Origin of the sequence: Sporosarcina sp. BP05 (assembly GCF_014282005.1) — a bacterium.
GTDB lineage: Bacteria > Bacillota > Bacilli > Bacillales_A > Planococcaceae > Sporosarcina.
Genome location: NZ_JACFTD010000004.1, coordinates 1 through 115,343, shown reverse-complemented (window position 1 = coordinate 115,343; position 115,343 = coordinate 1). Strand labels below are relative to the sequence as shown.

General features: G+C 39.4%; 107 protein-coding genes and 3 pseudogenes (1 of these 110 running past the window's edge). 63 read left to right on the top strand and 47 right to left on the bottom strand.

All coding sequences use genetic code 11. The features are described 5' to 3' along the window. Positions 1–422: the start of an ABC-F family ATP-binding cassette domain-containing protein gene (locus H2672_RS06545; RefSeq protein ID WP_186670495.1), read on the bottom strand. 1,195 nt of this gene lie to the left of the window's left edge; 422 of the gene's 1,617 nt are visible here — the first part of the coding sequence; it begins with the start codon at positions 420–422; its stop codon lies beyond the left edge, outside the window. Between the two features lie 1,017 nt (positions 423–1,439). On the opposite strand from H2672_RS06545, the gene H2672_RS19585 reads away from it, so the two are divergent. The 4 genes from H2672_RS19585 (at position 1,440) to H2672_RS06530 (ending at position 3,017) form a co-directional block, all read left to right on the top strand. Next, on the top strand, positions 1,440–1,691 hold the full coding sequence (locus tag H2672_RS19585) for a hypothetical protein (protein WP_255485556.1): 252 nt from the start codon (positions 1,440–1,442) through the stop codon (positions 1,689–1,691). Continuing rightward, entirely contained in the window at positions 1,658–1,969 is a 312-nt protein-coding gene (locus tag H2672_RS19580; RefSeq protein ID WP_255485517.1) for a hypothetical protein, read from the top strand. Before H2672_RS19585 ends, H2672_RS19580 begins: the two co-directional genes overlap by 34 nt. A 367-nt stretch (positions 1,970–2,336) precedes the next feature. After that, entirely contained in the window at positions 2,337–2,642 is a 306-nt protein-coding gene (locus tag H2672_RS06535; protein WP_186670494.1) for a hypothetical protein, read from the top strand. Positions 2,643–2,702: 60 nt separating this feature from the next. Continuing rightward, positions 2,703–3,017 carry a Ger(x)C family spore germination C-terminal domain-containing protein gene (locus tag H2672_RS06530; protein WP_186670493.1) on the top strand — a complete coding sequence of 105 codons (315 nt, stop codon included), beginning with the start codon at positions 2,703–2,705 and terminating at the stop codon, positions 3,015–3,017. Positions 3,018–3,788: 771 nt separating this feature from the next. On the opposite strand, the gene H2672_RS06525 is transcribed toward H2672_RS06530, so the two are convergent. The 3 genes from H2672_RS06525 to H2672_RS06515 form a co-directional block, all read right to left on the bottom strand. Further along, complete coding sequence (locus tag H2672_RS06525) at positions 3,789–4,013, bottom strand: hypothetical protein (RefSeq protein WP_186670492.1); 225 nt, start codon at positions 4,011–4,013, stop codon at positions 3,789–3,791. Positions 4,014–4,892: 879 nt separating this feature from the next. After that, on the bottom strand, positions 4,893–5,342 hold the full coding sequence (locus H2672_RS06520) for a DUF1569 domain-containing protein (RefSeq protein WP_186670491.1): 450 nt from the start codon (positions 5,340–5,342) through the stop codon (positions 4,893–4,895). 450 nt (positions 5,343–5,792) lie between these two features. Then, positions 5,793–6,227, bottom strand: coding sequence for a ferritin-like domain-containing protein (locus tag H2672_RS06515; protein ID WP_186670490.1), 435 nt, complete (start codon positions 6,225–6,227; stop codon positions 5,793–5,795). Between the two features lie 482 nt (positions 6,228–6,709). On the opposite strand from H2672_RS06515, the gene H2672_RS06510 reads away from it, so the two are divergent. The 3 genes from H2672_RS06510 to H2672_RS06500 all read left to right on the top strand — a co-directional run bounded on the left by H2672_RS06510 (position 6,710) and on the right by H2672_RS06500 (position 10,573). Next, positions 6,710–6,952, top strand: coding sequence for a hypothetical protein (locus tag H2672_RS06510; RefSeq protein ID WP_186670489.1), 243 nt, complete (start codon positions 6,710–6,712; stop codon positions 6,950–6,952). 815 nt (positions 6,953–7,767) lie between these two features. Then, positions 7,768–8,010, top strand: a complete 243-nt coding sequence (locus tag H2672_RS06505; protein WP_186670488.1) for a hypothetical protein — start codon at positions 7,768–7,770, stop codon at positions 8,008–8,010. Between the two features lie 1,045 nt (positions 8,011–9,055). Next, positions 9,056–10,573, top strand: coding sequence for a glutathione ABC transporter substrate-binding protein (locus H2672_RS06500; protein WP_186670644.1), 1,518 nt, complete (start codon positions 9,056–9,058; stop codon positions 10,571–10,573). A gap of 237 nt (positions 10,574–10,810) precedes the next feature. On the opposite strand, the gene H2672_RS06495 is transcribed toward H2672_RS06500, so the two are convergent. From H2672_RS06495 to H2672_RS06465, 7 genes are all read right to left on the bottom strand, one after another. Then, positions 10,811–12,109 (bottom strand): SLC5/6 family protein, encoded by a 1,299-nt coding sequence (locus H2672_RS06495; protein ID WP_186670487.1) that lies wholly within the window; start codon positions 12,107–12,109, stop codon positions 10,811–10,813. Then, positions 12,106–12,813: a response regulator transcription factor gene (locus H2672_RS06490; protein ID WP_186670486.1), complete on the bottom strand. Its 708-nt coding sequence runs from the start codon at positions 12,811–12,813 to the stop codon at positions 12,106–12,108. Before H2672_RS06490 ends, H2672_RS06495 begins: the two co-directional genes overlap by 4 nt. Positions 12,814–12,827: 14 nt before the next feature. After that, the gene (locus H2672_RS06485) at positions 12,828–13,595 is read right to left on the bottom strand and encodes a sensor histidine kinase (protein ID WP_186670485.1); all 768 of its coding nucleotides are present in this window, start codon (positions 13,593–13,595) and stop codon (positions 12,828–12,830) included. 702 nt (positions 13,596–14,297) lie between these two features. Continuing rightward, a complete protein-coding gene (locus tag H2672_RS06480; protein ID WP_186670484.1) occupies positions 14,298–15,299 on the bottom strand; it encodes an ABC transporter ATP-binding protein in 1,002 nt (333 codons plus the stop codon). Beyond that, positions 15,296–16,309: an ABC transporter ATP-binding protein gene (locus H2672_RS06475; protein WP_186670483.1), complete on the bottom strand. Its 1,014-nt coding sequence runs from the start codon at positions 16,307–16,309 to the stop codon at positions 15,296–15,298. The genes H2672_RS06480 and H2672_RS06475 overlap by 4 nt, the downstream gene beginning before the upstream one ends. Before the next feature lie 11 nt (positions 16,310–16,320). Next, a complete protein-coding gene (gene nikB, locus H2672_RS06470; RefSeq protein ID WP_186670482.1) occupies positions 16,321–17,241 on the bottom strand; it encodes a nickel ABC transporter permease in 921 nt (306 codons plus the stop codon). A gap of 18 nt (positions 17,242–17,259) precedes the next feature. Then, positions 17,260–18,162: an ABC transporter permease gene (locus H2672_RS06465; RefSeq protein ID WP_186670481.1), complete on the bottom strand. Its 903-nt coding sequence runs from the start codon at positions 18,160–18,162 to the stop codon at positions 17,260–17,262. A 197-nt stretch (positions 18,163–18,359) separates the two neighbouring features. Here H2672_RS06465 and H2672_RS06460 point away from each other — a divergent pair, with 197 nt between their 5' ends. From H2672_RS06460 to asnB, 9 genes are all read left to right on the top strand, one after another. Further along, positions 18,360–19,934, top strand: coding sequence for a glutathione ABC transporter substrate-binding protein (locus tag H2672_RS06460; protein WP_186670480.1), 1,575 nt, complete (start codon positions 18,360–18,362; stop codon positions 19,932–19,934). A gap of 61 nt (positions 19,935–19,995) precedes the next feature. Next, the gene (locus tag H2672_RS06455; RefSeq protein WP_186670479.1) at positions 19,996–21,240 is read left to right on the top strand and encodes an amidohydrolase family protein; all 1,245 of its coding nucleotides are present in this window, start codon (positions 19,996–19,998) and stop codon (positions 21,238–21,240) included. Beyond that, positions 21,237–22,460, top strand: a complete 1,224-nt coding sequence (locus tag H2672_RS06450) for an amidohydrolase (RefSeq protein ID WP_186670477.1) — start codon at positions 21,237–21,239, stop codon at positions 22,458–22,460. The genes H2672_RS06455 and H2672_RS06450 overlap by 4 nt, the downstream gene beginning before the upstream one ends. A 376-nt stretch (positions 22,461–22,836) precedes the next feature. Continuing rightward, positions 22,837–24,036, top strand: a complete 1,200-nt coding sequence (locus H2672_RS06445) for an MFS transporter (RefSeq protein WP_186670475.1) — start codon at positions 22,837–22,839, stop codon at positions 24,034–24,036. Between the two features lie 741 nt (positions 24,037–24,777). Beyond that, the gene (locus tag H2672_RS06440; RefSeq protein WP_186670473.1) at positions 24,778–25,566 is read left to right on the top strand and encodes a helix-turn-helix domain-containing protein; all 789 of its coding nucleotides are present in this window, start codon (positions 24,778–24,780) and stop codon (positions 25,564–25,566) included. 425 nt (positions 25,567–25,991) lie between these two features. Continuing rightward, positions 25,992–27,236, top strand: a complete 1,245-nt coding sequence (locus H2672_RS06435) for an LL-diaminopimelate aminotransferase (protein ID WP_370569614.1) — start codon at positions 25,992–25,994, stop codon at positions 27,234–27,236. A 12-nt stretch (positions 27,237–27,248) separates the two neighbouring features. Continuing rightward, positions 27,249–28,160: a diaminopimelate epimerase gene (gene dapF / locus H2672_RS06430; RefSeq protein ID WP_304626072.1), complete on the top strand. Its 912-nt coding sequence runs from the start codon at positions 27,249–27,251 to the stop codon at positions 28,158–28,160. A gap of 2 nt (positions 28,161–28,162) precedes the next feature. After that, the gene (glnA, locus tag H2672_RS06425; RefSeq protein ID WP_186670468.1) at positions 28,163–29,488 is read left to right on the top strand and encodes a type I glutamate--ammonia ligase; all 1,326 of its coding nucleotides are present in this window, start codon (positions 28,163–28,165) and stop codon (positions 29,486–29,488) included. Positions 29,489–29,551: 63 nt separating this feature from the next. Further along, positions 29,552–31,402, top strand: a complete 1,851-nt coding sequence (gene asnB / locus H2672_RS06420) for an asparagine synthase (glutamine-hydrolyzing) (RefSeq protein ID WP_186670461.1) — start codon at positions 29,552–29,554, stop codon at positions 31,400–31,402. A gap of 836 nt (positions 31,403–32,238) precedes the next feature. Here asnB and msrA read toward each other — a convergent pair. After that, positions 32,239–32,769: a peptide-methionine (S)-S-oxide reductase MsrA gene (msrA, locus tag H2672_RS06415; RefSeq protein ID WP_186670459.1), complete on the bottom strand. Its 531-nt coding sequence runs from the start codon at positions 32,767–32,769 to the stop codon at positions 32,239–32,241. 163 nt (positions 32,770–32,932) lie between these two features. Continuing rightward, positions 32,933–33,031 carry a YjcZ family sporulation protein gene (locus H2672_RS06410; protein ID WP_186670458.1) on the bottom strand — a complete coding sequence of 33 codons (99 nt, stop codon included), beginning with the start codon at positions 33,029–33,031 and terminating at the stop codon, positions 32,933–32,935. Between the two features lie 256 nt (positions 33,032–33,287). On the opposite strand from H2672_RS06410, the gene H2672_RS06405 reads away from it, so the two are divergent. The 5 genes from H2672_RS06405 (at position 33,288) to H2672_RS06385 (ending at position 37,058) form a co-directional block, all read left to right on the top strand. Beyond that, on the top strand, positions 33,288–34,247 hold the full coding sequence (locus H2672_RS06405; protein WP_186670452.1) for an LCP family protein: 960 nt from the start codon (positions 33,288–33,290) through the stop codon (positions 34,245–34,247). A gap of 32 nt (positions 34,248–34,279) precedes the next feature. After that, the gene (locus tag H2672_RS06400; RefSeq protein WP_186670449.1) at positions 34,280–35,482 is read left to right on the top strand and encodes an AI-2E family transporter; all 1,203 of its coding nucleotides are present in this window, start codon (positions 34,280–34,282) and stop codon (positions 35,480–35,482) included. Positions 35,483–35,485: 3 nt separating this feature from the next. Next, positions 35,486–35,872, top strand: coding sequence for a sporulation protein (locus tag H2672_RS06395; RefSeq protein WP_186670447.1), 387 nt, complete (start codon positions 35,486–35,488; stop codon positions 35,870–35,872). Positions 35,873–36,016: 144 nt separating this feature from the next. Further along, positions 36,017–36,427, top strand: coding sequence for a MarR family winged helix-turn-helix transcriptional regulator (locus tag H2672_RS06390; RefSeq protein WP_186670445.1), 411 nt, complete (start codon positions 36,017–36,019; stop codon positions 36,425–36,427). Positions 36,428–36,812: 385 nt separating this feature from the next. Beyond that, the gene (locus H2672_RS06385; RefSeq protein WP_186670443.1) at positions 36,813–37,058 is read left to right on the top strand and encodes a hypothetical protein; all 246 of its coding nucleotides are present in this window, start codon (positions 36,813–36,815) and stop codon (positions 37,056–37,058) included. Between the two features lie 236 nt (positions 37,059–37,294). Here the strand turns inward: H2672_RS06385 and H2672_RS06380 are convergent, their stop codons facing one another. Next, positions 37,295–37,594, bottom strand: a complete 300-nt coding sequence (locus H2672_RS06380; RefSeq protein ID WP_186670642.1) for a DUF3243 domain-containing protein — start codon at positions 37,592–37,594, stop codon at positions 37,295–37,297. Positions 37,595–38,003: 409 nt separating this feature from the next. Here H2672_RS06380 and H2672_RS06375 point away from each other — a divergent pair, with 409 nt between their 5' ends. The 10 genes from H2672_RS06375 to H2672_RS06330 all read left to right on the top strand — a co-directional run bounded on the left by H2672_RS06375 (position 38,004) and on the right by H2672_RS06330 (position 49,729). Then, complete coding sequence (locus H2672_RS06375; RefSeq protein ID WP_186670441.1) at positions 38,004–38,678, top strand: response regulator transcription factor; 675 nt, start codon at positions 38,004–38,006, stop codon at positions 38,676–38,678. Next, entirely contained in the window at positions 38,675–39,718 is a 1,044-nt protein-coding gene (locus H2672_RS06370) for a HAMP domain-containing sensor histidine kinase (RefSeq protein ID WP_186670439.1), read from the top strand. Before H2672_RS06375 ends, H2672_RS06370 begins: the two co-directional genes overlap by 4 nt. Before the next feature lie 45 nt (positions 39,719–39,763). Further along, positions 39,764–41,488 (top strand): ABC transporter ATP-binding protein, encoded by a 1,725-nt coding sequence (locus tag H2672_RS06365; protein WP_186670431.1) that lies wholly within the window; start codon positions 39,764–39,766, stop codon positions 41,486–41,488. Further along, positions 41,485–43,347: an ABC transporter ATP-binding protein gene (locus H2672_RS06360; protein ID WP_186670428.1), complete on the top strand. Its 1,863-nt coding sequence runs from the start codon at positions 41,485–41,487 to the stop codon at positions 43,345–43,347. The genes H2672_RS06365 and H2672_RS06360 overlap by 4 nt, the downstream gene beginning before the upstream one ends. Positions 43,348–43,732: 385 nt before the next feature. Next, positions 43,733–44,863, top strand: a complete 1,131-nt coding sequence (gene yfkAB, locus H2672_RS06355) for a radical SAM/CxCxxxxC motif protein YfkAB (protein ID WP_186670426.1) — start codon at positions 43,733–43,735, stop codon at positions 44,861–44,863. A 352-nt stretch (positions 44,864–45,215) separates the two neighbouring features. Then, positions 45,216–45,713 carry a sigma-70 family RNA polymerase sigma factor gene (locus H2672_RS06350; protein WP_186670424.1) on the top strand — a complete coding sequence of 166 codons (498 nt, stop codon included), beginning with the start codon at positions 45,216–45,218 and terminating at the stop codon, positions 45,711–45,713. Next, the gene (locus tag H2672_RS06345; RefSeq protein ID WP_186670421.1) at positions 45,714–47,024 is read left to right on the top strand and encodes a DUF4179 domain-containing protein; all 1,311 of its coding nucleotides are present in this window, start codon (positions 45,714–45,716) and stop codon (positions 47,022–47,024) included. A 228-nt stretch (positions 47,025–47,252) separates the two neighbouring features. After that, entirely contained in the window at positions 47,253–47,696 is a 444-nt protein-coding gene (locus H2672_RS06340; RefSeq protein ID WP_186670419.1) for a hypothetical protein, read from the top strand. Positions 47,697–48,016: 320 nt separating this feature from the next. Next, positions 48,017–48,718, top strand: coding sequence for a YwaF family protein (locus H2672_RS06335; RefSeq protein ID WP_186670417.1), 702 nt, complete (start codon positions 48,017–48,019; stop codon positions 48,716–48,718). 210 nt (positions 48,719–48,928) lie between these two features. Then, the gene (locus tag H2672_RS06330) at positions 48,929–49,729 is read left to right on the top strand and encodes a DUF4097 family beta strand repeat-containing protein (protein ID WP_186670415.1); all 801 of its coding nucleotides are present in this window, start codon (positions 48,929–48,931) and stop codon (positions 49,727–49,729) included. A gap of 14 nt (positions 49,730–49,743) precedes the next feature. Here the strand turns inward: H2672_RS06330 and H2672_RS06325 are convergent, their stop codons facing one another. Then, on the bottom strand, positions 49,744–50,358 hold the full coding sequence (locus H2672_RS06325; protein ID WP_186670413.1) for a nucleotidyltransferase family protein: 615 nt from the start codon (positions 50,356–50,358) through the stop codon (positions 49,744–49,746). Then, positions 50,355–51,353 (bottom strand): XdhC family protein, encoded by a 999-nt coding sequence (locus tag H2672_RS06320; protein ID WP_186670411.1) that lies wholly within the window; start codon positions 51,351–51,353, stop codon positions 50,355–50,357. Before H2672_RS06320 ends, H2672_RS06325 begins: the two co-directional genes overlap by 4 nt. A 141-nt stretch (positions 51,354–51,494) precedes the next feature. Between H2672_RS06320 and H2672_RS06315 the strand changes: the two genes are divergently transcribed. The 6 genes from H2672_RS06315 (at position 51,495) to H2672_RS06290 (ending at position 57,919) form a co-directional block, all read left to right on the top strand. After that, a complete protein-coding gene (locus H2672_RS06315; protein WP_186670409.1) occupies positions 51,495–52,370 on the top strand; it encodes a YIEGIA family protein in 876 nt (291 codons plus the stop codon). A 95-nt stretch (positions 52,371–52,465) separates the two neighbouring features. After that, positions 52,466–52,657, top strand: coding sequence for a capping complex subunit for YIEGIA (locus H2672_RS06310; RefSeq protein WP_186670657.1), 192 nt, complete (start codon positions 52,466–52,468; stop codon positions 52,655–52,657). Positions 52,658–52,681: 24 nt separating this feature from the next. Then, positions 52,682–55,027 carry a xanthine dehydrogenase family protein molybdopterin-binding subunit gene (locus tag H2672_RS06305; RefSeq protein WP_186670406.1) on the top strand — a complete coding sequence of 782 codons (2,346 nt, stop codon included), beginning with the start codon at positions 52,682–52,684 and terminating at the stop codon, positions 55,025–55,027. Next, complete coding sequence (locus H2672_RS06300) at positions 55,024–55,860, top strand: FAD binding domain-containing protein (protein WP_186670403.1); 837 nt, start codon at positions 55,024–55,026, stop codon at positions 55,858–55,860. The genes H2672_RS06305 and H2672_RS06300 overlap by 4 nt, the downstream gene beginning before the upstream one ends. Beyond that, positions 55,857–56,345 (top strand): (2Fe-2S)-binding protein, encoded by a 489-nt coding sequence (locus H2672_RS06295; protein WP_186670401.1) that lies wholly within the window; start codon positions 55,857–55,859, stop codon positions 56,343–56,345. Before H2672_RS06300 ends, H2672_RS06295 begins: the two co-directional genes overlap by 4 nt. Further along, positions 56,342–57,919: an FAD-dependent oxidoreductase gene (locus H2672_RS06290; protein WP_370569613.1), complete on the top strand. Its 1,578-nt coding sequence runs from the start codon at positions 56,342–56,344 to the stop codon at positions 57,917–57,919. Before H2672_RS06295 ends, H2672_RS06290 begins: the two co-directional genes overlap by 4 nt. A 141-nt stretch (positions 57,920–58,060) precedes the next feature. Here the strand turns inward: H2672_RS06290 and H2672_RS06285 are convergent, their stop codons facing one another. The 4 genes from H2672_RS06285 to H2672_RS06270 all read right to left on the bottom strand — a co-directional run bounded on the left by H2672_RS06285 (position 58,061) and on the right by H2672_RS06270 (position 62,999). Next, positions 58,061–58,447, bottom strand: coding sequence for a hypothetical protein (locus H2672_RS06285; RefSeq protein ID WP_346267674.1), 387 nt, complete (start codon positions 58,445–58,447; stop codon positions 58,061–58,063). A gap of 256 nt (positions 58,448–58,703) precedes the next feature. After that, positions 58,704–59,099, bottom strand: coding sequence for a YuzC family spore coat inner layer protein (locus tag H2672_RS06280; RefSeq protein WP_255485509.1), 396 nt, complete (start codon positions 59,097–59,099; stop codon positions 58,704–58,706). Positions 59,100–59,190: 91 nt separating this feature from the next. Next, entirely contained in the window at positions 59,191–60,462 is a 1,272-nt protein-coding gene (locus H2672_RS06275) for a glycoside hydrolase family 18 protein (RefSeq protein WP_186670399.1), read from the bottom strand. Positions 60,463–60,671: 209 nt separating this feature from the next. Continuing rightward, positions 60,672–62,999, bottom strand: coding sequence for a TOTE conflict system archaeo-eukaryotic primase domain-containing protein (locus tag H2672_RS06270; RefSeq protein ID WP_186670397.1), 2,328 nt, complete (start codon positions 62,997–62,999; stop codon positions 60,672–60,674). 144 nt (positions 63,000–63,143) lie between these two features. On the opposite strand from H2672_RS06270, the pseudogene H2672_RS06265 reads away from it, so the two are divergent. The 3 genes and pseudogenes from H2672_RS06265 to H2672_RS19910 form a co-directional block, all read left to right on the top strand. Next, positions 63,144–63,842: pseudogene (locus H2672_RS06265) on the top strand (HAD family hydrolase). Positions 63,843–64,460: 618 nt separating this feature from the next. Then, on the top strand, positions 64,461–64,895 hold the full coding sequence (locus tag H2672_RS06260) for a GNAT family N-acetyltransferase (protein WP_186670395.1): 435 nt from the start codon (positions 64,461–64,463) through the stop codon (positions 64,893–64,895). Between the two features lie 56 nt (positions 64,896–64,951). After that, a pseudogene (locus tag H2672_RS19910) lies at positions 64,952–65,103 on the top strand (IS1595 family transposase); the annotation flags it as partial. A gap of 105 nt (positions 65,104–65,208) precedes the next feature. Here H2672_RS19910 and H2672_RS06255 read toward each other — a convergent pair. Continuing rightward, complete coding sequence (locus H2672_RS06255; RefSeq protein WP_186670394.1) at positions 65,209–65,646, bottom strand: hypothetical protein; 438 nt, start codon at positions 65,644–65,646, stop codon at positions 65,209–65,211. 396 nt (positions 65,647–66,042) lie between these two features. Here H2672_RS06255 and H2672_RS06250 point away from each other — a divergent pair, with 396 nt between their 5' ends. The 12 genes and pseudogenes from H2672_RS06250 to H2672_RS06195 all read left to right on the top strand — a co-directional run bounded on the left by H2672_RS06250 (position 66,043) and on the right by H2672_RS06195 (position 75,027). Then, positions 66,043–66,438: an RNA polymerase sigma factor gene (locus H2672_RS06250; protein ID WP_255485508.1), complete on the top strand. Its 396-nt coding sequence runs from the start codon at positions 66,043–66,045 to the stop codon at positions 66,436–66,438. 32 nt (positions 66,439–66,470) lie between these two features. After that, complete coding sequence (locus H2672_RS06245) at positions 66,471–66,692, top strand: ATP-binding cassette domain-containing protein (RefSeq protein ID WP_186670390.1); 222 nt, start codon at positions 66,471–66,473, stop codon at positions 66,690–66,692. Continuing rightward, the gene (locus H2672_RS06240; protein WP_186670382.1) at positions 66,653–66,910 is read left to right on the top strand and encodes a hypothetical protein; all 258 of its coding nucleotides are present in this window, start codon (positions 66,653–66,655) and stop codon (positions 66,908–66,910) included. The genes H2672_RS06245 and H2672_RS06240 overlap by 40 nt, the downstream gene beginning before the upstream one ends. A 50-nt stretch (positions 66,911–66,960) precedes the next feature. Further along, the gene (locus H2672_RS06235; RefSeq protein ID WP_186670380.1) at positions 66,961–67,470 is read left to right on the top strand and encodes a hypothetical protein; all 510 of its coding nucleotides are present in this window, start codon (positions 66,961–66,963) and stop codon (positions 67,468–67,470) included. 614 nt (positions 67,471–68,084) lie between these two features. Beyond that, positions 68,085–69,416: a plasmid pRiA4b ORF-3 family protein gene (locus tag H2672_RS06230; protein ID WP_255485507.1), complete on the top strand. Its 1,332-nt coding sequence runs from the start codon at positions 68,085–68,087 to the stop codon at positions 69,414–69,416. A gap of 55 nt (positions 69,417–69,471) precedes the next feature. Beyond that, positions 69,472–70,512, top strand: a complete 1,041-nt coding sequence (gene fni / locus H2672_RS06225; RefSeq protein WP_186670376.1) for a type 2 isopentenyl-diphosphate Delta-isomerase — start codon at positions 69,472–69,474, stop codon at positions 70,510–70,512. 151 nt (positions 70,513–70,663) lie between these two features. After that, the gene (locus H2672_RS06220; protein ID WP_186670366.1) at positions 70,664–70,951 is read left to right on the top strand and encodes a hypothetical protein; all 288 of its coding nucleotides are present in this window, start codon (positions 70,664–70,666) and stop codon (positions 70,949–70,951) included. A 179-nt stretch (positions 70,952–71,130) separates the two neighbouring features. Further along, positions 71,131–71,835, top strand: coding sequence for a hypothetical protein (locus H2672_RS06215; RefSeq protein ID WP_186670364.1), 705 nt, complete (start codon positions 71,131–71,133; stop codon positions 71,833–71,835). 62 nt (positions 71,836–71,897) lie between these two features. Further along, positions 71,898–72,428 carry a hypothetical protein gene (locus H2672_RS06210; RefSeq protein WP_186670362.1) on the top strand — a complete coding sequence of 177 codons (531 nt, stop codon included), beginning with the start codon at positions 71,898–71,900 and terminating at the stop codon, positions 72,426–72,428. 19 nt (positions 72,429–72,447) lie between these two features. Then, a pseudogene (locus H2672_RS06205) lies at positions 72,448–72,840 on the top strand (GNAT family N-acetyltransferase); the annotation flags it as partial. A gap of 995 nt (positions 72,841–73,835) precedes the next feature. Beyond that, on the top strand, positions 73,836–74,624 hold the full coding sequence (locus tag H2672_RS06200) for an LAGLIDADG family homing endonuclease (RefSeq protein ID WP_186670360.1): 789 nt from the start codon (positions 73,836–73,838) through the stop codon (positions 74,622–74,624). 31 nt (positions 74,625–74,655) lie between these two features. Continuing rightward, positions 74,656–75,027, top strand: a complete 372-nt coding sequence (locus H2672_RS06195) for an rRNA methyltransferase (protein ID WP_186670358.1) — start codon at positions 74,656–74,658, stop codon at positions 75,025–75,027. A gap of 417 nt (positions 75,028–75,444) precedes the next feature. On the opposite strand, the gene H2672_RS06190 is transcribed toward H2672_RS06195, so the two are convergent. Continuing rightward, entirely contained in the window at positions 75,445–75,654 is a 210-nt protein-coding gene (locus H2672_RS06190; RefSeq protein ID WP_186670356.1) for a hypothetical protein, read from the bottom strand. A gap of 496 nt (positions 75,655–76,150) precedes the next feature. After that, on the bottom strand, positions 76,151–77,563 hold the full coding sequence (locus H2672_RS06185; RefSeq protein WP_186670354.1) for an MDR family MFS transporter: 1,413 nt from the start codon (positions 77,561–77,563) through the stop codon (positions 76,151–76,153). Between the two features lie 184 nt (positions 77,564–77,747). Here H2672_RS06185 and H2672_RS19575 point away from each other — a divergent pair, with 184 nt between their 5' ends. Then, a complete protein-coding gene (locus tag H2672_RS19575; RefSeq protein WP_255485503.1) occupies positions 77,748–77,870 on the top strand; it encodes a hypothetical protein in 123 nt (40 codons plus the stop codon). Positions 77,871–77,937: 67 nt separating this feature from the next. Here H2672_RS19575 and H2672_RS06180 read toward each other — a convergent pair whose 3' ends face one another. The 3 genes from H2672_RS06180 to parE all read right to left on the bottom strand — a co-directional run bounded on the left by H2672_RS06180 (position 77,938) and on the right by parE (position 83,837). Beyond that, entirely contained in the window at positions 77,938–79,158 is a 1,221-nt protein-coding gene (locus tag H2672_RS06180; protein ID WP_186670352.1) for an MFS transporter, read from the bottom strand. Between the two features lie 276 nt (positions 79,159–79,434). Further along, entirely contained in the window at positions 79,435–81,864 is a 2,430-nt protein-coding gene (parC, locus tag H2672_RS06175; protein WP_186670350.1) for a DNA topoisomerase IV subunit A, read from the bottom strand. After that, positions 81,861–83,837 carry a DNA topoisomerase IV subunit B gene (gene parE / locus H2672_RS06170; protein WP_186670348.1) on the bottom strand — a complete coding sequence of 659 codons (1,977 nt, stop codon included), beginning with the start codon at positions 83,835–83,837 and terminating at the stop codon, positions 81,861–81,863. The genes parC and parE overlap by 4 nt, the downstream gene beginning before the upstream one ends. A gap of 300 nt (positions 83,838–84,137) precedes the next feature. Between parE and plsY the strand changes: the two genes are divergently transcribed. The 3 genes from plsY (at position 84,138) to H2672_RS06155 (ending at position 86,638) form a co-directional block, all read left to right on the top strand. Beyond that, positions 84,138–84,740, top strand: coding sequence for a glycerol-3-phosphate 1-O-acyltransferase PlsY (plsY, locus tag H2672_RS06165; protein WP_186670346.1), 603 nt, complete (start codon positions 84,138–84,140; stop codon positions 84,738–84,740). Positions 84,741–84,777: 37 nt separating this feature from the next. Continuing rightward, a complete protein-coding gene (locus H2672_RS06160) occupies positions 84,778–85,071 on the top strand; it encodes a HesB/YadR/YfhF family protein (RefSeq protein WP_186670638.1) in 294 nt (97 codons plus the stop codon). Between the two features lie 217 nt (positions 85,072–85,288). Further along, on the top strand, positions 85,289–86,638 hold the full coding sequence (locus tag H2672_RS06155) for a C40 family peptidase (protein ID WP_186670344.1): 1,350 nt from the start codon (positions 85,289–85,291) through the stop codon (positions 86,636–86,638). Between the two features lie 67 nt (positions 86,639–86,705). Here H2672_RS06155 and H2672_RS06150 read toward each other — a convergent pair whose 3' ends face one another. From H2672_RS06150 to H2672_RS06135, 4 genes are all read right to left on the bottom strand, one after another. Next, positions 86,706–88,091: a Mur ligase family protein gene (locus H2672_RS06150; protein ID WP_186670342.1), complete on the bottom strand. Its 1,386-nt coding sequence runs from the start codon at positions 88,089–88,091 to the stop codon at positions 86,706–86,708. Positions 88,092–88,254: 163 nt separating this feature from the next. Continuing rightward, the gene (locus H2672_RS19905; RefSeq protein WP_186670339.1) at positions 88,255–89,568 is read right to left on the bottom strand and encodes a YheC/YheD family protein; all 1,314 of its coding nucleotides are present in this window, start codon (positions 89,566–89,568) and stop codon (positions 88,255–88,257) included. A gap of 39 nt (positions 89,569–89,607) precedes the next feature. Continuing rightward, positions 89,608–90,048, bottom strand: a complete 441-nt coding sequence (locus tag H2672_RS06140; RefSeq protein ID WP_186670337.1) for a hypothetical protein — start codon at positions 90,046–90,048, stop codon at positions 89,608–89,610. A 210-nt stretch (positions 90,049–90,258) separates the two neighbouring features. Further along, the gene (locus tag H2672_RS06135) at positions 90,259–91,638 is read right to left on the bottom strand and encodes a Mur ligase family protein (protein WP_186670335.1); all 1,380 of its coding nucleotides are present in this window, start codon (positions 91,636–91,638) and stop codon (positions 90,259–90,261) included. Between the two features lie 180 nt (positions 91,639–91,818). Between H2672_RS06135 and H2672_RS06130 the strand changes: the two genes are divergently transcribed. Beyond that, complete coding sequence (locus H2672_RS06130) at positions 91,819–93,042, top strand: ATP-grasp domain-containing protein (protein ID WP_255485501.1); 1,224 nt, start codon at positions 91,819–91,821, stop codon at positions 93,040–93,042. 164 nt (positions 93,043–93,206) lie between these two features. On the opposite strand, the gene H2672_RS06125 is transcribed toward H2672_RS06130, so the two are convergent. The 8 genes from H2672_RS06125 to H2672_RS06090 form a co-directional block, all read right to left on the bottom strand. After that, a complete protein-coding gene (locus tag H2672_RS06125; RefSeq protein WP_186670332.1) occupies positions 93,207–95,372 on the bottom strand; it encodes a YheC/YheD family protein in 2,166 nt (721 codons plus the stop codon). A gap of 228 nt (positions 95,373–95,600) precedes the next feature. Beyond that, positions 95,601–96,014 (bottom strand): CotY/CotZ family spore coat protein, encoded by a 414-nt coding sequence (locus tag H2672_RS06120; RefSeq protein ID WP_186670330.1) that lies wholly within the window; start codon positions 96,012–96,014, stop codon positions 95,601–95,603. A 102-nt stretch (positions 96,015–96,116) separates the two neighbouring features. After that, complete coding sequence (locus H2672_RS06115; protein ID WP_186670328.1) at positions 96,117–97,334, bottom strand: ATP-grasp domain-containing protein; 1,218 nt, start codon at positions 97,332–97,334, stop codon at positions 96,117–96,119. Between the two features lie 117 nt (positions 97,335–97,451). After that, positions 97,452–97,763: a hypothetical protein gene (locus H2672_RS06110; protein ID WP_186670326.1), complete on the bottom strand. Its 312-nt coding sequence runs from the start codon at positions 97,761–97,763 to the stop codon at positions 97,452–97,454. Beyond that, positions 97,763–98,188: a YbgC/FadM family acyl-CoA thioesterase gene (locus tag H2672_RS06105; protein WP_186670637.1), complete on the bottom strand. Its 426-nt coding sequence runs from the start codon at positions 98,186–98,188 to the stop codon at positions 97,763–97,765. The genes H2672_RS06110 and H2672_RS06105 overlap by 1 nt, the downstream gene beginning before the upstream one ends. A 122-nt stretch (positions 98,189–98,310) precedes the next feature. Beyond that, complete coding sequence (gene acnA / locus H2672_RS06100) at positions 98,311–101,025, bottom strand: aconitate hydratase AcnA (protein ID WP_186670323.1); 2,715 nt, start codon at positions 101,023–101,025, stop codon at positions 98,311–98,313. Between the two features lie 166 nt (positions 101,026–101,191). Then, the gene (locus tag H2672_RS06095) at positions 101,192–102,505 is read right to left on the bottom strand and encodes a D-arabinono-1,4-lactone oxidase (RefSeq protein ID WP_255485487.1); all 1,314 of its coding nucleotides are present in this window, start codon (positions 102,503–102,505) and stop codon (positions 101,192–101,194) included. Positions 102,506–102,720: 215 nt separating this feature from the next. Further along, positions 102,721–103,674, bottom strand: coding sequence for a type III PLP-dependent enzyme domain-containing protein (locus tag H2672_RS06090; RefSeq protein WP_255485485.1), 954 nt, complete (start codon positions 103,672–103,674; stop codon positions 102,721–102,723). A gap of 185 nt (positions 103,675–103,859) precedes the next feature. Here H2672_RS06090 and H2672_RS06085 point away from each other — a divergent pair, with 185 nt between their 5' ends. Then, positions 103,860–104,405: a cysteine hydrolase family protein gene (locus H2672_RS06085; protein ID WP_186670319.1), complete on the top strand. Its 546-nt coding sequence runs from the start codon at positions 103,860–103,862 to the stop codon at positions 104,403–104,405. Positions 104,406–104,518: 113 nt separating this feature from the next. Continuing rightward, positions 104,519–104,773, top strand: coding sequence for a GlsB/YeaQ/YmgE family stress response membrane protein (locus H2672_RS06080; RefSeq protein WP_186670317.1), 255 nt, complete (start codon positions 104,519–104,521; stop codon positions 104,771–104,773). Between the two features lie 218 nt (positions 104,774–104,991). Here H2672_RS06080 and H2672_RS06075 read toward each other — a convergent pair whose 3' ends face one another. Together H2672_RS06075 and H2672_RS06070 are read right to left on the bottom strand one after the other, a co-directional pair. Continuing rightward, on the bottom strand, positions 104,992–105,666 hold the full coding sequence (locus H2672_RS06075; RefSeq protein ID WP_186670315.1) for a lytic transglycosylase domain-containing protein: 675 nt from the start codon (positions 105,664–105,666) through the stop codon (positions 104,992–104,994). Positions 105,667–105,703: 37 nt separating this feature from the next. Next, positions 105,704–106,297 carry an SCO family protein gene (locus H2672_RS06070; protein ID WP_186670307.1) on the bottom strand — a complete coding sequence of 198 codons (594 nt, stop codon included), beginning with the start codon at positions 106,295–106,297 and terminating at the stop codon, positions 105,704–105,706. Positions 106,298–106,777: 480 nt separating this feature from the next. On the opposite strand from H2672_RS06070, the gene H2672_RS06065 reads away from it, so the two are divergent. Continuing rightward, positions 106,778–107,185, top strand: a complete 408-nt coding sequence (locus H2672_RS06065) for a DUF2621 domain-containing protein (protein ID WP_186670636.1) — start codon at positions 106,778–106,780, stop codon at positions 107,183–107,185. 15 nt (positions 107,186–107,200) lie between these two features. Here the strand turns inward: H2672_RS06065 and H2672_RS06060 are convergent, their stop codons facing one another. The 5 genes from H2672_RS06060 to H2672_RS06040 all read right to left on the bottom strand — a co-directional run bounded on the left by H2672_RS06060 (position 107,201) and on the right by H2672_RS06040 (position 112,467). After that, entirely contained in the window at positions 107,201–107,725 is a 525-nt protein-coding gene (locus tag H2672_RS06060; protein WP_222439320.1) for a CcdC family protein, read from the bottom strand. Beyond that, entirely contained in the window at positions 107,722–108,030 is a 309-nt protein-coding gene (locus H2672_RS06055; RefSeq protein ID WP_186670305.1) for a thioredoxin family protein, read from the bottom strand. Before H2672_RS06055 ends, H2672_RS06060 begins: the two co-directional genes overlap by 4 nt. Positions 108,031–108,050: 20 nt before the next feature. Continuing rightward, positions 108,051–108,761: a cytochrome c biogenesis CcdA family protein gene (locus H2672_RS06050; RefSeq protein WP_186670303.1), complete on the bottom strand. Its 711-nt coding sequence runs from the start codon at positions 108,759–108,761 to the stop codon at positions 108,051–108,053. Between the two features lie 164 nt (positions 108,762–108,925). Continuing rightward, the gene (locus tag H2672_RS06045) at positions 108,926–110,713 is read right to left on the bottom strand and encodes an ABC transporter ATP-binding protein (protein ID WP_186670302.1); all 1,788 of its coding nucleotides are present in this window, start codon (positions 110,711–110,713) and stop codon (positions 108,926–108,928) included. After that, a complete protein-coding gene (locus H2672_RS06040; RefSeq protein ID WP_186670300.1) occupies positions 110,713–112,467 on the bottom strand; it encodes an ABC transporter transmembrane domain-containing protein in 1,755 nt (584 codons plus the stop codon). Before H2672_RS06040 ends, H2672_RS06045 begins: the two co-directional genes overlap by 1 nt. Positions 112,468–112,656: 189 nt before the next feature. Between H2672_RS06040 and H2672_RS06035 the strand changes: the two genes are divergently transcribed. Then, positions 112,657–113,106, top strand: coding sequence for a DUF4362 domain-containing protein (locus H2672_RS06035; RefSeq protein WP_186670291.1), 450 nt, complete (start codon positions 112,657–112,659; stop codon positions 113,104–113,106). Positions 113,107–113,257: 151 nt separating this feature from the next. Here H2672_RS06035 and H2672_RS06030 read toward each other — a convergent pair whose 3' ends face one another. Together H2672_RS06030 and H2672_RS06025 are read right to left on the bottom strand one after the other, a co-directional pair. Then, a complete protein-coding gene (locus H2672_RS06030) occupies positions 113,258–113,746 on the bottom strand; it encodes a methylated-DNA--[protein]-cysteine S-methyltransferase (protein ID WP_186670289.1) in 489 nt (162 codons plus the stop codon). Between the two features lie 31 nt (positions 113,747–113,777). Next, entirely contained in the window at positions 113,778–114,215 is a 438-nt protein-coding gene (locus H2672_RS06025; protein ID WP_186670287.1) for a GNAT family N-acetyltransferase, read from the bottom strand. 246 nt (positions 114,216–114,461) lie between these two features. Between H2672_RS06025 and H2672_RS06020 the strand changes: the two genes are divergently transcribed. After that, complete coding sequence (locus H2672_RS06020) at positions 114,462–114,902, top strand: hypothetical protein (RefSeq protein ID WP_186670285.1); 441 nt, start codon at positions 114,462–114,464, stop codon at positions 114,900–114,902. 80 nt (positions 114,903–114,982) lie between these two features. Further along, on the top strand, positions 114,983–115,306 hold the full coding sequence (gene tnpA / locus H2672_RS06015; protein ID WP_186670283.1) for an IS66 family insertion sequence element accessory protein TnpA: 324 nt from the start codon (positions 114,983–114,985) through the stop codon (positions 115,304–115,306). Positions 115,307–115,343 lie beyond the last annotated feature (37 nt).

Here is a 115,343-nt window from a genome sequence, read left to right as displayed (position 1 = left end):
CCTTGTAAAAGGATTGCAGATTCAGATTCAGCTTCCCAACCGTTCAAGTCGCCAAATTCACCTTCAAGTTCAGCTGCGCGCATGCCGTCCTCATCTGAGAAGTCCTCTTTTGCATAGATGGCGTTTTTCTCCATCATAATGTCATATAGGCGTTTGTGGCCCATAATAACTGTGTCAAGTACGACACTTTCTTCGTATTCGAAATGGTTCTGTTTCAATATAGCAAGACGTTCGTCTTTGTTCATGATGACATTTCCTGATTGTGGTTCAAGTTCACCTGACAATATTTTAAGGAATGTCGATTTTCCCGCACCGTTTGCACCAATTAGACCATAACAATGACCCGGATTAAACTGTATATTCACATCTTCAAATAGCTTGCGGTCGCCGAATTGAAGACTTACATTACTGACTGCTATCATTCAAAATCCTCCTAAATTCACAATGCTCCCATTATAGCACGGAATTATTCATAGTAGCAACAATGCTTATGCCACATGGCTTTTGAAGGGGTTAATTAAAAACATCATCCAAATATTCCACCAATTTAAAAGATTAATGCATCACTGTGGACTTTCGCTAATTTGATTTCAAGGTTTTTAAATCGCTGGTCGTACAACTTAAAATTATCTTAGTGTATTCCCTAAACCATCAGCGATAGGTTGTAGGGGAATACCTATATTCAACATAATTGTCGCGTGAGTATGTCTTAAGTCGCGTGGGGGATAGACTTTATTCCTGTTTTCTTAACGAGAATTAGATGAACTAATATTTGAACGCTTGGAATCCAAAAATCCTGCTTGGGATTCTCCTTATTTATAGGAAAGGACAAAAGAAGAATTAGATGAGATTAAATAGGAAAAGGCGATTGTTGTAAAAATCGATTTACCTTAGTTTACACCACGGCCAAAATGCAATGAAAAAGCCGATTAAATCTAATCAGCTTTCGGTTTTTTGATTTTTATAATTTTGTATAAATCATATAAAATTCTTGCTGACACTATAAAGATTATCAACGTTTTAGTCTGTGTATCTACGTTGTTTTTGGATAAAACTATTGACATAAATACAAGAAAGAGGATGATATCTAGAACTTTGTTAGTTACTTCTGATTTAAACATGGTAGTACACCAGCTTTCTAAAATTAAGTATATCTAGAATACCACTAGTGTTGCATTAACATATGCGGAAGATTAAAAAGGCACATAACATTCAAAAAGTAAAGAGAAACCAAACAAAAAATCCTTTATAATAGGATGTACAGGTAGTTCCTGTCTAAATCCACTATAAAGGACTTACGCATGGACAGGAATACACTAAAAACTTCATTTGGTAAATGGGGTGGACCCATTAATTTTGATAAGCCTAGAAAATCTGTCGATTAGCACAGACAGGATCATTATACGAAAAAATTAACGACGCAATCTTTCGTGCTATTGATGCTTTATTCTCATTTAAGCGGGCAAGAAAGCCTTCACGCCATGGAGGCTACGCTCGCTGACGAGAACTTGCAAAATACTTTGGGCTTTTCTTCGATCAGTGTTTCTCAATTATCTAGAAAAAACAATGAAGTTGACCCAGCTATTCTCTCAAGTCTGTTTCTAGAACTTGTCAGTCAATTGAATGCACGTTATCAACTGCCAAAGACAAAATGGTTTTGGAAGTTATTGATTCCACAACGATTCCATTGAACTTTAATCACTTTAAGTGGGCAGAGTTTCGAAAAAACAAGTCGGGTTATAAACTACATTTAAGCCTCGTATTCAACGAAGATGGTTCACACTATCCCGATAATGAGGTTATGACAATTGCCAAGGAACATGACCGTGCGTACTGCCTGACAGTTTTGGCTCAAAACGAAACGAATAGTAAAAAGACGCTTCTTCAAATTACACGATGGCTGAAAGCAACACTTTGGAAAGAGGCACGGCATTGGATACGGCGTTTCGAGAACACCAACGTCCCGTAAGGAATATTTTTTTGCCTGACGCCACTGCCATTCTGTATAAAAATACCGAATGGACAGCGCTACCACTATTAAGGTATTTACCTTTTTTGCAAAAAAATATCAACGGTTTGACTGGAATTTCAGTAATTATTTATGCAACACTAGTGACGTGGGTGTCGTAAGAGAAATAAATGTTGAGGCAATGTGGATTACGGTTGACAGTCCTTTTGGAAGGGACCGTATGCCAGTAGAGGATATAATCGATGTGCAATGCGTAGAATAATGCATAAAAGCCCTTTCCTGTCTTGGAGCGGGCTTTAATTGTCGAAATGTTATAGAAGGACTTCCTGCCTAATTGTCGAATAGAGACAATAGGAGGGGTGTAAATATGAAATGCATGATATGTGAAACGCCGTATGGTCCGTCGGACATACTTGTAATGGAGGATGACGAGTTGCCGGTTTGTGATGAATGTGAATTGAAAAGACACTACGTTCTTGTTGAATATGATGGAAAGGAAGATTTGCTTGATCATTTGAAAGTGCAGGTTTATAAAACAAGACTATGTTTGAATTGCGATCGAGGCCGATTAGAATTACATAGTATTAAATTTGGGAATCCGATTGCAGCAGTTGTTTGTTGTGATGACTGTAAAAAGGAAGATAAAATGATTATATATTTGCGTATGATTTAATTTGAGTAAGAAGGGGGGGAATGTCTCCCGAAAAAATAGCCACCAACTGAGGGTGATTCCGTGAAGTTTGATATTGAAGTTAAAATGCAAGGAGAATTAAGTGCTATCCCTGTAAAAATAAAGAAGGATGAAATCAGAAAAAAAGCAGAACAAGAACTTGAACGGCAAATCGAGGAAACCTATAAAGAAGGATTAAAAAAAGAAGTCGAAATCTATCGATTATCAGAAAATTTATATCGAAAAGATGTGAAAGCGTGGAAACGACTTCAGCAAAATGGAAGAGTTGAATTAGCAAAGGATTCGATACGTACACTGAATGTTAAAATAACCGACCTTAAATCGGGTAGAAAATCATTTACGCAAACAATTAGGTAGGAACAAAAGCGCAGGGCGCCTGCTTTGCAAAAGTTCGCATTCTGCACTTTCGTGTCGTCCTGTCGCAACGACTGCGCAACTCATACCTTGTGAGCATCCGTGTGGTTGACGCCCTTGGTTTAAATAACGAGAAAAGAGTATATTCATAATTAGCTGAATCCGTTTTTGGTTTCGACACTTTAAACTTATAGGGGCTTTAAACATTTATGAAGAAAGCAGAATTAAAAGCAGTCACTAACTATTTGAGTAGGTGGCCGCTTTTATGGATTTCCAGTAGTGCGCCTGTCCGAATTTATAAACGTCCCCCTAATTTCAGAAATTAACGGCATCATTGAATGATTTTACCGGCTCGATTTCAAATTCTTTAATTGAGTGACCGTATACACTTTAATCCAGTTTTCTTAACGATGCGATTAAGTGGATTTGAAACAGGTTTTGCCGATGGGAGTTCCCAATCTTTCTGAGGTAAGTACATAATCGTTTTCCGACCAACATTTCTTATGAAAGAGCATGGGATTTTTATACTAAACTTTTATACATTCTATTGATTTAGTAGGGTATCGTCGACAATGATTGCTCGTTTTCTATTTTCCTATTTTTCTATTTTGGCGTACGGGTCCCGTGGCGGTCACGAGTTCTCTCGATTGTAGTTGTCGGGGTATTTGCTTGGCAGACTTAGTAAGTGAGCAGTAGACAAATTTTGTGAAGTAAGTGAAATCATTAAAAAAGACGTGAGTAAAAAAAGCCCTCTTTTTTAGAGGGACGATGACATCAATATAGTGGTCCTTGGTTCTGACAAGGTGGAAATCCATTTATATCCTGAATCATATGAAAATCGTATTTTTTTAAGGCGAATTGTGCTTGATATAAGTATTCAACTACAAGAAGTTTACCGTAAGATGCTCCACACAAAACCCCTGAAGTTCCTTGACCATTTGTTAATGAAATTCCAACAGGCTGGCCAATTAAATATCCGATTTTTTGGTGCCATGGCATAGTCTTCACTCCTTCAATACATCATATTAACTATGGAGTTTTCAAGTGCCTGTCTGGCTTCAAAGAAATGAAAATTAGTGCGTAATACGAACATACTGTGACATAAAAAAAGACGGGTTTCCACGTCTACTTATTTAGCTTGTAAGCAATCGTTTTTAGTATATCGTTTTTTTCCTGCTGTATTCTATGGAATTTAACCAGGAACCAAATTACAAATACAACTGGGACTAAGTAAAAAAACATAGTTAAGATTGGAAGAAATGCCAAGATTGCATTACCGGTCATTTTTGATCCTCCTCTCAATTTGGACAATTATACCATGTTAAGCAGTGTGGATTTGTTTAAAATTAATTATATACTGCACAGTTCGAAGAAAATACGACTGAATTACAATTATAACCCGTTAATTTCAGTAGTACAAAACGCTAATTAAATGACGAAATAGACCACAAATCCACATATAGAATAGTGGTCTTTGAAATGCATTTATATCAACGTTTATAAGCAAATAGTGTTCGTTTTAGCAGTTCAATTAGCGGATGAATCGAATGACTTACAATAATTATTGAAAGGTGATTTTTTCTTGTTAAAATTAATATTATTTAGATGGTTAATTTAATCGAGGATAGAAATGAAAAAGTTGTTGAAATCAAATAAAAATAGGACCAGTTACAGTACTTAAATAACATTGTTTGTTAAATAATTGCGCCGGTTTAAGGCAAAACAAAGGCTTATAAAAAGACAAACTGTTGGTTGCTTCAAATAGTAATTGATAATAAATCAAAGCATTGTTCATCTTTATGAAAGAGAATAGTAATTAGGCTTAGAGATACTTTCTTCAACTAACGATTCACATCGCTTCATTTTGTTTTTCAATGTTTAAACTTCAAACTGTTTAAAATGATGATCAAGGTGCTTGTATATTCCTTTACCCCATTGTTCAGAAGTGAGTTTTCCGAAAAAAGGATGCGGATGAGTTGTGCACTTCTCTGGTCCGTTATTTTGGAATGTGATAATTTTTTGTTTCAGCTTTTCTTTTTCTGTGTCAAATTCTCTTTCATCTGCAATCAAAATGGTTGGAATAGTAGACATATTATGGGGCAGTGTCTTGTCATTGTAAATGATTTGTTTTGCAAACCTCCCTACTATTATTCCTAACCAACTCCTTGGTGGAATAGAATCTCCCATTGCAATGTCTTGGAAAGATGAACAATGCGCTAGCATTTGGGCAACATGCATTTTTCCCCATTGCGGTTGTGAATTTGGACTCAATTTGTCAATACGCTTTAAAACTTCTGCTGTATGTATTTGATTAAAAATATTTTTCATTAGTGCATATCCCCTTAAATTATAATAAGTCAACCTTCTTAACTTAGTCAGCCATTTTGTTGAATAGCCCGACTTATTTATTCTGCTTTTATTATAGCAGGGTTATCTTATGAATCCTTATATTTCCGATAATTGGATTTCGATTTCTTGGACACTTGTCGATTTCAAGCGAACGAAAATAGCACCGCGATTAGCGGAGCTATTTGTTACTTAAATCGTGGAGAAACTACCGCCTGTAATCGTGTTAATTCTCGTGTGATTTGAAGCGTTTTTTTGATTTTTGAACCGATCAACTGAACGGGTTATTACAATTAATCAGTGGTCTTTTTCACAGTCATCTTGTGATATAGCGAGTATTAGCGAACTGGACATTCGATAAACGTAGAAGTGTTTCACAGTAGACGCATTATGCGTAACTAATGCAAATAAATACCGAAATTTGATCCTATACTATCCGTTTTGAAGAATAAGTTCTTCTAATAAGTCAACATGTTTTTGATCATGATTCAAAATATCATTAACAAGTTCTAAGCTTTCGGGGTCTAAGTCGCCTTTTACAAGTTCCTTTGATATTTCTATGCCTTTATCTTCTCCCTTTAGGGCATCTTTCAAAATAAAGGTGGGATCGTTGGACAAGCCCTTTAGATTGTTTACAAATTCAGCAATAGTACCCTTAAAACCTACATCATCAACAGGTACACCACCAAGATTTTGTATTCTCTCTGCAATCAACATTGCATGTTGTTTATGGTCTTGCTGGATTTTTTGGAGGGTCTGTTTAATATTTGAATCATTGATGTGATGAATGTATTTTTCATAGGCTTGTATGGCCATATAGTTACCTCCAAGGAATGTATTTAATTCTTTGATCACACTAGTTTTCATTATTAAAACTCCTTAATCTTTTTAATCTTATGGTTCACTAGTTCAAGGGAAATTATACGGGTTAAAAATATCAACAAGATTGACGGTGACCACTCTAATAAAACTAATTTTAAGGCACATTTCGACCATTAAGCTAAGGAGTAGCAGTAAATCACGTGACAGCATATCAGAAATAATCAAGCTTTGTTATAGGTATTGAAAGACGTTGAGAGACGCACTAAGGATTGGTTGATGTCCAGTGGTAATTAGGAAGGTTCGTATATTCATCAGCAGTTCCAATAGGCAAAGTTTTTTTCGAAGGAGTGATTACCGTGGTGAAGTAACTTACTATGCGCCTGACACAAGGCACCGAGTAACATATAGAAGTCGCTTATAGAAATGGGGCACATCACGATTGAGGATGTGCCTGAGCATTAAAGGCGAACACTACCCCTTCTTTATGTAATATGGATAATAGATTGAGAAAGGAGCAGTGATTACTCATGACTAATGAAGAAAGAAATAAACTATCGGATATATTGTTACAAAGTCTTTACGATTATCATTTTGCTAATAATGGTGATAGTTATAAATTACCCAAAGCAATGATAAATGCAGACCTAAATAGCAAAATGGCTATTGAATTCCTTATCGAAAAGGAATATGCCATAGATAGCGGGCAAGGGTCAGATAATCTAGTTTTAGCAATAACAACGCAAGGTATGGACTATATAAAAAACAAATAACTGTATGCTTAAAGCGATTACAGGACGTCCATGCCGGGGCGTTCTTTTTTTTACCCAAAAATAAGGAGTAACTAAATTGATCAACTACACGAAGTCGCAACATCAGGCTATCGTAAATCCGACGGAACCTATCATTAAACCTTAAGAGGAGGAAATACATTTGTTCAACCCGAGTTCAGTCACGCTTAAAACGGCTTACGAGCAGTTCTTAACGGCTACCATTAAAGTGTCGATAAGTGGAAAGAAGGCGTTAAGGAGGGCAAATTGTCATTAGATAATGTACTTGCTCTTAAAGTCATTCTGGATCAGTGAAGGAAGTAATAGAACCAAAGCAACAACGACCCGTCTGGATTTTATTGGATAGGTCGCTTTTCCGAATCGGGCAAAGGTCATGTGGAAAGCGGGCTTCCTGACTGTGAGTCGAATTATCAGGCGGGAATGAGTACCTATTTTTGTTGCAACATCCTTTAAAATAACAGTTTTGTATTCAACAATAAAATTCTTTTTACCTAACATATTTATGACCTTTCCTAATACTGTAATGTTCAAAAACAGCATTAATTATGCGGGGAAATCAGGTATTTTTTGTGAGTAACACTCGGTACGAACATTCAGCGAGAAAGCAATATCTGAATCCAATATAGGAAATAGGGGAAATAGGTATATGCATATAACCTAAAGTGTTGTAGGACATCCACTCAAGCATCACCGAGAGAGGATAATACGGATATCAAACCTAAATTGATTGAAACAATAAAAATAAGTAAATAATGAATGTACATTATTATTGTTGTTCCAAGAAATGAGGGTGTAGTATGAGTGGGAAATCGACAACAGAGGAAGAAGATATCCAAATAACTTATTATTTCACAGTAATATTCACGGCAATTGGAACCGTCTTAGTCTTCTGTCTTTTGTACCAGAAAGTGGAGAGAATTAATCTTTTTATTACCTTACTTTCAACATCGGCAGGCGGAATACCATTTGGATTCATTGGTGCATTTATTGATTATAAAGTTTCAGCATATAAGCTTGAAAAGAGTAGTTTTGAACAATGAAAAAAGTCGGAATTCCTTCTGAATAACACTGGGAGGAGATTGGTAATAACGGAAATAACACAAGAGTTAGCTATGCATACTCAACGCTACTATTGTATAGTATTGAATGAAAATCAGACATCTTGTATAAGGTCTGATTTTTTCGCGTGTTCGCACGGATTTGTGAACTGTTTGTCTTTGTTTGTAGCACCACATACTAATTTATTTTGTAAATCTACGGTTGCTATGCTAGACACGTGTTTTGTATCGTTTTCCGATTGTATTAGCGCGTGCTGAATATTCATTGAAGTCGGAGTGATTTGCCCCCTTATTTCGGCCACAGTTAAAATACTATTTTTCGGACAGCAAGTGCGGTTTCAAGAAGTCTTTTGGTGTCTTAAAATCCAAATGTTATTGACTTCCTTCCTCGTTAAAGCAGTTCCGGAAGGCAAGTAAATAATTTTGGCTTGTGCATAATTATTCAAAGGGTAATGAAGCTCAAATTCAGTCTTGTAGTGTGAAAAGATACTTTTCATTACAGCGCTGTCCCAGCGGTATTCTCTTCTTGACATGCTTGGATTGGAGCCAAGTATCTTTGATTGTTTATGGTGTTGAAGTGATGTAAAGACACTTCCTTGATCAATATAGAGAAGAATACCTTCCATCCTTAGATAGGATAATTAGAGTTCTTGCATAGACTATACCCTATTATGTCCGTTTTAAGGGGGATGTCCACCACTAGCGTTGCACAGGCACTTATTTAAGAATAGACAGAAAACACCGGAAGTCTGTTCGAAAATATGTCATGGACTTTCGTTTTTTTATGTTACAAATAGGGGGCGACAAGAATGCCTCAACCAGAAAAACAAATGGGGCATGTCTCCCAGCAATTTAGTCGTTAATCGACTGATAATGTATGAGCATAGACCAAAGAAATCACGGAAATGTAGAAATAGTATAAAATGAACTAAATATTCCGCAAAATCAGTTATGTGAAAAGGCTTATGATGGACTAGATAGAAAAGGGGGCTTGGATTTGAAGAAAATTAGTATTCTGTCTTTCCTTATGAGCATCTTAATACTTAGTGGATGTTCCACAGTGGGGTCGACTGAAGGAACGGGACAGCAAGACTCGAAAAATGACCAGAAATTAATTGTCGTGATGAAATCTGACGTCACAAACTTGGATCCGCATTTCATTGTGGACATTACTACCGCAAACGTTCTTTATGAGAAAGTATATGAAACACTGATCATTCCAGATGAGGATATGAAGCCTCAACCACATTTAGCAGTGGAATGGAATCAGCTAGATGATATTACTTGGGAATTCAAGCTGCGTGAGGGAGTGAAATTTCATGATGGAACTCCGTTTACAGCAGACGCCGTAAAAAAGACTTTTGATCGGCTGTTGGATCCAAAAGTAGGTTCTCCCCAAGCTTCAAAATTGGGGATGATAAAAGAGGTGGAAGTGAAGGATGATTATAATGTCATTTTTCATCTAACAAAGCCCTATGCTCCGCTTTTATCAATTCTGGCTAGTAATGAAGGAAGTATAATGAATCCAACGATGCTTGAATCTACACCGGAATTGCTTCAAAAGGAAGCAAATGGAACAGGTCCGTTTATGTTTGAAGAATGGAAATCAGGGCAGTACGTGAAATTGAAGGCTAATCCAGATTACTGGGGTAAACCTGTGAAAGTTAGTGGAGTAGAGTTCAGAGTAGTGCCGGAAGATACCACGCGTCTTGGAATGATTGAGCGGGGCGAGGCGCATATTATGTCGCAAATACCTGTTAATGAAATTCAGCGTATTGAATCATCGGATACAATGAAATTATTGAGAAATGAAGGATTAGGTGTGGAGTTTGTAGGTTTCAATGTTCAAAAAGCACCCGTCGATAATCTTCTTGTCAGACAAGCGATTAGCCATGCAATTGATCGAGAAGCTATTCTTAGTGGAGTCTTCAACGACGTCGGTTTTTTAGGGAATTCGACTATGAGTTCAAAAGTCTTCGGTTATTCCAATCAATTGGTTCCGTATCCAAATGATCCCGAAAAGGCGAAAGAATTGCTAAAAGAAGCTGGCTATGAAGATGGGTTGAAATTAACTTTACTAACTGCCGATAGGGCTGAACGCATTAGTTTAGCTGAAGTGGTTCAATCACAATTGAAAGTAATAGGGGTGGAAGTTGAAATTCGTGTTCTCGAATACGGATCTTACATCGATGCAAATACAAATCAAGAAGGTCACCTTTTCAACGGAAGTTGGGGGAATGCTACAGGAGATGGTGATTATAACCAATATAATCTATTCCATTCAAATTCCCAAGGATCCGCCGGAAACTACCAGTATTATTCCAATGCGGAAGTTGACCGATTATTAGATGAGGCGCGTGTGGAAAAAGATGATGAAAAACGTAAAGAAATTTACGCGAGGACACAGAAGATAGAACTGGATGAAGCAGCATATGTGCCAATTCGGAGTTATGAAAACCTAGCAGTCTATCACTCATCCGTAATAGGGATGAAGATGAGCCCGGTTTCCTATTTCATCCTCTCAGATGTCGAGATTGTTAAATGAACTGAGGTTTAACGTTTCTTGAATTGACATCATTGGGACACTGTCTAGGATTAGTATTTTGAGTATATAACAAAAACAGCGGGCCTTTCCTCGATTTTTTCGACGAAAGGCCTGCTGTTTTTGATACACACTAAATTAATGAAATAGATGTCCACCAAGTGCAGAAGCCTTTTCAATGGAAACATTCGGTTACAATTTTAATAGAGGACTTTTTCAGTGGCCACTTTGAAATGGGGGCTATCTTTTTGCTTCATTCTTTTTTACTAGCAAAAATAATACAGCAAAGAAAGAAGTACAGAGAAAGCTATACCAAATGGTCTTTAGCGGATCTGCTTCTTGTATTATGAAATTACCCATGATCCACCCTAGTCCAATAGAATAAGGCAATAGTCTTGGGATTGTCCTTTTTGAAAGTATTACTATCATTAGTACAGGAATACAGGACGCGTAAATGCTGCCATAAAAGAATAGAAACTCAAGTAAGCTGAATTTGGTGAATAGGGTGATGGTAAACAAGGTGAAAAGCATAATTCCTGATATCCAGTAGGATTCCGTTCTTAACATATGATCTGTCTTTAACGTTTTTTTTGACTTTAGTATATGTTTTACAAAATGGACTGTTGTCGCATGGAGTTCTGCTTGTATAGTTGTTGACAAAGCGCTGAAGCACAATAAAGAAAATAACAGGATGAGAAAGATAGAATCTATTTTATTAACCAACATAAAAAGGAGAGAGTAAGTTTCACTGAACGCTCCGTCAAATATAACAATCAGCAGCATAACTGAAAGTGCAATTGGAACTGTAAACCAAACAAGTGCAGTCGACCAAAATGTAATTTGGACTTTCTTCTTTTCAATCATATAAAGTCGTTGCCATGTGGATCGATCGGTTATGACTTGTCCGAAACCAACTAATACAAAGGTTATGATGAATAGAAAAGTATCGCGGTTATTTATAACTAACAAATAAGGATGGTACAAACGAATACCACCATAAACCTCTTGTGCCCCTTCTTGAATGAAAAAGTAAAGAGGTATTAAAATAACAGCAGAGAAAATGAAAAACATTGAAATCCCTTCGAATTTTTGAATCCACTTCATTCCACCCAAGCCGGCAACCAAAAAGCAATACAGGAAAAAAAGGAACAAGCTCAATGATAAAGGAATATTGAAGAGGAGATCGAATAGGACAGCGGCACCGACCGCTTGCATGAATAATGAGTCGAAGCCTAATAAAAAGATTAAAATGGACATAAACAAATAGCCGTCACGTCTAAGGCGAAGATGAAACAAGTCGCCAATTGTTTCAAGACTAGGGAATCTGTTTCGAATTGGCACTGCCAGAATACCGAATAGAAAAATAGATAAAGCCCCTGCTATTGAATAGCCAATCCCTCCAAGTAACCCATATTTAATTAATGATTCGGGTGATGATAGAATGATATTTCCAGAAATCCAGCGTGCTAATAGGCTTATCATGCCTGTGGAAATACCGAGTAGCAACGATCCTGTAATATAATGTCGATACAGTTTCATTTTTGAATCCTATCTGCTCTCTTAGGGTTTATACGATAATCGGATGGAGTAACCCTAAATTGTTTGCGAAACATTGAACTAAAATAATGCTGGCTATTGTAGCCAACTTTTTCAGCGATTACCGACATACTTAGCCCTTTTTGATCGATGAGAATCTTTTTTGCCATTTCAAGTCGATATGAGTTCAAGTAATCGGCAAATCCGATTTGCATTTCATCGAAAAACTTTCGACTTAGATAGGTTGAGTTCAAATGAACACGTTTAGAGACATTACTCAAATTCAATTTTTCATGGTATTCATTGTGAATGATTGTTAGTACCTGTTGGATAGAGTCACTTTGTGAACTCCACTTTTTATATTTCTCTAGGAGTTCGAGTAGCTCACTCTCCACAACGGGCTTAGTCAGGTAGTCATCCACCCCGATTCGTAGTGAAGCCTGAGCATATTCAAAAGATTGAAAAGCGCTGACCATAATGATATCTACCTCATACAATTTCTTTAATTCTTTAGCAAGCTCTAATCCGCTTTTTCCGGGCATTTGTATATCCAAAAATGCTAACGAGAATTTCATTTTTTTTGCAAGTTGCAATGCAATAGAAGCATCTTGAGCCTTATAAAAACTCCAGTTGGGGAAATAGGGCTTCATTATATATTCTAACTGTTCTAATTCTAACATTTCATCATCTACTAATAGCACGTCCATCCCAATTTCCTCCTTTATATTGCATATTCTTTTACAAAAGGGTATTTAGCTAAAACGATTGTCTCATTTTTCACATGTGTCAACGTTAAGGAAGTATCCTGTTCGGGAAACAATAAACGTAACCGATTTTGTATATTTTTAAGTCCATATCCGCCTTCTTCTGAGGTGTACTGTTCTTCATCGCTATATTTATCTAGTAAATGTGTATTCCATACTTCTAGATTTAATATATGGTCTGTTTCGAAGGCAATAATCTTCAAAATAGACGGTCCGGGATTTTTTTCAAAACCATGTTTAAATGTATTCTCTACTAATGTTTGGAGCATAAAGGGAGGCATAAGTGCATTTTTACAAGCTGGTTCAATTTCGATGATTATACTTAGTCGGTCACCAAAGCGCAGTTTTTGGATGTCCAAATAGTTATTAACATTAGAAAGCTCAGCCTCGAATAGAATCAGGGGCTCATTCGTCGCGTACTTGAATTTAAAGAATTTTGCCATAGCCTCGAGCCCTACTACTAAATCTCCTTTGCGATCGAGACGGGCAAGGCTTAGCATGGTATTCAATGTATTGAAAAAGAAGTGAGACTGTATTTTTGAATTTAATTGGTCATAATTTACCTGCTGAAGTTCTTTTTCAAGTGCGAGTTTTGAAGTTTCTCTTTGAAGACTGTCAAAGTGCCTTTCGAAAATAATAATAAAAGAAAGCGTAAAAGCTCCTATAAGGGGAGCCAATACGCAAATTAAGACGTAGAAAGAGAAGTTTTCGATTGACATCATCATCCATACGCCCTTCCTTGAAATTTAGAATGCCGACAATATTCTTAGTATACAGTGAAAAGGTGAAGAATAAAATGACTAATTATCACATGTTTTAATTAACTAAAATTAACCAAAAAACAACTTTATTAACTACCAATTTTGGCTGCGGATGCCACTTCAATCATCTTGTCTAATTTGAATCTAAAGAAGTGTCACTTTCTATTAGGCCTCAAATGATTTAAAGTATGGCTTTGTAAAAAAGTTGGTAAAGAACGCATTGTACAACGAGCAAGTGTGCCTGAGATTGTATCTTCTGTCACGGACAACTTCTGTGGAAAGTCATCTATTCTTTATTTCTAACGAAGCTAAATTTTTCACTTTTACGTTGTGGGGGAGCAACAGGCAACTAATTGCAACAGGATGACGTAAATGAGTGTGACTAGAAGGGACGCAATCACTTCTAGTCACACTCGTCTCCCGGTAAAACTAACGTGATTATTTTAGCCTAAAGCAAGGCGGAAACGTACTAGTCCAAAAGAAGACTCTTACGCCTACCCTATCAGTATCTTATCCGAGAGAATAGTTAATCAATAGATGTGACCAGTATATATACATGAGCGTAGGCGCCTTACAGGGTAGCCGAAGCAATAAGACTGGTGAAGGAAGGCAGTCTAAGTTCGCTACGTCGTGTCGCAACGCCTGCATGACCTTCATCCTGCAGGCCTATATTGCTGATAATTTTTCCGCAAAATGGCAAGCAACTAAATGGCCTGACTCTAGTTCCCTAAGCAAAGGTTCTTCGTCTCTACATAAGTCTGTTGCAAAAGGACAACGCGTATGGAATCGACATCCTGTCGGAGGATTCAACGGTGATGGGACATCGCCCTTCAAAAGAATCCTTTCCCTTTTAATCGTTTGATCGATAACTGGGATAGCCGACAATAAAGCCTTTGTATAGGGATGTAATGGATTCTTGAATAGACTTGCCTTATCTGAAATCTCTACGATTTTGCCAAGATACATCACCATAACTCGATCTGAAATATGCTTAACTATACTAAGATCATGAGAGATGAATAAAAAGGTTAGGTCGAAATCATTTTGAAGCCTCTTAAGCAGATTAAGAATTTGAGCCTGGATTGAAACATCTAAAGCTGAAACAGCTTCGTCGCATATAATCACTTTCGGATTGACTGCGAGCGCCCTGGCGATCCCGATACGTTGTCGCTGTCCGCCTGAGAATTCATGGGGGTAACGTTCAAGGTATTCAGGCCTCAAGCCGACATTTTGCATTAATTCGAGCATACGCGCTTCTCGCTGTTTTGGAGGGAGAACCTTTTGTATGGCCATCGCTTCGTCAAGCATTTGTCTTATCGTGCGTCGAGGATTTAGAGACGCAAAGGGATCCTGGAAAATGACCTGTATATCTCCTCTTATATTCCGAAGTTCCTTCTTTGACATTTCGGTAAGTGATACGTCTTTATAGAGTATCTCTCCCTCAGTTGGCTCATCTAAATGAAGTATTGAGCGGCCTGTAGTCGATTTTCCACATCCAGATTCCCCAACAATGCTCAACGTTTCCCCTGGGTAAAGGTCGAATGATATACCGTCGACTGCCTTTACAACCTGTTTAGGCTGGAACAAAGCCTCCCTTTTTACAATAAAATACTGTTTCAAATTACTGACCTTAAGTATAGGTTTTTTAGAGCTTAGTAAAGTGTTCATAGGATGACCTCCTCTTTTACTAGTTCTTCTTTCCATTGGTCAGTATATTTCCAGCATCGTACTTGTTGCGAATCCTCGACATGGATGATTTCAGGCTGCTGATTTCTACATAAGTCCTGTACAAATGGGCATCTATCAGCAAATCGGCAACCTGTAGGATAGTCGTAAGGACTTGGTACAGTTCCTTCAATAATTTGTAACTCTTCCTGATCTTCGTACAATTTTGGCAAAGAGCCAATTAGCCCTTGTGTATAAGGATGCAGGGGAGTTTTAAATAAGTTTGCAGTTGTTTGATATTCAACAATCTGTCCTGCGTACATGACCGCAACTTTGTCGCACATTTCTGCGACTACACCAAGGTCATGTGTAATGAAGATGATCCCCATTCCGATTTTACGTTGAAGATCTTTCATTAATTCTAATATTTGTGCTTGAATGGTCACGTCGAGTGCAGTAGTCGGTTCATCGGCAATTAGAACTTCCGGTGTACACGCCAACGCCATTGCAATCATTACGCGCTGCCGCATGCCGCCGCTAAGCTGATATGGTTCTTGTTTTGCTCGTTTTTCAGGGGCGGGAATACCGACCAAACGAATCATTTCAACTGCTTTTTCCCATGCTTGTTTCCGGGATAATTTTTGGTGAAGTCGGAGTGCTTCTGCTATTTGTTCTCCAACTGGAATTACGGGATTTAAGCTGGTCATTGGTTCTTGGAAAATCATCGAAATTTGGTTGCCTCTAATTTTCCTGATTTCCTGATCGGACATTTCTACAAGGTCTTTCCCGTGTAGTAATATTTGTCCATCCACTATCTTTCCTGGTGGAGAGGGGATTAGTCGCAAAATCGATAAAGAGGTGATGGATTTTCCACAACCGGATTCTCCGACAATTCCCAAAGTCTCACCTTTTTTAAGTACAAAATCGAGACCATCAACGGCTTTTGCAGTGCCTTTGCTTGTGATGAAATGTGTTTTTAAATTCTTTACTTCCAATAATATGTCTTCTTTCATCCTGATCCCTCCTAATTTAGATCTATTCGTTTATTAAATACCTTGTACATTACATCAACCAATAGATTTACAAAGACAAAGACGAGGGAGGCAACCAAGACGCCACCTTGTACCATTGGAATATCCCTTGTACGGATTGCATCTACAATCATTCTTCCAAGACCGTTAATCGCAAATACTGATTCAACGATTACCGTTCCTCCGAGAAGACTACCGAACTGTAGGCCGACGACTGTAATAACAGGTATTAAAGCATTGCGCAACGCATGCTTATAGATGATGGTATGTTCTTTTAAACCTTTCGCTCTAGCTGTTCTTACATAGTCTTGGCCAATTACTTCAAGCATGCTTGAACGAGTCATTCGGGCGACAATCGCCGCACCTCCAGCACCAAGTGTGATAGCCGGAAGAATAATGTGAGCGAAACTATCCCAGCCTGCTACGGGAAGCCATTGTAATTTAATAGAGAAGGTATACATCAACAGCAAACCAAGCCAAAAACTTGGTAATGATATGCCTAAAAGAGCGACAACCATAACAGAGATGTCTGAGACAGAATAAGGTTTGACTGCCGAAATAATACCCGCTGTCAATCCAAGAACAATGGTGATTAATATACTGAAGAAGGCTAATTCCATAGTAATCGGTAATCGAATTAGAATTTCATCCAAAACAGGCTGATTGTTTTTAAGAGAATTGCCTAAACTACCCTGTAGAATATTTCCTATATAAGAAAAGTATTGTACATGTAAGGGTTCGTTCAATCCCAAATCTTCCCTTAGTTGTTCTACTGTTTCTGTCGATGCACCTTCACCAGCCATAATAATTGCCGGGTCACCAGGCACCATTTGCATGATTAAGAAGACAACGAGTGTAACTCCAAAGATGACGGGTACTACTTGTGCCAATCGTTTTAGGATAAATAAAAGCATTGAGCATCACCTCTTTTCTTATTTTTTCATTCGTGGATCTAATGCATCGCGTAAACCGTCACCGAACAAATTGAAACCTAGTACTAAAACTGAAATCATAATACCAGGGAAAATGGCCATATAAGGTGCGGTGAATAGGAAATCACGACCGCTGGAGAGCATCGCGCCCCATTCAGGAGAAGGAGGTTGTGCGCCAAGTCCCAAGAAAGACAATCCCGCCGCAGATAAAATAGCTGTTGCTAGCCGTAAACTGCCTTGTACAATAATTGGGGATAGAATGTTTGGGAAGATATGACGGAAAATGATGATGAAATCATTTGCTCCAAGCGTTCGAATCGCATCAATGTATTCCAAATTTTTCACTTCCATTGTAGAACCCCGTACAATACGTGCAAATAATGGTATGGAAAATACACCAACAGCAATTGTAACGTTAATAAGACTTGGTCCGAGTGCGCTAATGATGGCAAGAGCCAATAATATTCCCGGGAATGCCAACATTACATCCAGTGATCTGCTGATGATTGTATCGACCCATTTTCCGTAGTAACCGGCAATGAGACCTAATAGAATCCCGAAAAAAGCCCCGAATAACACGGATGAAAATCCAACAGCTAAAGATAATCGCGAACCGTATAGAATACGACTTAGAATATCTCTACCTTTATCGTCAGTTCCCATCCAGTGTTCTGTAGAAGGACCTTGTAGTTTGTCCTCTAATTCGATTTCAAAAGGGTCAAATGGTGCTAAAACGGGTGCCAAAATCGTCAATGATAGATAGAAGAGAATGATAAAACCACCTACGACAGCCGCCTTGTTCTGGCCAATGGTTCTGAAAAACAGTTGTCGTTTTTCTTTTCGTAACTTTCTTCTTATACTGACTAACTCTGTAGCCTCTTCTATGGCTATGCTTTTTGTCATGCTGTTGCCTCCTTCGTCTACAATATTTTTATTTAGAAGTAACTCCAAGATAGAAAAATTAGGTGGGAAAGTAAATAGAAATACAAAGAGTAGTCGAAATAGTGCAAAAGTGTATTAATATTCTGAAAAACTTCGCATGGTTTATTATCTATAATTCAAATTAGCACGAAAATAAGAAAGTGGGAGGTTAGGGGAATATGAAAAAAGTCAAAGGGTTTTCAATTGTAATGGTACTTGCAGCGCTGCTTCTCCTATTACAAGCTTGTTCAACGGGATCTACAGGTGACAAGGAGAAAGAGAAAGGTACAGAACCAGATAGCGCCATTGGAGAAGGAGGCGTTTTGAAGATTGTTCGTTTGTCTGATGCGACAGGCCTTGACCCACACTTCATTACTGATATACCTTCAGCAAATGTAGTGCATGGGAAAGTGTATGAAACACTAGTTGCTTTCGATAAAGACGGAGAAATTCAATCGAGACTAGCAGAAGAGTGGAAACAGGTAGATGATTTGACTTGGGATTTCACGCTACGTGAAGGTGTTAAATTCCATGATGGTACCCCATTCAATGCGGAGGCTGTCAAAGTGACGTTTGATCGTTTATTGGATCCGGCAACCGGTTCTCCACAACGTGAAAAACTTGGAATGATTTCAGAGGTCATCGTAGTAGACGATACACATGTAACATTGAAACTTTCTGAACCCTATGCGCCATTGCTTTCTATTTTGGCAAGTAACGAGGGTAGCATTCTAAGTCCTAAGTCTATAAAAGAAACGGCAGATGAATTAGCAGTTCATCCAGTAGGTACAGGACCATTTGTTTTCGATTCTTGGAAATCCGGTCAACAGATTACATTGAAAAAGAATGAGAATTATTGGGGAGAGAAAGTAAAAGTAGATGCGGTTGAATTTAAAGTTGTCCCTGAAGATTCGACTCGACTCGCAATGGTTGAGAGTGGGGAAGCTCATATTTCCGATCAGGTGCCTGTGACTGAAATAGACCGTATCGAAAGTTCTGACACACTTAATCTATTTCGGACAGAAGGATTAGCAGTGGAATATGTTGGATTTAACACGACGAAGGCTCCGTTTGATAATGTGAAAGTTCGTCAGGCAGTTAGCTATGCAATTGAACGTGAAGCTATTATCAAAGGTGTCTATAACAATGTAGGTACGTTAGCAAACGTGGCTATGAGCCCGAAAGTATTCGGTTATAGTAAAAATGTTGAGGCGTATCCGTACGATGTGAACAAAGCAAAAACGCTCATGAAAGAGGCTGGATTTGAAAAGGGCATCAAAGTAAAACTTCTGACAAGTGACCGCAAAGAACGTATCAATATGGCTGAAGTTATTCAATCCCAATTAAAGGGTATCGGGGTGGAAGTTGAAATCGAAGTCCTTGAATATGGTTCGTACATCGAGCAAATTGATGGCAAAGAACATCAAATGTTCATCGGCGGATGGGGAAATGCTACAGGTGATGGGGACTATAATCAGTACAACCTGTTCCACTCTGCATCCGTCGGACCACCTGGGAACCATTTCTATTATCAAAATCCTGTAGTGGATAAGTTAATTGAACAAGGCAGAACAGAAACAGATCCAGCAAAAAGGTTAGTCATCTATGAAGAAGCAATGCAAATCGAAATGGATGACGCTGTTTATGTCCCAATCCGTAACTATGAACACTTAGCAGTTTATAATAATAATGTCGAAAACTTTAGACTCGATGCTTCAAACTATCTCATTATCCAGCAAGCTCAAGTAAAATGATAATTAATGGAGAGGGCTGTTTAGGAACAGCCACTCTATTCCAATTAGGGAGGAGAAACACATGGTCAGATTATTAATGAAAGACGTTAGGTTAGAAACAGGTTTTTTATATGAGGGGTCGCGTGTAATTTGTACAGAAACAGAGTTGTTTGATGTATTAATTGAAGATGGAAAAGTTGTTGAAATTGGCAAGGGATTGAAACCGGAGAGCAATGATGAAGTAGTGGATGCAGGCGGCAAATTACTTATGCCAGCGTTTCGTGAAATGCATATCCATGTAGACAAAACATATTTCGGGGGTCCGTGGAAAGCATGTACGCCGATTACCAATGGAATAATAACAAGAATTGAAGAAGAGCAACTCCTGTTACCTGCACAATTAGATACAGCTCAAGAACGTGCTGAAAAGATGATTGGGTGGCTTCTGTCACAAGGGCATACACATATTCGTTCACACTGCAATGTCGATCCTCAAATCGGAACGAAGCATATTGAAATTACACGACAGGCTTTCAAGAACTTTGAAGATCAAGTTACCTATGACATCGTAGCATTTCCACAGCACGGGCTCCTGCGTTCAAAAGTGGCACCGCTTATGCGTGAAGCTATGAAGATGGGTGCCACTTTGGTAGGTGGGGTCGACCCTGCAACAATTGACAGGGATATTGACCGTTCACTAGAAACAACAATGGATATCGCTGTACAAGCTGGTACAGGAATCGATATTCACATACATGATCCCAATTCATTAGGCGCATTTGAATTCTACAAACTTGCAGAAATGGCAAAACAGGCAGGTAAAGTGGGTCAAGTCACAATCAGCCATGCAATTGCTTTTGGTGATTTACACGGCAAGGAACTAGAGGAACTTACGGCTACGCTAGCAGAAGCGAAAATTGATGTTACCTCGACTGTGCCGATTAATCGCCCTACAATACCAATTCCTTACTTATACGACAATGGGGTTCCTGTGTCACTTGGCCATGATAGTTTGACAGATCATTGGTCTCCATTTGGAACTGGGGATACTGTGGATAAATTATGTATTCTAGCAGAGCGTTTCAAGTTCATAGATGAGTATTCGTTAAATCGTTGTTGGAAGTACGCGTCCGGTGGAATTATGCCTTTGGATGATTTAGGGAAAAGGGTATGGCCACAAAAAGGCGATAATGCTAATATGATTCTGTTAGATGCGGAATGTTCTTCTCATGCGATTGCAAGAAGACGTCCAATTACGCACGTAATATCAAATGGACGCATCGTTCATGTAAGCAATAATGAGCATGTGAAGGAGGATGCCAAATGACAGAAGTAAAATTGTTGACAAACGTCAAACTGGAGATAGGCGATAGAGTAAACGATAACGGATCTGTCGAAACAGTCACAGCACTTTTCCATTTGAAAATAGAAGATGGGAAGATTGTTGAAATAATGAAAGCTATTGACGCTGTTCCAAATAATATTGCCGTGCTCGATTTGAAAGGGAAACTTGCGGTTCCGACATTTAAAGAAATGCATAATCATTTGGATAAAACCTACTTAAGCCTAGATTGGAAAGCGTGTATTCCAGTTTCCAATTTGGCGGAGCGTCTTTCGTTTGAAGCAAAAGAATTAGTTGAATTGTCGACGACGGCAAAGCAACGTGCAACGAAAATGATTCAAACATTATTGAGAAACGGTTCAACACATATTCGGACACATGTAAATATTGATCCCTATATAGGATTGAAGAACTTAGAAGGTGTTCTTGAGGCACTAAAAGATTTTGAAGGTAAAGTTACTGCCGAGGTAATCGCATTTCCTCAGCACGGCCTCCTTCGCGATCAAGTCCCGGCTCTTATGCGGGAAGCGATGCGCAGTGGTGCAACAATGGTTGGCGGACTAGATCCCGCAGGAATTGATGGTGCAATCGAAAAGTCACTCTATGAAGTGATGGATATTGCAGTGGAGTTTAACGCAGATGTGGATATTCATTTACATGACGGGGGGGTTGTCGGGTATTACACGGCTGATAAGTGGATTGATATAGTGGAAGATGCAAATTATAGAGGTAGGACAGCATTGAGCCATTCATTCTGCTTGGGCGATGTACCTGTATCCCAACAAGAAGTGATTGCTAAGCGCCTAGCTGAGCAACGAGTCGCAATCATGTCCACTATACCTATCAATCAAGGCAGAATTATTCCGCCTATCGATCTTTTGGACGGATATGGAGTACCTGTCCACTTTGGCTGTGATGGATTTTATGATTCATGGAGCCCATACGGAACAGGAGATGTATTAGAAAAAGCAACTCGTTTTTGTGAACTCACTCGAAAAATTGATGAGCGCTCACTACGGAATTCGTTAAAATGGGTGACAGGCGGTATTACTCCTTTGGGTCAAGAAGGAAAACAAGTTTGGCCTAAAGTACAAGATGCAGCTGATTTCGTTTTCTTTAATGCAGCATCTTCTGCTGAAGTGGTCGCGCGTAAACCAACTGATAGGCTCGTAATGGTGAATGGTGAGCTTATATCATATAATTGATTAGAGATGTTGAGTGAAGGGGATTTGACCTTCACTCTTTCATTTTTTGTGTCGGGTTTTTTTCGGAAATGGAAACTTTTATTGTACATGGTTTGGCCACCCCTTATTTCGGACATCGAAAAATGCTAGATTTCAAACTTCCAGTGTGCTTCCTAAAAGGCTTTGAGTGTCTTATAACCCAAATGTTTTTTACTTCCGCCCTCGTTAAAGCAGTTACGGAAGGCAAGTAAATCAATTTTGGTTTGTGCATAATTATTCAAAGGGAGATGAAGCTCAAATTCAGTCTTTTTTTGTCCGTTTTAGGGGGACGACCAGAGTTACCCTCACCAATGAACGCCCAGAGCCATTTGTTTTATAGAAGGAAAGGAACGAGTATATGCCTGAAAAAGTAACTAAACAAAATGCGTTTTTTATTATTTTCGCGATTTTTGCGATATCCATTAATATGAGGCCAGCCATCACATCGATAGGCCCAATGCTTGAAACAATCCGTGAGCAGTTGACGCTTTCTAATGCACAGGTGAGTCTATTGACGGCGGTTCCTGTCATTTGTATGGGCATTTTTGCCACAATGGCTCCAGTATTGAACCGGAAATTTGGATTGAAGCGTACAATCTACGCGATGCTAATTCTAATAGGACTAATGACGGCTTTACGGGGATTCATTTCCAGTTTTCTAATTCTAATCGGAACAGCATTCCTTATAGGTATTGCTATCGCAGTAATCGGGCCACTTCTTTCTGCGATGATTAAACAGTACTTTCCAGACCGTGCTGCATCCGTTATCGGCATCTATTCATTCGGGATGGGGGTCGGGTCTGCAGCTAGTGCAGGACTGACCGCTGTATTTTTTGATAGAACAGGATCATACTTGTTTGCACTTAGTATTTGGTCCGTGCTGGCGCTTCTCGGTCTAGTAGCATGGTTTTTAGCAATGAAAGGGAACATAGAAGTACGACAACTCAGTTCCGTTGCCGTGAAGGGTGAACAGAAAAAGAGGAAATCCCCGTGGAAAACACGGAAGGCATGGCTGTTCTTACTATTCTTTGGTTTGCAGTCATCTGCTTTCTTTTCAATTATTACATGGCTTGCGCCCATTGCGATTTCCGCGGGAATGACATTGTTGCAGGCTGGAACGCTCCTTAGTATCATGACGACGGTCCAAATATTTTTAAACATACTCCTACCGTTGCTGATGGAGCGTTTTCCAGCACGAAAGTTTTGGCTATTGCTAATGCTCATTGCAGGAATGCTCGCGGTCGTGCTGTTCTGGACGGGGATCCATCCACTCATGTGGGCAGGCGCATTCATCATGGGCATTCCGCTAGGCGGTTTATTCCCCATTGCACTTCTCCTGCCACTTGACGAGACAAAGACTGCCGAGGAAGCAAGTTCTTGGACTGCAATGATGCAAACAGGCGGCTTCATCATTGGGGGATTATTGCCACTTGTGATTGCGGTTGTTTACGATGGGACGGCGAACCATCATTATACGTTTGGCATTATCATGTCGCTGTATGTGATGATGTTCATCCTGACGTTTATGATCGGGGATAAAAAAGTGCGTGAAGATTAATGTATAAATTATATTGAAAACCCCACAGAGTTGAACTATTTTCTCTGTGGGGTTTATTCAATTCAAGAATCTTTAGAGCTTAACTATTTTCACACTTTAGTAATAAATAAACATTTATATGGTTTTTTTACCACATGTGATGATTAATCAAAGTAATCAGCAAATAACTGAATAAAACACATGGCGTTCGTGAACAGTTGCTTTGGATTGAATGACCCCTATTCGATTACTGGGAAAACTTGATGTATACGGACTATTGATCATTATTTGTGTGATGCTTGTTACTATCATAAAAAAAGGGAACATGGAACCACTTGTTGATCAATGAATGAGATGGTGTACGCAATACTTAACAACTGCCTTTTTACAAACCAGCATCGACTATTTCACATAAGGGGCGTTGAACCTAGAAATCCCATTTATTTATCCGCAATCAGTACTCCAAACTCATCAGTATAAGCGGGTCACAGTAAATAAATCTGGCCCGATTTAAAACAGGTTGTATTGGAGGTGATTATTCCTAATTTCCGTTTTCTACATTGATGCTGCGAGTGTAAGGTGAATTATGGATTATTCGTATTGGGTGGACTTCTACTCTTTTATTACTATATTAAAATCTTTAAAAGATAGGAATTTCAGCAAGTTTTATCGAATATGGTTACATAGGATTCATCGTAGACAGTAGATAGTATTAGTAATAATTTTCTTAAAAAGGTTTGCAGGAAAATAAGGAGGTGCTGCATGTTAGATTTGAATCCAGAACAATTTATTTTGAAACAGGTATTTGCCACTATTCATTGTGAGCCGACCTGGCAATGGAAAAAACGGGATAAACCGTTCCCTAATTATGATTTATTTTATGTTTGGAGCGGGGAAGGAACACTAGTATTAAACGGAAAGGCATACGAATTACAAAAAGGTCACTGTTTTCTTTTTAAACATGGAGACGTAACAACAGCCACTCATGATCCCCAAAACCCCCTAGTATTAACCTACATTCATTTTGACTTAACTGAAACACCACAATTAGTCCCTACCTCTCATCGGCTAGTCGAAAATACTATCAGCTTTGAATCACTCTTAACTCGATACGTTCGCTTGTTATTAGTAAAATCATTTGGAATGGAAATAGAGGCAAAGCTCATCTTAAAGCAATTAATGATTCACCTATTGAGAGAAGCGGAAGAAAAGATAGAGCAAATTGCAAATACGAGCAACAGTTTGCTGGAAACTGTTCGGGAAATAGCTAACTATATTCAGCAACATCCCAGTGAACAACATTCAATTGGAAGTTTAGCAGCCAGAGCCAATCTTTCTCCAAGATATTTTTCCCTTAAGTTTAAACAAATAATTGGCCATACGGTTAGATCATATATTATTCGTTCGCGCATTGAACGAGCGGAACATTTACTCCGTTATTCAGGGTTGACCGTTACAGAAGCTGCGTGTGTCCTTGGATACAGCGATCTCCATTTTTTTAGCAGACAATTTAAAAAGTATACAGGTACAAACCCTTCAGAAATTCGTTAAACTCGCCAGGCTCTAATGCTTGGTTTTTTTTATTGCGAATTTACTGTATTACCAATTTAAAAGTGCAAATGTTTGATCAATGAGTCTAAGTCAATTCCGTATTAAAATCGATATTATAAAAGTAGAAAATGAATTTAAGCAGTGAAGGAAGGTTTCAAATGGAAAAGATGTGGATAACAAAAAACGAGAATGTGCGAGCGTCAGTTTTAACATGCTGCTTGCAGAGTTGCGATGCTGGCGATTAGAAAGGGAGATAAATCCAATACAATCATCAATCAAACCATGAACGTGTTTGAAAATTTCACCCATCGTAGCTAGAGAAGAGCGGATCCAGAGTTAGGTTGGGCGATTCAAGAAGGTAAGGAGGGGGGTCATTGTATTCAATGAGTCCACCATGAGCTAGATGGCCTTAATGTTTGGGAGGAATGGATATGTCAACTAAATATATACAACAATTGTTCGCAGACCGTTTAGGTGGTCCGCAGTTTGGCTTAAAGGAGGAAATCTATAAATTCGAAAATATAAAGAGAGTAAAAAAAGAGGCATTGCTGGCAAACCCTCACATGGAATTAATCGATCTTGGCATTGGTGAGCCAGATGAAATGGCAGATGAAGCAGTCGTGAGAGTATTGGCAGAAGAAGCAAAGAAACCTGAAAATCGCATGTATGCGGATAATGGGATAGTTGAGCTGAAGCATGCTGCTGCCAAATATATGAAACATGTATTTGGAGTGGATGATCTTGACGCAGAAACAGAGATCAACCATTTGATCGGGGTAAAGTCGGCCTTGGCGATGCTTCCTGCAGCTTTCATCAATCCTGGCGATATTACACTGATGCCATCGCCCTGTTATCCTATTTTAGGCACTCACACTGGATACTACGGAGGAGAAGTTGTTCATCTGCCGCTATTGGAGGGAAATTCATTTCTGCCAAAACTACATTCATTGGGTGAAGGTATTCTAAGGAAAGCGAAGCTACTTTACTTGAATTATCCAAACAACCCAACAGGAGCTGTAGCAAATGCGAAATTCTTTGAGGAAGTCGTTCAATTTGCAAAGAAAAACCAATTGATTGTTGTGCATGATGCCTCTTATGCCGCTCTTGTTTTCGATGATGAAAAGCCGCTTAGCTTTCTTTCTGTCCCCGGGGCAAAGGAGGTTGGAATAGAGCTTCATTCTTTATCGAAATCATTCAATATGACTGGCTGGCGCATTGGGTTTGTGGCAGGTAATTCGCAACTTGTCAAAGCGTTTAAGACAGTGAAGGACACCGTTGATTCTGGTCAATTTATCGCCATACAAAAAGCAGCGGCATACGCCCTTTCTCATCCAGAAATCACAGAACTTACCGCTATGAAGTATTCACGGCGTCATGATCTTTTGGCGAAAGCATTAAGTGAGTGCGGTTTTACTGTTAAAAAACCGAACGGATCATTTTTCTTATATACGAAGATACCAAAAGCGGTTGCAAGCGGTCCTCAATTTCAGTCTGCGGAAGAGTTTAGCCACTATTTATTACGTGAACATTTAATATCCAGCGTTCCGTGGGATGATGCCGGAAACTATGTGCGATTTTCGGTTACGTTTCAAGCAAAAGGGGTGAAGGAAGAACAACGAATAATCACTGAAATCAAAACAAGGCTGAGTTCATCCAAGTTCATCTTTTAGGGGGGAATAAAGTTGTTGTTTACTAAAATGCATGGATTGGGAAACTCCTATGTTATTTTCAATCAATTAGAAGCTGAAATGGACTATCAAGACTATAATCAGCTTGCTCGATTAGTCTCTGATGTCAACTTCGGTATCGGGTCTGACGGCATAATCCTAATAGGCTCTTCGGAAATAGCAGATTTTCAGATGAGAATTTTTAACGTCGATGGATCAGAAGCTAAGAATTGTGGCAACGGTTTGCGTTGTGTAGCAAAAATTCTTTTTGATCAAAAGTACGCTACAGCATCCACTTTTACAATTGAAACGTTAGGTGGGGTAGTGAGTGTGGAACTGGATATAGACAATGAAAAGCGCGTGCAGTATGTAACTGTCGATATGGGCAAGCCCAAACTACTAAAAAGTATGATACCGATGCAAGGAGATCCAATCACGGTAGCGATGAATGAACCGCATGCTTTTGGAGGTGATGTCTACCACATAACTTGTGTATCGATTGGGAATCCACATGCGATCATGTTTGTCGATGATGTGAATGATGTTCCGTTAGATAAAATAGGTCCCGTCATTGAAAACTCCGATTTATTTCCAGAACGAATAAACGTCGGCATTGTTCATGTCAAAAACAGCCGAGAAATTGATTATCGAGTGTGGGAACGAGGATCGGGCATTACAATGGCTTGCGGAACAGGGGCTTGCGCTGCGGTAGTGGCTGCTTCATTAAACGATATGTTGGATAGACATCTTCCGATAACCGTTCATCTTCCTGGAGGAGACTTGACGGTAAGTTGGGATGAACATGGTCACTTATGGAAAAGAGGAAAAGTAACCTATATCTGCCATGGAGAATTGGAGAGAGACAGCTATATTAGTGGTTCCATGATCAATGAAGGTAATGATTTTAAACAAAATGGGAGGGTCTAAGTATGAATAGAGAATCTATAGTAGATTTGGCAAAGGAGCAAAATGTAAGGTATATTCGATTGCAATTCACAGACTTATTCGGAACAATTAAAAATGTTGAAATTCCGATTAGTCAGTTGCCAAAAGCACTGGATAACAAAATGATGTTTGATGGCTCATCAATTGAAGGATTTGTACGTATTGAAGAATCGGATATGTTTTTATACCCAGATTTAGATACGTTTATGATCTTTCCTTTTTCAACAGAAAAAGGAAAGATCGCGCGCCTCATCTGTGATATTTATCATCCAGATGGAACACCATTTGAAGGTGACCCTCGCAATAATCTTAAAAGGATTATGAACGAAATGAAAGAACTTGGGTTTACTGATTTTAATGTTGGTCCTGAACCTGAATTTTTCTTATTTAAACTCAATGACTTGGGTGAACCAATACTAGAATTGAATGATCATGGCGGTTATTTTGATCTTGCACCAATTGACTTAGGGGAAAATTGCCGTCGCGAAATCGTATTGGAACTGGAAGAAATGGGATTTGAGATAGAGGCTTCTCATCATGAAGTAGCACCTGGTCAACATGAAATTGACTTTAAATACCAAAGTGCAATCAGAGCCTGTGATGATATTCAAACCTTTAAGCTAATCGTTAAAACAATTGCCCGCAAACACGGGTTGCACGCGACATTTATGCCTAAACCATTATTTGGCATAAATGGATCGGGTATGCATTGTAACTTGAGCTTATTCAAAAATGGAGAAAATACATTTTATGATCTAAACGGTTCGCTAGAAATAAGTGATACTGCAAGAAATTTTGTGGCAGGAATTCTGAAACATGCTCAGGGTTTTACTGCTATCACAAACCCTACCGTAAATTCCTACAAAAGGCTAGTTCCCGGATATGAGGCGCCATGCTATGTGGCTTGGTCAGCAAGAAACAGAAGTGCACTCATTCGAATCCCGGCATCACGTGGAATGAGTACACGTGTAGAAGTTCGTAGTGTCGATCCTGCTGCAAATCCGTATTTAGCCATGGCTGTCCTGCTAGCTGCGGGATTAGATGGCATAAAAAATAATTTAACACCTCCTGAAACAATTAACCAAAATATCTATGTGATGTCAAAAGAAGAGCGGGAAAAAAACGGAATCATTGATTTGCCGGCTACTTTAACTGAGGCCATAAAAAATTTGAAAGCAGACAAAGTGATCAGTCAAGCTCTAGGCAGCCATTTGTTGGAACGATTTATTGCAGAAAAAGAAATCGAATGGGATATGTATAGGATACAAGTACACCCCTGGGAACGTGATCAATATATGTCGCACTATTAATGTAGTGGGGGATGGTTAAATAAAGCCAATATGAAAATTACTAATTAGAAGGAGTGATCGAGAGTGTGTGGAATTACAGGATGGATTGATTGGCATCAAGATTTGACACAACAAGTATTCATTGTGGAAAAGATGGCAAAAACATTGGCGAAGCGAGGTCCGGATGCTTCTAATGTATGGAGTTCGCGCCATCTATTACTTGGTCATACACGGCTCATTGTTGTCGATCCTGCCGGAGGTATACAGCCGATGTCAATCGAAAAAAACAATCATACTTTTACTATCGTATATAACGGAGAGCTTTATAATACAGAAGAAATTAGAAAGGAATTACTACAAAGAGGGTACTCTTTTCAGTCTTATTCCGATACGGAAGTGTTGCTAACGGCTTATATTGAGTGGGGAGAAAATTGCGTAGAGCATCTAAATGGTATTTTTGCATTTGCTGTTTGGGATCAACACCGGGAGCAGCTTTTTATGGCACGAGACCGACTTGGTGTCAAACCACTATTTTACCGTGAAGAAAACGGATCGCTCGTGTTTGGTTCAGAGCTTAAAGCAATCCTGGCACATCCTAAAGTGAAAAGTGAAGTGGACAGGGAGGGATTTCAGGAAGTGTTTGGGTTAGGGCCATCCCGGACTCCTGGTCATGGAGTCTTTCGGGGTATTAATGAACTTCGCCCAGCTCATGCATTGACTTACAATCGAAATGGACTCAAAATTTGGCGATATTGGAATGTAGAAAGCAAAATGCATCATCATACGGTAGATGAGACGGTTGAACACTTGAAAAATCTTGTTAGGGATGCCGTTGAGCGCCAGTTAGTTGCTGATGTACCTGTTTGTACATTCTTATCTGGAGGACTTGATTCGAGCGCGATTAGTTCATTTGCTTCAGAATTCTTTAAAAAAGAGGGACGCGGTACCCTTCATACGTACTCCATTGACTACGAGCAAAACAATCAATATTTCAAAGCGAGTTCCTTTCAGCCTGATCAAGATGCACCATGGATACAGAAAATGCAACAATATTTGGGGTCTGTTCATCACTCGGCTATTATAACTAATGATCAGCTCGCAAATTTGTTGGAAGAAGCGGTAATGATGAGAGATTTACCTGGTATGGCAGACGTAGACTCATCATTGTTATGGTTTTGCCAACAGATGAAACAAGATTATACAGTTGCTTTGTCTGGTGAGTGTGCGGATGAGATCTTCGGAGGATATCCTTGGTTCTATAAAGATGAATTGCTGAATGGAAAGGGGTTCCCGTGGATACGCTCTCAAGCGGAAAGACAGCAGCTGTTGCTTCCACATTGGCAAAAGAAACTCGATTTGGAAGGGTATGTGAGGGAACGTTATAACGAAACAATCAGTGAAGTGCCTCATCTAGGGGGGGAAACCCAAATAGAAGTGCGGCGCCGAGAAATGTCTTATTTAAATATGATTTGGTTTATGTCAACGCTTCTGGAGCGAAAAGATCGCATGAGTATGGGAGCAAGTCTCGAAGTGCGGGTTCCATTCGCTGATCATCGTATAGTTGAATATGCCTGGAACATACCATGGGACATGAAAATGTTGAATGGTCATGAGAAAGGGATATTACGAAAGGCTTTAGAAGGAGTACTTCCTAATGAAATTCTTTATCGGAAAAAGAGTCCGTACCCTAAAACGCATCATCAAACATATATGAAACTAGTAAAGACTAAGTTAAATAATATCCTAGATAATAAGACATCACCACTACTAGAACTCGTCTCAAAACAAAAAGTCAAAGACATCATCGATTCAGACGGATCCTCATTCAAAGTTCCTTGGTTCGGCCAGCTTATGACAGGCCCCCAACTCATAGCTCACCTAGTCCAAATTAACATGTGGCTTGAAAATTACAACATAAACATCATTGATAACTAATCTCGTTCGATCTTTATTGATTTTGAGTGGTGGCAAGTCGGTGACTCAGCTCATTAATATAGCTTGGTTGACGAGTAAATGAAGTAACCCCTAGGGGAATATCGCAATTCTGAACTTCCCCGTAAATGTTAGACACCAATTAACATTTACGGGGTGTTTGTATGTCTAAATATACATTAGAAGTTAAATTCCAAGCATATTACCGCAAAATGAACGATGACCTTAGGTTCTATACATAGGTAAGTGTTTGATGATTAGCTAAAACAAAGGGGGGAATCATGTCATTTATAATTAAGAATTAAGTGGCTCTACGTTTTGAAAATGAAACATGGGTAGATAGAATTGATTCAAATTAAAGAGGTTGAGAGTTAACTAATACGTGCGTTTTACAATAATTAGCGATTTGGCAAACAGTTATTTCAAGCGAAATGGAAAAATAATCTTCATTTATAGTTTTTTTACCGAATATCACTTACTCTCTCAGAATTGAAGGTGAGCAATTAATCTTTAAATGGACACCAATTTTGAACTGAATCATGTAGCATTATATCCTGAATGTTTACGTGCCGCTTTAATAGAAATGCCGCCGTATATACAGCATTTTGTAGAGAAATAATAGTAGTTTATCAATCTTTACTACAGTCAAACAGTTTATTATCTTTGAACAAGAAAACCTGAATAGTGAGCACTTTGATAAGTGCGCATCATTCAGGTTTTTACATATTATGATGGGACCTATAGCTTGGAAGTCCCACTTTAATCCCAATGATAGAGAACATTATTGAAATTGCTAGTAGCTTAATAAAATTCATAATCGGGCACCTCAGTACTTACCGTTAAGACCAGTGCCCTGCGATGAATTCATCCCGACCTGATAGTGCACGGTCTTTTTTGTAATGCTCTTGTTCTTTTTCATGATAATCCTGGTGATATTCTTCTGCACGGTAAAATGTTTCAGTGGGACGGATTGGTGTCACAATTGGATTAGTGAATGTACCGCTCGCACCAAGTTTTTCTTTAGACGTTTCGGCAATTTGACGCTGCTCCTCTGTATAATAGAAGATAGCTGTTGAATACGAATGGCCGCGGTCTTGAAATTGTCCATCTGCATCTGTAGGGTCGATTTGCTGCCAAAATACATCTAGCAATTTTTCATAGGGGAAAATGGAAGGGTCATATGTGATTTCGACGACCTCCAAATGACCGGAGTCGCCCTTTTTGACATCTTCATATGTAGGATTTTCAACATGTCCGCCCATATAACCGGAAACGATGTCCTGGATGCCGTCCCACTCTTTAAAAGGTTTCACCATACACCAAAAACAACCACCAGCGAATGTTGCTTTTTCAACTTTTTTTTCAGTCATCGTTAACAACGCCCTTTCTTTGCTTGTAAGTGAATTGTATCATAATTAGAATAGTGGAAAATAGTTGTTTGCTTGTGTTGAATACAATAGCAAAAAGAGCGCCTACTAAGCGCTCCTACAGTTGAGAGATGCAAATGAGCGGTTGAGAATGAATTAGTATTTATTAACAGATAAAGCTTGCGCCAATGATTATCAATAGTATAAAAAGCACAACAATCAAAGCAAACGAATTACCTTCTCCGCCACAATGTTCACGTCCCATATTTTACACCACCTTTCTGCACCAACATCTATGTAACATATGCAGGTATGTAATGGGGTGAGTGGGGAAGTATTGTAAATCGACTATTATAGAAAAAATAATAATGGATATAATTACATTAGCAGGCCATGAATCGGGGAAAAGATAGTTAAGGTTAACGTCAATGGCCCATCGTGTTATAATTGAAATAATTAGACGCAACCAAGAGGCTTCCTGTTCGTCCTAATGGAGATATCATTTTTTGGAGGAATCAATAATGGAAGAGCATTATGAAGGGCCAGTACCGAAAAGAAGAAGAAAGAAAAAACTTCGCATCGGCAGGGTCATCTTTTTAATAGTTACACTTTGTTTTATCGGAGCTGGACTTTATTCATATGTTGAATACAATGCGGGGAAATCACTGGCAAAAGACAATGGGATTGATCCGGGTCCGTTTAAAGGGGATGCCACAGATCCGAAGTATACATCCATAGAAAATTACTTACTGCTCGGTGTGGACGATGATGGCAGTGGTAGATCACGGACAGATACAATGATGGTGCTGTCTTGGGATAAGGGTGCTGGGAAAATACGGGTCATTTCATTTATGCGTGATATTTATGCGGAAATTCCAGCATACAAGTCGTATAAGTTAAATACCGCCTATTATCTGGGCAAATTGCAGACTACGAAAGACACGATAACAGGGATGTTTGGTGTTCCTATCCATCACTATGCAATTGTTGATTTTGCTAATTTTGAATCGATTGTTGATATCGCGTTTCCAGGCGGAGTAGAGATTGATGTCAAAAAAGAAATGTCAGAAAAAATTGGTGTTACACTTATGCCAGGAAAAAAACAGTTGAACGGCAAGGAATTACTTGGCTATGCGCGTTTTCGTGCAGATGCAGAAGGGGATTTTGGTCGAGTTGCACGACAACAAGAAGTAATCTCGGCGATGAAAGACGAAGCGATGAGACCAGGAATGATTGCTAATATACCAAAACTTGCAGGTGCGCTATCAGGTTTCATTAACACGGACTTGACGTCAAAAGACGAAATTTCACGTGCAATCACCCTTCTAGTGAAGAAAGGTGCCGAGGTTGAAACGATGACTGTTCCGATAGAGGGATCTTATTCATTCAATTCGTATCCACACGCTGGATCTGTTATTGAAGTGGATACCGTAAAAAATAAAGAGGCGATTTCCGAATTTCTTAGTATGCAGTTGGATTAAGAGCACAAACTTGACGAGAGGGTAGGATGCCGATGGAGGTTGATGAGAAAAGAAATAGACCCATTTCGAATATAATTCGTTTTTTAGGTGGGCGTAGCACGTTGTTCGTTCTTGTTTCACTATTATTGATCGGCTTAATCATACTCATATTTAATCGGATATCTTTCATCTTTTATCCAATTACTGTATTTTTCTCGACGGTAGTATTGCCAGTCATTCTTGCGACAATTGCTTATTATTTACTAAGACCCATCTTACGTATACTAGAAAAAATCAAAATACCACGAATTTGGGGTATATTAATTATATTCATCGGGGCTATGGGTCTTATCACATTGCTAGTATTCATGGTTTTCCCATTCTTGAAAATCCAGTTTAATAATCTTGTCGAAGAATTCCCGACATATTTCAACCAACTGGTGCTGCAAATCGATTCATTTTTGAAAACATCCATTTTTTCTTCTTATTATGAAAGTTTGGATATAAATGTAAAAAACGTCCTTGAATCTGGGCAAGGGGATCTCGGAAAGTATTTCACGGATGCGGTCGGTGGAATCGCAAGTGGTCTTAGCTCTTTCATTTCTGCTTTAACTGGTTTTCTACTTGCAATTATTACTGTGCCATTTATTCTCTTCTATTTATTGAAAGATGGAGAGAAATTGCCGCGCTTCTTTATTCAAATGTTGCCTCCGCACATGAGGGATGATGCTAAAACGATTCTTCGTGATGCGGACCACCAGATCAGTTCTTATATCCAGGGACAAATTCTTGTGGCCATCTGCATTGGTGTCATGATTTCAATTGGGTTTCTTATCATCGGAATGAAATACGCGTTACTACTCGGTGTCATTGCAATGTTTACAAGCGTAGTTCCGTATCTTGGACCGCTTATCGCAATTACTCCGGCGGTCATTATCGCCATTGTGACATCGCCCTTCATGCTTATCAAGTTAGCAATCGTTTGGACAATTGTTCAGCTTGTTGAGGGAAAGTTTATTTCACCTCAAATTATGGGGAAATCATTGCATACACATCCGGTCACAATCATTTTCGTTTTACTGACAGCGGGATCGTTGTTCGGTGTGCCTGGTGTCGTTCTTGGAATCCCGGGATACGCACTCATGAAAGTTGTGGTAACACATTTATTTAAATTGTTCAAAATACGGTATAATAAACATGTAGCAGCTGAAGGCTTATATTATGAAGATACGGATGGTCAAAGATTGGGGGAATAGAACATGGTTAGGCAGTTTTTATCAACAATTGAATATGGAGCAATGACCGTTAATACAAACGTCGATGGACCGAATGTCGCTTTTGGTGAAACGCTTTCCGGCACGGTTTACATTGAAGGGGATAACAGTGATGAACTCGTAGATTATATTGAGATTGAGTTGATGAAGCGGTCGGAAACGGATGAAGTGATCATTGCAAAACAATCTATTGAAATAATGAGTGACATCAAATCCAAAGAAACATGGATGATTCCGTTTGAAATGGTACCTGACGAGCGATGGGAGAGCGGATCGGAAGCCCAAACGCAAACGCTCATTTTAAAGACCACGGTTCATCTCAAAAACGGGATCGATATCCAAGATGAAGGCGAAATTACATATGCATGTTAGCGAACGCGTCCAACTATATGGACGCGTTTTTGCATCTTGATTGGAAACACTTACCCATTGTGAGTTTGAATTTTCTATTAATATAGCTACTTACGTTTTTCTTGCTGTATAATTGCAGAAAGGGTTGGTGGGGGGAATTCATTAATGGATAAAATTATTCCTATTTTTCACTCGTTATCAAAAAGCATGAATGGCATTCATAAGTCGAGTTGCGATGTGATTTCTATCGTTCAAAGTTCAATTCTTTATGAGATTTCATTAATGAATAAACCATCAATGCAAACGGTGGCTGAGGCTGCCGGAATGGACATTACGACGTTTTCCAGACAGATTGGGACGCTAGAAAAGAAAGGGTTGGTTTCCCGAACGCCGTATGAAGGGGATCGTCGAATATATCTACTATCGTTAACTGGACAGGGAAACGACATGGTGGTGGCCATCAACGGGACCATTGCAGCCAAAATGGAGAATGCTTTGGCTTCTATGAATGACTTTGAACGTGAAACAGTCCTTCGTTCCATGCATGTATTGGAGGAAAGGCTGCGTGGAAACTAAGAGTTAATCAGTACCAAATGGGTTATTGTTATAAAAGTTTGCATATTGCAAATGATTAAAATGTCGATAAATTGCGGTGTACAAATAGTTGTAGTAAATAATTTGTAGACTGCAAGTAATTTGCACAGAGTTTTTTGAGGGAGTAGGTTGGTTATGTTCATTACTTGTAAAATGCAACTAATACGTTTATGTGCGCGAATTGGTGGTAATTATGTATATATTTCAAAGAAGTTGCTGGCGGTAACACAATTGGATTCACTTTTATTTGTGTGGGATGGAGAATTCGTAATCAGCTGGGTATTCATTTTAGAAAAAATGCAGAAAGTATATCGTCACTGAAAGGACGAGTAGTTCATAAAATAGTAGAAGGGAAAGAGGTGATAAAATGTTTGAGATTTATGATGTAGTTATTATTCCACTTATTTTGGGGATTGTGGAGTTGTTTAAAAGGGCCGGTGTAAGTAAAAAGGTGTTGCCGTTTATAGCTTTAGTAATTGGTATTGTTATAGGCGTGGTTTACGTGACTGAATTTGATTGGAGGCAGGGGATATTAGTGGGGGGGATGCTAGGGTTATCAGCTTCGGGATTGTATTCAAGCGCTAAAAATACTGTCGAGAAGAGTGACAAGTAATCGATACCCTTTTTTAGTAGTGTGCCCGGCATGGGGAATCGCTGGGTGGTGAAAGTCCACTATAGGCCCGGAAGTAGGAACTGTTAGCAGAAGGCATTGGTTAGCGGTTAGATATACTTGTTGCTATAAATAAGTAAAACAATGTAAAAGTGACCCATCCACAGATTAGCGGATAGGTCACATTTTTGATTAATTACAGTCATCTATTTAATATAAACATATCCAACTCGCTTTTACTAAGCTTTCCGTACCATTTCCAGTAACATATGTGCTAGTGTGTGTTGCGCTTCTTTGGAACCGGAAGTCCAAAGCTCCATTAACAATTTCTCCTCCCTATTGCGAGGATCTTCGTGTTTGGCAAGATAATTTGCAACTAATTCTGTTGTTTTAGCAAGTTTTTCTTCACTCAAGCCCATATTTTCCCCCAACTCAACTTTCTCGGAAAGATACTTTTTGAATCGATTAAAGTTCTCTAAAATCTCGTCCTTTTTCTCGACATCAATTTTAGATAATTCTTTTTGTACCTTATCATTCATATCCACTAAAAACACTCCCTTTTTTGTTTGAACTCATATTGTTTACTTAAACTCAATTTTATAACCAGGAAATTAATGCCATTGGATCGAAGTGAAAAACGAATGTACCTATTTCCTTGTAATATTAACGTACATTACATGTGTTGGAACAAACAGAAGTAGCGAGTGATTGCAGTTAATTTTTTTAGTTTCTCTATTCAGCTATCCTCAAATCGAGTTAATAGCCGTTTTTTGTTATAGGTTGTTCGTCAGTCCGCGTTTTTTTAAAGTCCCCTCAAACATCCTGTTTAATATACCTTCCTATGCAAAGCTGTATAATGTGAAGATGCCCTAAACGTTGTTTATACTGAGTTTACATGCGTCTACTAAAATGAACTAATCGATGAGCAAAGAAAGTAGGTATTCAAATTTGGCGAAGGTTTTAATTGTAGATGATGATCCGCATATGCGGGAGTTGATCGGACTTTTCTTACGTCCAGAAGGCTTTGAAATAGTGGAAGCATGCGATGGTATTGAAGCTTTGGCAACTCTACAGTCATTTAAGGCAGACCTAGTACTACTGGATATTATGATGCCAAACATGGATGGATGGGAGCTTTGCCGAGAAATTAGAAAGCAGTATGATATCCCTTTGCTGATGTTGACAGCCAAAGGGGATACGGCCCAGAAGGTCAAGGGGTTTGAGTTAGGTACGGACGATTATCTTGTGAAACCGTTTGAGCCGGCTGAACTTACTGCAAGGGTGAAAGCGTTACTTAAACGCTATCGAATTGCAATTTCACAGACGGTCCAGGTGGGCGAACTGATGATTAACCGCAAAACATATGAAGTGTTCTTGGGAAATCTTAATGTAGAAATACCGCTGAAAGAATTTGAATTGCTGTTTAAGTTAGCGAGCTATCCTGGTAAAACCTTTTCGCGAGAGCAGTTGATTGAGGATATATGGGGTTATGATTATGAAGGTACAGATCGAACGGTTGATGTGCATATTAATCGATTGCGCGAGCGTTTTTCAGTTAACAGTGATTCTTTTAAAATCAGCACTATTCGCGGGTTAGGTTATCGCCTAGAGGTGGGAGGTTGAGGAAGGTTCTGCGTGTTGGAACAGCCATATTTGCGTGGATAATCGTCACTATCAGTTACTGGTCGCTAGCATACTTTGGAACTTCGTTCATTCATAAGAAATGGGATTTGCATAATAGCGACTTCTCTAAAGGGCTGATTACATTATTTGCGATGATATTTCTGTTCATTGTCACTAGTTGGGTTTTTTCGAGATTTGCTTCCCCGCGGCGAATGGATTTTTTCACAATGATGATTGATGCAATGCGAAGAATTTCCAAGGGCGATTTTAATGTCAAGTTGGCGAATCAATTCAAACATAAAAAGAATCATCCTTTCGGGAAAATTGTGGATAGCATTAATGAGATGGCGGTAGAGTTGAATCAAATAGAGCAAATGCGTCAAGAGTTTATCTCCAATGTATCCCATGAAATCCAATCGCCACTGGCCTCGATTAGTGGTTTTGCTACTGTATTGAAGCAAAGCGATTTGACGCCCAAAGAACGGGAGCGTTATCTTGAGATTATCGAGACTGAAAGCAGACGATTAGCCAATCTGAGCGATAATTTATTGAAGTTAACATCCATAGAGTCTCAGCATCACCCTTTTGAGCAGGTAGCGTACCGATTGGATAAACAAATTCGTGAAATCATTCTATCCTTTGAACCCCAGTGGCTTGCGAAATCGTTGGAGCTAGATATCTCATTAGATGAAGTGGAAATCACCGCTGACGAAGAGCTGATGAGTCAAGTATGGATTAATCTCATAAACAATTGTATCAAGTTCACGCCTAGTGGTGATAGCCTGAAAATCGCTCTTTATCGGCGTGGTCAGGAAGCCGTTGTTACCATAGCAGATACAGGAATGGGCATAGCTGAGGAGGATCAACAGCATATATTTGAGCGTTTTTATAAAGTGGATAAATCACGTAATCGTATGCTGGGTGGGAGTGGTTTAGGCTTGTCCATTACGAAGAAAATCATCGACATGCATGAAGGTTCCATTCAAGTACAAAGTAAATTGAATGAAGGAACCCTTTTTACGGTCACTTTTCCAATGTAAGAGAGTGACAGTCAGAAAGTCTAAAGAACAAGGAGAATCTGTGGAATGTTAAAACTGTTAAAAAATTTATCCGTCTATAAATGGATTGTACTATCGATATTAGGGCTTGTTTTCATTCAATCGATGTCGGATTTGTTTTTGCCTACGTTAATGGCGGATATTATCGACAAAGGGGTCGTCATTGGTGACATCGCGTATATTTGGAAAATCGGAGGAATCATGCTGTTGGTTGCTGCACTTGGGGCGGCTGCATCTGTCGTTGCGAGTTACTATTCCTCAAAAGCGGCAATGGGATTCGGACGGGACATTCGTCGAAAAGTATTCGATCATGTGGAGAACTTTTCCCTTCAAGATTTTGATGAAATTGGTACGGCTTCATTGATTACAAGAACGACAAATGATATTACGCAAGTCCAGCAAGTGGTCATTATGATGCTTCGTATGGTCGTAAGTGCTCCGATTATGTTGGTTGGCGGTATAATTATGGCTGTTTCAAAGGATGCAAAATTGTCGTTAATCATCGTTGCAGCGATGCCAATATTAATCGGTTCTGTGTTGCTTATTCTTTATAAAGGGGTACCACTGTTCCAAACAGTGCAAACGCGATTGGATCGACTAAACCTTGTTTTACGCGAGAACCTAACAGGCATACGTGTGATTCGTGCGTTTAATCGTGAAAAACAAGAGCAGGTTCGCTTAAAAAAGGCGAATAAGGATTTGACTGATGTGTCGATTAAGGTTAACAAAATGATGGCGTTTTTAATGCCAGTCATGATGCTTGTTATGAATCTAACCGTTGTAGGGGTAATTTGGTTTGGTGGACTTCGAATTGATAATGGTGCCTTGCAAATCGGGGATTTGATGGCGTTTATTCAATACATTATGCTTATCATGTTCGCACTTGTTATGGCATCTATGATGTTTGTTATGATTCCTCGTGCTGCTGTTTCAGCAAAACGTATTAACGAAGTACTTGCGATGAAACCAACGTTTCTGGATGAAGGAACTAGAAAAGCGGACAAAGAGCCTGGAACGCTGGAGTTTGATCGTGTATCATTCAGCTATCCAGGTGCCGAGGCCCCAGCATTATCGGATATAAGTTTTATTGCGAAATCGGGTGAAATGACCGCAATTATTGGCGGAACAGGCGCGGGAAAAACAACGCTCATTAACTTGATTCCACGGTTTTATGACGTGACTTCGGGTACGATTCGCGTCAATGGTGTTGATATTCGCGAATCATCACAAGAAGAAGTACGATCGAAAATCGGCTTCGTTCCACAAAAAGCGCTGCTCTTTTCCGGAACGATTGCTGAAAACATTCGTTTCGGCAAACAAGATGCAACGCAAGCCGAAATCGAACATGCTGCTCGTATTGCGCAAGCAGAAGAGTTCATTTCGAGGATGGATGACGGCTACAATGCTGTTATTTCTCAAGGTGGGTCGAATGTGTCGGGAGGTCAAAAACAACGATTGTCCATTGCACGTGCGTTAATTCGCAAACCGGATATTTACATTTTCGATGACAGTTTCTCTGCGCTTGATTACAAAACCGATGCCAATCTACGTGCGGCTTTAAAAGATGAAACGGAGCAAGCGACCGTCGTTATCGTCGCACAACGTGTTAGTACAGTAGTCGATGCAGATCAAATTATTGTCATAGACAATGGTGGAATTGCTGGAATCGGTACGCACGAAGAACTTCTTGAGCATAATCAGGTATATCGTGAAATCGTCGAATCACAGATTTCGGAGGTGGACATTGCATGAGTGAACAAAAACAGTCTCGACCTCAAGGCGGAGCCCCAATGGGACCAGGCGGAGGAAATATGATGATGATGGCAGGGAAAAAGGCCAAGGATTTTAAAGGCACATTACGCCGCCTTATTGGTTATTTAAAACCCCGTCGTAATGCACTAATTGCTGTATTTTTTGCGGCAATTTTAAGTACGGTCTTTATGATTGTAGGACCTAAAATAATGGGTAATGCGATTACCGAATTATTTGAAGGGGCTTACGGCAAGGCCACAGGTGTGCCCGGAGCAGCAATTGATTTTGGGGCAATCGGTAAACTACTCCTCTTATTAGCTGGGTTGTATGTGGTAAGTAGCGTATTTAGCTATATCCAACAATACATCATGTCGAGTGTTGCACAAAAAACGGTGTATGATTTACGGGAAGACGTCAACGGGAAGCTTGAGAAACTACCGCTTAAATATTACGACGGCCGCCCTGTTGGTGAAACACTTAGCCGGGTAACGAATGATATTGATACAATTGGAAGCACGCTGCAGCAGAGTTTGACGCAGTTTATCACATCAGTTGTTACAATTGCCGGGATTCTTATCATGATGTTAACGATTAGCCCTGTGTTAACACTTATTGCGCTCGTCAGTTTACCCCTATCTCTGTTAGGCATTCGACCGATTTTAAAAAGGTCACAAAAACATTTCGCCGATCAACAACGTACGCTTGGTCAATTGAATAGCCATGTTGAAGAGATGTATACAGGCCACCAAGTCGTTAAAGCATTTGGCCATGAGAGAAAGTCCGTAGCTGAATTTGATGAGGTGAATGAACAATTATATGATGCGGGCCGTAAAGCCCAATTCATTTCGGGGATTATCATGCCAATGATGTCTTTGATTGGGAACCTCAGCTATGTCGTCATCTGTGTTGTTGGTGGTATTTTAGTGACACAGCGCGCCATTTCAATCGGGGATATTCAAGCGTTCATTACGTATACACGTCAATTCACGCAGCCGATTATGCAAACCGCTAATATTGCTAATATCATTCAGTCGACTGTCGCAGCGGCAGAGCGTGTCTTTGAACTTCTTGATGAGGAAGAAGAAATTAAAGAAATGACGACAGTGAGTTTAACGCGTGCAGAAGGTACAGTTTCCTTTGAACATGTCGACTTTGGTTACGGGGACGATTTGTTAATTGAAGATATGAACATCAACGTGCATCCAGGTCAAACAGTCGCTATTGTGGGACCAACTGGTGCCGGGAAAACGACATTGATTAATTTACTAATGCGTTTCTACGAACTGAACGGCGGGACGATTGCAATTGACGGACTAGATACACGGGATATGTCACGTGAAGATCTACGAACGACTTTTGGAATGGTTCTCCAAGATACGTGGCTATTTAATGGGTCGATTAAAGAAAACATCGCTTTTGGAAAAGAAGGCGCAACGGACGATGAGATTTTCGCTGCATCGAAAATGGCTCATGCCGACCACTTCATTCGCACATTGCCGGAGGGCTATGACACTGTCTTAAATGAGGAAGCATCTAATATTTCGCAAGGGCAAAAGCAACTCATTACGATAGCCCGCGCCGTTCTGGCAAATCCTCCTGTTATGATTTTGGATGAAGCGACGTCGAGTGTAGATACACGGACGGAACTCCTCATTCAACAGGCGATGAATCGTTTAATGGAAGGGCGAACTAGCTTCGTCATTGCTCACCGTCTTTCAACGATACGAGATGCTGATTTAATCATCGTGATGGATCAAGGGAAAGTAATTGAACAAGGGACACACAACGAACTGCTGGAGGAGAATGGCTTTTACGCAGATCTGTACAACAGCCAGTTTTCTAATAAACCTGCAGTGTAATTACAAAAGCGGAAGCGCCTGTACTGCCCCGACAAGCACTGGAAGGCTTGAAGATAAAGGCGTCCTTTGCCTTTATCAGCAAGACTGAAGTGACTCAAGGGGCAAGGCGCTGGAGTCTGGATGAGACAAAAGCGGAAGCGCCTGTACTGCCCCGACAAGCACTGGAAGTAAAGGAAGGCAGTCACACAACGCCGCGTCCTGCGGCAATGACTGCATGACCCACATCGTGTGGGCCCAGGGGCAAGGCGCTGGAGACTAGACGACATATAAATACCCCATCCACGAATTTATTTCTGGGATGGGGTATTTATATGCTCTTGCGAAAGGTCCCTTTGAAGTGCATACTATTTTAGTAGCTTATTATACGTATAGGAGTTAATAAAAAATGAAAACTGATTTAGCGACACTCAAAAAAATGTCACCTGCTTACGATCCATGGGAAGCCTATTTGGATGTACAGGAGCATGGCAAACTGACATTGTCTAGCATTGAATTCACGACAACGTATTTATGCAATATGCGCTGTGAACATTGCGCAGTCGGGTATATGTTACAACATAAAGATCCGGACGCATTACAAGTAGCATTACTACTTTCTCGCCTAGATGAGATTCCTCATTTACGAACAATAAGTATCACAGGCGGAGAGCCAATGTTCTCTAAAAAGTCGGTAGAGAACTATGTTTTACCGTTATTGAAGTATGCGCATGAACGCGGAGTCCGTACACAGATGAATTCGAACTTAACAATGCCACTCGACCGTTATATGGCGATTGCACCCTATCTGGACGTCTTACATATTTCACATAACTGGGGCACAGTTGACGACTTCGTGGATGGTGGATTCGCAAATATGGAACGCAAACCACCTCGAGAACGCCGCGCTGAGCAATTCCAGCGGATGATCGATAACAGCCGAGCATTGGCTGAAGCGGGTGTCATGGTTTCAGCAGAGACAATGTTGAATAAACGGACGTTGCCGCATCTAGAGCATATTCATCGACAAGTCGTGGAGGAGATGAAATGTGCTCGTCACGAGGTGCACCCTATGTACCCAAGTGACTTTGCTTCGCAGCTCGAAGTACTTTCGTTAGATGAAACACGGAAAGCGATACACGAACTTCTAGATCACCGTGATGAAGATGTCTGGATGCTGTTTGGTACACTGCCATTTTATGCATGCAGTGATAACGAAGAGGATTTGGCACTGTTAAAACGAATTTACAGCAGTAAAAACGTATCAGTACGTAATGACCCCGATGGCAGATCCCGTCTGAATGTCAATATATTCACTGGGGATGTGATTGTCACGGATTTCGGTGATACACCTCCAATGGGCAATATTCAAAAGGAATCGCTTCCTGTAATGCTCGACCGTTGGCTTGAGCGACCACTTGCAAAAACAATCGGTTGCCATTGTCCTGCGGTTAACTGCTTAGGGCCTAATCTATTGGTAAAAGATGCGTATTATCCTGAGAAGGACTTTACGAAAAAGAAAGCGAATATATCGCTATAAAACAAATTTAAAACGACACCGCTATGAGCAATTAAGTTCTCATGGCGGGGTCGTTTTTTCGTAATCCTTTATAGTTAATAGACTCAAGTTTATATCGATTTCTTTTTCATTTTTTAATGGCAAGATAAGTTTGTTTTCGCCACTAAAGCTCCATATTCCTTTATCTTTATTCCACTATGTGAATTGGTGAATAGTTTTCTTTTGAAGTGTATGATAATGCTAACTTAGTAATTGGTTCAATAGGAGTTAATCAGCGAGTTCACTAAATTTAGTTGAACTCGTTTTTTATTAAAAAAATAAAATGAACGAATTGTCATGTTGAACAGTCTAATAAGTAACAGGGGGTGGGTGTATGGGGATGGAATTGGAGAAACGGGCCATTGCGGGTGATGAACGGGCGTTGGTGAAGCTGTTGGAACGACATGAAGATACGCTCTATCGTACGGCTTATGCGTATTTGAAAAATGAGCATGATGCTGTTGAAGCTATTCAAGAGCTGACGTATCGAGCTTTAAAAAAGATACATACCGTCAAAGAACCAACGTACATAGCAACATGGCTTGTCAGAATTATCATCAATATTTGTTTAGATATGAAAAAGAAGCAAAAGAAAATTGTCTTCAATCATTTTGTTGAAATTGCATCGACAGATCATCAACCATTCGAAATGGCTGATATAATTGCCAGTTTGCCGATTGAGCAACAAGAATTGATTTACTTAAAATACTTCCAGGATATGAAGAACGGGGATATTGCACAGCTAAAGAAAATTCCCGAAGGTACTGTGAAATCTAGGTTACACACGACGTTAAAAAGATTACGCGTACTCATTGAAAAGGAGGAACTATAAATGACCAACTTGAACGGGCAGGATTGGCAGAGGTTGCCGGAGGAATTAGAAGCGATTGAAATCCCAAAAGAAGCCTTACATCAAGCACGTGTAAATGCCGTGCATCAGCATCGACTGACCAAAAAGAGAAAGCGCCGTCTGTATTCAGTCGCTAGTGTAGCTGCTATTGTACTACTCCTGTTTGTGACTTCGATTCGCGTTTCGCCTGTGTTTGCAGAAGCTGTTGCTAAAATTCCAGGATTTTCTTCTATCGTAAACATGATTGCTTATGATAAAGGAATCAGTGACATTGTCGAAAATAATTACTTTGAAGAACTTGGAATTGTGGTAACGCAGGGCGATTATACCTTGACTTTACAGAGCGTCGTAGCTGATTATTCGGGCATGACTATATTCTATAATATTGAATCCCCTTTTGAAAATTCCGAAGTGAATATAACTTCTTTAGAGTTGTCTCAACAAGGCATCCCATTGGGTGTCGCAAGTTCCTACATTAGCTCTCTAGTGGGTGGATCGTCTGTACGTGCAGACAAAGTTGAAATTATGGCTGATGATGAATTATCATATGACAATATGACATTTGAATTTAATTTGCACTTGAGTGATGCAGCAAAGACAAAGTTCGTCGTGCCATTCACACTCACCAAGGCCATTGAACCACCAAAAGTATATAAATTGAACCAATCCGTTATCGTAGATGGTCAAACAATTAACATTAAACAGTTAAAAATTTCGCCGTTACGTGCAGAAATACTATTAGCAGCTGATGAACAAAACACGATGCAATTACTAAAATTCACATCGGTCCGGTTGATTGATGAGAATGGTGAAGAATGGGGGAAACCAAGAGATGGCGGAATGGGGTTCGGCATATTGCGTGACGGTGAAGTGGGCATATTTATACAAAGTAATTACTTCAGGCAACCGAAAAAACTAACGTTAGTAATGGACTGGATTGAAGCCCTTCCAAAAGGCTCTGATTATCTTGAGGTCGATTTTGAGCAACAGAAAGTGCTATATATGCCGAATGAACTTGATATCGATGTTCAAGTACCATCGAGCAATACATTGGAAGTCACTTATCCAACTGGCACTGGCGGCGGGCAACTATTGTATGGAATAGTAGACCAAGAGGGCAATGATTTTAGTAGTAATACAATCTCAACACGTTTTAGTAAAGAAGAACCCAATGTAACTGCAGTCTATACATTTGATTTTGATAATGCAGTGAATCCAATTCGTCTGAATATCAATAGCTATCCGCTGTATCTGGATGGCAAGGTGGAAATTGATATTCCATTGGATGAATAAGTTTACGCACCCTATCCACCAATTGAATATAGGCTATTAATTTATCAGGTTTTAAAACCTAATGAAAACGATGTCTCTTATGAGTAAATGAAATCTCATAGAGGCATCGTTTTTAATTTTCAAATAATGAAATGAATAGGTTGTTAGTAACGTATTAATGATAAAGGATACTTTTAGTAGAGTTAGCTATATGGACGGGAATAAAACACTATTACAAGGAGCGTTGATATGAAAAAACGATTATCGTTGATTATTCTAATTTTACTATTAACCGGGTGTGATCCTCATTTTTCATTTTCGGAAATAAGCATAGCCAATGCAAATGATCGTGTACAGGAATTTATTCATTATGCTGAAGTGAAGAATGGTAACTATCTTTATCTTGATGGTAAAAAAGGAATCTATGTATTTATAAATGGGGTATTCGTTAATCAAGGAAACGATGCTGTTTATTTTAGTGACTTTAATGTAAATGCTCAACAAGACACACTGAACGTGTTCATCAATCAAGAATATGATTCTGACTACTCAAACACGACATTAAAATATCAAGTGCTATATAAAATTAATACAGTAGAAAAATATGATGCGATAAACCTTTTTATCAATGGCAAACCCGTTTCGTTCGATGAAATATTCGGCAATGAACAATTAATCGTGTATGAAATGTAGATACAGGTAATTGCATACAACAATATGAACGACCCAAATTTTGAAAGCCATACATATGAATTAGCAACACATATTGAAGGATCCAGAAAAGTTTTTGGATACATGAAGTCTACACCTATCATTTAACTTATAACTTCAATTATTTCAATGGTTTTCTTGTCGGTCATCATTTAGTATTGGGGATTATCTTTTTGAACGTATCTTGCATAAAGATAATCTATCATGAAGCGACAAAGACGTATAAAATGGATATTAAGGTCTGTAAAGTGGATTTTGTTTATATATCAAGATAAAAGGACTTATAGAAATGGGGGACGAGGATGGCACACTATAGTGAACCTTCCTTCTTACTATTTTCAATGGAGCATATGGCGGCAATAGGTGTGTTGTGCCTGGCAATCTTATTGTTATTTATTTCAAGAAAGCGATGGTCGGTATTACCGAAGCATGAACGTCTTTTTGCCTTGACATTATTGGTAATGGAAGTCTTGTATCATGTTTGGATGATAGTAACTGGAAGATGGGGATTAAGTGATTCGTTGCCGCTAGAATTATGTAGCATTAGTTTACTTGTTGCGATTGTTCTCCTTTGGACAGGGAACAAGCATCTAATCGATTTCATCTTTTTTGCGGGTATCGGAGGTGCGCTTCAAGCGATGGCGACTCCTGTTTTAGATGTTGGATTCCCGCATTTTAGGTACTTTCACTTTTTCTATACGCATGTCGGAATTATAATAACGGCTCTTTATTTTACGTGGATGAAAGGATACAGGCCAACTTTTAAAGGTGTTCTCAAAACAATGATCATTTTAAACTTGATGTTGCCACTAATATTTGCAGTTAATGTGTTATTCCAAGGCAATTATATGTTCTTAAGGGAAAAACCATTAAACGGAAGTTTACTTGACTACTTAGGGCCTTATCCGTGGTACATTTTATCGCTCGAAGGTGTAGCATTTTTCATATTCCTTTGTTTGTGGCTACTTGTTAGAAAATGGCGTTTTCGTGTTGGCTCACGTTAACTACATCTTTAGACTGAGATGCAATCACTTCTCAGGTCCATTTGAATTAAATTCCTATCCGTTATACTAAATTGTAAGCATTGAATTGATTGCGACATCTACCGGACCAACTCGGGGAAACAGCGATGAATTCATATCGACTACGTATAATGAATAGAACTTCGGATACACAAAAAACTTAAAATCATAAATAAGGGGGCTTGACACGAAATGTTTTTTAGAAATAAAGTGTTCATTATCGTAGCATTAGTATTGCTTGTTGTTGGTGGAATTACATTGATGTTCAATACCGGGGATCGATTTCAAAATAACGCCAAGAAAATAGAGATTGATGATCAACCGTTTACGAATATTGAAATTTTGACAACCAATGCAGCGGTGGAAATTGTGCCAACCAAAGATGCGGTAACAACAGTGTCGTATTCAGGTAAGACAAAGAATAGGTCGAAATTCATTTTCAAGGCTGTTGTAAAAGAAAATACACTATCCATTCAGTTCAAAGAAAAGCGGCGAAGTTTCATTAATTTTGGTTTTTCCTCATTAGACTTAAAGCTAATCGTGAAAGTACCTGAAAAACAGTATGATCGAATTCAAGCGGAAAGCGATAACGGGCGGATCAAAGTGGAGAATATTCAAACGAAAGAGTTGGCACTTGAGACAGATAATGGCACAATTGAGTTAAAAACCATTGATGCTACAACTGTCAATGTTAAAACGGATAACGGAGTAATTATACTAGATCATGTTGATGGTACGATTATCGGAAGAACAGATAACGGGAGAATTTCCCTTGTAACAAACAATTTAGAGCGACCGATTGAATTAACGACAGATAACGGTAGAATCGAGATTCAAACTGAAAAAGAACCGACGAATGCCACGATTGACGTGAAAACGGACAACGGAAAAATTAATGTTTTTGGATATGAAAACAAACATACGAAGTTCGGCAACGGTGAGCATTTGATTAAATTAAGAACAGATAATGGGAGAATAACGATAACGAAATGATAGGAGACATTCTATCATTTCGTTTTTTCTATTGATTGAAGTGCTTCGTAATCAGCTTCCGTGTCGACATCGAAAACTAGCCTCTTATCAGCGCAGGGTAACAGTTTACCCTTTTGGAGAAAATCACCTTGTAAGATTGCTTTTGCTCCTTTGTCTCCACGTAACTCCAACAGTTCGTTGTACATGGAAGACGAAAATAATACAGGCGGCATGATTGTCTGCTTATGGGATGAAGCAACAAATTTACTTGTCGGATTTTTCCTCATGCACAAGATCATTTCTTCAATCATTTGGACGGTGATGAAAGGTTGGTCCGCTAACATGATAATGACGGCATCCGCTTGATGGGCTTGCGCCTGTTGAATGCCACAGCGCAATGATTCGGACTGACCTTCATGAGCGGTGGAACATTTGATGATTGAACATCTTGAGTCTGACTTCATTTCTTCAGGTAGCCAATCTGCATCGTCCGTATCTTTTGTAATGACAAAAATTTCATCGAGCTGGGACTTTAAAGCCGTTTCAAGCGCCAAACTCCCTACTGTCATTGTCCCGACAGGTAGCGCCAATTTATGGCTACCCATTCGACTACTGTTCCCGGCTGCAAGATAAATACCAATGATTTTCATATCACTTTCCTCCGTCTCACCGCAATAAGTTCCGCTACAATACTAACTGCAATTTCCTCAGGGCCTTCAGCACCAATGGAAAGTCCTACAGGCGAATGAACCTCATTCGGAATATCCCTGTCAAGTAGGCGTTCTGTTCTTTTTTTTGATCCCAAAATGCCGAGATACAACAATTGACTATCGCGGAGCCGTTGCACTAGTTTCACATCTAATTGAAAATCATGTGTCATGATGACGACCGAATCCAGCGAGCTAAATTCTATGTTATTGATTAACCTCTCGACATTACCAATTTGGAAAGATACCGCCATAGGGAAGTTGAATTCATTACAAAGCGATGCCCGCCAATCGAGCAAATGGACCGCGTATCCAACGTTTTCGGCAAGTCGTGCAAGTGGCCGCGCATCAACGCCCGCACCGATTATATAAAGTGCAGGTCGTGGCCATATAAGTTGGAAATATACCATTTCGTCTCCCATGCTTTTTTGTTCTGCATTATTTTGAAACGGAGTGACGGCATCCAATTCGAATGGTATTTCACCTTGCCAGCTATCCAAGCAATCTTCATCTTCGTTTAAATATGCATAGTAGGCCAAATTACTGATGGATTGAATAAATAAAACGTGTTTTTTGGCCAGCAACCGTTTGTGCATTAAGGTTAAAAAGTGTCTGAAATCATTATCGATATCACGCACAACTACTGAAACAACTCCATTGCATCCCGCACCACGCCCCCAGCCAAGGTCATCTTCAGCACTTAAATCGTAGTGGACAATATCAACCTTGCCTGTATTAAACAATTCTATTGCACGACTATGCAAATCACTTTCAAGGCAGCCACCACTGATGACACCTGTTCGTGCACCATCCTCTTGAATCAGCATCCAAGTCCCTTCCTTTCTATAAGCAGAGCCCTTCACTTGGAAAACCATTGCAAGTACTACGGGTTGGTCATCATTCAATACAGTTTCAATCATTTGCTGAATCGATTGCAAATCCGCACCTCAATTCTTTCCATCCACTGTCGCCATCTAGCTAGTTTTCTATTCATTATCTAAAATCGACTCCATATTATAATCCGTCGTCTTGTTGGTTAGAATACGAGAGATGTATATAACTTTTGGGAGGCGTGGTATTTGGAAAATTATTTACTTCCAGTCGTAATCGGAATTGTATTTGGCTTCTTGGCACGGACACTTTTGTTACGTACTGATTTTCGACAATACCCGACATATCCCACAGGACGAATCATTCACCTATCCTTTGGCTTCATTGCAGCTTTCATTGGAGCGGTTGCAATTCCGGCAGTTCTTGAATCCGATTGGACTGCTGTGACGTTTCTTGGGCTTGCGGCTACTCAGTTCCGAGAGGTTAGGAAAATGGAAAGGGACTCACTTGAGAATATTGATACGTTCGAACTTGTGAAGCGTGGAGCACCGTTCATTGAAGGGATGGCACAAGCATTTGAAAGTCGGAATTATTTAGTGATGTTCACGGCACTAGTGACTACGTTATGTGCCGTATTTTTCTTTTGGTTAGGAATTATTGGCGGAATTGTCATGCTAGTTGTTGTGAAGTTTAATATGTCAGGAAAGGTGTTAAATGCAATTGCAAATGTTACAGAAGCGGATATTCGTTTCGAAGGGCCAACGCTCTTTGTAGGCGATATCCTCATTAAAAACGTGGGCTTGGCGGATACGAGAAAAATCATCACCGAGAAGGCAGTTGGTGCAATTGTCACCCCGAAAAATCAAAATAGCATTGTCACTTTGTCCTACCTTGGGCAGCGGCAAGCGATGTTACACCATGTAGCCACTGTGCTTGGAAGTTATCTTGATTCCGGTGAACCGGCGTTGGTTCCACTTACGAAAAGGAATATGGCAGACGGTCGAATCACATTGTTCTTTTTGCCGCGGGACAAAGATTTCCATCAAATCAAGGCAGTATTAGATAAAGTCCCGATACTGGATAGTGCAATCCGAATGCCTGAAGAAGCTGATAAAGGAAAATAGTGGAACAATAGCGAAGGACGCGATACCTTGTCGCATCGCCTTCATGATCCGTGCGATTGACCGCTGGAGTCTGGACAAATAAGGAGTTGAGTGGATTGGAAAATCAGCATGCAGAAATTGTTGCTGTTATCACGATGAAACCGGAAGCAATAACAGGCGGTGGAGCACCTGTTTTCATAGTGAAAGATCAAAAGGAATTACAGAAAATCAGCATGACGCTTGAGAAGATTATGGATGCTTCGGCCCATGAAATTGATACGGATACACTCATTATCGTTGCACGTTAAATACCGTCCGGGAGGCGTTTATGTATGACGAATAAAATATGGACAACGGTTGGAAAACCTGAACAACGAATTGATGCGGTAGAAAAATCAACGGGTAAAGTTAGATATGTTGGGGATTATTCAGTGCCGGGTCTAATGCACGCGAAACTTGTGAAAAGCACACAAGCACATGCAATGATTACATCCATTGACACAACTGAAGCATGGAAAATGCCCGGAGTGCGTGCAATTGTTACGGGCGAAATTTTCCCATTCCATATTGGTCCTATTCTAGCGGACCGTCCCCCATTAGCATTCGAAAAAGTACGTTATTACGGTGAACCCGTCGCAATTGTTGTTGCTGATCACGAACATCAGGCAAAATTAGCAACCGAGAAAGTGAAAGTCGAATACGAACTTCTACCCGTAGTGAACTCCGTTCAACAAGCTTTTCAAAGTGATGCTCCCCTTGTTCATGAAAACGCCGAACACTATACGAAAATCATTAGTGATGTCTATCCTAAGGCTGGAACGAATATAGGAAGTCATATTAAAATTCGTAAAGGCGATTTCGAGGCTGCGTGGGCTACTAGTGAGGAAACAATTACGGCAAGCTATTCCTTCAACCTTTCGGATCATGTCGCACTCGAAACAAGAAGTGTGCGGGTGGAAATCAATCCGGCAGGTAAGGTCATTGTCCATACCTGTAGTCAATCTCCATATACGATAAAAAAAGTACTCAATCAATTCTTCAATATCGAAGTCGGCAATATTTTGGTTCATATTCCGATGGTTGGTGGCGCGTTTGGAGGAAAGGGCACCATTCAGTTAGAGCCCCTCGCTTATTTAGCCTCGAAAGCAGTAGGCGGTAAATTAGTGAAGCTGGAGTTTGACCGGGAAGAGGATATGACTACTGCTCCTTGCCGTATTGGCCTTGATGCGACGGTTCAACTTGGGGTCACTAAGGAAGGGAAATTGGTTGCCGGAAAATATACGTATCATATCGATTCAGGTGCTTATTCAGATCAAGCGGCGGGAATAACGAGAGCGGCGGCCCTAGATTGTACAGGCCCCTATAATATACCGAACGTCTGGTGCGACTCGTATTGTATGTATACGAATCATCCTTTTGCCACTTCTTTTAGAGGCTATGGGCATCCGGAACTTACTTTTGCGGTGGAGAGAACGATGGACCAACTTGCTAAACAATTAAACATAGACCCCATTCAGTTACGGATCATCAATGGGATAAAACCAGGTGACACTTCGCCAACTCAAACCGTATTGACGGCTAACAATATCGGTGACGTGGAGAAATGTGTGAACCGAGCAAAAGAACTTATTCGGTGGGATGAGGGCCAAAGAATCGATAGCGGTAAAAATAAAGTACGAGCGAAAGGAATCAGCTTGTTTTGGAAAACATCAACAACGGCAACGAACGCCCAGGCCGGGGCTATTTTAACTTTTGAAGCAGATGGCAGTGTGAATTTAAACTGTGCTGCAATTGAGCTAGGACAAGGAACAAAAACGATTCTTGCCCAAATTCTTGCAGAAAAGTTAGGAATGGAAATGAATAAAATCCACGTAACGATGGAAGTGAATACACAATATGACCCCCATCAATGGCGAACCGTCGCCAGCAGTTCAACCTTTTTAGCGGGACGTGCGGTAATTTCAGCAGCTGAAAACGCGCTAGCACAATTAAAGAAAACTGCCTCTATCGTCTTACAATGTTCCGCAGAAGACTTAGATGTCGGTGGCGGTCGAGTTTATTTGAAATCAGATCCAACGTTCGGAGTTGAAATGAAAGATATTTCGTTAGGCTATACCTATCCAAGTGGACATTCTATCGAAGGGCAAATTGTCGGGGTAGGGAAACATATTCAACGGCATTTAACACCGATGGATCAACAAACGGGCTTTGGAAAACCGGGTCCATGGTGGTCTGTTGGTGTGCAGGCAGTGGAAGTCGAATTGAATACCCGTGATTTTACGTATACGATTTTAAAAGGCGTCACGGTGCTTGACGGAGGAACCATAATTAATCCGATGACGGCAACACAACAAATGCGAGGCGGAATGCATATGGGCTTAAGTTATGCGACTAGTGAAAAGTTTATCTTTGATGAACAAGGTGTCATTCAAAACGCGGGGCTTCGAAATTATCCAATGTTGCGCTACTGGGAACAACCAGCGGAATACCTTGTTGAATTTATCGAATCTCCAGCAGCTGATGGTCCCTATGGTGCTCGCGGAATCGGAGAATATGGTGTGATTGGGGCCCCCGCCTGCCTAGCGAGTAGTCTATCCGTTGCAGCCGGAGTGGAATTAAACTACTTGCCGCTTACTCCTGAATTCATATGGAAGACAAAGAAGGTGAATAACCAATGATTGCGTTTGATTTTGAGTACTGTAAACCTTCCTCCGCAGCGGAGGCTGTTGAGACGTTTAACATGTTTCGCGAACAAGGGAAAAATGCCATGTATTTTTCTGGTGGTACAGAGATTATTACCTTTGCACGGGTAAATAAACTACGTGCAGATGCAGTTATCGATATTAAAGGAATTCCTGAATGCAATGTGTTGGAACTAAGTGGCAATCTATTAGTTATTGGGGCGGCGGTGTCATTAAATAAGATTACGGATTCGAAACTATTTCCTTTATTGGGGCAGACTGTGAAGAAAATCGCGGATCATACATCGAGAAATAAAATCACAATTGGCGGGAATATGAAGAGCGAATTGATCTATAAGGAAAGTGTTTTACCCCTTTTATTAGTAGATGCTAAAGTGAAAATAGCGAAGGGAAGTGAAGAAGAGATTGCTTCTTTGGACGCTGTTTTTAACAAAAAAATGAAACTTAATTCTGGAAACGTCCTTCTTCAAATTATAATAGACACATCTTATATTGACTTGCCTTATATGAGCCTGAAAAGAACGAAAATCTCTAAGGTAGGTTATCCAGTTGTTTCCGTTGCAGCAATCGTAAAGGATAACCGGATTCGGATCGCGTTTAGCGGAGTTTGTGACTATCCTTTTCGGTCCGCAGAGATTGAGATGATTGTAAATGATTCCTCTCTCCCCGAGAACGAAAGAGTTGAGAAAGTTCTTGCCCATCTGCCATCAGAAATTGTGGATGACATTCAAGCGTCGAGAAAGTACCGTGCCTTTGTGTTAAGAAATGTTTTATTGGATACGCTGAGTGAATTGGAGAGGGTAACATGATTACAAAAAATGGAACGTCTAAAACGGTGATTCAATTACATGTCAATGGGGAGACGCAGGAGGCGGTTGTACGGTCTGCCGATACCCTTTTATATACATTAAGGGAGGAACTCGGTTTAACCGGTGCAAAACGCGCGTGTGAAGACGGGGACTGCGGGGCCTGCACAGTGCTTGTGAACGGGGAGCCTACACAATCTTGCCTTTCGTTGGCCATTGAAGTGGTGAATCAACCAATCACAACAATAGAGGGACTTTTGGATTCACCCGTTCAAAAGGCCTTTGTTGATAATTGGGCGATTCAATGTGGCTATTGCACCCCAGGATTTATCGTCAATTGTCACGCCCTTATAACCAATCACCCAAACGCCGGGGATGAGGTTGTTGAAGAATGGTTGCAATCCAACCTTTGCAGGTGCACAGGGTATCAGGAGATAAAAAACGCCGTAAATAGCCTGTTAAATATAGAAATGGAGGATATATTGTGACCCAAAATAATGAAAATGGAAAGTTGCCGCCCCATACCGAGTCCTATTGGAGAACGGATATTAAATTCCCGGAGTTTCCGGGTTTAGCGGAGGATATACATGTTGATGTCGTAATCGTAGGGGCAGGTATTACAGGGATTACGGCCGCTTATCTTTTAGTTAATGAAGGCTTGAAGGTCGCTGTTATAGAAGCCGGAAAAGTGTTGAACGGAACAACAGGCCACACAACTGCCAAAATCACTGCACAACATGATTTAATATACGATGAATTCATTCATAATATTGGAAGAAGCAATGCACGCTTATATTATGAAGCAAATATCCAAGCACTAAATTTCATCAAAGAAACTGTGGACCAACATACGATTGATTGCGATTTTAGCACGCAGGATGCGTACATATACGCCACTTCGGACAAATACGCGCGCAAGGTTGAGAAAGAAGCGGAAGCCTATGAAAAGATTGGGATTGAGGGAGGATTGGTTGATAGTATTCCTTTCGACATCGATATAAAAAAAGCGCTTGTTATGAAAAATCAAGCACAGTTTCACCCAACCAAATATCTAGTTCACCTGATTCAACTTATCACAGACAAAGGTGGACTTATATTTGAGAACACAACTGCAGTGAATATTGAAACTGGAGAACAACCAGTCGTACTTACCGGTGAGGGGGGGCCTAGCATCACAGCCAATCACGTTCTTTCTTGTTCCCATTTTCCGTTTTATGAAGGACTTGGGCTATATTCGACAAGAATGCACGCTGATCGATCCTATGCCCTGGCTGTCAAAGCGAATAAGAAATATCCAGGCGGAATCTATATCAGTGCGGATAAGCCAACACGTTCACTTCGTTCTGTAACGGTTAATGGAGAAGAAATAGTGCTCATTGTTGGTGAAAATCATAAAACCGGTCAAGGAATAGAGACGATGGAACATTACAAGGCATTGGAGAGCTTTGGTGAGGAAGTTTTTGGACTCGAAAAAGTTGTTTATCGATGGTCGGCCCAGGATTTAACAACGCTAGACAAATTGCCTTATATTGGTGAATTAACATCCGGACAACCGAATATCTTGATTGCTACAGGTTTTCGAAAATGGGGAATGTCAAATGGAACTGCAGCTGCATTGTTGTTCCGGGATATGATTTTAGGCAAAGAGAACATTTTCCGGAAATTATACACACCTTCTAGGTTCTATGCGCATCCAAGTTTGAAAAACTTCCTAGTGGAGAACGCTAACGTTGTTGGGCAATTAATTAAAGGAAAGCTTGATACACCAAAAACGACCCCTGAAGACTTATCTAAGGGGGAAGGCGCAGTTATTACTTTGGACGGACATAGAAAAGGTGCCTACAAAGACGATAAGGGTAAATTGCATATCGTAGATACAACTTGCACTCACATCGGATGCGAAGTCGAATGGAACAATGGCGACCGTACCTGGGATTGCCCGTGTCATGGTTCCAGATTTTCATTTACAGGCGAGGTGATTGAAGGTCCAGCGGAAAAACCGTTACAAAAATATGATTATAAAATGATTGATAACCTTACATCCGAAGATTCGGGTTATTGATGGTAAACTTCCTGTGGTCGTGGTTTTCTGCTGTACACCAGGATTTATCGTCAACTGTCATGTCCTGTTGAAATGGGGTGACATTTCTACAAATGAATAAACGTCCACGACTTTCTTTTGGAAAGTCGTGGACGTTTTCGCTTAGCCTTTTTTAAAGCTTTGATTGCCACTGTTTAGGGATTGTATAAGTTGAAGGCTTTGTGCTGCTTGCTCAATTTGTTGCTGCACTTGCTCCAATTGCAGTTGCTCGGCAGTCGTGGATTGTGTAATCGAGATCCCTTGCATATAATTCACCTGCTGAATCGCTTGTTGAAGTTGTTGATGCGCTTGTTGCAATGATTGCAGATCTGCCATAGAAGCCATTTGTTGGAGTGTTTGAACAGCTTGTTGCATGGCTTGCATTGCTAGTTTCTTTTTAGTGTCAAATTGTTGTTCCATTTGCGATTGGTTTTCCCTCAGTTGCTGTTGTTGCAGTTTCATTTGTTGTTCTTTGTAGCTTTGCCCTTGTTGTTCGCTTTGCTTTTTCACATTGATTTCTCCTTCGCTAAAATTACTGCTTTTCTACAGTCTGTCCAATTAAAATTTTTTTAGAATAAATCCCCACTTTATTATTCGATTAGATGGTGTTGAATCGCATTAATCAAGGATTGCAGGGCCGGCTTAGACATTTCAAAATGACATAAAAATAACCCATCCCTGAGTTGAAGGCTCGTTGAGATGGGTTGTTCCAACTTATAGCTAGTTCACGTGATTTTAGTCCAGAATTCGAAGGAAATACCGTATCCTACCACTGTAATTTTATGAGTAAATTACAACAACCACCTTCATTTTCAGCGTTGTTTAATTCAATCCGAATTCCAGATGGACTAAAATATGTTTTGATTTTTAATGTAACGCCTGTTGAAACAATTAATTCCTCTACCTTTTTTGTATTAGATAGTTGTGCTGCTTCCATTAACTCATGTGCAAATTCTTTAGAGTTAGCAATCTTGCCTGCTAACAAATCCGCTTGTTTTAATAACTCTTGAAATCTTAGTGCCGAAGTATTCAATACTTGCGTATTTATAGATGGAAAAGGACTTGGTGGTCTTAAAACGGTCTGTGGTTGTAACTGCTCGTTGTACAGCCACCGTAGATTAGAATAAGGATAAGCCCAGTGTGGATAAGGGTTATAGTCCATAAGAGTGCCTCCATTCCAAGTATCGGGTATCCTATTCTATGTTCAGTGACACTGTGCGGTTAAGGTTATTTGATGGATCGATAATGAAATTCTAACGTCTTTTCCGGATAGTAAAGTTGTCTTCCAATAACAACCAATTTTGTGGAAGTGGATAACCAAGAACCCAGTAACTGATTCCGCGTAAATGATAGTCTTTTACCACATCAAACTTAGCCTGTGCACTACGGGCATCCTCGAACCAGACTTCATGGTTACGCCCCTCCGCGTCGGTGTATCGATAAAATGGGGACTGCGCTACTGGGTCATATTGAATGGTCGCCCCATACTGAATGGCCCGGCGGATTGCTTCCTGCTGGCTGAATGTTTCCGCCTCTTGTCCTTGCACGTGGGGAAGCAACCAGTCGCGCGCGTAGATTTGAAAACCAAACAAGATTTTGTTTCTTGGGATAACGGTGACAGCATAATCTAGCACTTTTTTTATTTCATTTAGCGGTGATATTGCCTGCGGAGGACCTAATCGATAACCCCATTCATAGGTCATCAATACCACGAAATCAACGATTCTTCCGTGTGCTGCGTAATCATGTGCTTCGTATAATAAACCTTTTTGGTCACCGCTTATTTTCGGGGCAAGGGCTGATGAGACGGAATAACCTTCCGGATGCAAGCGGTCCACTGCACGTTGCAAAAATTGGTTATAGTTTTCACGGTCGGCCGGAAACACATTTTCAAAATCGATATTTAATCCCTGATAGCCTTTTTCTTTCATGACTTTTAAAATATTGGTTAATAAAACATCCTGGATATCGGTACTTGCAAGGATTGTATGTGCAAGACTAGATCCGGCAGCCGTGGCACTGAAATTTGTAATGGCCATTACAGGAACAACTCTTTCGGCAGTAGCAGATTGAAGCATGGCTGTATCGTCAAGGGAAGTTAGTCCACCGTCTTCACGTACCGAATAGACAAAAGGCATCCAATAGGTTAAATACTGGCCTACTTCTTGAATTTCCCTAGCACCTGTTTCTCCTGTATTAATTGTGTAAGCATTCACATCAATAACTGGTTTTCGGACGGGAATGGTTAAAATAGTTCCAGATATTATCAGATTGGGATCCTGAATTTGATTCGTCTCACTAATTTCTTTGATTGTTGTACCATAACGATGTGCAATTTTCGTTAAATTTTCACCAGGTTGTACCCTATGGGTCTGGGAAGGTGTTGGAACGACTAGAGCCAACCCACTTACTAGTTTACTTGGACTTTCCAATTGGTTAGCAGTCACAATTTGGTTGACTGTGACGCCGTAGCGTTGTGCAATCAACCATAATGTTTCCCCTGGATGTACTACATGAATTTGCATATAGGTCTCTCCTCGTATATTCATCTCTTTTATGATATTCAAAATGGACGGGGGATATTATTGATTGTGTGATTACCTCTCAGGTTATAAAAAAAGACCAAACTTCGACAAATTAAAATATGTCGAAGTTTGGTCTTTTTTTATGTAAGCGAAAAAGTATATGCGACAAAAATGAAATTTGATAATAATCGATCAGAAAGCACTCTGATCTAAAATAGCCTCATTTGTTCTGAATCAGCGATAGCCTCATCAGCTGTTGTATACCCCATTGAATCGAATCCTTTTAGGCGTTTTCCATGCATTTTCATTAATAGGTCAACTTGTTGATCCACGTAATCGTAAACTCTAACTTCTTGCTTGCCTGGATGATTCCGGTGTAAACGACCGACATATTGCTGCAAAACACCTTTCCAGGAAACGGGCATGGCTAAAAACAGAGTATCGAGTCGTGAATAATCGAATCCTTCACCAATGTATTTACCTGTTGCAATTATTAGCATTTCATCCTCATTCGTAATTTCATTTAACCTTGTTAATGATTGTTCTCGCTCTTTTTTCTTTACACTTCCCGAAAGAACAATTATATTTTTGGCAAACCCTTTAAATAACTGTTGCAAGACTTCTACGTGTTTAATTCTTTCTGTCAAAATTAATGGGGTTCGACCTTCCTCCAATGCGAGAAGAACGTCATTAAACAACAATTGATTTCGATTATCGTCATTGGATAATTCCGTATAGATATCCTGAATTGTCATTGATCCTGTCTGGAACTCAGTGAATCTAGGAATTAATCGGTGGGAAAATGGACGGATTTTCGCCTGTACTTTCGCGTTTGTCTTATAAACAATCGGTCCGCATTGCATAGCAATAATTGGATGTAGACCATCTTTCCGAATAGGTGTTGCAGTCAAACCATATACGTGTTTTGCACGAACACTTCTCATAACTTGTTCAAAACTATAGGCGGCAAGGTGATGACATTCATCAATAATAATCTGACCATATTGTGTAACAGCGGAATTAATTTGACCTTTGGAGTTTAGTGATTGAATTGTAGCCACGTCAATTCCCCCTGTAGCAGTCTGTTTTCCACCACCAATTTGACCAATTTTTTCTTTTGGGACATTTAAAAAAACAGATAATTGGTCAATCCATTGTTGCATAAGTTGTGTGCGATGCACGATGATTAACGTGTTAATTTTCCGCTCTGCTATTAAGGCGGCACCAGTTACTGTTTTTCCAAAACCAGTCGCTGCAGAAAGGATTCCATTATCGTTACTAAGTAGATTCTGCAGGGCTTCTTGTTGTTGTGAAGTAAGGGTACCATGAAAAGTTACATCGATTTGATTTCCTTCAAAACGGTGATCTATAAGTTCAAATTGGACATCGTACGTTTCTAACGTCTCTTTAACGCCGCTTAGACATCCTCTTGGAAGTATAAATTGAAGGGAATCTTGTGAAGTACAATCAATTACTTTGGGAAGACCGTATGTAGACATACGGTTAGCTTGGGCTTTATAAAACTCTGGGTTGCTAAAAGACGCCAGTTCAGTGAATTTCGAAAGCAGTGATGAGGGAAGGCTGTCTGTTGGAAAATGAATACCGTTCTTTAAAGAGGCAGTTACCTTTTTAGGAAGGGTTTGTTGAAGATGATTGTCGACTAGAGCATCTGTTTGGATTGATCTAATCAATCGTTCAACGTCGCTTTTACTCATTTTTATTACAGATGATAAATAGAGCCATTGATCTTGATAAGCTTGAAGCGTTTCATCAACAAAAACGCTATTGTTTTTTGTTCGAGCAGGATGCTGTAAGGGCAGTGCAATTAAGTTTCCAAAACCTGCTTTTGGCAGTGTATCTTGACTAGGGAAGAGACGGTCATAAGAATCAAGGCCTATCTCAAATCGAGAGGCCAATGTTTTTTCGAGTAGGACCATGCCAAGTTTCCGCGCAAGAGATGCAGATAGTTCTTCTCGGAAGAAAATCCATACATGGGCACCGTTACCTGAACGGGAACGCTCAATACTAAATGGAACATTCATTGCTCTACATACCTCTACGAAGGCAAGGACATCTTGATTCCAATTTTTCTTATCAAAATCAATTGCTAACAACCAACAGGTTTCATTTTGCAAAAGGGGATAAAGACCAATCGTTTGTTTCCCACTTAAATGATCATAGAAAACTTGATCTGAAAGAGGAGTTAGTTTGCGATGCTGGCACTGACTACATTTTATTTCCGGTTTTTTGCATATAGTTGGCTTCCATTCATTTGAACATGCGGGCGCATAACCGGATCTACCACTTCTAGATTCCCATCGTTTCGCATAAAGGTCTAATCTACCTTTGAATAAATTCCGAAACAGATTAATTTTATCAAGCGGTTCTGATTTATTTGTAACTTTTTTATGTATATTAAGGACATTTTCTTCTATTAGTTTCCCAGGTAATTGTTGCTGAATGAATTGCTTTAGATACTCATTCTCTTTCCGTAAATGATCACATTCAGCTAACGCTTTTTGTAATTGAAGGTCCATAGTGAACACCCCTTATTTAATTTATTAATCCATTAATAAACCCACTTTACATTCTAAACACTGAATCTTCAAGTATTGTATAATTAGATTGATGAATGTAACCAGAATTTATGCAACGAACTATAAGGGAGTTGAGGTGCAGGAATGATTAAAGCGGTGCTATTTGATTTTGATGGAACTTTGTTAGATCGTGATGCATCTGTAGAAAGATTTATTCATTTCCAGTATGGACGTTTAAATTAAAGCGTGGGACATATCCGAAAAGAGAAGTATATTTCAAGGTTTATTGAGTTAGATTGCCGAGGATACGTCTGGAAAGATAAAGTTTATCAACGAATGGTTGCAGAATTTAATATAACGGGGCTGACCTGGGAACAATTACTTCAGGATTATGTGAATAATTTTAAAGAGCATTGCGTTCCATTTCCTAACCTTCATAAAATGTTGACAACACTCGTAAATCAATCGATTATCCTAGGGATTATTAGTAATGGGAAAGAGCAGTTTCAGATGGAGAATATAATGGCGCTTGGTATTAAAGACTACTTTGAAACGATTTTAATATCTGAAACGGAAGGTATTAAAAAACCGGATTCTCGAATATTCAAGAAGGTGTTAAAGCAACTTAATGTATCCGCAAATGAAAGCCTTTTTGTCGGGGATCATATAGTAAATGATGTGAAAGCATCTCACAATGTAGGGATGTTTGCGGCTTGGAAAAAGGATTCCCAGTGGAAAGTTGTAGATACAGGTTTCATCGTGCATGATTTAATGGAAATACCTACAGTCGTAGAAAGCCTCAATAAAAAAAGGACTGGATTTGGCTATTATCGGATTCCCTAGTCGTAACAGCTACTAGTCAAAAAAGTTTTTCATAAATAATTTATTGAATTACCCATATGATTTTCCCAGACCATCATTAGATAAAGAGAAAGATGAATTTTCACTCTGGGGGTGGATGGTCATGGCGAAAAGAAACCGAGGAAAAGCATTGAAAAAGCTCCCTTCAAAAGGAAGAGGAGACTGTCCGATGTGTGATCGAAATAGAATTAAGTTATTGTACAATCATAAAACGGATGCGAGAGAAATCATTAAGGTATGCAAAAACTGCAGAGATAGATAGGCTTACATTTGAAGCATTAATTATAGTGATACTCTAATTTTACCAATAACAAAAATAACCCATCCTTGAGTTAACTGCTCAATTAGGATGAATTATTTTATACCTGATGCTAATCCCCTTGAAGGGAACCTGCATACTACATTGACCGTTTGGTGTTAACACACCAAGCGGTATTTCTAATCTATTCTTATTCTCATAATACGTTTGAAGGCCTCATCTTCAAGTGTTTGATTCGGGCAAGCTTTTGTATATGGGTACTTTTGAAAAAGCTCGGAAAACTATTTAATTCTACCGTGATGAAAGCGTATGGTATATTTATGAAAAAAGGAGTTGCAGTGATGAATGAATTAACGATTAAAGAGCTTCAATCACGTGACGAAATTGTTGAAGCGTACCCGATTATGAAACAGTTACGAACACATTTGGATGAAGATACATATTTGGAATTAGTCTATGAGGCACAAGAGAAAGATCGCTACCAACTGTTCGCCTTACAAAGTGAAGGAGAAATCGTTGCAGTAATCGGTTTTAAGCCAATGATCACACTTTATTATGGTAGGTTCATTTGGATTTGTGACTTGGTGACGGATACCACGAAACGGTCTAGCGGGTATGGGGAGAAGCTACTTACCTATGTCCATAAATGGGCAAAAGACAACGGCTATGAAAGTGTTGCGCTGTCATCAGGCTTGCAGCGAACAGACGCACATCGATTTTATGAAGATAAAATGGAGTATGACAAAGTGAGTTATGTTTTTAAAAAGTCATTATGATAGAAATTTGACTCAAGGATGGTCGGCTCACTAAAGGAAGGCAGTAGGCTATACACTATACACTATACACTTCCGAAATAGCCTATTGCCTGCAAATCTATATCTCTACGACAATTTACTGGAGCATACAATCGTGAACGTATTAGGAAGCCAGGGCTTTAATAAACTACAAGGTATCGTTGAAAGTGACGAAACCTTCTTTCGTGAGTAAATGAAGGGAAATGAAATCACGCCATACAACTGGCGAAACAATAATAAGTGCATAAAAAAGACCCCCTATTAGAAGTCAGTTTGATCTTAATAAATCAGTTGTCTATCTTCTGATAATTTTATGAAAAATGCCTATCAGAAATCTTGCGAATGGTGTGGTAAGTGGAAGTAAAATAAAAGCATAGATTGTACCCCAAATCAATGTGCCTTCAACGTTTATCGTTTTCATACCACCTCTAACGATAGTTTCGCCGAAAATTGCACCTATCGTTCCACTATATAAAGTTACAAGAAATGCACTTAAAAGACTTATGAGCCAAAGTTTTTTGTTGGAGACTTCGTTTTTATTGTGAAAATATCCCCCTAATACTGCAAAGGTAATTGCAAAAGGAATTATTACTGAGAAATACAACCAACTTTCACCCCAGAATAAAGTTATTTCACCAGCCAAGGTTTGTACTATAAGCATAAATAACAATGCAGTAATGAATGAAAATAAAACACCGCAAATATGACCCTTTAACCAAGAAATATTTTTCATAATCTATTCACCACCTAATACATAATTTGAGATATATGGTCTTAATAATTTGTATCGTTACGTTACTACTTTACCATAAAATGCTAATACTTGAACTTTCGCCACATCACTTATGAGCAGTGGTGTGAATATTTACTTTATTAATAAAATGTCAAACTAATTTCAAACGGTTTACGGATATGCTGATAGGATAGAAATGAACATTGAGGAAGCACGTAGTGGACTATGGAAAATGAAAAGCGGTGGATTAACAGGATAAAGAGAAATGGCAGCGGCACAGCGGGGAATGAAATTGCTTTGAAATATAACAAGTAAATATAAGCCTTTATTTACAAGTAAATGCTCAATACGGAGTTATCGCTTGATCTCACGCAGGAACTATTTATCAGTGTACTGATGTCGATTCACAATTACGATAATCAAAAGGCGGCGTTCCGGACTTGGGGGTACAAGCTGACATCTAACCGGCTCGTCCAGTCCATCGAAGATTACGACTTTGAAGATGAGCATGATATGACGGTTTCGCTCGAGTACAAAGAAGACTTTGAAAGAGTTACAGTGCTTGTCAATGAGCTAGATGCCAGTTCACAGCAACTTGTCCGGCTCAAACTATTAGGGGACTATACGTTTCAAGAAATCGCATCCATCGAAACAATTTCGCTGTCGACGGTGAAAACGAAATACTATGCGGCTTTGAAACGAATTCGAAAAGGATTTGAAAAGAAATGGAGAAGGTTCATCATGAATAAAGAAAAATTTCATAGCCCAATGCCGGATGAACGCACAATTTAGCTGCGTTAAAAGGCATTGGGAAAAAAGAAGCTTTGGCGAAGATTGATGAGTTGTTGGAGCAAGTGGCATTGAGTGAGGTCACGAATAAAAAGATGGAGAAGTTTTCCGGAGTGGTGATTCAACGTGTTAGGGTTGTCCAGTCACTGTCAAATGACCCGATGATCCTTATTTTGGACGAACCGACAGCTGGACTTGATCCTAAAGAACGTTCATCGTGTCAGATGTCGAAACGATTGCCAATGAAATCATTATGATCAAAAATCAGCAGTTACTTTATAAAGATTCAGTCGAAAACATTTGCGCAACATTAGATGGTCATGTCTTTGAAACGACGATTCCCTATCAACAAATGGAATCGTTCCGGAAACAATATGTTTTATTATCAGAAAAGCAGGATCAGGGATTGATGGTCATTCATTTCATCCATAAAGGGAAAGTAGAGGCAAACTGGCTACACTTATCTGCACAGTAAGAAGATGTGTTTTTATATGAATACTGAGACGAGATACAGGTGGATGTGTGATGGATCCGCAAATCGTAGGGAATGAATGCAAAAAAGCGTGGTCGTCACCGGTACTTATCGGGCTTCTCCTTCTATTTACAGCATTCAACATTTTCGTGATTGTGAATAATTCATACTTCAAAGAGGAGCTGAAGGTCACGAACCAGTTAGTTGAAAAGTACGGTAGGGAAATTACGGACCAGTCGTTGCATCAATTCGAGAAGGATTTTCAAGTTGACCTTGTAAAATTAGAAAAAATTACAGGGCAGGAATTCATAAGTGTCTATGATTTCCTCGATGGATTAAATTATGAAAATCGTGAGCTTTATAAGGACAGTGACTGGCGGTTCATCGAACAACTGCAATTGAAAGAAATGTACGTGGGCATGGCGAGCGACATTGATGGTAACTATGCGCGCATTGATTTGAAAAAAGTTGCGGAAGCGACAATAACGGAAACCGGACTGAGTGGAAATGCGGCGAAAGCATATTTCGTGTATATATTTTCTATATATATTAGACCTCGCTAGTGCATATGTCCAAATACAACTCGCACCTTATCTATTTCCACCCTAATATAACCCCCGTATTAGTATAGTCTTATGTCATTCAAGAGGGACGATTTAGGAACAAGAATCGCAACGAATAGTTCTGGGGATGATTAATTAAAGTATAGGAGTGTTCAAATATGAAGTTGCCTTCATTTCAGCATCATTTATCTTTGGAGAAGGGAGAAAAAGAGGGATATTGTATTGTAACTGGAGCCATGCATGAAAAAAAGATGAGAAAAGGAAGCCTCATGCATCATTAGGCTTCCTTTTCTGCTTGAATAATCTAATCGTAGGATTTAAAAGAATAGTTTTGTAGAAATATGATTTACTAATGGTAAAATGAGGTTGACTGAAAGAGGATGAAATGGCATGAAAAATTGACGCCCATCTGGATTCAAAATGATTACACAGGTTATATGCCGCTGTCCGTAAAATAATGATGATTCTAAAAAGTAATTTGAAATTTAAATAGAAAGAACAACTTTGAGAGGGTAAATTGTATAATTAAACAAAAGGATTGGAAATCGTCGGAGAGATTATCCATTGGCACCATACAAATCCTATCTAATCCAATGGGAAGAGGGGTTATAAAAATGAACGCTATGAATAATGAAGAAATTCCGACAAACTTAGTAGCTGATTTGGATGAGTTTGTTAGCTATATTAGCGGACATGTAGTTCAGCTGACAAAAACAAAAGAGTACATATCACGAAAGCATCTTCCAGCGATTAATGAACGTATGACTGTGATGGCGGAGGACTGGACGCCGTACACTGAACAGGACTATTATCCCTTCATCCATTTCATCTATCACTTAGCTTTAAGTGGACGATTGCTGGAGAAGGTGTCGGTTAAATCGGGGCCGCTCCAACTGAAGGAAACAGAAAGAATGAATTTGTATAGGGAATTAACAGATGTAGAAAAATACTTCTTTTTACTCGAAACGTTTTGGGCCGATGTGAATTGGGCGAAACTTCAGGATAAACAACATAATTGCATAGCTATAAGACTATCTGAAGTATTTTCTGCATTAGGTCGGGAAGAGCCCGGACGCAATTGGGTAATAAAGAACCCAAAAACCGATGTTGGGCAGATGCTCGCGAGCTGTACATATGATTGGTATTACTTCCATCTCTATTTTGAGTGGCTCGGTTTATGGATTTGTGAAGAGGACTTTGAACGTAAAGAAAAACGTGATAGCAAAAGTGTATATTACGCCAATAAGATTGAGGTTACGCAGTTCGGTGTTCATATGATGCCTATTTTACTTGTTTCGCGAAATGTAAGTGCATGGAATATCGCGTTCCGTAGGGAAAATGGAGAGTTCAATGCTATACCCGGTTCGGAATTAGAAGACATATTTGGCGGGGTTTTATCCGACGAAGACTTTGATCGATTAGTATTGAATGTAGAAGAGGATCAAAGCGCCCAGCCATTTTTCCAGCCGTTTACAGATTTATTTCCCCAAGATGAATTGATACGTACTTTGCCTAGAAACCGAAAGAATTTCATTGATGGTAGTTACACTTTTAAGGTTTCACTAACAAAGGGAATATGGAGAAAACTTACTTTATCAGCTAAGCATACAATGGATGATTTACATCAAATCATTATCAAAGCATTTGAATTTGACGATGACCATCTGTATTCTTTTTTCATGGATGGTGAAAAATGGTCACATGATTGTATCGCATCTCCTAATGATGACCTTGGTCACGCGGATGCTTCGAAAATACAAATTGGAGCTATTGGTCTTTCCACCAAGCAAAAGTTTCTGTATATTTACGATTATGGTGACGAATGGACATTTGCAATAGAAGTGGATGGCATAAACGAGAATGCTAAACAAATACTTAATCCTTATGTGCAAGAGGTAAAGGGAGAGGCGCCAGAGCAATACACTGACGATGATGATTGCTATTAAATAAAGAGACTAATGAGTTATCATTAATCTCAAGGGGAAAGGCGAGTGTTTCTAAATGACTGGAGCAATTAACCAAAGGAAATCAGAGCATATTCAAATCACTTTGAATGAGCACGTAACAGGTGATACGATTACAACCGGCTTCGAAAAGGTCAAATTCCTTCATAATGCATTGCCTGAAATTAATTTCAATGATCTATCAATTGATACTACATTTTTAGGGCATGATTGCAAAACACCCTTTTTAATCAGTTCCATGACAGGCGGGGCGGCTTTTGCAGAAACAATTAATCGGAATCTTGCCGAAGCTGCGGAGGAAAGAGGCTGGGGATTGGCTTTGGGCTCGACGCGCGCGCTGATTGAAAGTGCGGAACATAGATCCTCTTTTCAAGTAAGAAAATATGCTCCTAGCATCCCGATAATCGCTAATTTAGGTGCAGTTCAGCTTAACTACGGATTCGGTGTAGATGAATGTCTGCGAATTATTGATATAACTGAGGCAAATGCACTCGTTCTTCATTTGAACAGTATTCAGGAAGTGATTCAACCGGAAGGGAATACGAATTTCAAAGATTTATTGGAGAAAATAGAACGACTTTGCAGTGAGTTGGAAGTGCCAGTTGGTGTGAAGGAAGTCGGGTGGGGAATCGATGGGGCCACTGCTAAGCGATTATGCGATGTAGGCATATCCTTTATCGATGTAGCGGGGGCAGGCGGCACATCATGGAGTCAGGTCGAAAAGTTCCGTTCAACATCTGCAGTAAAGAGAAAAGCAGCTGAAGCGTTCAGTGATTGGGGTATCCCAACAGTCGAATGCATTACTTCAGTAAGGGGTAAAATTGATAAGCAACCGATAATCGCAAGTGGCGGAATGCATACTGGCCTAGATGGAGCAAAAGCGATTGCACTTGGGGCGGATATCGTTGGTTTCGGCAGGTCAATTCTGAAGGAAGCGACACTGTCTACAGAGGATGTCCTGGAAGTGATGGAAACAAGAGAATTGGAACTTCGGATGACGATGTTCGGCATTGGAGCGGCTTCATTGAAAGAGTTGAGAGAGACGGATCGGGTCAGTTACCAGACTCACGTACGTTAAAGCATTTAAATGCCCTTAACTCAATCTAATCAAATAATGAATTGGAGTCGTCTTTACATGATGTAAAGACGACTTTTTCATTGTTTGAAAATGAAACTTTATTCAAATACAAAACGTAAAGGAAGTTGTAATAGTGTTAGGGGGATGAATGATGTTACGTAAAATACAGGGATTTTTTAAACGAAAAAAATACAAAATACTAGAAAGCTATTTTGAAGCCGGACATGATATTAAAATTAAAGAGGATGAGGATGGAAAACAACTCATTAGTTTAAGGAATAGTTCGGAAAACCAATTAATTGAAATAACCATTGATAAATTTAGTGTAAAACATGTTATTTATGATGGTTTAAAAGGAGTAACGCAGGAAATTAAAGTGCCAATTAACATTTATGAAAAAGTAATTGATCTAAACTCACCGAGGAGCGAAACAAAGTGACTGACTTATTAAAAGTCGAAAGTATAGTCAAGTACCTTCAACATAATACGGATATTAATCTCAGCGAACTTGAAAGTAATAGAATGAAGAGTGGAACGACAGATGGGCTTGTCTAAACTTTTTCAGAAAACAGTTTACCCAAATTCAAGTATTCATTTTAGAGGAGGTTTTGAGATCCAGTGGAAATTAAACAAGTTATTTTATACACACAAAATGTACTACAAATGAAAAATTTCTATATCGACATTTTGGGATTCTCTTTACTAATTGAGGATAAGAGTAGGTTTCGAATTGCGACTGGTAATAGTGAGTTAGAGTTTATAGAAAGTGAAGCAGTAGATCATCCCTTTTATCACTTTGCCTTTAACATTCCAGCCAACAAATTTAAAGAAGCAAAATTATGGACAAAAGAAAGAGTAAAACTAGCTGTCGAAGATAATGAAGATGAAGTTTATTTTGAAAATCTAGATGCTCATGCTCTGTATTTCTATGACCCTGCAGGCAATATCGTAGAATTTATCGCCAGACATTCGGTATCAGAAGAAAGTTCAAAACCTTTTTCTATTAAAAGTATTTTTAACATCAGTGAAATGAGTTTAACCGTGAATGACTCGATACATGCAAGCAATCAGCTAAATGAAATTGATGTACACGAACGTGACAATGAAAAAGTAAACAGGGATGGGCTTAATTTTATGGGTGAAAAAGAGAACGGGATATTTTTATTATTAACTCAGCCTGGCAGGAAATGGCTGTTTTCGAATAAAAAATCTATGATCTTCCCACTTGAGATTACATTATCAAACGATCAAATTATTATCATTAATTCGGGTAATGAATTTGAGATTTATCCGAAAGGGAATTTAGATGTTAAGAGAATATAGGTGTAATCTGGAGCGGATAAATGTTATTTAATGAACGGTGATTGACAAAGGAGAGGTGCTATTTGTTGAAGAACAAATTTTTCATGATTCCATTGCTAATTGCCGTTACGTTCGGTGTAATCCTTAGTTTCAAAACTTTGCCGAAACAATATACGGTTAATTTAGAAGGGGTAAAGTATCAGCTAGGCACCGAAAATAATCATTTTACGAAGCCCATAACTATACGTATTGATGGGAAGCTGCAGCATAGTCTCACAGGTTCCAAAACCTTCAAAGGAACCATTGATATAGATGGCGAGAAGATACCAGTACCAGAAGTCCAAAGAGGGTTAGAAATTAAGTTTCTAGATAACGGTGGAGGCCCCATCGTATATGGTTATATCGAAAATGGACGTCCAGGCACATATGGTTATGGGGTACTTTATACGAACAGTAACTTTAGTGAAGTTACCATCGCCATATTTCAAAAGGATGAGACGGACCTATCTAATCGTGGTTGGACATCTGAAAATGGTCAAATGATAACAGCTCCTGCTGCTAATAGGACCGAAGCTTTGAAGATTTCGAACGAATTGATGCAAGATTATTCATAAGGTAATTCGTTAAAATGATACTGTATACGAAGAAGGTACAGGAATTAGATGGGGCATTACACTAAAGGATTCTGGAAAGGTTATAGGAAGTTGTGGCTTTCTTAATATGCTAACCAAACATCATCGAGCTGAAGTCGGATATGAATTAAGCAAAGATTACTGGGGTAAAGGGATTGCGAGTGAAGCATTGGAAGCCGTTGTTAAGCATGGCTATCAACATTTTCAGTTAGAAAGAATTGAGGCTTTGATTGAACCTGCTAATCTCCCGTCACAAAAGCTAGTAGAAAAGCAAGGCTTTAGAAGAGAGGGATTACTGAGACATTATGAATTTACTTGTGGTAAATTCGATGATTTATATATGTACTCAATCATAAAAGCAGATCTCAATATTGACTACATAGATACTAAGTAATAATGAGGAAATACAAATGGCGGCGGAAGAGAAGAAGCTTAATAAGGAATGTCGTACAATGCGGTAAGCGTTTGTTAAAGCAGCGAATTAAAAGAACGCAAATCAAAAACGCAAAGTGACCTAACGGCGGTAGAAAAAACAATTGCTTAATGAGATCGAAAGTTAGTTAATTGTTGAGGAAATGGAAGTTTTGAAGGTTTTAACTCACTAGGTGCTCAAATGACGTTAAATCTTCGTTACAGACCCACGTACAAGCTCATATAGGCAGGCAACCTCCAAAAAGGCTGTTGGGGCCTATTACGTGGAATTGGACGTTCTACAAGGCCTGCAGGTATACAAATTCATGATAAGGCGGCGGCGGAAGCGAAAGCTGTTGTTTCTTTGTGATTTATATAGAATAGGCAGACCTTTATTCAAATGGGAACTAAATTATTGTAGATTACAAGGCGGTATGTATATAACATGGCTTGGGCAAATACATCGGGTTAGAGGTGTGCCTGTATATTATGTGGTGATAAAACGGACGAAATGTTTCCTTATAGCATAGCGATCCTACTGCAGGCGAAAACATTGGTTTGTACGACTATTCATTGCGGAAAAATCAATAGCATACGTGATTTCAGTAATGGAATATATGGGGTTATATAAATTTAAGTGCCAAATTTACGATGGTTGAACATATGTTCTCGTATATAGATATAGAATCGAGTGGTGAGAAACCATGATTGAAATTAATTTCGGAAACAAAACGATATTTAAATCAAAATCACGCTACATTGTCCAAGTAAAAAAGTTATTTTAGATTCTTTTGTATAAAAACTCACAATTTGGGTATACATAGCCCAGACAGAACATTAGTTCTTAACCCTGTAAATGAGCATATTTTGTTACGGGTTTGGAATCAATAAATACATACAACTAATTTAATCAACGAAAAATCGTTCAATTATAAGAAGGGGCTCATCTATCAAGCCAATAGAAGGGAAGTGAAGGCTATGCCGAGAAATCCAGGTATGACGGACGAAATCATTATTAAATTGTACAAAAGTGGAATGTCTTTTAAAGAAATGGGGCCAATTGTCGGGCTATCTGATCGGGCAATTCGGGGTGTGATGTATAAGCATGGGGTTTTAATGAATCGAGAACAATACTCTGGTCAACCCCGAAAGCATAAAGTGAATGAAGACTACTTTAAGGTGTGGACACATGAAATGGCATGGGTGTTAGGTTTATTCGTGACAGATGGACATGTGAATAAACAAATCCCTAGCATCTATTTCTCCCAAAAAGATGAACGTATCCTTCGTTTGATTGCCAAGTACATGGAGGCAGACTACGTGTTTGCAACTACTGGTCCAACAAAAACCACACCGACTTTAATCATTAATTCTAAAGAGATTAAAAAGGAACTTGAAATTATGGGGGTAATTGCAAATAAATCATTAAGAGTTCCTTTTCCAAGTGTGCCTGAAAAATATTTAGCGTCATTTGTAAGAGGTGTTATTGATGGGGATGGCTGGGTGCAAAAAACAGGTTACGTTATGAATGTCACATCAGGCAGTCAGGATTTTGCAGCTGGGCTTTTTTCCGTATTTCAATCATGGCAATTACATTCAGATATCACAATAACAGTAAGTCCGGCTGGAAATCCTATTTATCGTATTTGGGTAAAAGGTAAACATGAACTTCCAAAACTCGCGGAAGTTATATATAATAATGCAGCAACTGATAATTTTATCTTTCACAAAAGACAACGAATGTCACAACGGATAGATTATCAGTAAAACTGGAAATTTAGATAGGAGTGCTTTAATTATGTGGAAGCTTGTAGATGGAAGTTTAATTCATACGACTGATGTTTCAAGAATTAAATTTAGAACAAATATTAGTGAATCAATTTTAGAGTCTTTAAAAATAATGGCTAATGAAAATAATACACATGTCAACTATCTAATTGAGAGTGGATTACAAACAGTTTTAATGCAAGGCATTATTTCATTTAATAAAGAGTCTAGACCTAAAGATCGGATTCAATATAAAACGACTTATGACAAGGAGTTATTAGAAAGTACGAAGGAATTTGCTAAAGAGCATAACTTATTTATCAATGATGTCATTGAATATAGTGTGGGGTTTATCGATATTGAAAACAGCAAAATTAGTAGTTATAAACACAGGATAGAGTAATAGGTCGTTCAAATACTCTATTCCACAGAACGCCCCGACCATAATATATATTATCGGAAGTTGCGTTTCATTCAATGAGTATACTTGAAACAGTGAGATAAAATCGAAATTTGTACTTTGCCAAGAAAATCTGAACTAATTAGACTTTCTTGGCGAATTTAACTGTACAAAATCCTATAGATCCATTTGTGGTCACTTATTTCATCCAACATCTAATAACATTAACTAATCCTTTTAACTTTCAATCGTTTTCATCTTCTTAAAAAAAGATTATGTTAAATAACGTTGATGATAAGTAACAAAAAAAAAGCACCTATTTCTAAAGCGCACCCTACCAAGTAAGCCACTTATATTCCCACTATAAAATAAACGAAGTGCCAACTTCTCTTTTAAAGAAATCGACACTTCGTTTATTCGTTATCGTGCCTCTTTTGGCGGTTGGCATACGTCACATTTACGTTGGTTATTCGTATTAAATTTCGTAAATGTTTTTTCAAAGTTGCTACCACATGCACATTTAAAAAGTAACTTTTGAGAAAAACCATGATATTCCGTTGTTAACAACTTACTTTCCGAATTTTTCTCAACAAATTCTTTAATTTTATCGATCGTCCATCGTTTACTCATTCTCTTACACCTCCATATTTTGGTGGCGGAGGCTTTTTAGCATCCGTTCAATTTGCAGGAAAAGTCTAAAATATCCTAAGTTCCTCATTATAACATAAGCTGGCACTCAATTAAACAGATGGAAGATATCAGGTGTGTTGATAAAGCAAAAATACATCCATACTCACAAACATTTAGGGTGATAGCAAACTTGTGTGACCTCCCTTCCGCAAACAAAAGGATACACGATACGCTCTGTACCTCTTAAACCTTGTTTAGAACGCCTTTATTCCATATAGGCATATCTTTTACAACAACGACTGCTAGAACGATAAATAACGCCATTCTCGCATCTTTTAAAGTAATATAAAAAGACAAGCTAATAAAACCGCCATCACTATTATTATCTCCCTAGATCTTCTAACACAGTCCAATGCTACATGTAATTAATGTTGGGTTTCATTATAAAAAAACGTCTTAAAAGACATTTCCAGTACTTTTAAGACGTTTTTTGAGCTCATTTCCCTTGTCTTACATTAGTTAATAATAACGACAACAAAAATCCGATGATCGCGATGATTAACCCGAATGTTATCGAATTTTGAACACCTTGAATCGAGCCTTCCAACTGTGCTGCTACTGTATTGCCATTTACATTCACATAATTCGCCGTACTAATCGACATAATTGTAATGGCTACTGCTGTACCAATCGCACCGGCCACCTGCTGCAATGTATTCATGATAGCTGTGCCATCCGGATACAACTGTCTAGGAAGCTGATTGAGCCCATTTGTTTGTGCAGGCATCATCGTCAATGTAATACCGATAAACATAATAATATGGAATGCAATGATAAAGTAGATAGATGTTGTACCGTCAATTGTACGTAGAGCAAACAGCGCAACAATGCTCATAAGTAGCCCTCCAGGTACCATCACACGTGGCCCGAAGCGGTCAAACATATTTCCTGCTAAAACGGACACAAAGGCATTAATAACGCCACCTGGCAATAATGCAACACCAGCAATGACAGGTGTTAATAATAAAATATTTTGTAAATAAATCGGTAGTAATACCATCGTCGATAAAATCATCATCATACAAATCATAATGATGGTGACGCCCATGCTGAACATGCGGAATGTAAATACGCGTAAATTCAGCATCGGTTGTTCCATCTTCGTTTGTCGGAATCCAAATAGTACTAAGGAAAGTAAACCGATACCAATCGATACGAGTACTTCTGTAGACATAAATGTGCCCAGTTTTCCTGAAATACTAAAGCCGTAAACGATACCACCAAAACCAATTGACGAAAGAATAATCGACAAGATATCGAATTTCACAATTTTTACTTCGCCCACGTTTTGGATAAACCGTAAACCAAACAACAGGGAAAATACTAAAAACGGTAGGCTTAACCAGAAAATAAAGTGCCATGATAACTGATCAATGACTAAACCAGCAATGGTTGGCCCAATTGCCGGTGCAAAAATGATAACAAGCCCAATCTTCCCCATCGCGGCTCCACGTTTGTTAATTGGATAAACGAGTAAAACGACCTGCATCATCACCGGTAAAATAATGGCCGTACCAGCTGCTTGAATAATTCGTCCCAGCAATAAAATGATAAACGTTGGTGAAATGGCTGCAATGATCGTTCCGACAATCGAGAATACTAACGATGCTACAAACAACTGTCTAGTCGTAAAACGTTGCATTAAAATGGCTGATATTGGCACTAACACACCAAGTGTCAGTAAATAGCCAGTTGTTAACCATTGAATGGTTGGTGCATCTGATTTGAAATCAGCAATTAATTGCACAAAAGCCATATTCAAAGCCGTTTCATTAAATAGCCCGATAAATGTTGCAATTAAAAAGGCACTGATTATTTTAATACGCTGTTCATATAGATCATTTTTCATTTTGTTCCTCCCTAAAAAAATCACTTCCTCACTTTACCACAAAATGCTAATGGGAAACAGATGAAAGCATGAATGAATCAACTATTTTCCCAGTTTTTCATATCCTAATTCAGAGATAAGAGAAGTTATAACAGCTAAACGGGTATGCAAGTAACGCTGGCTTTGATTAAGGAAGCTTTAGAAAATGGCGAAATACAATGACTTTGAAAATGACGATTATCTTTTAACTACAAATATGATATGTGCAGTAACAAGTGAAGATTTACTTGAAAAGTTATTGCTAGATACATTAAAATCCATTGATTAAATGCCGGCGAACTTCCAACTTGGAAAGTTCTTTTTTTTATATTATGTATAGAAAAAACCGCAAAAAGTTAAATACTTTTTGCGGCAGCTTGTTTGGGTTGTTCCAATATGATATTTCTTTTTTTCATCTGAACAAAGAAAACTGCTGTCATGCTTAAACTGATCAATCCGAAAATGATAACCATCGACTGCAATCCGATAATATCGAGAAATGCACCTGCTGTCAGTAAAACGACCTGGAACATGACCCGTTCTAACATATTGCGGAACGAGAAAAATCGGCCATGGTACTCTTTCGGCATCTGTTTCTGAAAAATGACCATTGCTGTTGGGAAAAAACAGCCTAGTGAAAAACCTAAAACTGCAAAAGCACTTAACGTAATAGCAGTACTTTCAGCAAAATAGAGCATGAATTCTGCTACTGCAACCATACTGGCGAAAGAAAATAAAATCGTCGTTGTTCGCCAATTCTTTGCAATATATTTCACGGCCACTGTTCCGACCATGAATGCTAGCCCTTCAAATGTATAAATAAGTCCTTTAATCGATGCGGAATCTTGGATTTCACTAATATTAATGACAATTAGGTTGAATGATCCGATGAAAAGCAATGGAATAAGCGTCATAATGAGTGTCATGCCGACAGCAGGATATGCTTTCAAGACAGGAAAAACTTCCATGAATCCACCCTTGTTACCCACAGATTTCACTTTGGCCTCTCTTGTCTCTCCCTCATCGATGCGCAACATCATTGTAAATAGTAATAGTGCACCGTAAGCTATCATTGATATCCAGTAGAGCGACATAAGCGACCAGTAGACGAGCATAATGCCCGCTAAAGCCGTACCAAGCACACGTGATATCGTTGCGACATTCATATGCCACCCATTCATCGCCAACAAATCATCATCCTTGACGACAAGCGGAATGGTAGCCTGCAGTGCGGGAAAGTAGAATGTTGCAGAGAGTTGAATGCTAACCATGAATGCAACCATCCACCAAATAGAACCTGTTGATATTGCAATTAGCATAAAGATAACACTGAGCATTCGCCCTGCCCCTGATATTAGTAGTACGGTTTTTTTCCTTGACTGATCAATGATTTTACCAGCTAGCGGTCCCGCAATGATTCCTGCAAGAAGCCCCGCTGACATTATTAATGCTTTAACGAAATCAGATGGGATCTTTTCTTGCATAAACTCAAGATTTCCGATTATTCCCGTCCATAATCCTAAGCCGGCAATCATTTCCCCAGTTAAAATGATCCAAATGTTCCTATTTTTCCACATACCCTATCCCCGTTCTATTAGTAATAATTACTCAAAAAGTCCATACTTTTATAGGATGTGCCGTATTCTATATAGGTTGAAGTATTGAATGTGATATATAAGCTAGCGCGGGCGCCTTACAGGGGGAGCCGAAGCGTTATTCAATGGAATCAATCATTCAACCTATCTAGTACTAGTTCTCTTTTTGAACATGCAAGTTACTTCGCTTATCGAACTATTATACGTTATAAGAAATTAAAAGTCATGGGAGGATACTCCCATGACTTTTAAAGTTATTTATTCAATTTCAGCTTTCGGATCCTTATAAATATGTGTTATGCTGCCATCTTTTTTCTCATCGGCCAAGCTACTGCCGTTTGAAGAACGGTCAACTGGTCGCAATGATCCTGCCAAGATAGGGATTTTACTTCCCTTTTCTGTGGCTAAAACAATAATTTCATCATTTTTTACCAGTAACGCCCCGATAACACGATATGGATTTGACTTAAGCTCCTTCAGTACCACGTTACCTCGTTGCGCCCTGGAAGCACTTTCGAGCTCTTTTAATCCCATTCTTTTCACGCTACCTCGCTGTGTCGCGATTAAGACGGAAGCACCGTCATCTGCATGAATCGCCATTGCAACGAGTTGGTCATCGTCCTTTAGGTTAATGCCCCGTACACCGGCAGTCCTTATGCCTGTTACTGACAACTCAGTAAGCGGGAAGCGAAGCGCATAGGCCATCTGCGTGAAGAGGATAACTTCTTCGTCCCCTTTGACAAGCCTTGCGTCAATCATTGTATCGTCCTTTTTTACACCCATCGCTTTAAACAATCTTGAATAGCGTTGGACTTTAAAATCGGCCAGTTTTGATTGTTTGATTAAGCCATTTTTCGATGCTGTGACGATTAACGCATCTTCATCGAAGTTCTCAAGACCGATCGCCGCCACAATCGTTTCATTCTGCCCAAGTGGAATAATGCTTGAGATATGTTGCCCAAGATCTTTCCACCTTATATCTGGCAGTTCATGGATAGGCTGATAGAGGTAGTTCCCCGCAGACGTGAACAGCAATAAGTGATGCTGTGTGTTCATTGGCGCTTCTAACAGCGTATAATCGGATTCTTTCATTTCTTGACCCATGCCATTTGATGCGCTGTGTGAGCGGATGCTTGTGCGTTTCACATAACCATCTTTTGTAACTGATACAATCACTTCTTCACTTGGTACAAGGATATCAAGATCGACTTTAATTTCTTCGATTTTTTCCTGGATAACAGAGCGTCTTGGTTCTGCAAATTGTTTCCGGATGTCAAGAAGCTCTTTTTTAATAACTGCAGAAAGCTTTTTATCGCTTTTCAAAATGGCATCAAGCTGTTCAATCAGTTTCCGAAGTTCAGCATCTTCTTGCTGAAGTTCAGTAATATCCGTATTCGTCAGTCTATAAAGCTGTAGAGAAACGATTGCTTCAGCTTGTATTTCGGAGAATTTGAATTTCGAGATGATGTTATTTTTAGCATCACGTTTGTCTTTTGATGCACGAATCGCTTTAATCACTTCATCCAAAATCGATAAAGCTTTCATAAGTCCTTCGACGATATGTAGCCGGTCTTGCGCTTTTTGGATATCATATTGGGATCTACGTGTGACGACTTCTTTCTGATGGCCAATATACGCATCAAGCAGCATTGGTAGCGACATTAAGGTCGGCCTGCGTCCGGAGATGGCAATCATGTTGAAGTTATATGTCACTTGCAAGTCTGTATTTTTAAGTAGGTATTGTAAAATAGCATTCCCGTCGACGTCTTTTTTTAGTTCGATAACAACACGAAGACCTGTACGATCCGATTCGTCTCTGACGTCTGCGATACCATCTAGTTTTCGGTCATGACGAAGCTCATCCATCTTCCTCACCATATTCGCTTTGTTAACGTCATAAGGAATTTCCGTCACAACGATTTGCGATTTACCACCCTTTAAGGGCTCGATGAACGACTTCGACCTGATGATGAAACGTCCTTTTCCGGTCTCGTAGGCTGTTTTAATACCGCTTGTACCTTGGATAGTACCGCCAGTTGGAAAATCAGGTCCTTTTATAACTGTCATCAATTCATCGACCGTGACGTCCGGTTTGTCCATCCGCATAAGGACCGCGTCAAGTACTTCATGAAGCGCATGTGGTGGGATATCGGTCGCATAGCCTGCAGAAATACCTGTCGATCCGTTGACGAGCAAGTTTGGATACCTTGCGGGTAAAACGGTTGGTTCAGGTTCAGTATCGTCGAAGTTTGGTATGAAATCGACTGTATTTTTACCCAGGTCGCGTAGCATTTGTCCTGCTATTGTGGAAAGACGTGCTTCTGTATACCGCATTGCAGCAGCCGAGTCTCCATCGACTGAACCGTTATTTCCTTGCATTTCAACTAGCATATGACGCAGTTTCCAATCTTGGCTCATCCGTACCATGGCTTCATAGACGGATGTGTCACCATGTGGATGATAATTCCCGATGACATTCCCTACTGTTTTTGCGGATTTACGGAATGCTTTCTCATGTGTATTACCTTCGTGGAACATCGCATACAAAATACGCCGCTGAACGGGTTTTAAGCCATCGCGTGCGTCAGGCAATGCCCGGTCCTGGATGATGTACTTACTATATCGTCCAAACCGGTCACCGATCACTTCTTCCAGGGGAAGGTCTTGGTAGCTTTCCGATTGTGTCATTTAAAATCCCCCTCAACGTGCAAAAATTCGTTGTCCAAAATATTATGCACTTCCTGCGTACCGAAATCGACGTTCTCTTCAATCCAACGTCGTCTTGGCTCTACCTTATCACCCATCAGTGTCGTAACTCGACGTTCAACTATAGCGCTGTCTTCAATCGTTACACGGATCAAAGTGCGCGTTTCAGGATCCATAGTCGTTTCCCATAACTGATCGGCATTCATTTCTCCAAGTCCTTTGTAGCGTTGAAGCATATACCCTTTGCCGACTTTCTCTATCGCTTTATTAAGTTCGGTGCCTTCAGTCCATGCATATGCAAATTTTTCGCTCTTCCCTGTCCCTTTAAACACTTTGTAAAGAGGTGGCAATGCGATATATACTTTTCCTGCTTCAATTAGCGGTTTCATGTAACGGTAGAAGAACGTCAACAACAGCACTTGAATATGTGCTCCGTCCGTATCCGCATCCGTCATGATGATTACTTTATCGTAAGCGATGTCTGCGACTTGGAAGTCAGAGCCTACGCCGCCCCCGATTGCATGAATAATCATATTGATTTCTTCATTCTTCATGATATCCTCGAGTTTTGCTTTTTCAGTATTGAGTACTTTCCCTCGTAGTGGAAGAATTGCCTGGAACACACGGTCTCGCCCTTGTTTTGCAGAGCCGCCGGCAGAGTCACCTTCGACAAGGTATAGTTCGTTTTTCGCAGCGTTTCTAGATTGTGCAGGCGTTAGTTTCCCAGACAGTAGTGTGTCGGATCTTTTTCTTTTTTTACCTGAACGTGCATCTTCACGTGCTTTTCGCGCCGCCTCACGTGCCTGATGTGCCCGAATTGCTTTTCTAACAAGAGAGGCACTTAAATCCGCATTCTCTTCTAGAAAATACAAAAGCTTTTGGGATACGATTGAATCGGTTACGCCCCTAGCTTCGCTTGTCCCAAGTTTGCCTTTGGTTTGTCCCTCAAATTGCAGAATCTCTTCAGGAATACGGACTGATACGATTGCCGAAATTCCTTCACGGATGTCCGCACCTTCAAGGTTTTTATCTTTTTCTTTCAATAAACCAGCTTTTCTTGCATATTCATTAAACACACGCGTCATACCGGTTTTTGCGCCGGTTTCATGTGTTCCGCCGTCTTTTGTTCTGACGTTATTCACGAATGATAAAATCGTTTCTGAATAACCGTCACTGAATTGAAAAGCAAACTCAACTTCTATGCCTTCTGATTCGCCTTCCAAGTAAGCTACTTCATGTAAGACGTCTTTCTCTTCATTCAGATAAGAGATAAAGGCTTCAATGCCCGTTTCGTATTGAAAGATTTCATGCTTGTCCGTTCCTTCTTCTTTAAGCTCGATTTTTAAGCCTTTTAACAGGAAAGCAGACTCCCTTAAACGTTCACTAATCGTTTCATAATGATATTTTAACGTCGAGAAGATTGTCGCATCCGGTTTAAAATGAATGAGCGTCCCTTTTTCACGTGTTGTTCCAATTTGTTCAAGTGTCGTAGCTGGCTTACCACCATTTTCGAATCGTTGGCAGAATTTTTTGCCGTCACGAAAAATCGTTACTTCCAGTTTTTCTGATAGTGCGTTTACAACAGATGCGCCAACTCCGTGAAGTCCGCCACTTGTTTTGTATCCGCCTTGTCCGAACTTGCCGCCCGCATGAAGAACAGTCAGGATAACTTCCGCTGTTGGTTTACCAGACTGGTGAATTCCTGTAGGCATACCCCGCCCGTAGTCCCGCACACTGACGCTACCGTCTGTATGAAGTGTAACGTCCACTTCATTACCAAAACCCGCTAGCGCCTCATCTACCGCATTATCAACAATCTCATAGACAAGGTGGTGAAGTCCACGGGAATCCGTTGACCCAATGTACATACCAGGTCTTTTTCGTACCGCATCGAGGCCTTCAAGTATTTGTATCGAATCATCATTATACGTATAATTATCTACGTTTTTCGTCAAAGTGCAACCTCCATCAAACAAATGTTCTCTATTATATGATCGTACCGCTTCCTTTAAAGCTTGTCAAATCAACGTTTTCGGAAGCTTGCTCAATTAATTGTATAGAAGATGGCCTTTTATTGCAACGAAGACAGGAAATTGTTGGTGTCGGAAATCAGCTGTTAGTGGTTCAAAAATTAGAAATCAGGTGCTAACTGTTTAACTAGATTCACCCATTCTCTACTTGAAGCCCATTGTCGCAACTTCGCGGTTCTGCTAAACTAGGTCTATACATAGACAAATTAAAAAAGGGGTACGTCAATGGAACTTATCATACTTTTACTGATTGCTTATTTAATTGGCTCAATCCCATCTGCACTCTGGGTTGGGAAACTTTTTTACAAGACGGACATCCGACAACATGGTAGTGGCAATCTAGGCGGCACGAATACCTTCCGTGTACTTGGAAAAACAGCGGGACTTACTGTCACCATTCTTGATATTTTAAAAGGAACGGCAGCTGCACTGTTACCACTCTTACCTATTTTCGACAGTGTTACTGTTCATCCGCTTATCCCTGGAATACTTGCCGTAGTCGGGCATATGTATCCCGTCTTCGCTCATTTTAAAGGCGGCAAAGCTGTTGCGACATCGGGCGGTGTGTTGCTTGCCTATGAATGGCCAGTTTTCATCATTGTTCTTCTTACATTTTTCATCGCTTTAAAAGTGACAAAAATGGTAAGCTTATCGTCAATGATTGTATCTGTAGTTGGATTTTTATATAGTATCTATTTTTACTTCCGAACAGGCGATATTTATCTAATGGTGATGATTGGTCTATTTGGTGCCTTTATCTTCTATCGTCACCGGGCAAATATAGGTCGTATCAAAGCAGGAACCGAGCCAAAAGTGAAGTGGTTATAATACAATGGAAGTAGCAACGGAAAGGCTGGTGTTTCCAATAGAGATTATTTTGTCGAAAGAAGCGCTTTTGTGGTTTAAAGAGGAGATGGAAGCTGTACCTGGTGACGCTATCCGCTTTTTTGCAAGATATGGCGGGTCTAGTTCGATACAGGCAGGCTTTTCACTTGGTGTAACGAAAGAGCAACCGGATGAAGTAGCCATTGAAACGGAGCATGACAGCGTTCGTTATTATGTTGAGAGCCGAGACAAATGGTATTTCCTTGATCATAATTTACATGTTAATGTAGATCCAAAACTAGCTGAACTTAGTTATTCATACGAAAAAGCGTGAAGGTGAATTTGCCTCACGCTTTTTTTTTTTTGAACATTCGCATCGTATCAGGATTTCCTTGTAATCAAATTGTAATGTTCCTTATGTAACCCATTGGTCGCAAGGGGTGGGGATATACAAGTGCACGCCGTGGAAATATTTCCCTAGAAGTACCGCTAATTTTATATGTTAGTATCAATTGCAAGCTCTAAAAATAAAAGATTTCAGGAGGTAACTTATGAAAAAACGTTTGGTTATAGCTACATTACTAGTCATTGTAAGTTTAAGTTTCTTTGGGGTACCTTCCCCAGATCAAGGTAGGGTCTTAGCAGCAACTACAACTACTCAGAATAATCAATTGGCCGTGGAAGCAAAGGCTGATCAATTAATTCAAACTGGTAGGAGTTTAATCGGGAAGGCTACTTACAGTAATTCAGAGTACAAACCTACTTCCCCTTACAAATTTTCATGTGCGACTTTCCTTATGTATATTTTCGGAGAGAACGGAGTAGATCTTGCTACGTATAATGAAGATTATATGATGCAACAAGGAACTTACGTAGCAAGGAATCAATTACAAAAAGGTGATCTACTCTTCTTTAATAGTAAAAATACAAGCAACGTCCCAGATCATGTCGCGATGTATATTGGCGACAATAAAGTGATTCATATGGCGGACCCAAAACAAAATATTGTGATTTCGGATTTAGACAGCAAGCCATATTATAAAGACAATTACGTAACAGCTAGACGGGTCCTACCAAGTTTACTCCCTTCAAATCCAGCAACAAAAGGGGATAGCATAGTTGAACTGTCTTACGATTTAATGAATAAAGTTACAATGGGCAATGTTAATGATGAAAAAGCGATGAAGTTTACAGGTGCCGGCTTTGTAAACTATGTTTATAAAAAAAATGGCGTTTCTATAGGTTCAACGACTATTAAAGAACAAATGAATCAAGGGGCAACAGTCTCACGGGCGAACTTAAAGAAAGGCGACTTGATTTTCTTTAGCAATGCAATTGGATCAAGTACACCGGGGTTTGTTGGGATATACGCAGGTGATCACAGAATTGTTATTCCTAATTCAAATGGAATTCTAACTAGGGTTCTCTTCGTTGACTATTACGATCAGCGCTTTTTAACAGCAAAACGTGTTTTCACAGAAAAGAGTGCACCGGTTGTCGTGCCTCCTACTGTAAGTGCTACTTCAGCTGATAAACTCGTAGTTTTTGCGACAAGTCTGACGAGTAAAGTCAAATTTGGATACGTTTATGATGAGAAGTCGTTAACATTTACAAGTGCTGGCTTTACGTATTATGTATATAAAAATCAAGGCATTGATTTGAAAAGTAAATTGGCAAGCCAACAGGCAAAAATCGGCATTGCCGTCCAGAAAGCCAACCTGCAAAAGGGTGATCTTATTCTCTTTTCAACGGATAATAAAGGAACCAACATTAAACAAACCGGTATTTACATTGGAGGAAGTCAATTTGTTTCTCTTTCTACTTCCGGTTCTGTTTTGAAAGAAAGTCTGAACTCCGATTGGGCTAAGAAAAACTATGTTTCAGCACGTCGTGGACTTTAATTATTTTATTAGATAACATTGAAGCACTCATCACAATTGTGGTCGAATGCTTCTTTTTATTTTTTCACTACTCCGCTTTTAAACTGTTCGCAAAGTCAATCATGGATCGACTTGACATCGGTCCTTTTATAAGAATAATCGCATCACTGTCAAGTACGGGGGCTAAAATATCTTTAAGTCCTTTGACCTCCTTGAATATATGGATATTTGCCTCACTTCCGTCTCGAAGAGCTTGTTTTGCTATTTCTTCTGCCTTGCTTCCAATCGTAATTAAGGTGTGAATGTTTCTTTTAGCCACCATACTGCCAATTTCACAATGATACTTTTTTTCAAAGTTTCCCAATCTATTTATATCACCCAAAACAAGAATGACATTTTTGCCCTTTCCAATTGAATCAAGGACCTTTAATGCAGCTTCTACAGAAGTCGGGTTATTTGTCCAAGTATCATCTATTATTGTACTCCCACCTACCCCGTTGGAAAACTCCAAATGTCTAGTCATATTTTCATAAGTTGCTAGACGAGAAATTGCTTCCTTTAAATCCATACCCATCTCGTTTACAGCCGCTAGTGCAGCGAGTGCGTTATATACTTGATGTTCACCGTATCCGGGTATAAAAGCTTCATACATTGTTTTTTTATAGTGGAGCATAAAATCCATTCCAAGATTAGCAAATTTGATATCGGATGCTCTAAAGTCTGACCGCATATCAACTCCAAAATAGATGATCTTTCCTTTGAATAAAAGTAAAGGAACCTTTTTTGTGTTTTCGTCATCTGCATTTAAGATTAACGTGCCATCTTTCTTTATTCCATCCACTATTTCCGCTTTAGCACTAATATATCCTTGAAGGTTTTTACATCCATCTAAATGATGAACACCGATATTTGTAATGATACCGATCGTAGGCTGATAAATCATGCACTGATGTTTAATATTACCCGTATTCCCCAGTCCATGTTCAAAAATCGCTGCATCTGTCTTTTCATCAATTCCCACCAAATAAGGTAATGACCTTCTCGGTTCATTTTTACTGCTAATGGAGGCTTGTACATTACGATCCTTACTTAAAATATGTTTGATCATATCTTTCGTTGTTGTTTTACCGCATGTTCCCGTTATCGTAACGACAGGGATTGTAAAAAGACCGCGATAATACTTGATAAATTTCCAGTATGATTGGACAAGACTAGCCACTTTTATAACAGTCGTATTTGGCAGAGCCATTTTCAGTTCTGATGTTGGCTTATCTGAAATCACTAGAGAAGGGCCTTTATGATTAATTTCATTCCAGTTAACAGAATCGCTTCTGCTAACAAACATAAGAGTATGCTTCTTAATAAGATCGTGACGTTTATAATAAATGGCATCACTTACCTTCCAATCTTCCGAACCACTAATTAATTGACCCTGAAGTAATTTTCGAATGTCTTCTACTAGTAAAGATTTCAATATTATTCCTCCTTTCTCCAAACTAAAGTATGAAATGCTAATTTCTAATGTACGGGTATTAAATCGTAATTAGTAATTAGCAATTCTCCAATCTTAATGGCCGCTTACATCGTGTTTGGGATAAAATAAACAGCCATTGATTGTAGTTACGCTTTATTATGACCTATGAATCGGGCGTCATATTTCTTTTGCTTTTCAATATATTCATGTAAATACTTTTGTCTTCCAGCATATAGAACATTGAGAGGTCGGGGGTGTGATTTCCTTCAATAATCCATATATCGCCCAGGTCAGTAATGCCAATGTCAAAGCCGATTATCTTTATCCCAGATTTGTTTTCTTCCAGCTGTTTGGCAGCAGAGTTGCAAATCTCATCAATTTCATCTTCAAGTAAATTGATATTAATATGTGACATGTTTGAGTTTTGAATAGCGGTCTCTAATGGTAATAGATCCTGTGCTGCATTTGTAATGAAGAAACCCTCACCCGCAACCTTAACGATCTTTCCAGTAGATCTCCAAGTCGAATCAATCTTTTGCACAATGACCCTACAATCGATTGGACAGTCATTTATCGTTGCTAACGGTAATCTTTCTTGAATAACATAATCTTTTTTATAAAGATAATTTTCTTCGATAAAATGATAGGTTTCTTCAAGGGTCGCTAACCTAAACTTCTTTATTCCTGAGTGAATTTCATATGAATGATCATAATTAGAGGTAATTTGTACAATTCCTATACCTTCTTGTCCGTAACATGGTTTAATGATTACTTCATTATATCTACTAAGAAAACTTTTAAAAGAAACTTTAGTGCATAAATCAGTATGTGGAACATAGGACTCAAGTGGACGATTTGTGATAAATACAAGGTGTTGGCTCCATTTACTGCTGGATAAATGCAACATTGTATCGTGGATCCAGATCCCCTCTTTCATGTCATATACGATTTCAATCACAATCGTATTACATGTTGGAAAAGATTCCCCAAGCTTTTTCGCGACTAACAAAGATAAGTTCACTATCTTTTGTCGGAAATACCTATATATACCTCTTCCCCTTATTGAATTATTTTTTTCTGTAGTAACTATCAAATGCCAATCAAGTAAAGTTGACTTTCGGTGAACAGTAACAAAAAAATGACAATTGTTCTGAGAATACCTTCGATTCATTTTTATCGGCTTAATTACATAATATTTCTGATTTATTTCTTTATGCACTAAATGCTGATATACCGCTTCTTTATCAGGACATGTAATTGAATCCATCATTGAAACGATCCTAAACATGTTATTTTCAGTGTAAATATAAGTCTCACCAGGACCAAAAACTGGCTTAATGACAATCGTCTTGTATTTTTTTAGACAATCATATAATGATGCCTCCGAAAATAGTTCTGTTTCTACTAGATAATTAGATAGGTTTTCCTCAGAATTTAGAAGTAAATACTGACTTAATCGACCGCTACTGGCCTTCACAGTTCGCACCCCCCTTACCTATTTAACCCCCTTATTCCATTACAATTCTTGACAGCCTAATGCAATGATAGAACCTTGTGGTACACATACAGCACCATTTTGGTCAAAGAAACCTTTTATTACAAAACTCTGTACAATATCATTCGCTGCTGGAGCAATTTGATCTCTAAACACAGCTTTAAATGAATACTGTCTTCCGTTCACTAGACCAGTACCTTCAACAGTAACAACACAGTTTTGCCCATCTTTCTTACAGACAATAGAAGTAATTGCATTTGCAGTAAATAAGAAGTTGTTTGAACATGGCCTTTTCGTGTCTACGAACTCCAAGGAAAGAGTCGATTTGTTGAGAGTTGTGACACAAACATTAGCCAAATAAGTAATGTTACCTCTTCTCATTTTACATTTGCTAATAAATTCAACATTATTGTTTTTCGAACATGCATTAACAGAGACGCCACAAGGACAAAGGATACCCATTCATTTTCCCCCTTTCTATTAGAATACTATATTATATTAATGAAAATTGGGAAATGGCTCGGTGTTTGTCCATGTATAATCCATTTATGTGAAATAATTATTAACTTATACTTTAATTCGGTGAATTAGATCCATTTTCGAATTAAAAATTTTGTAGATTTCAGTAGATACAAAAAGCTCCCTTTAAAACATTCTTGTTTTAACGGGAGGCTACTTCTTCTTCCGTAATTTAACTGCCAATTCGATAATTGGTCGGCTGTACATATCTCCTTTAATAAGGATAATTGTATTTTCGTCGACGATCTTTTTTAAAAGATCATAAACGAGGATACTATTATTAAAGGTATGTACCTGTGCATTATGGCCACTTCTAACTACGTGGTCAGCCATTATGCGTGCATGCTCACCAATAGTAATGAGAACATCCACTCCTATCTGACTTATGAGTTCACCTGCCTGTTCGTGAATAATGAAACCCCAAGATCCCAAATCAGTTATGGTACCTAAAATAGCCACTCTTTTTTTACCTTGTCCAATCTCATTTAATACTTTTAGGGCTGCTTCCAATGAAGTTGTTGTCATACTCCATGTGTCATCGAGAACGGTAGAACCATTCATTCCTTCATACATCTGAAGATGTTTATCTAAATTTCTGAATGTTTTTAATCGATTGGCGACTTCTGAAATATTAATTCCCAATTCATAAACAGCTGCAACAGCGGCAAGCGCATTATAAACTTGATGCTCACCAACTCCCTGTACAGTCATTGGGTAACTTTTCTGCATATGTTGTACATTAAATTGCATTCCGTCTTTACAGAACTTAATATCGGTGGCTTTAAAGTCGCTCGAAGAATTGATTCCAACTTTTATGATCCGGCCATTATAACTTTCTAATTCGAGTTTTCTACTATTATGATCATCTGCATTAATAATCAACACACCTTTCTGTCCCAGTGCTGCACACATTTCACCTTTCGCATGAATGTACCCTTCCAACGTTCTACAATAATTTAAATGATGTGCTCCTATGTTCGTAATAATCCCAATTGTAGGTTTGAAATATTTCCCTGCATTTAGTACATCCCCAGGTGCACCAACGGCTGACTCAAAAACTGCCGCTTCAGTGTCTTCATCAATGTTAAGAAGGTAATGCAAATGAGCGGTTCGTGAATTATTACTACTGTTTGTAAATGCAATTCTTTTATCTGCCGAAAGAATGTGCCTGATCATGTCTTTTGTAGTTGTTTTTCCGGAAGTCCCTGTGATGGCTACAACGGGAATTTGAAACAGGCCACGGTAGTAAGTAACAAACTTCCAATATGCTTCTTCCGTATCAGTTACTTTTATTACAGTTAAATTTTCTAATTGTTCATTTTGGCTATAATTTTGATGTGTTACCAGTACCAATGGGAAAAACTTTTTTAGACCTCCCCAATCAACAATTTTCTGCTTTGAAAAAAGAATTGTATTTTTCTGCTTCACTTGTTTTAGTCTATAAGCACCATAATGAACAATCAGATCGTCAGATCCTTGAATCAATTCGCCGACAAGTGTTGTTCTTATCTGCCTAACTGAGAGTGGTTTCATTGTGTTATTTCACTCCTTTCCCTTTTGACATCATATGTGACTATACTAATTTTGCTTGTACATTTAACCTTCCTATATCCATTTACATTCTTCCATGATACATAACCATACAGAAGGCGGATTATTTCATATACATATAGGAGTTGTCATAAATGAAGTTTATTTTAGGGGGTGGACAATTTGAAAACGATTATCTTTATAGGTACAAATAAATCCGGATCAAGTAGAGATGCAATAAAAGCCGCAGAACAAATGGGGTACTTTACGGTTGTTTTCACAAATAATGAAAAGCAATTGCAGCAGAGGGAAGAGTACACAGAAATTCATGAAATGGTATTTATAGATACGAATAATTTTTCCGATATGAAAAAAGAAGTAAATCAACTAAAATTAAAAGGTAAGGAAATCAAGACCATTGTTAGTTTTATCGATTCAAATGTTCATATAGCAGCAACACTTTGTGATGAATTTTGTAATAATTACACTTCTTCTAAAGCCATTGAAATAATGGAGAATAAAGAGAAAACAAGGGTTTTTCTTAAGAATCAGCCTTATACCCCTAAATTCTATGTTATCAACCCAAATGAAACGCTACCTTTCGAAACAATAAACGCAAAGCTGGATTTTCCGGTAATAGTTAAGTCCCCAAAATCATCGGGGTCGAAAGATGTGCTGCAAGCAGGAGATAAAACGGAGTTAGAGAAACATACATTAAGATTACAGGAAAAGGACCCAGATGAAGCCATTATTATTGAAGAATATATTGAAGGTGACCAATATTTAGTCGAGGCTCTCGTATATAACAATAAAGTTCAGATTGCTGGAGTTGTTCAACAAGAGATCACTCAGGGGAAAAGATTTATTATTACTGGCTATGCGGTGCTTGCGGATGTTCCATCTGATATAAAAGCAGGGGTTGAAGATGTCCTACATTCTGTCATCTCACAACTTGGAATCAAGAACGGTGCTCTTCACCTTGAATTACGACTTTCATCCAATGGTTGGAAACTAATTGAAATTAACCCGAGAATATCTGGTGGTGCCATGAATAAAATGATTCAAGCTGCATTTGGTTTTAATTTAGTAAAAGAAACGCTTAAATTATACTTAGGGGAAAGCCCTTCTATAGAACCAAGTTGTATGAATTACGCATTTACCCAGTATCTCATCGTTTCGAAAAAGGGGACGTTAGAAAAAATCACCGGGAAGAGAAGGGCTAGGAAATCCCCTGGGGTGATTGAAGTTTACGTGAAGCCTAGGAAAGGAACCAATTTAATTCCTCCACTGTCGATGGGTCATAGATATGCCTATGTAATTGCGACAGGGGCCAGTATGGACGAAGCGAAAATGTTTGCACAAAATGCTGCAAACGAAATTAGGTTTCATCTAACAAAGGAAACCTAAATACTATGAAAATAAGAAAAGACTTTATCGTAGCCATTACCATGGACCCTGGAATTGTACCTGGGCTCATTATAATTCCTAAAGGACTTATCTTAATCCCTTAAATAAAACAACGGATAATTACCACTGTTGGTCAGTGGTAATTATCCGTTGTTTTTAATTAGTTAACTAAAATTTTGATCTACAAATTTCACTGTTTCAAACATATTTGTTTTACTAGCCCCTTTGACTAAAATCGTGTCATCTTCTTCAATAATCCTTGATAACAATTCATGTAATTTATCTTTATTGGTGAAATGATAAACGTTTTCAGCGGACAATCCTTTAACTTTTGCTTGTGTTCCAATTTCATCTGTCCGAAAACCATATGTGATTAAAATATCGATTTCTTGCTCATAAATATAATCTCCAACTTTTCGATATTCCTGTTCTCGTAAATCACCTAACTCTCTCATTTGGCCAATAATCGCTATTTTACGGTGTTTTCCTATATTGGAAAGGACATCGATTGCCGCCCTCACTCCTTCAGGATGGGAGTGTACAGTATCATCAAGAAGTGTTATATTGTCACGGCAATTATAAACCGTCAATCTTCTTGGTGGTTTTCTAAAGAGCAGCCCCAATTTAATTTCTAATGGTGTAATACCTAATTGATCTGCGACAGCAATTGCGTTTAGTGCATTATAAACATGATGTTCCCCTAAAATAGGTATGAAGAACAAAATTTCTTGACCTTGAAGCATCATCTTAAAGTTCATTCCGTTGTCTACATAGTTAACATCATAGGCTCTGTAGTCAGCGGCCGATTTCACTCCAATTGTGACAATCTTTCCTTTGAAATTTTCAGTCTCTAAATACATTGAATTTGGATCATCCTTGTTTATTACTAGGATTCCTTCCTGATCCATACCATGAATTAATTCAGATTTTGCATGAGCTATATTTCTTATATCTCCATCAAAATTCCCCACATGTGCCATTCCTATATTTGTCACAATGCTAATATTCGGCTTGATAATACTGCAATGTTCCGTAATGACACCTGGGTAAGCCATACCATACTCTAATACAACTGCTTGATGGGAGGGTTGTATTTCTGCAGCATGTTTTTTCGTATGCTCAGTAGTATTCCAGTAATCCTTCGACTCGAAAACATTCCATTTTTTAGCCAAGATAGATGCCAGGAATGCTTTAGTCGTCGTTTTACCAGCACTACCAGTTATGCCGATAATAGGAGTTCCCTCTCGTTTTTCAATGTGTTTTTTCTTTACTGTTTTTATTTTTTCAGATATTACTTTTTGGTTGTTAGCCAGGTAGATGGCATATTGAATTGAATTAATTACTACATCCAACTCCAAATAAAACGCAGGAGGGCAACCTGGTTTCCAATTCACCTCATATATCCAGATTTTATTATTCTCGTCCAATCCGATATCTACTCCAATTTCATCAATGACCTCCTCGAATTGACACATTTGAAGCTCATCCAAATGGTTAGCTAACGATAAGGAAAAATACTCTAAAGTTCGTCTAATATTGAATGCTTCATCCTTAAATTCTTGTTGTAAAAATGGATTTAAATAATTAGTGAATCCACCATTGTTAATGTTTGCGATTATTGATCCAGTTGGAGCAATTCGTGGATAGATTGTGGTGATCACCCATTTTCCTTCACCATTTTTTTGAACATGAAGTCTGAAGTCAAACACTTGCCCAGATTTAGTCACTGATTGTATATAAGGTTGAATAATAAATGTTCCTGTTGAGAGCTTCGACTTTATCAAATCGTTCAGTTGTAGCCTTGAATAATTAGTACTAGCTGAGTCCTTTCTAACTTGAAAACCGGTTACGTTTTTTGAAATGAAAAAGATACCTTTACCCTTTCTACCATCAATTGGTTTAAATACTACTTTTTCAAATGCAGCTATAAATTTAAAGAAATGTTCAGTGTCTTTTACAATCTCTGTCGGAATTAGATAGTTTGAGAATTCTTTTGCTTCCTTTAGCCTCTCATTAACATTCCATTTATTCCCGATAGAATGAGTGGTGAACGGGATCTCGTTTTTCAGCTTTTGAATAATTTCTTTAGATTTCGCCAGTTTTTCCGGACTCCCTGCGTTATAAATAACGTCTGGAAAGCTCATAACTCGCTCTATCCATTGGCCATTTTCATAAACTTGTCCTCTTATTGACCGGTTCACAAAATTCACTTCTCCGGGGGAGAAATAGAAAAATCTAGCGCCTTCCGCTTTAGCCACCACTGCATAGGCATAAGCCTTTATTACAGTTTTGGGGTCTTTTCGATGATGTAACATACCTATCAATGTCAATGAATAACCTCCTTTTTTATTTTCTATGGTCTACTATAGTACATTCAAGAAACAATGCTTTTGATACTGACAAGAGTATATTATTAAAAATACCCTAGGAAACCTAGGGCGAAGGGATGATGAAATCAAATACACCTCAGCATATTTGTGTCCTGATTTTGAATTAAGCTTGCTCACTTAACTTCTTTCAAAATTTGTGGCATCCACCTGAGGTTATGTTGGATATAGTTAACATTTTGGCTCGATAATAGGAAGTGGACGGTTTACCAACTCTGGAGGTAGGGGGTCAATTACACAAAAACAACTTAAATTAACGATAATACAGGTATTCGTCTTTCGGAGGGCATAAAAGTCATTAAAGGGGTCGGCCGGATTTCCTTCCATATCAATCGCTTCAAGTAGTGATAATTCCGCACAGCATGATTCCTCATATAGTTTCTTTAATCTAAAAAATGGAGTTGCTATACATTTATAAAAAGCCATAAATGGTTTACTATTATTTGTAGAATAAAGCCTAAAAGGAATGGTATCCATCTTTTTTTTCAAACAGATAAATTGAAATTCCATGTCAACACCGGATATTATCTTTTGTTCCTTCAGTAATGTTTTCATCGAATGACAAATACAATTCTGTTTATCCACCTCGACTTGTTCCCCTCCTTCTTTGAAGGTCAAAATTCATATATACTATAATTTTATTGTATGGTGAGAGATATACTTTGGACTGGGTTTTAGCTACTATTCCTACAACGGCTCCAAATAGAACTTTATATTACTTGCCGCTTCCACTGCGTTTGCCTTTGCTTCTTTTGGGGTATTTCCGGACGCGATTACATATGCGTAACGGTGACCCATTGATATTGGGGGCATCATGATCACTCCTATACGAGGCTTTATAAAGACTTCTTTTACTTCGGGTTGAGCAGCAGCCTTATTTTCACCTATAACTTTTAACAGGTACCCACAAGATCTGATTGTTATGTAATGCGTGTAAATAGGTTTCTCGTATTTCCTTATCAGATTAGGTTCAAAACCAAGATATAGTTTAATCGTTTCTTCCACCAGATTTATGCCAAATGCTTCTTCGATCATTCGATTCATTGCCCCACCAGAAACTCTTGGATTGATCTCAATTAACTTCCAATTCTCACATATATATCTAAATTCAAGGTGACAAGCAGCAAATGTGACCCTTAGATCTTTTAAAATCGATTCAACTGCAAGAACTAGTTCCTTATACAATTCACTTTCAAAATCTAGCTCTATTGCATAACCGGTTACTATAAATTTTATGCCTTTTGTAATTTCTTGTTTAATAATGGCAACAATATTAACATTTCCATTATGCACTAGCACTTCAACTAAATATTGTGGCCCGTCTAAATATTCATCAAGCACAATTTTTTGACTTGGATAGAGCTTGATAATTTTTTTTATCACTTGTTCCATTTCAAATTTATTCTCGACGTAATAGACATCCTTTGAGGCTTTTGAAATGGCAGATTTCACGACCATTGGAAACGTATAGTCTTTCTGAATCGTATGCTCAATATCATTTGCAGGCTCATATATGTCAAATTTAGGAGAAGTTGCATTTTCTTTCAATGCATTTCTTGTAGCCGTTTTATCTTCCATTATCTTTAAAGCTTCAATGGATAGTGTAGTACTACAAAATTCATTTGAAAGTTGTGCAGCGATTGATACAAATGGATCCACAAAACTGACAATCGCCTTGACGATGTTCCCTTGCTGTTGAAGCTGGCTAATCTCGCTTCGAATTAGATCTTCTGACAATTTTTCTAAATGGATCATCTGAGAAATATCTTCAAATTCATTTCTTTGCTTTGCAAAATTTTTCCTTTCAGTTAACAATATTGTGGTATAACCTAACCGAGAAGCAGCTTTTATTGCCTCTCTTCCTGATCCAGATATTGTTGTTTCAATAAATAGGATAGACTCCATTTTCCACTTCACCTTCCGGAAGTAAATACATTGGTCTCTCTTCATTATTATGCGGTGTTGGTGTATTGGGTTCAGGCTGAGACAATTGGATTAATCAAAAAAGCATAAGGATCTCCCTTACGCTTTTTTGATTAGACCAAATCGTTCCAACTGGTCAGTTAGACCTTCACTTATTAATATTTCTAGTTCATGCTTACCAAACAAATCAAAATGAGGATAATCGTCCCTCATATCGATCCACTCCCGCTTCAATCCATATTGCTTGCCCCATTCGACAAGTTTGTCGATATCCGCGCAACCTGCTTTGGTTACTGTATTGCATCCCGGAAAGCGTTCATCGAGCCAGTAATGCGTTAAAAATGCCATTTGCCCTTCACTGACTTCTTTTTTCCAAGCTTGCAGTTCCACGCGTTTAATACCAAATGCCATTAATCTTTACACCGCTTAACTTCTGTATATTTAGCATCCCAATCAGGCGCAATTTTCTTTAGCGAAACGGGACGGAATGACCCTTTTTTTACGACGACATGTTCCGATTTTGCAGTTGCCGAGATTGTGCCGTCTTCATGAACGATTTCATAACCATATGTCGTGCGCAGCCTTCCGTGTGACTCTACCCACGTCCGTACAGTCGCCTTCTGGCCGTATTTCATCGATGCCTTGTATTGGATAGATAAATCGATTACTGGCGACAAGAAGCCATCTGCCTCCAATTGCGCGTATGTATAGCCGAGGTCCTCAATCAGCTTCGTGCGTCCGATTTCCATCCATACTAAATAATTGGCGTGATAGACGACACCCATCTGATCTGTCTCTGCGTATCTGATTTCAATTTCTTTTTCACTTATAAACACTGCCATCACCTCACCACCTATTATACAAAAGCTATGCTGAAAAAGCAGTACAAAGGTTACAACCGTTTTTAGGAAAGTAAAAAGGTGCCCGATTAAATCGGACAACTTCCTACTTATTAAAATTAGTTCGTTTTCATTTTATCACGAAGAACCATTTGCAGGATTCCGCCGTGACGGTAGTAGTCCACTTCAACTTCTGAGTCAAAGCGTGCTAGTACGTCGAATTCTTTGACAGAACCGTCTTTTGCTGTTGCTGTTACTTTCAGAATATCGCGTGGTTTAACGCCTTCCGCGATATTAACGTTGATTGCCTCTTCACCAGTAAGGCCAAGTGTTTCAGCACTATCGCCTTTCATGAATTGAAGTGGCAGTACGCCCATCATAACAAGGTTTGAACGGTGAATACGCTCGTAGCTTTCAGCGATAACAGTTCTGATACCTAGAAGTGAAGTACCTTTCGCTGCCCAGTCACGTGAAGAACCCATTCCGTAGTCTTTACCTGTGATGATTGCAAGACCCGTGCCTTCTTCTTGATACTTCATTGCAGCATCATAGATTGGCATGATTTCTTTTGTTGGCCAGTAAGTCGTGAATCCGCCTTCTGTCCCTTTCGCAATCTGGTTACGAATACGGATGTTAGCGAATGTACCACGCATCATTACTTCATGGTTACCACGGCGTGAACCGTATGAGTTAAAGAAACGAGGGCTTACGCCATTGTCGATCAAGTATTTACCAGCTGGCGTATCTTTACCGATTGCGCCTGCAGGTGAAATATGGTCAGTTGTGATTGAATCGCCAAATTTACCAATGACACGAAGCCCTGAAAGTGCTTGAATGTCAGCCGGCTCTTTTGCAAGACCTTCAAAGAACGGCGGGTTTTGAATATACGTTGAGTTTTCATCGAAATCATACAATGAATCGTCTGTTGTTTCAATCGCATTCCATGCTTCGTTCTCCGTGAATACACGTGCATATTCTTTACGGAATAACTCAGGAGTAACTGTTGATTTTACAACTGCTTGAATTTCTTCCGTAGTTGGCCAAATATCTTTGAAGAAGACATCAACGCCGTCTTTGCCTTTACCAATTGGATCTTTTTCGAAGTCGATATCGACTGTTCCAGCAAGTGCGTAAGCAACAACTAGTGGCGGTGAAGCCAAGTAGTTTGCTTTCACAAGTGGGTGAATACGTCCTTCAAAGTTACGGTTACCAGAAAGAACAGAAGACATTAGCATATCGTTGCCCATGATTGCTTTTTCAATTTCAGGAAGAAGCGGTCCAGAGTTACCGATACATGTTGTACAACCGTATCCAACTGTGTTGAATCCGATTTGATCTAAGAACACATTAAGGCCTGAATCCTCCAGGTAGCCTGTAACGACTTTTGAACCTGGTGCAAGTGATGTTTTCACGTATGCAGGTGGTGTAAGTCCTTTTTCAATCGCTTTTTTCGCAACAAGTCCAGCACCTAACATAACGTATGGGTTAGATGTATTTGTACATGAAGTGATAGCGGCGATTGCAAGATCACCCGTTTTGATGTCGACAGAACGTCCGTCTTCAAATTCGATTGTAGCTGTTTTTGCAAGCTCTTTTGGAGAGAATCCGAAACCTTGGTTCCCTTCAGGTGCAACAACCGCTTCTTTGAATGAACTTTGCATTTCTGTAAGAGGAATCAAATCTTGTGGACGTTTCGGTCCAGCAAGGTTCGCTACAATACCAGTAAGGTCGATTTCGACAACATCAGTGTAAGTCGGTTCTTCGTTCTCTACAGTAAAGAACATATCGTTCTCAACTAGATATTGTTTCACAACAGCAATGTCGCTATCTTCACGGCCTGTTAGACGCATATAGTCAAGTGCTTCTTCATCTACTGGGAAGAATCCGCAAGTAGCGCCGTATTCAGGTGCCATGTTCGCAATTGTAGCACGGTCTGCAAGTGGTAAATGTGCAACGCCTGGTCCGAAGAACTCAACGAATTTACCTACAACGCCATGTGCACGAAGTGTTTGTGTTACTTTAAGCGCAAGGTCTGTTGCTGTCGTACCGTTTGGAAGTTGGCCAACAAGTTTTACACCGATAACTTCTGGAATTGGGAAGTATGAAGGCTGTCCAAGCATACCTGCTTCAGCTTCGATACCGCCGACGCCCCATCCAAGAACGCCGATTCCGTTGATCATTGTCGTGTGAGAGTCTGTTCCAACAAGTGTATCCGGGTATGTTTCGAATGTGCCGTCTTCGTTTGGAACTGCATGGACAACGTTTGCCAAGTACTCAAGGTTAACTTGGTGGACGATTCCTGTTGCAGGTGGTACTGCACGGTAATTGTCATATGCTTTTTGTGCCCAGCTTAGGAATTGGTAACGTTCTGCGTTACGCTCGAATTCGAGTTCCATGTTTAGGTTAAGTGCTTCTGCCGTTCCGTAACGGTCAACTTGTACAGAGTGGTCAATAACAAGGTCAACCGGAATTTCAGGATTGATCTTGTTAGGGTCGCCGCCCATTGCTGCCATTGCTGAACGAAGTGATGCAAGGTCAACAACAACAGGTACACCTGTGAAGTCTTGAAGGATAACGCGTGACGGTTTGAATGGTACTTCTGCATCCGCGTCCGCATCTTTCCCCCATTTTGCCAAGTTTTCGACATGATTGTCTTTGATTACATAGCCGTCGTGTTGACGTAGGACGGATTCAAGTAGCACTTTAATCGAGTAAGGTAGATTGGAAACTTTAGCGATACCGGCTTCTTCGAGTGCAGCAAGACGATAATAGTTATATGTCTTACCGTTCAGATCGAATGATGTACGGCTGTTGTGCAAATTGCTTTTTGCCATTATTGAATTCCTCCTTCTTTCTGTTGAATACTGCTGAAAAGGCTATAAATAAGCATCTTTTCTCTACTCCATCATATAATACCAACCCACATAAGTAAAATACATTAACTTTATAGTCTATCATAAGTTAATGTTATGACTCTATCCCTTCCTAGCATAGAACTCTTCATATACGAAAAATAGATTGCAAGTAATTTGTCATGAAAACGCGGTTAGGGTCGTACTGTTGTCGAATTTCCATGAAACGTTGGAAATTTGGATAAAATTTTTGCATTTTTTCATTCGTCAAATCATTTACTTTTCCAAAATGTGGCCGCCCGTTGTATTTCTCCATTAGCTTGTGTACCCATTTAAAGTACGGTCCAGCGTCCATTCCTTTATACATATGGAACGCAAGGAACACCGTTTCCTCTCCTTGCGTGGGACTGAGAAAAGCATTTTCACCAGCAGTGACCCTGCATTCGATTGGAAAATGGAAGTAAAACGGATGTGCAGGCAAAAAGTTATGGACTTCTTCGATACATGCTTCAAATGTATGCAAGGGAATCGCATATTCCGTCTCTGTGAATTTGACGAGTCGCGGTGAAGGGAACAGTTCATAATACATACCCCTTTTTGAACCGCTTGGAACATTTTTCGCAGAAATAGTTGTCAACATTCGTGACATGCTGGGTTTGACGCGGCACAGCTTTGAAATCACTTTAAAACCAGCGTTTTCAATTAACCCATTTTTCATGAATTCGACTGTTTTCGATTGCAAAGTTTGTTTGTGGATTGGCGTGATATTCGTCTTTTTTACTTGGACCGTATCTGTACCGGGGAAATAGAACCATTCAATATGTCTATTATCGTAAATTCCGGAGGACCATTCAGCGAGGGCCTCACCTACCGTACTTCGATAACTCATCATCTGCAGGCTGTAAAGTGGGATAGTCTTAATAGTCACGTCGAGAAGGACACCGAGCATACCAAGCGAAAGGCTAAGTGATTTTGATAAATCGTCTTGGCTGCGACGATGATGCTGTATATCCCCTTTTCCATCAACCCATGTCCAAGCGACAACTTGGCTGGATAGCGAACCGAGAGCGATTCCTGTGCCGTGCGTTCCTGTACTCACTGCCCCGGCAATTGTCTGCTCCTGAATATCCCCCATATTGTCGAAACCCATGCCAATGGCAGCAAGTATGGATGCTGCCTCATGTAAATACGTTCCGCCCCAAAGTCTCGCTTCCATCGCTTCAGAATCATAGGAGATAAGTCCACGTAAATTGTCAAGTGACATTGCGTCACTTTCCGGCTTAGCAATGGGACTGAACGAGTGGGCTGCTCCTGTTACGCGTAGGGATACACCACGAATTCTGCAACTATTTACGACGTCTTGTATATCACTGGCACTTTTCGGAAAGTGATAATAATCCGGTGTCGCTTTGACATTCCCGGACCAGTTCGCCCATTTCATTCTCTTTTTCGGAGCATTCATAGAAAACATCCTTCCTCGCCTCTATAGGTTTTATAAGCACCAACATATTCAAATCCGCGTCTTGCGTGCAGTTCAGAAAAACATTCACAGAGTTCTCCCGCTTTGGCATGCCTAAAATAGACAGTATCTCCGACTTGAAGGGTTCCCTCTTTATCTCGCAATGGCGTTTGGACTTCACCCGCCCCTTCATTTTTCAGATAGGAGAGCTTCTGCGGTCAGATAGGCACCGGATTTTTGTCGGTTCCTATTGCTCCAGAAGCAATATAGTCACCCCCATGACAAACGATAATACCTTGTTCGGGTATTCTTGTGACACGAAGGGCGAATGTCGCTGCCGGTTCAAGCTCCAGGTTTTGATACCTTGAGAATAATGCCGGAAAGTAAAATGCAGAGCCGATTGTCAGTTCCGTCACTTCCTCTTCCCCCGATGTGAAATCGATGCTGCCGGAACCGCCGCCATATACGAATCGAAAACTGGACGATTTTCCCCGAATGAGATCGACTGCGCTTTTACGGAAATTGCCCACATCTTTACGGGACAGCCGCTTCAATTGTTTGATAAGCGCTGATTGCCAACGAGCTACTGGGATATCCGCGACACCCGCAATCTGTGCTTCATAACCCATGACACCAATGATTTTAGTATGTGTGAATAAACTGCCTGCCTCCAATAAGTTTTCCACATCTAAAATTGATTTTAAGGAAGAACGGTTTGTACCAAAATACAGTATTTTGAAATCTGTTGAGACGTTTATATCAATACAAATTTCAAGAATGATGTCATTTAACTTAGCTATGGATTCTAACCACTCCCAGTGTTCGATATGGTCAACCATAAAGACGACCGTCCGACCTTCACGGATATAGGGAATGAGCAGCATAACCGCTTGTTCTTCAACTTGTGGATAGCCAAGTAACAGGTCATTAAATCCTTTTTTAAGTAGGAAAAGTGTTTCCCTTAGATCGAATGTCATCCAACCGGCAGGATAATCCAATCTTTGAGCAATGTATTGCAGCAGTTCTACCGATCGCACAGATTTTGTAGCGATTCGGACTCCTTTCATTCCAGAGGACTTGTTGACAAAATCGATATTTCGGTCAAGCGCTTCTAGGTCAATGCAAGCGAACGGACGTGTAAGGTGGGCGTAGGCTGCTTCCACATCATTCAAAAAATCATCTCCCATCAGGTAGTTCAGTTAGTATTATTTTAAGTATATTCTGATATTCATTTACAAGTAAAATACATTTCAATTTATTTTTTTAGAGTAATCAAATGATTAAACAACAGAAGTGAATGAAAAAGTCACTAGATTATGGCATGATGGAATGGTTGACATATAAAGGGGTGGCATAGATGAAGAAAGCATTGTTGGTTATTGATTATACAGAGGATTTTGTTGCTGAAGATGGTGCACTTACATGCGGACAACCAGGAATTGACTTGGAAAAATATATCACCAATTTAACGGGGGTATTTTTGGATGACAACCATTTCGTTGTAATGCCAGTTGATGTGCATGATGCAGACGATTTGTACCATCCTGAAACAAAACAATTCCCGCCACATAATATACGTGGGACAGCCGGCAGGAATCTATATGGTTCCCTTCAACAATTGTATGATGAGCGCAAAGAAGAAATCCATTGGATGGACAAAACACGTTTTAGCGCATTTGCGGGAACAGATTTGGAATTGCATCTTCGAGCACGAGGGATTACCGAATTGCATTTGGTTGGTGTCTGTACTGATATTTGCATCCTGCATACAGCCGTCGATGCATACAACCGCGGATTCGACATTGTCGTCCACGAGAAAGGTGTCGCAAGCTTTGATCCCGCAGGTCATGAATGGGCACTTCGTCATTTTGAAAACACGTTAGGTGTTACTGTTGTCCGCTAACTCCCTTGAAATTCCCGGTATTCTTTTCCTTTTAGATGTTTGAAGGGATGTAATAAAGGTTATTGCAAACACTATAGAGGAAATTTTAATTTACTAAAAAGGAGATGGACAGTATGAGTTTCATTTGGTTCTTAATTATTGGCGGGATTATCGGTTGGCTTGCAGGTATGATTTTGGGGAAAGATATCCCAGGTGGCATTATCGGTAATATTATCGCTGGTATCATCGGTGCATGGATTGGTGGAATGCTACTTGGGAAGTGGGGTCCGAAAATTTCTGATTTCTACATCGTCCCTGCTTTCATTGGAGCAATTATACTCGTGTTCATTGTGAGCTTTATTATGAAATCAATGCGTAAAGCTTCGTAAAGAACAAAAGCGGAAACGCCTGTTCAGAGGCGGCAGACTTAAGATGGGCTGGTGAAGCGGCGCACTTTGCCGCATAGCCGGACCAGCTTATGACCGAGCCTCTAGGCGTTGAAGTCTAGAAGTGGAATATCACCTTTCATAGGTGATCCACAGGCCAAGAACTTAATAATTTACTAAGCAATAAAAAATGGACCCCATTTTACTGGAGGTCCATTTTTTTACATGTTGGCTGCTTCCATTTCAAGTCGCTGGACTTCGAATTCATTAAAAAATCGCAATACGTCCTGTACGTATTTTTCGCTGTGGTTATAATTGAAAATCGCCTTTTCCAAATCTCCATCTGCGGCGCCGCTTATTGAAAGGTAGTTGGCGGCACTGTAAATGGCGTCTTCGATATCATATGGATCGGCTATGCCATCACCATTACCATCAACGCCGTATCCGCCGTATTCTTTGATGATAGCGGGATTTGTCTTGTCTTTTTCAGGAATATCTCCTTTTCCAAGACCGCTACATCCCGGATAAGTCCAGCCGACAAACGTGCAAGGCATGAACTGCATATGTCCTTCTGCACCAACTGGTGAGAGAAGCGGATCCATCGTTGAAAACCGTGTTTCAATACGGTGATGTGCTGCAAGTAGTGTCCATGGGATGCCATACGCCTCCGCCGCCTCTTTATAGACTGGGATGAACTCTTCCGGGATTGACGTAGCAGTGTGACGTTCCCCTATGTCTAGTAATGCATTTGCAGATTTCCGAATGAGATCTGGATTTTTCAAACCTGTCCAGATGATAGCTGTTAATGTGAAGACTGTAACCGCAATGGGGATAAGCAGGATAATAAGCATTGCTCTCACCTTTATAGATAACCCTTTACGTTGTTGTTTTTTCATCTTTCCACCCCGTTAGATCAAGTATTGCTTTTGTTAGTTACGCGCCCTCTTTACTAAGCGCTTTCATATCCTTGACGATTTCATCAAATGGTACATCCGTCATACCATTATAGGTTTTGACAACTTCCCCTTTTTGATTGACAAGAGAAAAGTAAGTTGCATGCATTACCTGATCCGAATCGGGTATATCAGCAACAAGCGTCTTGAATGACTTCGCCGCAAAGTCAGTAATTTTCTTTTGTGTGTAGCCAGTCAGCATTTCCCAGTTTTTCTGATCCCCGACATCATACATGTCAAGGTATTTTTGCATTAATTCAGGTGTGTCGACAGCAGGATCAATACTAAATGATACGATTTTGTAATCTTCAACACCTTCATCAATAAGCTTTTTATCGATATCTGCCATGTTACTCATCATCGGTGGGCAGGCACTCGTACAAACTGTGAAAACAAATTGTGCCAGCCATACGTTCCCTTTCAGATCATCCAATGAAACCTTTTCATTGTGTTGGTTTGTAAATTCAAACGGTTCAATTTTATAATTATGCTCGGCTTTGAACCCGCCCCCAGAACACGCACTTAGAATTAGCACTACAAGCAATACATAAGGCAGTAAAAGTTTTTTTCTCATTTGGTTTCCTCCACTATCAATTGATACGTTCATCATAGCGGAAGTAATGGCTTCAAACAAGCGAGGAGCTGATTGCTTCCATGTCGAATCCGTGACTTATTTGTGAAGTACACTTCATCTTTAAAGAAACAAGGGCATCGTGTATGTCGACAAGTTTCGTTTCGTGTCAGTGCAAGAGATAAAGTTAAACTAACAATCGGGCTTTTACGCGCAGTTGATCCCCCATTATTTCTTCTTGAGTCCTTAAAGACTTGAAGTGGGGAGCTTACTGCCCGTTAATGCGGGATAAAAAGATACAAAGATTGGAAACCCAACTTCTTGTATTAAAATCATCCATTGTTCCATCCCGTCCCCTCCTTTCACCTCCTAAATAGTGTTAACTTGAGAAAAGGAATACATTGTCCGTGTATTTTTTTACAAAAGCTCTTATAATGGTGAATAGAATGGAAGAGGTGAAGACTGTTGCAACAAGATTTATTTATGTGGTTCATCATTGTCTGGTGCGTTGTCCTCATTGGACTTATGAGCATTGGCGGCTTTTTCATGTTCCGGAAGTTTTTAAAAAGGTTTCCAAAAGCGGACGGAAAATCGACACTCGACTGGGAAGAGCATTATGTGGAGAGCTCACTCCACCTTTGGAATGACGAGGCAAAACTACTGTTGAATGAGCTGGTCGTTCCAGTACCGGAATTATTCCGTCCTGTAGCGAAGCAAAAAATCGCGGGTAAGATAGGTGAAATCGCACTCGAGGAACATGCGGGGAAAATTGATTCCGACCTTATTATCCGTGGATATATACAAGCAACGCCTAAACGGGATCATAAATTTTTGCGCAAGAAAATGGCGGAAATGAAGATTGATCTTACTCCGTATGAACATTTATTTTAAAAAAGGTGTCCGCAATTAAATGCGGACACCTTTTACTTGTCTAACTTCTTTTATTTTATTGTACTTGATTAGCATGCCAATCCGCCAAGGGACAATCATGCCAAATGCAAGAATCCAGAACATACCGCCCAGTTCCCCTACATCAATTGTATTGCTGAGAAGTAGTTTCCCTGCGAGTCGAACAATAAGTAGACCAAGTAAAATGTACAGGAATGCTTTCGACCGTTTCATATAGATATCGCTATCTTTGCGTTCAAAATTCGTCGTTTTTATCAAGATAATAGAGAACAGTATGCCTACAAGGAGCGCTTCTAGCACCTGATGCAGCGGCACTCTAAATTCTTCAAATAGGAACATCAGCGCACCCGTCGACATAAAGAGGGGTGGCAAGATGATCTTCAGTGGTGTCACAGGCCTTTTCGCCGCTTTCGTCCTAACAATCAGCGCGATTGTCCCCATAACTAGCGCAAGTACGGTTGAACCGATAATGAGGTAAACCGGGGGTACCTTGGTGAAAATTGTTTCAATTAATTCATTCAAATTATTTCCCCCAAACGATACTTCAATTCTTCTATCGGGATAAAACGTGCAAATCGCGCATACTCTTTTCCTTCATTGAATAGGAGGACGACTGGCGCTGTAAACAACGAAAGTTGTCCCGCTATTTCTGGCACTTCCGCCACATTTACTTTATAAAAAAGGATTGGAAAATTGGCTTGCAGTGCTTTCACTTGCGGATATAATCCCTCGCAGACTGAACAGTTATCGGTTTTCACAAAAAGGAGTAACGCTCTTTCTCTTTCAACGTATTCCATCCATTCACCGAATGACCCAATTTGCTGCATCGCAATCCCTTCCTTTCAACTCAAAAACCTTGAAAATCTCCAAAAATCGGGCTGAGCAAACTTGTTAAATAGGTCAATCCATCAAAGAACAGCAAGATTCCGAATGCAATCATAACGCCGCCCCCAATTTTCATAATAAGGCCACTATTTTTCCGAATCCAGCCAAGACGCGTTATAAAGAACGACAGAACAAAGAATGGAATTGCAAAACCGAACACATACATCAGCATATAAAGAACTCCTGATCCTGGGTTTGTTGCAGATAGTCCCATGATTACCCCAATTATCGGTCCTGAACAAGGCGTCCAACCAGCTGCGAATGCAAGCCCAATTAATGCGCTCCCAAAATATCCTGAAGGACGGTTTTTAAACTGTAGTTTCTTTTCGCCCATAAGAAACTTCGGTGTGTAAACACCTGCAATCATAAGGCCAAATAACACCATAAAGATTGCGCCGCCTTGTCTGAGTATTACTTGATTTTCAATGAAAAATGTCCCTACAAACGACGTAGCAAAACCAAGTACGACAAAAATAACTGAAAATCCGATTAAAAAGAACAGTGTATGTAGTATACCGCTTCTGCTCATGCGTTTCGAGTCCGATTTTAAATCATCCAGTGACATGCCCGTAATATACGAAATGAATGCTGGGTACAACGGTAATGTACACGGTGAGATGAAACTTAAGAAACCGGCACCGAAAGCGAGAAATAGATTTAAGTCTGTTGCCATAATTCTCTCCCCTTCAGTTTTTCTTCCTCAATCGTATCAAAAGAAGCGCCAAATTACGTCTAATATGTCTGTGAACAGTTTATGACATTTCGGCGTGACATAGTCATGTAAGCAAAAAAAACGGCTTGCACGTTCCCCAGAGGGATGTGCAAGCCGACCGTGCATCAGATAACGTCTTCCAAAATATTGTTTTGAAGTAGATACATCTTATGGTAGAGCCCTTTTTGCATCAGTAATTCCTGGTGTGTTCCACGTTCGACGATTTCGCCTTTATGCAGCACGAGAATCAGTTCCGCGTCTTGGATTGTGCTTAGCCTGTGAGCAATTGCGATTGTGGTGCGCCCTTTTCTCATTTTCTCAAGGCTTGATTGAATTGCCACTTCTGTTTCTGTGTCGATATTGGCAGTTGCTTCATCGAGAACGAGGATTTTAGGATTCGTCGCGATTGTTCGTGCAAATGCAACTAGTTGGCGCTGACCACTTGAGAATGTGGAGCCGCGTTCTGTTACTTTTTGAGCGTATTTGTCTGGTAGTTTTTCAATGAATTCATTTGCCCGGACAAACTCAGCAGCTGTTCTTACTTCTTCAGACGTCATTTTCTTATCGTGCAAACGAATGTTGCTTTCGATATCCCCGTAAAATAGAAACGGGTCTTGCAAGACAAGTCCTGTCTTCTTCCGCAGTTCTTCTTTCGGGTATTCTTTCAGCGAAACATCATCGATATAAATACCACCGCGCTCATATTCATAGAAACGCATTAGCAAGTTGATGATGGAGCTTTTTCCGCTACCAGTATGACCGACCAGGGCAACAGTTTCGCCTGCATTCGCAGTGAATGAAATGTTTTTCAGTACATCAGCTTGCCCATCATAGGAAAACGATACATCTCGGAATTCGATTTTACCGCTTAGTATCTCAGATTGATTACTATCTAGCTGCTCTGGTTCCATATCGGGATCATCCATTAACTTAAACACACGGGATGCGGCAACCATTGCTTGTTGGAAAATAGATAGTCGCTGCATTACTTGTTGAACAGGTTGGAATAAACGGCCAATTAAAGTTGTAAATACATATAGTATCCCCACTTCAACGGGACTGGCAAGGGATAAAAACCCGAAGTATCCGAGTATAAAAACGATTGCTCCAGCATACAGTAAATCGATTGCCGGACCTAGCAGGATACTGTCAAATTTAATGTTACGCATTCCAGCACGGAAATGTTTTTCATTAATATCATCAAATTCCGCTTCTAAACGGTCTTCTTGTCTAAATGCTTGGATCATTCCCATTCCGGATAATGATTCAGCTATTTTAGCGTTGAGCTGACTTAATCGCTCACGAATGTCTTGATAGAAATCTGCGCTATAGCGTCGGTAAACGACGATAACGGCTAAAAACAACGGCAATAATAACAAAGAAATAAACGCCAACTTTGCATCAAGTGAAAATAGTGCAATGTAAACGCCAATAATTACAAATATAGCTTGTAAAAACGTGACAATAACACTGACGAACATTTCTTTTATTGCTTCCGTATCATTCGTCACACGTGACACGATACTTCCAGCAGGTGTTTTATCAAAATAACGCATACCGAGCCCTTGCACCTTTGAAAACACATCGATGCGCATTTGCTGAATAATTTTTAGTGCAATATCTTGAAAACGTATCAGCTGGAAATAAGAGACGAAGACCATGAATACTTGAATACCTATATAGACAATTGCGATATTCGTGATGGCACTCTTTTGAAAACTCATTGTAGAGAGATGATTATCAATGAATCGTTGAATGATCAAAGGTCCTACGATACTGCCAGCGACCGTCAAAACAAGTAGGACAAGCGCTATAATTACGCTCTTTTTATGAGGGATGATATATTGCAACAATCTTTTCAAGACAACCCATTGATCTTTCGCTGTTAATTTCGGGTGTTTTTCTGCTGACATTATTCCTCGCCTCCTTGTTCGACAAGCACTTCAAGTTGCTGTAGGTCATACATTTCTTTATATCTTCCATTCTTTTCGAGTAGTTCTTCATGCGTTCCTGCTTCGACAATCGTTCCTTCATGCAGAACGATGATTTTATGCGCATGCTGGAGAGCGCTTAATCGGTGAGAGGTAATAATTGTCGTCTCGCCTGTACGTGTTTGTTTAAGTGATTGTAAAATCGCTTCTTCCGTTTTGGCGTCCACGGCTGATAAGGAATCATCCAAAAGCAGTAATTCAGGCTCCATGATTAATGCACGAGCTATGGAAATGCGCTGTTTCTGACCACCAGACAACGATACACCACGTTCTCCAACAATGGTGCCATATCCTTCCGTAAATCCTAAAATGTCATCATGGATATGCGCAAGTCGTGCAGCTTCATGAATTTTCTCAGTTCCAATTCTCGGATTTGTAAAGGCTATATTTTCAGCAAGTGTTGTTGAAAATAGGAAGTGATCCTGTGGTACATAACCAATTGACTCTCTTAAACGTTGTTGCTTATATTGATTGATTGGTTTGTCTCCATAGACGATGCTTCCTTTGTATCCTTCAAATTCTCTCAGCAATAGTTTTAAAATGGCTGTTTTACCCGACCCTGTTTTCCCGACAACACCCATTGTTTCTCCTCGTTTTAACGTGAAGTAAACGTTGTGCAATGCAGCACGCTCATCACCTGGGAATTTGAACTCATCTATATTGAAATGCAAATCGCCTTCTGGTCTTCTATCAATTGCACCCGCTACGTCTTTAATTTCTGGTGCGACAGACAACAATTCCGTAATACGGCTGTAAGATGCATTTCCACGCTCTACAATATTAAATAGGAATCCAAATGCAAGCATCGGCCAGACAAGAAGCCCAAGGTATGTACTGAACGCTACCATGTCCCCAATTGACATGTCACCAGCAATAATTAACTTCGTTCCGAAATAGAAAGACAAAATGTATGAAATCGCGAATATCCCTGTAATTGTCGGATCGAATAATGCATCCACTTTTGCGACACGCATATTTTTACTAACGACATCTGTAGATAAGCTTGTAAAATCTTCAATATCTTCATTTTTCTGACCAAACGTTTTGATGACCTTAATGCCAGATATACTTTCCTGCGTTTTGTCATTCAAATTGGAGAAAGCTTCTTGGGCAAACCGGAATCGCTTACGCAATAGTTTTCCATAATAGCTTGTTAGGAAAATCATGAATGGCAGTGGAATGAGTGCAATCAAAGTCAATTTCCAATTGATCGTGATGGCCATCGTCAAAATGACGAATCCGCCTGTTGAGATGGAATCGACAAGCGTCAAAATCCCCATACCCGCCGTTTGCTGTACAGCACCTATATCATTTGTGGCATGGGCCATTAAATCGCCTACACGTCTCTTTTGATAGAAAGATGGCGACATTCTTGTAAAATGATTAAACAACTTTTCACGCATTATTTTGGATAACAAAACGGCTGAACCAAAAATCATTACGCGCCAGTAATAGCGTGCAATGTACATGAGGATACCTGCTACAGCTAAGATAACCAGCCATTTTGTGAGCCCTTCAGCTGTTAAAGAACCCGCCGCAATGTCATCCACGATAATTCCAATGATCTTCGGCGGCAGCAATTGTAATAAGGAAACGAAAACAAGCATCGCAATTCCGAAAAGATACTGCTTCTTCTGCTGTTTAAAAAACCAGCTGAGCTGTACTAAAACCTTCACGCTACTCCCCCTACTTTTCTTTAAAATTAGACCTTTGATTAGTTTAGCAAAAGTCTGAACGATATAAAAGTTACGAGATTCAAATAATTCGGATTCGGAAGTAGTTTCGGTTTTTAGAACGGGATATTGTGTGTGACTCCTTCATATAATTGAGGGGAAACGCTAACTGATCGTAAGGAGGATAATACTATGGGGAACAAATTTTTTTTATATTTACTTATACTAATAGCTATGACAGTTAGCTCAGCCTGTTCGTATGACAGTGAAAAAGCAGTTCTAAATGGTGATGTCGTCAATATGAATGGGCCTATCTATAACTACCCAGTGTTTGAAACGTTTTTAGAGAGTATGGAGATGAAGGAAGCGGCTACAGTTCGTATTGCGAATTACACGCTCGAAGGTGACCCAACATTATATAATCTTTCTTTCAAAGGCACAACAATCGACTTAGAAATAGACCGTTCAAAAAATAAAAATAAAGGAAACAATCCTGTTAAAATCAACATGACTTGTACGGATTTCCTAGAAGAGGAAGGTCAACAATTGTTTGTGTACACGCTTAAAGGATGCAATTCACCAATCGAAAGCTTTACGATTTTAAGTGTGGAGAAAGAACTTGTGGAGGAACACAAGCATTAAATCAGGAGAATCAAGATTGATTGTCCTGACATCAAAGCCAAACGTTAAAAGAATTGATTCCATTCCCGTGCTTGGAAGCCGCGGATGGATCAATTCTTATTTCATCTAGATTCAATGCTACTGATTAAGCTATTAAATTGTCAGCTTCAACTTAGGACATGTCCTTATAAAAGGTCAGCTCATGCTGAAGTAGCCATTCCTTTCGCCACAAACCACCTGCATAACCTGTTAATTTCCCATTCGAACCGATAATTCGATGACAAGGAATCACGATACTTAGCTTGTTTTTTCCATTTGCAGTGCCTACTGCCCTGACGGCTTTTTCATTCCCAATTGAAACAGCAATATCTTTATAGGATACCGTTTCGGCACAGGGTACTTTTGTCAAAGCGCTCCACACTGTTTTTTGAAAGTCTGTACCTTCGAAGGAATAGGGAAATGTAAATTCGTGACGCTCTCCTTTAAAATATTGCTCAAGTTGCTGAATGCATTCCTTCAAAATCGTTGGGGATTCATCCTGCACACAATCCGATACCACATCCCTCTCAGAGAACATTATTGAACTAATAGCCTCGTCTGTACCAATTATTACAATTACTCCAATCGGTGATTTGTACTCTAATTTATGTAGACAATTCATGTCGGATCCTCCATAGGGAAAGGGTAGTTTCTTAAATTGAAAAAAAGTAAAAATGGTTTTTTTCTTTTGTGAAACCAATTTTTTCATAAAGCTTTTGTGCTGTTATATTTTCTATATTAGTCTCAAGTAGTACTCCTTTTGCACCTGTTTCTTCCGCAAAAGAAAGAGCTTTTTTAATTAATTTATCGCCAAAACCTTTGCCGCGAACACTTTCCCTGACATACAAATCATTTAACACCCATGTACGCTTCATGCTTACAGATGAAAAGGAAGGATATAGTTGAACAAAGCCAATCGGATTATTTGCATCAAAGGCAATAAAAATAACGGACTCCTCGTTGCTTAATCTGTCTTTAACAAACTCTTTTGCACCCTTAACATTTGACTTTTGGTGATAAAATATCCTGTACAAGTCAAACAGCTCTGATAATGAATCAAGATCATTTACTGTTGCTTTTTGTATTCTCATGTGCGCTTCCCCCCTGTGTTTATTGCATTATTGAATTAATCAACTGTACCACACTAATATTCTGGATTGTTAATAAATTCATCTATCCATTAGCTCATGGCCTCCTTCTACAATGATGTGCTTTAGCCTCTTTTAATCCTCACTGTTAAAAAGATGGGATAATTATAGTATTTGATCATAAATCCAAGCTTTCTATTGTTAGATTAGTAGGACTTCGGTAAAATCAAACTAAGAGGAAAAATGGAGGTGAGCAAAATACAGCATTCTAACAAAAATAGGGAAAGTATCTCTTTTTTCCAATGGATTCATTTTGTTATTCCCTATGCATACACTGCAGGAATAGCGCTCATCTTAACTTGGATGATATCTGCATCAATACTAATCGGAGTAGCTACTATTAAAGAAGATCCAAAGGCTTTCATTTTACAACCAAAGAAAATCGAGTCTTCTATGAATTCTGCTGAAGCACTAGGTAAAGACCCTTCGATTGGTCTTAGTCCTAAAAAAGAAACCGTATTCACAATTTTAGTGAAACCTTTTATAGAATCTGATTTCAATAAAATTATCTTTCGTGGACTCTTTTTACTGTTTATTTGGATGCTTTTATTTTTAATCATTCCTGTTGCCTTCAAACGTTTAAAAAGATTCAAGTTTTTAAATATGGAATTTGAGGTAGATGATATGTAAGCGCCAAATACTCCCCACCTTCTAACCTCATTCGTGTTATGTGATAATCACATTAACATCAATGGTTAGGAGGTTTTTTCATGACAAGAGACGAACGGCGAGCCATATGGCAAGCACGGATTGAAGCATTTAAAGCGAGTGGTGAATCTAGCGTCACAGCCTGGTGTGCTACAAATAATATTAGTGTTCAAAGTATGTATACTTGGCTCAAAAAAGATTGGCATAAAACAGATACTGCATCCACAGCCCAACAGTGGCTTTCGTTTGATACAATTGCTTCAAAAGCAAGTATGCCTACTCAATTGACACTGGTAATAGGTGTTGTTTCCATCCAAATTGAAGAGGGATTTAACCCTACACTTTTAGGGGAAGTACTTCAGGTACTTCAAACGCATGTTAAGTAAAACACCCGTTGATCGTGTGTATTTGGCCTGTGGACGA

Excerpts from the sequence above, each read along its gene's own strand:
- H2672_RS06115 (WP_186670328.1), bottom strand. The coding sequence starts at position 97,334 with ATGGAGTCTATCCTATTTATTGAAACAACAATATCTGGATCAGGAAGA.
- H2672_RS06300 (WP_186670403.1), top strand. The coding sequence starts at position 55,024 with ATGATTGCGTTTGATTTTGAGTACTGTAAACCTTCCTCCGCAGCGGAG.
- H2672_RS06525 (WP_186670492.1), bottom strand. The coding sequence starts at position 4,013 with ATGCCATGGCACCAAAAAATCGGATATTTAATTGGCCAGCCTGTTGGA.
- H2672_RS06460 (WP_186670480.1), top strand. The coding sequence starts at position 18,360 with ATGAAAAAAGTCAAAGGGTTTTCAATTGTAATGGTACTTGCAGCGCTG.
- H2672_RS06195 (WP_186670358.1), top strand. The coding sequence starts at position 74,656 with ATGTGGAAGCTTGTAGATGGAAGTTTAATTCATACGACTGATGTTTCA.
- H2672_RS06330 (WP_186670415.1), top strand. The coding sequence starts at position 48,929 with ATGTTTTTTAGAAATAAAGTGTTCATTATCGTAGCATTAGTATTGCTT.
- H2672_RS06045 (WP_186670302.1), bottom strand. The coding sequence starts at position 110,713 with ATGTCAGCAGAAAAACACCCGAAATTAACAGCGAAAGATCAATGGGTT.
- H2672_RS06440 (WP_186670473.1), top strand. The coding sequence starts at position 24,778 with ATGTTAGATTTGAATCCAGAACAATTTATTTTGAAACAGGTATTTGCC.
- H2672_RS19585 (WP_255485556.1), top strand. The coding sequence starts at position 1,440 with ATGCTTTATTCTCATTTAAGCGGGCAAGAAAGCCTTCACGCCATGGAG.
- H2672_RS06395 (WP_186670447.1), top strand. The coding sequence starts at position 35,486 with ATGGTTAGGCAGTTTTTATCAACAATTGAATATGGAGCAATGACCGTT.
- H2672_RS06065 (WP_186670636.1), top strand. The coding sequence starts at position 106,778 with ATGTGGTTCATCATTGTCTGGTGCGTTGTCCTCATTGGACTTATGAGC.
- H2672_RS06450 (WP_186670477.1), top strand. The coding sequence starts at position 21,237 with ATGACAGAAGTAAAATTGTTGACAAACGTCAAACTGGAGATAGGCGAT.
- H2672_RS06485 (WP_186670485.1), bottom strand. The coding sequence starts at position 13,595 with ATGATGATGTCAATCGAAAACTTCTCTTTCTACGTCTTAATTTGCGTA.
- H2672_RS06180 (WP_186670352.1), bottom strand. The coding sequence starts at position 79,158 with ATGTGGAAAAATAGGAACATTTGGATCATTTTAACTGGGGAAATGATT.
- H2672_RS06260 (WP_186670395.1), top strand. The coding sequence starts at position 64,461 with ATGAATGAATTAACGATTAAAGAGCTTCAATCACGTGACGAAATTGTT.
- H2672_RS06325 (WP_186670413.1), bottom strand. The coding sequence starts at position 50,358 with ATGAAAATCATTGGTATTTATCTTGCAGCCGGGAACAGTAGTCGAATG.
- H2672_RS06495 (WP_186670487.1), bottom strand. The coding sequence starts at position 12,109 with ATGAAACTGTATCGACATTATATTACAGGATCGTTGCTACTCGGTATT.
- fni (WP_186670376.1), top strand. The coding sequence starts at position 69,472 with ATGACTGGAGCAATTAACCAAAGGAAATCAGAGCATATTCAAATCACT.
- H2672_RS06510 (WP_186670489.1), top strand. The coding sequence starts at position 6,710 with ATGACTAATGAAGAAAGAAATAAACTATCGGATATATTGTTACAAAGT.
- H2672_RS06405 (WP_186670452.1), top strand. The coding sequence starts at position 33,288 with ATGGAAGAGCATTATGAAGGGCCAGTACCGAAAAGAAGAAGAAAGAAA.
- glnA (WP_186670468.1), top strand. The coding sequence starts at position 28,163 with ATGAATAGAGAATCTATAGTAGATTTGGCAAAGGAGCAAAATGTAAGG.
- H2672_RS06110 (WP_186670326.1), bottom strand. The coding sequence starts at position 97,763 with ATGGCATTTGGTATTAAACGCGTGGAACTGCAAGCTTGGAAAAAAGAA.
- H2672_RS19575 (WP_255485503.1), top strand. The coding sequence starts at position 77,748 with ATGGCGAAATACAATGACTTTGAAAATGACGATTATCTTTTAACTACA.
- H2672_RS06515 (WP_186670490.1), bottom strand. The coding sequence starts at position 6,227 with ATGAAAACTAGTGTGATCAAAGAATTAAATACATTCCTTGGAGGTAAC.
- H2672_RS06280 (WP_255485509.1), bottom strand. The coding sequence starts at position 59,099 with ATGGACTATAACCCTTATCCACACTGGGCTTATCCTTATTCTAATCTA.
- H2672_RS06050 (WP_186670303.1), bottom strand. The coding sequence starts at position 108,761 with ATGGCAACAGACTTAAATCTATTTCTCGCTTTCGGTGCCGGTTTCTTA.
- H2672_RS06520 (WP_186670491.1), bottom strand. The coding sequence starts at position 5,342 with ATGAAAAATATTTTTAATCAAATACATACAGCAGAAGTTTTAAAGCGT.
- H2672_RS06480 (WP_186670484.1), bottom strand. The coding sequence starts at position 15,299 with ATGAACACTTTACTAAGCTCTAAAAAACCTATACTTAAGGTCAGTAAT.
- H2672_RS06270 (WP_186670397.1), bottom strand. The coding sequence starts at position 62,999 with ATGGACCTTCAATTACAAAAAGCGTTAGCTGAATGTGATCATTTACGG.
- H2672_RS06075 (WP_186670315.1), bottom strand. The coding sequence starts at position 105,666 with ATGAAAAAACAACAACGTAAAGGGTTATCTATAAAGGTGAGAGCAATG.
- H2672_RS06275 (WP_186670399.1), bottom strand. The coding sequence starts at position 60,462 with ATGCAAATTCATGTAGTACATCCAGGGGAAACATTATGGTTGATTGCA.
- H2672_RS06305 (WP_186670406.1), top strand. The coding sequence starts at position 52,682 with ATGACGAATAAAATATGGACAACGGTTGGAAAACCTGAACAACGAATT.
- H2672_RS06025 (WP_186670287.1), bottom strand. The coding sequence starts at position 114,215 with ATGAGAATACAAAAAGCAACAGTAAATGATCTTGATTCATTATCAGAG.
- H2672_RS06255 (WP_186670394.1), bottom strand. The coding sequence starts at position 65,646 with ATGAAAAATATTTCTTGGTTAAAGGGTCATATTTGCGGTGTTTTATTT.
- H2672_RS06385 (WP_186670443.1), top strand. The coding sequence starts at position 36,813 with ATGTTTGAGATTTATGATGTAGTTATTATTCCACTTATTTTGGGGATT.
- plsY (WP_186670346.1), top strand. The coding sequence starts at position 84,138 with ATGGAACTTATCATACTTTTACTGATTGCTTATTTAATTGGCTCAATC.
- tnpA (WP_186670283.1), top strand. The coding sequence starts at position 114,983 with ATGACAAGAGACGAACGGCGAGCCATATGGCAAGCACGGATTGAAGCA.
- H2672_RS06465 (WP_186670481.1), bottom strand. The coding sequence starts at position 18,162 with ATGACAAAAAGCATAGCCATAGAAGAGGCTACAGAGTTAGTCAGTATA.
- parC (WP_186670350.1), bottom strand. The coding sequence starts at position 81,864 with ATGACACAATCGGAAAGCTACCAAGACCTTCCCCTGGAAGAAGTGATC.
- H2672_RS06535 (WP_186670494.1), top strand. The coding sequence starts at position 2,337 with ATGAAATGCATGATATGTGAAACGCCGTATGGTCCGTCGGACATACTT.
- H2672_RS06435 (WP_370569614.1), top strand. The coding sequence starts at position 25,992 with ATGGATATGTCAACTAAATATATACAACAATTGTTCGCAGACCGTTTA.
- H2672_RS06345 (WP_186670421.1), top strand. The coding sequence starts at position 45,714 with ATGACCAACTTGAACGGGCAGGATTGGCAGAGGTTGCCGGAGGAATTA.
- nikB (WP_186670482.1), bottom strand. The coding sequence starts at position 17,241 with ATGCTTTTATTTATCCTAAAACGATTGGCACAAGTAGTACCCGTCATC.
- H2672_RS06035 (WP_186670291.1), top strand. The coding sequence starts at position 112,657 with ATGGGGAACAAATTTTTTTTATATTTACTTATACTAATAGCTATGACA.
- H2672_RS06490 (WP_186670486.1), bottom strand. The coding sequence starts at position 12,813 with ATGGACGTGCTATTAGTAGATGATGAAATGTTAGAATTAGAACAGTTA.
- H2672_RS06455 (WP_186670479.1), top strand. The coding sequence starts at position 19,996 with ATGGTCAGATTATTAATGAAAGACGTTAGGTTAGAAACAGGTTTTTTA.
- H2672_RS06155 (WP_186670344.1), top strand. The coding sequence starts at position 85,289 with ATGAAAAAACGTTTGGTTATAGCTACATTACTAGTCATTGTAAGTTTA.
- msrA (WP_186670459.1), bottom strand. The coding sequence starts at position 32,769 with ATGACTGAAAAAAAAGTTGAAAAAGCAACATTCGCTGGTGGTTGTTTT.
- H2672_RS06350 (WP_186670424.1), top strand. The coding sequence starts at position 45,216 with ATGGGGATGGAATTGGAGAAACGGGCCATTGCGGGTGATGAACGGGCG.
- H2672_RS06400 (WP_186670449.1), top strand. The coding sequence starts at position 34,280 with ATGGAGGTTGATGAGAAAAGAAATAGACCCATTTCGAATATAATTCGT.
- H2672_RS06055 (WP_186670305.1), bottom strand. The coding sequence starts at position 108,030 with ATGCAGCAAATTGGGTCATTCGGTGAATGGATGGAATACGTTGAAAGA.
- H2672_RS06185 (WP_186670354.1), bottom strand. The coding sequence starts at position 77,563 with ATGAAAAATGATCTATATGAACAGCGTATTAAAATAATCAGTGCCTTT.
- yfkAB (WP_186670426.1), top strand. The coding sequence starts at position 43,733 with ATGAAAACTGATTTAGCGACACTCAAAAAAATGTCACCTGCTTACGAT.
- H2672_RS06250 (WP_255485508.1), top strand. The coding sequence starts at position 66,043 with ATGTCGATTCACAATTACGATAATCAAAAGGCGGCGTTCCGGACTTGG.
- H2672_RS06365 (WP_186670431.1), top strand. The coding sequence starts at position 39,764 with ATGTTAAAACTGTTAAAAAATTTATCCGTCTATAAATGGATTGTACTA.
- H2672_RS06335 (WP_186670417.1), top strand. The coding sequence starts at position 48,017 with ATGGCACACTATAGTGAACCTTCCTTCTTACTATTTTCAATGGAGCAT.
- H2672_RS06190 (WP_186670356.1), bottom strand. The coding sequence starts at position 75,654 with ATGAGTAAACGATGGACGATCGATAAAATTAAAGAATTTGTTGAGAAA.
- H2672_RS06340 (WP_186670419.1), top strand. The coding sequence starts at position 47,253 with ATGAAAAAACGATTATCGTTGATTATTCTAATTTTACTATTAACCGGG.
- H2672_RS06295 (WP_186670401.1), top strand. The coding sequence starts at position 55,857 with ATGATTACAAAAAATGGAACGTCTAAAACGGTGATTCAATTACATGTC.
- H2672_RS06135 (WP_186670335.1), bottom strand. The coding sequence starts at position 91,638 with ATGAAACCACTCTCAGTTAGGCAGATAAGAACAACACTTGTCGGCGAA.
- H2672_RS06360 (WP_186670428.1), top strand. The coding sequence starts at position 41,485 with ATGAGTGAACAAAAACAGTCTCGACCTCAAGGCGGAGCCCCAATGGGA.
- H2672_RS06030 (WP_186670289.1), bottom strand. The coding sequence starts at position 113,746 with ATGAATTGTCTACATAAATTAGAGTACAAATCACCGATTGGAGTAATT.
- H2672_RS06095 (WP_255485487.1), bottom strand. The coding sequence starts at position 102,505 with ATGAATGCTCCGAAAAAGAGAATGAAATGGGCGAACTGGTCCGGGAAT.
- H2672_RS06235 (WP_186670380.1), top strand. The coding sequence starts at position 66,961 with ATGGATCCGCAAATCGTAGGGAATGAATGCAAAAAAGCGTGGTCGTCA.
- H2672_RS06085 (WP_186670319.1), top strand. The coding sequence starts at position 103,860 with ATGAAGAAAGCATTGTTGGTTATTGATTATACAGAGGATTTTGTTGCT.
- H2672_RS06070 (WP_186670307.1), bottom strand. The coding sequence starts at position 106,297 with ATGAGAAAAAAACTTTTACTGCCTTATGTATTGCTTGTAGTGCTAATT.
- H2672_RS06230 (WP_255485507.1), top strand. The coding sequence starts at position 68,085 with ATGAACGCTATGAATAATGAAGAAATTCCGACAAACTTAGTAGCTGAT.
- H2672_RS06410 (WP_186670458.1), bottom strand. The coding sequence starts at position 33,031 with ATGGGACGTGAACATTGTGGCGGAGAAGGTAATTCGTTTGCTTTGATT.
- H2672_RS06200 (WP_186670360.1), top strand. The coding sequence starts at position 73,836 with ATGCCGAGAAATCCAGGTATGACGGACGAAATCATTATTAAATTGTAC.
- H2672_RS06390 (WP_186670445.1), top strand. The coding sequence starts at position 36,017 with ATGGATAAAATTATTCCTATTTTTCACTCGTTATCAAAAAGCATGAAT.
- acnA (WP_186670323.1), bottom strand. The coding sequence starts at position 101,025 with ATGGCAAAAAGCAATTTGCACAACAGCCGTACATCATTCGATCTGAAC.
- H2672_RS06500 (WP_186670644.1), top strand. The coding sequence starts at position 9,056 with ATGAGCATCTTAATACTTAGTGGATGTTCCACAGTGGGGTCGACTGAA.
- H2672_RS06220 (WP_186670366.1), top strand. The coding sequence starts at position 70,664 with ATGTTACGTAAAATACAGGGATTTTTTAAACGAAAAAAATACAAAATA.
- H2672_RS06475 (WP_186670483.1), bottom strand. The coding sequence starts at position 16,309 with ATGAAAGAAGACATATTATTGGAAGTAAAGAATTTAAAAACACATTTC.
- H2672_RS06445 (WP_186670475.1), top strand. The coding sequence starts at position 22,837 with ATGCCTGAAAAAGTAACTAAACAAAATGCGTTTTTTATTATTTTCGCG.
- H2672_RS06505 (WP_186670488.1), top strand. The coding sequence starts at position 7,768 with ATGAGTGGGAAATCGACAACAGAGGAAGAAGATATCCAAATAACTTAT.
- H2672_RS06080 (WP_186670317.1), top strand. The coding sequence starts at position 104,519 with ATGAGTTTCATTTGGTTCTTAATTATTGGCGGGATTATCGGTTGGCTT.
- H2672_RS06380 (WP_186670642.1), bottom strand. The coding sequence starts at position 37,594 with ATGAATGATAAGGTACAAAAAGAATTATCTAAAATTGATGTCGAGAAA.
- H2672_RS06140 (WP_186670337.1), bottom strand. The coding sequence starts at position 90,048 with ATGGGTATCCTTTGTCCTTGTGGCGTCTCTGTTAATGCATGTTCGAAA.